71 protein-coding genes (2 of these 71 cut by a window edge) are annotated in these 115,343 nt (G+C 71.9%); 29 read left to right on the top strand and 42 right to left on the bottom strand.

Annotated elements, in window-relative coordinates:
* Nucleotides 1–5,777, bottom strand: the 5' portion of a protein-coding gene (locus F1721_RS10315) for an amino acid adenylation domain-containing protein (protein ID WP_150066369.1). Its footprint begins 4,243 nt before the window's first position; only the first 5,777 of its 10,020 coding nucleotides appear in the window; the start codon lies at nucleotides 5,775–5,777; the stop codon falls past the left edge of the window.
* Between the two features lie 76 nt (nucleotides 5,778–5,853).
* Complete coding sequence (locus F1721_RS35310; protein ID WP_150066370.1) at nucleotides 5,854–27,606, bottom strand: non-ribosomal peptide synthase/polyketide synthase; 21,753 nt, start codon at nucleotides 27,604–27,606, stop codon at nucleotides 5,854–5,856.
* A gap of 201 nt (nucleotides 27,607–27,807) precedes the next feature.
* On the opposite strand from F1721_RS35310, the gene F1721_RS10325 reads away from it, so the two are divergent.
* Entirely contained in the window at nucleotides 27,808–28,038 is a 231-nt protein-coding gene (locus F1721_RS10325; RefSeq protein WP_150066371.1) for a hypothetical protein, read from the top strand.
* A gap of 7 nt (nucleotides 28,039–28,045) precedes the next feature.
* Here the strand turns inward: F1721_RS10325 and F1721_RS10330 are convergent, their stop codons facing one another.
* Nucleotides 28,046–29,584 carry an amidase gene (locus F1721_RS10330; protein WP_150066372.1) on the bottom strand — a complete coding sequence of 513 codons (1,539 nt, stop codon included), beginning with the start codon at nucleotides 29,582–29,584 and terminating at the stop codon, nucleotides 28,046–28,048.
* 300 nt (nucleotides 29,585–29,884) lie between these two features.
* On the opposite strand from F1721_RS10330, the gene F1721_RS10335 reads away from it, so the two are divergent.
* A complete protein-coding gene (locus F1721_RS10335; RefSeq protein ID WP_246154616.1) occupies nucleotides 29,885–31,759 on the top strand; it encodes an AfsR/SARP family transcriptional regulator in 1,875 nt (624 codons plus the stop codon).
* Here F1721_RS10335 and F1721_RS10340 read toward each other — a convergent pair.
* The 7 genes from F1721_RS10340 to leuC form a co-directional block, all read right to left on the bottom strand.
* Nucleotides 31,743–32,696, bottom strand: a complete 954-nt coding sequence (locus tag F1721_RS10340; protein ID WP_150066373.1) for an ornithine carbamoyltransferase — start codon at nucleotides 32,694–32,696, stop codon at nucleotides 31,743–31,745. The genes F1721_RS10335 and F1721_RS10340 overlap by 17 nt on opposite strands.
* A gap of 97 nt (nucleotides 32,697–32,793) precedes the next feature.
* The gene (locus F1721_RS10345; protein WP_211840406.1) at nucleotides 32,794–33,930 is read right to left on the bottom strand and encodes an FAD-dependent oxidoreductase; all 1,137 of its coding nucleotides are present in this window, start codon (nucleotides 33,928–33,930) and stop codon (nucleotides 32,794–32,796) included.
* Nucleotides 33,931–33,984: 54 nt separating this feature from the next.
* A complete protein-coding gene (locus F1721_RS10350) occupies nucleotides 33,985–35,343 on the bottom strand; it encodes a sodium/glutamate symporter (protein WP_150066374.1) in 1,359 nt (452 codons plus the stop codon).
* A gap of 7 nt (nucleotides 35,344–35,350) precedes the next feature.
* A complete protein-coding gene (locus F1721_RS10355) occupies nucleotides 35,351–36,241 on the bottom strand; it encodes a LysR family transcriptional regulator (RefSeq protein ID WP_150066375.1) in 891 nt (296 codons plus the stop codon).
* 1 nt (nucleotide 36,242) lies between these two features.
* Nucleotides 36,243–37,367 (bottom strand): N-methyl-L-tryptophan oxidase, encoded by a 1,125-nt coding sequence (gene solA / locus F1721_RS10360; RefSeq protein ID WP_150066376.1) that lies wholly within the window; start codon nucleotides 37,365–37,367, stop codon nucleotides 36,243–36,245.
* 79 nt (nucleotides 37,368–37,446) lie between these two features.
* The gene (gene leuD / locus F1721_RS10365; protein WP_150066377.1) at nucleotides 37,447–38,064 is read right to left on the bottom strand and encodes a 3-isopropylmalate dehydratase small subunit; all 618 of its coding nucleotides are present in this window, start codon (nucleotides 38,062–38,064) and stop codon (nucleotides 37,447–37,449) included.
* Nucleotides 38,064–39,464 carry a 3-isopropylmalate dehydratase large subunit gene (leuC, locus tag F1721_RS10370; protein ID WP_150066378.1) on the bottom strand — a complete coding sequence of 467 codons (1,401 nt, stop codon included), beginning with the start codon at nucleotides 39,462–39,464 and terminating at the stop codon, nucleotides 38,064–38,066. Before leuC ends, leuD begins: the two co-directional genes overlap by 1 nt.
* A 248-nt stretch (nucleotides 39,465–39,712) precedes the next feature.
* On the opposite strand from leuC, the gene F1721_RS10375 reads away from it, so the two are divergent.
* Nucleotides 39,713–40,195, top strand: coding sequence for an Lrp/AsnC family transcriptional regulator (locus tag F1721_RS10375; protein WP_150066379.1), 483 nt, complete (start codon nucleotides 39,713–39,715; stop codon nucleotides 40,193–40,195).
* Between the two features lie 6 nt (nucleotides 40,196–40,201).
* On the opposite strand, the gene F1721_RS10380 is transcribed toward F1721_RS10375, so the two are convergent.
* On the bottom strand, nucleotides 40,202–41,530 hold the full coding sequence (locus F1721_RS10380; protein WP_150066380.1) for a GntP family permease: 1,329 nt from the start codon (nucleotides 41,528–41,530) through the stop codon (nucleotides 40,202–40,204).
* A gap of 281 nt (nucleotides 41,531–41,811) precedes the next feature.
* Here F1721_RS10380 and F1721_RS10385 point away from each other — a divergent pair, with 281 nt between their 5' ends.
* Entirely contained in the window at nucleotides 41,812–42,171 is a 360-nt protein-coding gene (locus F1721_RS10385) for a cupin domain-containing protein (RefSeq protein ID WP_150066381.1), read from the top strand.
* Nucleotides 42,172–42,554: 383 nt separating this feature from the next.
* Nucleotides 42,555–43,049 (top strand): DinB family protein, encoded by a 495-nt coding sequence (locus F1721_RS10390; RefSeq protein WP_150066382.1) that lies wholly within the window; start codon nucleotides 42,555–42,557, stop codon nucleotides 43,047–43,049.
* On the opposite strand, the gene F1721_RS10395 is transcribed toward F1721_RS10390, so the two are convergent.
* From F1721_RS10395 to dapA (F1721_RS10405), 3 genes are all read right to left on the bottom strand, one after another.
* The gene (locus F1721_RS10395) at nucleotides 43,030–44,010 is read right to left on the bottom strand and encodes an EamA family transporter (RefSeq protein ID WP_170301436.1); all 981 of its coding nucleotides are present in this window, start codon (nucleotides 44,008–44,010) and stop codon (nucleotides 43,030–43,032) included. The genes F1721_RS10390 and F1721_RS10395 overlap by 20 nt on opposite strands.
* A 191-nt stretch (nucleotides 44,011–44,201) precedes the next feature.
* Nucleotides 44,202–45,713 carry an aminobutyraldehyde dehydrogenase gene (locus tag F1721_RS10400; RefSeq protein WP_150066384.1) on the bottom strand — a complete coding sequence of 504 codons (1,512 nt, stop codon included), beginning with the start codon at nucleotides 45,711–45,713 and terminating at the stop codon, nucleotides 44,202–44,204.
* Between the two features lie 59 nt (nucleotides 45,714–45,772).
* Complete coding sequence (dapA, locus tag F1721_RS10405; RefSeq protein ID WP_150066385.1) at nucleotides 45,773–46,675, bottom strand: 4-hydroxy-tetrahydrodipicolinate synthase; 903 nt, start codon at nucleotides 46,673–46,675, stop codon at nucleotides 45,773–45,775.
* A gap of 264 nt (nucleotides 46,676–46,939) precedes the next feature.
* On the opposite strand from dapA (F1721_RS10405), the gene F1721_RS10410 reads away from it, so the two are divergent.
* From F1721_RS10410 to F1721_RS10440, 7 genes are all read left to right on the top strand, one after another.
* On the top strand, nucleotides 46,940–48,793 hold the full coding sequence (locus F1721_RS10410; protein ID WP_150066386.1) for a GntR family transcriptional regulator: 1,854 nt from the start codon (nucleotides 46,940–46,942) through the stop codon (nucleotides 48,791–48,793).
* 411 nt (nucleotides 48,794–49,204) lie between these two features.
* Nucleotides 49,205–50,632: a protoporphyrinogen/coproporphyrinogen oxidase gene (locus tag F1721_RS10415; protein ID WP_150066387.1), complete on the top strand. Its 1,428-nt coding sequence runs from the start codon at nucleotides 49,205–49,207 to the stop codon at nucleotides 50,630–50,632.
* Nucleotides 50,629–51,525 carry a 4-hydroxy-tetrahydrodipicolinate synthase gene (gene dapA / locus F1721_RS10420; protein WP_150066388.1) on the top strand — a complete coding sequence of 299 codons (897 nt, stop codon included), beginning with the start codon at nucleotides 50,629–50,631 and terminating at the stop codon, nucleotides 51,523–51,525. The genes F1721_RS10415 and dapA (F1721_RS10420) overlap by 4 nt, the downstream gene beginning before the upstream one ends.
* Nucleotides 51,522–53,012 (top strand): alanine/glycine:cation symporter family protein, encoded by a 1,491-nt coding sequence (locus F1721_RS10425; RefSeq protein ID WP_150066389.1) that lies wholly within the window; start codon nucleotides 51,522–51,524, stop codon nucleotides 53,010–53,012. The genes dapA (F1721_RS10420) and F1721_RS10425 overlap by 4 nt, the downstream gene beginning before the upstream one ends.
* Before the next feature lie 555 nt (nucleotides 53,013–53,567).
* Nucleotides 53,568–56,441 (top strand): FAD-binding and (Fe-S)-binding domain-containing protein, encoded by a 2,874-nt coding sequence (locus F1721_RS10430; protein WP_150066390.1) that lies wholly within the window; start codon nucleotides 53,568–53,570, stop codon nucleotides 56,439–56,441.
* A 62-nt stretch (nucleotides 56,442–56,503) separates the two neighbouring features.
* Nucleotides 56,504–57,847 (top strand): TRAP transporter large permease subunit, encoded by a 1,344-nt coding sequence (locus F1721_RS10435; protein ID WP_150066391.1) that lies wholly within the window; start codon nucleotides 56,504–56,506, stop codon nucleotides 57,845–57,847.
* 11 nt (nucleotides 57,848–57,858) lie between these two features.
* Nucleotides 57,859–58,086: a hypothetical protein gene (locus F1721_RS10440; RefSeq protein WP_150066392.1), complete on the top strand. Its 228-nt coding sequence runs from the start codon at nucleotides 57,859–57,861 to the stop codon at nucleotides 58,084–58,086.
* Nucleotides 58,087–58,088: 2 nt separating this feature from the next.
* Here F1721_RS10440 and F1721_RS10445 read toward each other — a convergent pair whose 3' ends face one another.
* Nucleotides 58,089–58,802, bottom strand: coding sequence for a GntR family transcriptional regulator (locus tag F1721_RS10445; protein ID WP_150066393.1), 714 nt, complete (start codon nucleotides 58,800–58,802; stop codon nucleotides 58,089–58,091).
* A 203-nt stretch (nucleotides 58,803–59,005) separates the two neighbouring features.
* Nucleotides 59,006–59,638 carry a TetR/AcrR family transcriptional regulator gene (locus F1721_RS10450; protein WP_150066394.1) on the bottom strand — a complete coding sequence of 211 codons (633 nt, stop codon included), beginning with the start codon at nucleotides 59,636–59,638 and terminating at the stop codon, nucleotides 59,006–59,008.
* 124 nt (nucleotides 59,639–59,762) lie between these two features.
* On the opposite strand from F1721_RS10450, the gene F1721_RS10455 reads away from it, so the two are divergent.
* The gene (locus F1721_RS10455; protein WP_150066395.1) at nucleotides 59,763–63,122 is read left to right on the top strand and encodes a TM0106 family RecB-like putative nuclease; all 3,360 of its coding nucleotides are present in this window, start codon (nucleotides 59,763–59,765) and stop codon (nucleotides 63,120–63,122) included.
* Nucleotides 63,123–63,132: 10 nt separating this feature from the next.
* Here the strand turns inward: F1721_RS10455 and F1721_RS10460 are convergent, their stop codons facing one another.
* The 5 genes from F1721_RS10460 to F1721_RS10480 all read right to left on the bottom strand — a co-directional run bounded on the left by F1721_RS10460 (nucleotide 63,133) and on the right by F1721_RS10480 (nucleotide 69,365).
* The gene (locus F1721_RS10460; RefSeq protein ID WP_246154621.1) at nucleotides 63,133–64,572 is read right to left on the bottom strand and encodes a tetratricopeptide repeat-containing diguanylate cyclase; all 1,440 of its coding nucleotides are present in this window, start codon (nucleotides 64,570–64,572) and stop codon (nucleotides 63,133–63,135) included.
* A 108-nt stretch (nucleotides 64,573–64,680) separates the two neighbouring features.
* The gene (locus tag F1721_RS10465; protein WP_150066397.1) at nucleotides 64,681–66,000 is read right to left on the bottom strand and encodes a DUF3100 domain-containing protein; all 1,320 of its coding nucleotides are present in this window, start codon (nucleotides 65,998–66,000) and stop codon (nucleotides 64,681–64,683) included.
* A 42-nt stretch (nucleotides 66,001–66,042) separates the two neighbouring features.
* Nucleotides 66,043–67,578, bottom strand: coding sequence for an aldehyde dehydrogenase family protein (locus F1721_RS10470; RefSeq protein WP_150066398.1), 1,536 nt, complete (start codon nucleotides 67,576–67,578; stop codon nucleotides 66,043–66,045).
* Nucleotides 67,575–68,462, bottom strand: coding sequence for an NAD(P)-dependent oxidoreductase (locus F1721_RS10475; RefSeq protein WP_150066399.1), 888 nt, complete (start codon nucleotides 68,460–68,462; stop codon nucleotides 67,575–67,577). Before F1721_RS10475 ends, F1721_RS10470 begins: the two co-directional genes overlap by 4 nt.
* A 30-nt stretch (nucleotides 68,463–68,492) precedes the next feature.
* Nucleotides 68,493–69,365 (bottom strand): MurR/RpiR family transcriptional regulator, encoded by an 873-nt coding sequence (locus F1721_RS10480; protein ID WP_211840407.1) that lies wholly within the window; start codon nucleotides 69,363–69,365, stop codon nucleotides 68,493–68,495.
* Between the two features lie 433 nt (nucleotides 69,366–69,798).
* Here F1721_RS10480 and F1721_RS10485 point away from each other — a divergent pair, with 433 nt between their 5' ends.
* On the top strand, nucleotides 69,799–70,836 hold the full coding sequence (locus tag F1721_RS10485) for a LacI family DNA-binding transcriptional regulator (RefSeq protein WP_150066401.1): 1,038 nt from the start codon (nucleotides 69,799–69,801) through the stop codon (nucleotides 70,834–70,836).
* On the opposite strand, the gene F1721_RS10490 is transcribed toward F1721_RS10485, so the two are convergent.
* Genes F1721_RS10490 through rhaI form a run of 3 tightly spaced genes read right to left on the bottom strand, consistent with a single transcriptional unit; the run spans nucleotide 70,833 to nucleotide 75,390 of the window.
* Nucleotides 70,833–72,197, bottom strand: a complete 1,365-nt coding sequence (locus F1721_RS10490) for a rhamnulokinase (RefSeq protein WP_150066402.1) — start codon at nucleotides 72,195–72,197, stop codon at nucleotides 70,833–70,835. The genes F1721_RS10485 and F1721_RS10490 overlap by 4 nt on opposite strands.
* Nucleotides 72,194–74,224, bottom strand: a complete 2,031-nt coding sequence (locus F1721_RS10495) for a bifunctional aldolase/short-chain dehydrogenase (protein WP_150066403.1) — start codon at nucleotides 74,222–74,224, stop codon at nucleotides 72,194–72,196. The genes F1721_RS10490 and F1721_RS10495 overlap by 4 nt, the downstream gene beginning before the upstream one ends.
* A complete protein-coding gene (gene rhaI / locus F1721_RS10500) occupies nucleotides 74,224–75,390 on the bottom strand; it encodes an L-rhamnose isomerase (RefSeq protein WP_150066404.1) in 1,167 nt (388 codons plus the stop codon). The genes F1721_RS10495 and rhaI overlap by 1 nt, the downstream gene beginning before the upstream one ends.
* 314 nt (nucleotides 75,391–75,704) lie before the next feature.
* Here rhaI and F1721_RS10505 point away from each other — a divergent pair, with 314 nt between their 5' ends.
* Complete coding sequence (locus F1721_RS10505; RefSeq protein ID WP_246154623.1) at nucleotides 75,705–77,009, top strand: MFS transporter; 1,305 nt, start codon at nucleotides 75,705–75,707, stop codon at nucleotides 77,007–77,009.
* 62 nt (nucleotides 77,010–77,071) lie between these two features.
* Here the strand turns inward: F1721_RS10505 and F1721_RS10510 are convergent, their stop codons facing one another.
* The 5 genes from F1721_RS10510 to F1721_RS10530 form a co-directional block, all read right to left on the bottom strand.
* The gene (locus tag F1721_RS10510) at nucleotides 77,072–77,833 is read right to left on the bottom strand and encodes an IclR family transcriptional regulator (protein ID WP_170301437.1); all 762 of its coding nucleotides are present in this window, start codon (nucleotides 77,831–77,833) and stop codon (nucleotides 77,072–77,074) included.
* 92 nt (nucleotides 77,834–77,925) lie between these two features.
* Nucleotides 77,926–78,906 (bottom strand): cyclase family protein, encoded by a 981-nt coding sequence (locus tag F1721_RS10515; RefSeq protein WP_150066406.1) that lies wholly within the window; start codon nucleotides 78,904–78,906, stop codon nucleotides 77,926–77,928.
* On the bottom strand, nucleotides 78,899–79,192 hold the full coding sequence (locus tag F1721_RS10520; protein ID WP_150066407.1) for a hypothetical protein: 294 nt from the start codon (nucleotides 79,190–79,192) through the stop codon (nucleotides 78,899–78,901). The genes F1721_RS10515 and F1721_RS10520 overlap by 8 nt, the downstream gene beginning before the upstream one ends.
* 23 nt (nucleotides 79,193–79,215) lie before the next feature.
* A complete protein-coding gene (locus tag F1721_RS10525) occupies nucleotides 79,216–80,637 on the bottom strand; it encodes a TRAP transporter large permease subunit (RefSeq protein ID WP_150066408.1) in 1,422 nt (473 codons plus the stop codon).
* Nucleotides 80,637–81,983, bottom strand: a complete 1,347-nt coding sequence (locus tag F1721_RS10530; RefSeq protein WP_150066409.1) for an RraA family protein — start codon at nucleotides 81,981–81,983, stop codon at nucleotides 80,637–80,639. The genes F1721_RS10525 and F1721_RS10530 overlap by 1 nt, the downstream gene beginning before the upstream one ends.
* Before the next feature lie 287 nt (nucleotides 81,984–82,270).
* Here F1721_RS10530 and F1721_RS10535 point away from each other — a divergent pair, with 287 nt between their 5' ends.
* Nucleotides 82,271–83,572 carry an SNIPE associated domain-containing protein gene (locus F1721_RS10535; RefSeq protein ID WP_246154625.1) on the top strand — a complete coding sequence of 434 codons (1,302 nt, stop codon included), beginning with the start codon at nucleotides 82,271–82,273 and terminating at the stop codon, nucleotides 83,570–83,572.
* 3 nt (nucleotides 83,573–83,575) lie between these two features.
* A complete protein-coding gene (locus F1721_RS10540; protein ID WP_150066411.1) occupies nucleotides 83,576–84,160 on the top strand; it encodes a DUF2510 domain-containing protein in 585 nt (194 codons plus the stop codon).
* A 27-nt stretch (nucleotides 84,161–84,187) separates the two neighbouring features.
* Here the strand turns inward: F1721_RS10540 and F1721_RS10545 are convergent, their stop codons facing one another.
* On the bottom strand, nucleotides 84,188–85,231 hold the full coding sequence (locus F1721_RS10545; protein WP_150066412.1) for a LacI family DNA-binding transcriptional regulator: 1,044 nt from the start codon (nucleotides 85,229–85,231) through the stop codon (nucleotides 84,188–84,190).
* A gap of 161 nt (nucleotides 85,232–85,392) precedes the next feature.
* On the opposite strand from F1721_RS10545, the gene F1721_RS10550 reads away from it, so the two are divergent.
* From F1721_RS10550 to F1721_RS10560, 3 genes are read left to right on the top strand one after another with little or no spacing between them, the layout of a single operon-like run.
* Entirely contained in the window at nucleotides 85,393–86,739 is a 1,347-nt protein-coding gene (locus F1721_RS10550; protein ID WP_211840408.1) for an MFS transporter, read from the top strand.
* A gap of 37 nt (nucleotides 86,740–86,776) precedes the next feature.
* Nucleotides 86,777–88,834: a hydantoinase/oxoprolinase family protein gene (locus F1721_RS10555; RefSeq protein ID WP_150066413.1), complete on the top strand. Its 2,058-nt coding sequence runs from the start codon at nucleotides 86,777–86,779 to the stop codon at nucleotides 88,832–88,834.
* Nucleotides 88,831–90,474 (top strand): hydantoinase B/oxoprolinase family protein, encoded by a 1,644-nt coding sequence (locus tag F1721_RS10560; RefSeq protein ID WP_150066414.1) that lies wholly within the window; start codon nucleotides 88,831–88,833, stop codon nucleotides 90,472–90,474. Before F1721_RS10555 ends, F1721_RS10560 begins: the two co-directional genes overlap by 4 nt.
* 21 nt (nucleotides 90,475–90,495) lie before the next feature.
* Here F1721_RS10560 and F1721_RS10565 read toward each other — a convergent pair whose 3' ends face one another.
* On the bottom strand, nucleotides 90,496–91,827 hold the full coding sequence (locus F1721_RS10565; RefSeq protein ID WP_150066415.1) for an NAD(P)H-dependent oxidoreductase: 1,332 nt from the start codon (nucleotides 91,825–91,827) through the stop codon (nucleotides 90,496–90,498).
* Nucleotides 91,828–91,881: 54 nt separating this feature from the next.
* Nucleotides 91,882–92,676: an SDR family NAD(P)-dependent oxidoreductase gene (locus tag F1721_RS10570; RefSeq protein WP_150066416.1), complete on the bottom strand. Its 795-nt coding sequence runs from the start codon at nucleotides 92,674–92,676 to the stop codon at nucleotides 91,882–91,884.
* A gap of 235 nt (nucleotides 92,677–92,911) precedes the next feature.
* Between F1721_RS10570 and F1721_RS10575 the strand changes: the two genes are divergently transcribed.
* Nucleotides 92,912–94,111: a PucR family transcriptional regulator gene (locus F1721_RS10575; RefSeq protein WP_150066417.1), complete on the top strand. Its 1,200-nt coding sequence runs from the start codon at nucleotides 92,912–92,914 to the stop codon at nucleotides 94,109–94,111.
* A gap of 173 nt (nucleotides 94,112–94,284) precedes the next feature.
* Nucleotides 94,285–95,601 carry an MFS transporter gene (locus tag F1721_RS10580; protein WP_150066418.1) on the top strand — a complete coding sequence of 439 codons (1,317 nt, stop codon included), beginning with the start codon at nucleotides 94,285–94,287 and terminating at the stop codon, nucleotides 95,599–95,601.
* Between the two features lie 126 nt (nucleotides 95,602–95,727).
* Here F1721_RS10580 and F1721_RS10585 read toward each other — a convergent pair whose 3' ends face one another.
* Nucleotides 95,728–96,372 carry a TetR/AcrR family transcriptional regulator gene (locus F1721_RS10585; protein ID WP_150066419.1) on the bottom strand — a complete coding sequence of 215 codons (645 nt, stop codon included), beginning with the start codon at nucleotides 96,370–96,372 and terminating at the stop codon, nucleotides 95,728–95,730.
* A 116-nt stretch (nucleotides 96,373–96,488) separates the two neighbouring features.
* On the opposite strand from F1721_RS10585, the gene F1721_RS10590 reads away from it, so the two are divergent.
* Nucleotides 96,489–97,040, top strand: coding sequence for an NADPH-dependent FMN reductase (locus F1721_RS10590; RefSeq protein WP_150066420.1), 552 nt, complete (start codon nucleotides 96,489–96,491; stop codon nucleotides 97,038–97,040).
* Between the two features lie 149 nt (nucleotides 97,041–97,189).
* On the opposite strand, the gene F1721_RS10595 is transcribed toward F1721_RS10590, so the two are convergent.
* The 4 genes from F1721_RS10595 to F1721_RS10610 are packed head-to-tail and all read right to left on the bottom strand — an operon-like array spanning nucleotide 97,190 to nucleotide 102,477.
* Nucleotides 97,190–97,666, bottom strand: coding sequence for a (2Fe-2S)-binding protein (locus tag F1721_RS10595; RefSeq protein WP_150066421.1), 477 nt, complete (start codon nucleotides 97,664–97,666; stop codon nucleotides 97,190–97,192).
* 10 nt (nucleotides 97,667–97,676) lie between these two features.
* Nucleotides 97,677–99,971 (bottom strand): molybdopterin cofactor-binding domain-containing protein, encoded by a 2,295-nt coding sequence (locus F1721_RS10600; RefSeq protein WP_150066422.1) that lies wholly within the window; start codon nucleotides 99,969–99,971, stop codon nucleotides 97,677–97,679.
* 5 nt (nucleotides 99,972–99,976) lie between these two features.
* Nucleotides 99,977–101,209 (bottom strand): oxygenase MpaB family protein, encoded by a 1,233-nt coding sequence (locus F1721_RS10605; protein WP_150066423.1) that lies wholly within the window; start codon nucleotides 101,207–101,209, stop codon nucleotides 99,977–99,979.
* A 44-nt stretch (nucleotides 101,210–101,253) separates the two neighbouring features.
* Entirely contained in the window at nucleotides 101,254–102,477 is a 1,224-nt protein-coding gene (locus tag F1721_RS10610) for an oxygenase MpaB family protein (RefSeq protein ID WP_150066424.1), read from the bottom strand.
* Between the two features lie 125 nt (nucleotides 102,478–102,602).
* Between F1721_RS10610 and F1721_RS10615 the strand changes: the two genes are divergently transcribed.
* The 3 genes from F1721_RS10615 to F1721_RS10625 are packed head-to-tail and all read left to right on the top strand — an operon-like array spanning nucleotide 102,603 to nucleotide 106,297.
* The gene (locus tag F1721_RS10615) at nucleotides 102,603–103,286 is read left to right on the top strand and encodes a TetR/AcrR family transcriptional regulator (RefSeq protein WP_211840409.1); all 684 of its coding nucleotides are present in this window, start codon (nucleotides 102,603–102,605) and stop codon (nucleotides 103,284–103,286) included.
* A 31-nt stretch (nucleotides 103,287–103,317) separates the two neighbouring features.
* On the top strand, nucleotides 103,318–105,141 hold the full coding sequence (locus F1721_RS10620; protein WP_150066425.1) for an AMP-dependent synthetase/ligase: 1,824 nt from the start codon (nucleotides 103,318–103,320) through the stop codon (nucleotides 105,139–105,141).
* 13 nt (nucleotides 105,142–105,154) lie between these two features.
* A complete protein-coding gene (locus tag F1721_RS10625) occupies nucleotides 105,155–106,297 on the top strand; it encodes an acyl-CoA dehydrogenase family protein (protein WP_150066426.1) in 1,143 nt (380 codons plus the stop codon).
* Here F1721_RS10625 and F1721_RS10630 read toward each other — a convergent pair.
* The 5 genes from F1721_RS10630 to acnA form a co-directional block, all read right to left on the bottom strand.
* A complete protein-coding gene (locus F1721_RS10630; RefSeq protein ID WP_150066427.1) occupies nucleotides 106,285–107,151 on the bottom strand; it encodes a citryl-CoA lyase in 867 nt (288 codons plus the stop codon). The genes F1721_RS10625 and F1721_RS10630 overlap by 13 nt on opposite strands.
* The gene (locus F1721_RS10635) at nucleotides 107,148–108,362 is read right to left on the bottom strand and encodes a CaiB/BaiF CoA transferase family protein (RefSeq protein WP_150066428.1); all 1,215 of its coding nucleotides are present in this window, start codon (nucleotides 108,360–108,362) and stop codon (nucleotides 107,148–107,150) included. The genes F1721_RS10630 and F1721_RS10635 overlap by 4 nt, the downstream gene beginning before the upstream one ends.
* Nucleotides 108,359–109,129, bottom strand: coding sequence for an IclR family transcriptional regulator (locus tag F1721_RS10640; protein WP_150066429.1), 771 nt, complete (start codon nucleotides 109,127–109,129; stop codon nucleotides 108,359–108,361). Before F1721_RS10640 ends, F1721_RS10635 begins: the two co-directional genes overlap by 4 nt.
* 122 nt (nucleotides 109,130–109,251) lie before the next feature.
* Nucleotides 109,252–110,625 carry an MFS transporter gene (locus tag F1721_RS10645; protein ID WP_170301438.1) on the bottom strand — a complete coding sequence of 458 codons (1,374 nt, stop codon included), beginning with the start codon at nucleotides 110,623–110,625 and terminating at the stop codon, nucleotides 109,252–109,254.
* Nucleotides 110,626–110,774: 149 nt separating this feature from the next.
* Nucleotides 110,775–113,387, bottom strand: coding sequence for an aconitate hydratase AcnA (acnA, locus tag F1721_RS10650; protein WP_150066431.1), 2,613 nt, complete (start codon nucleotides 113,385–113,387; stop codon nucleotides 110,775–110,777).
* A 195-nt stretch (nucleotides 113,388–113,582) separates the two neighbouring features.
* Between acnA and F1721_RS10655 the strand changes: the two genes are divergently transcribed.
* The 3 genes in view from F1721_RS10655 to F1721_RS10665 are tightly spaced (each overlapping or abutting the next) and all read left to right on the top strand, a layout consistent with a single transcriptional unit that may run on beyond the window.
* Nucleotides 113,583–114,578 (top strand): Bug family tripartite tricarboxylate transporter substrate binding protein, encoded by a 996-nt coding sequence (locus F1721_RS10655; protein ID WP_150066432.1) that lies wholly within the window; start codon nucleotides 113,583–113,585, stop codon nucleotides 114,576–114,578.
* On the top strand, nucleotides 114,575–115,048 hold the full coding sequence (locus tag F1721_RS10660; protein WP_150066433.1) for a tripartite tricarboxylate transporter TctB family protein: 474 nt from the start codon (nucleotides 114,575–114,577) through the stop codon (nucleotides 115,046–115,048). Before F1721_RS10655 ends, F1721_RS10660 begins: the two co-directional genes overlap by 4 nt.
* On the top strand, nucleotides 115,048–115,343 hold the 5' end (the start) of the coding sequence (locus tag F1721_RS10665; protein WP_150066434.1) for a tripartite tricarboxylate transporter permease. 1,195 nt of this gene lie beyond the right edge of the window; only the first 296 of its 1,491 coding nucleotides appear in the window; the start codon lies at nucleotides 115,048–115,050; its stop codon lies beyond the right edge, outside the window. Before F1721_RS10660 ends, F1721_RS10665 begins: the two co-directional genes overlap by 1 nt.

A 115,343-nucleotide genomic window follows, 5' to 3' on the forward strand; every position in this document is an offset into this window, starting at 1 on the left:
ACGACGTAGGCGACCAGGCGCTTGTCGCCGGGGGTGTCCTCGCGCACGATCGCCGCCGCGTGCCGGACGTGCTCGTGCTGGTTGAGCACGGTCTCGATCTCGCCGAGCTCGATCCGGAAGCCGCGGATCTTGACCTGGTCGTCGACCCGGGCGACGAACTCCAGCATCCCGTCGGCGTTCCAGCGGGCGATGTCGCCGGACCGGTAGAACCGGGACCCTGGCGGGCCGTAGGGGTTGGCCACGAACTTCGCCGAGGTCAGCCCCGGCCGGTTCAGGTAGCCGCGGGTCACCAGGTCGCCGGCGATGTAGAGCTCGCCCTCGACGCCGACCGGGGCCGGGCGCAGCGCGGCGTCCAGCACGTACATCTGCGTGTTCCAGATCGGCCGCCCGATGGTGACCACCCCGGTGGGCACCGGGTCACCGGGTTCGATCCGGTACTCGGTGCAGCCCACGGTGGTCTCGGTCGGCCCGTACTCGTTGATCACGGTCGCGCCGGGGTGGCGGGCCCGCCACTGCTCCAGCACCTCCCCCATCAGCGACTCGCCGCCGAGCACCAGCTGCTGCGTCGGCGAGCACTCCGGCGGCAGCGCCAGCAGCACCGGCAGGTGGCTGGGCGTGGCCTTGACGAAGGTGGGCCGCTCGGCGATCTGCGCGGACTCGTCCAGCTCGACCAGCTGCGCGCAGCCGCCGGTGGTCAGCGGCGCGAACAGGCCGGTGACGGTCAGGTCGAACGACACCGGCGAGTGCACCAGCGCGCGCCCCGCGACGGCCGGGTACGCCGAGCGGACCCACGACAGGTAGAGGTTGAGCGAGTCGTGCTGGACCACCACGCCCTTGGGCCGACCGGTGGAGCCGGAGGTGAAGATCACGAACGCGGCGTTGCGGGAGCGGAGCTCGCGCACCGGGTCCGCATCGTCCACAGCGGACAGGTCGAGCTCGTCGACCAGCAGCCGCTCGGTGCCGGGGGGCAGCCGGTCGGTGCAGCTGCGATCGGTCAGGGTCAGCACCGGGCGGACGTCGCCGAGCACGAACTCGATGCGCTCCGCCGGGTGCGACGGGTCCAGCGGCAGGTACGCGCCGCCCGTCTTGAGCACCGCCAGCAGGGCGACCACCAGGTCGACCGAGCGCGGCAGCGCGATGGCGACGAACCGCTCCGGACCGACGCCCTGCGAGATCAGCAGGTGGGCCAACCGGTTGGCCCGGCGGTTGAGCTCGGCGTAGTCCAGGACGGTGTCGCCGAAGGCGACGGCGGGGGCGTCCGGGGTGCGGCGGACCTGCTGCTCGATCAGCTCCGGCAGGGTCGCCTCCGGAACCTCGCGCTCGGTGCGGTTCCACCCGTGCACCAAGGAGTTCCGCTCCTCGGCGGGCAGCACGTCCAGGTCGCCGATCGAGGTGCTCGGGTCCGCCGCCACCGATTCGAGGACGCGGAGCAGCCGGGCCGCGATGGCCTCGGCGGTGCGCCGGTCGAACAGGTCGGTGGCGTACTCGAGCACGCCCTGCAGGCCGGTCGGCTCGCCGTCGGCGGCGTAGGACTCCTCGACGTGGAAGGTCAGGTCGACCTTCGCCACGTCGGCGCTGCTGCGCTCGCGGTGCGCGGTGAGCCCGGCCAGCTCGAACTCCGCGTCGTCGGCGCGGTGGAAGTCGAGCATGACCTGGAACAGCGGGTGCCGGGACATCGACCGGACCGGGTTGACCACCTCCACCAGCCGCTCGAACGGCACGTCCTGGTGGGCGTAGGCGGCCAGGTCGGTCCGCCGGATGCGGTCCAGCAGGTCCAGGAAGCCCGGGTCGCCCGAGGTGTCGGTGCGCAGCACCAGGGTGTTGACGAAGAACCCGACCAGCTCGTCGAGGGCTTCGTCGCCGCGACCGCTCACCGAGGTGCCCAGCGGGATGTCCGTCCCGGCGCCCATCCGGGTCAGCAGCGCCGCGATCGCGCCCTGCACGACCATGAACACGCTGGCCTGGTTCTCCCGGGCGATCCGGGTCAGCGCGCGGTGCGCGGCGGCGCCGAGCTCGAACTCCACGCCGTCGCCGCGGTTGGTGGCGACGGCCGGGCGGGGGCGGTCGGTCGGCAGCTTCAGCTCGGCCGGGACGCCGTCGAGCTGCTCCCGCCAGAACGAGAGCTGCTGCGCCACCAGGCTTTCCGGGTCGTCCTCGCGGCCCAGCAGGTCGCGCTGCCACAACGCGTAATCGGCGTACTGCACCGGCAGCGCCGACCAGTTCGGGGCGCGCCCCTCGCGCCGGGCGGCGTAGGCGGTGGCGAGGTCGCGCGCCAGCAGCCCGCTGGAACGGCCGTCGCTGGCGATGTGGTGCAGCAGCACCAGAAGCACGTGCTCGTCCGGCCCCACCTCGAACAGGCTCACCCGCAGCGGGGTCTCGGAAGCCAGGTCGAACGGTTCCCGCACCGCCTCGGCGAGCTGCTCGTCGAGGCGGTCGGCGCCGTGCACGCGCAGCACCGGGCGGTCCGCCACCACCTGCTGGTGCGGTGTTCCGGCGACCTCCGGGAAGACGGTGCGCAGGCTCTCGTGCCGGTCCACCACGTCGCCGATCGCGGCCTGCAACGCCGCCCGGTCCAGCGGGCCGGTCAGCCGGAGCGTCATCGGGACGTTGTAGGTGGCGCTCGGCCCTTCGAGCTGCTGGAGGAACCACAGCCGCTGCTGGGCGAAGGACAGCGGGACCCCGCCATCGCGCGGCACCGGCCGCACCGCGGGGCGCGCCTCGGCCGCACCGTCCAGCCGGGCGGCGAGGCCAGCCGCGGTCGGCGACTCGAACACCGCGCGCACCGACAGCTCCACCTCGAAGGCCACCCGGATCCGGCTGATCAGCCGGGTCGCGAGCAGCGAGTGCCCGCCCAGCTCGAAGAAGCTGTCGTCGGCGCTCACCCGCTCCACGCCGAGCACTTCCGCGAACAGCCCGCAGAGGATCTCCTCGCGCGGCGAGCGCGGTGCCCGGCCCCGCTCGGCGAAGTCCTCGTCCGGCGCGGGCAGGGCCTTGCGGTCGAGCTTGCCGCTGGTGGTCAGCGGCAGCGCGTCGAGCTCGACGAACGAGGTCGGCACCAGGTAGTCGGGCAGGGATCGCCGCAGGTGCTCGCGAACCGCCCCGGCCGGGCCCACGACGTAGGCGGTCAGCCGCTCCCGGCCGCGCTCGCCGCGCACCACGACGGCGATCTGGCGGCACTCCGGGTGCTCCCGGGCCACCGCCTCGACCTCCCCGAGCTCGATCCGCACCCCGCGCACCTTGACCTGGTCGTCGACCCGCCCGGCGAACTCCAGCACGCCGTCGGCGCGCCACCGGGCGAGGTCGCCCGAGCGGTACATCCGGCTGCCGGGTGCGCCGAACGGGTTGGCGACGAAGCGCTCCGCCGTCAGCGGGGCGCGCCGGTGGTAGCCGTCGGCGAGCTGCGTGCCCGCCAGGTACAGCTCGCCGGTCGCGCCGACGGGGACCGGGCGCAGCGCCGCGTCCAGCACGTACAGCTGCGCGCCGGGCACCGGTCGGCCGATCGGCGCCGGGTCCTGCGGCTCGCCGTCGCAGTCGAACTGCGTGACGTCGATGGTCGCCTCGGTCGGGCCGTAGAGGTGGTGCAGCCGGGCGGGCAGCGTCCGCCGGACCTGGTGCTGGAGGTCGGCGGGCAGCGACTCGCCCCCGGTGAAGATCCGGCGCAGCGACGTGCACCCGGCCGCCTCCGGGGTGTCCAGGAACATCCGCAGCACCGGCGGTACGAAGTGGACGGTCGTCACCCCGTGCTCGCGGATCACCGACACCAGGTGGTCGACGTCGCGGTGCCCGCCGTCGGCGGCCAGCACGATCGTGGCGCCCTCGACCAGCGGCCAGAAGAACTCCCACACCGACACGTCGAACCCGGCCGGGGTCTTCTGCAGGACCCGGTCGGTGGTGTCGAGCCGGTACTCGCGCTGCATGCCGACCAGCCGGTGCAGCACGGCGCTCCTGGGCACCACGACGCCCTTCGGCCGACCGGTCGACCCGGAGGTGTAGAGCACGTACATCGGATCGGCACCGGTGCCCCGGCCCGCGATTTCAACGGAACTCGGATCTCCGATTTCCATGGAAGTCGAGTCTCCGATTTCCATGGAAATCGCGTCCAGCTGGTCGATGCGCAGGGCTCCGGGCACCGGGAGGTCGATGTCGGAGGTGGTCAGCACCAGGTCCGGGGCGGCGTCGCGCAGGACGTGCTCGATGCGCTCGGCCGGGTGGTCCGGTTCGACCGGCACGTAGGCGGCGCCGGACTTGACCACCGCGAGCAGCGCGGTGACCAGCTCCACCGACCGCGGCACCGCCACGCCGACCAGGCTGCCCCGCCCGACGCCCGCCGCGGCGAGGTGCCGCACGAGCCGGTCGACCCGCTCCGCGAGCTCGCGGTAGCTGACCTCGCCGCCGTCGTGCACGACCGCCGGGTGGTCGGGCGCCTGCCGGACCCGCTGCTCGAACCGCTCCACGAGGTCCGGTCCGCCGGGCGCGGTTTCGTGGTCGTTGAACTCGTGCACCAGCTGGTGCCGGGTGTCCGCCGCCAGCAGCTCGATCCGGCCGAGCGGCTGGTCCGGTGCGGCCTCGACTGCGGACAGGAACCGGTGCAGGCGTTGCAGCAGCTCCTCGGCGTCGAACTCCTCCGGCCGGTGGTCGAGCCGGAACCGCAGCACCCCGTCCGCATTGGACACGATCAGGCCGAGCGGGTAGTGCGTCGCTCCCCCGCCGTCCACGCCGGTGATGCGCGGCTCGGTCCGGTCCTCGTCGGCCAGCGAGTCCAGCGGGTAGTTCTCGAACACCAGCAGCGTGTCGAAGAGCGGCCCCACCCCGGCGATCCGCTGCACCTCGGCGAGGCTGATGTGCTGGTGCGACAGCAGGGCGGCCTGCTCGTCCTGGATGCGCGCGAGGTTCGCCAGCACCGGGGCGGCCGGGTCCAGCCGGACCCGGACCGGCAGCGTGTTGATGAACAGGCCGATCATCGTCTCGACGCCGGGGATCTCCGGGGGCCGCCCGGACACCGTCGCGCCGAACACCACGTCCTGCCGCCCGGTCAGCTGCCCCAGCACTGCCGCCCACGCGCCCTGCACCAGCGTGTTGACCGTCAGGCCGTGCCGTCGGCACAGAGCTTCCAGGCCCGCGGCGGGCACCTCCAGCCACGCCCGCTCCGGCAGCCGCGGGCGGCGGCCGGGCTCGGCGACCCGGGTCGGCTCGGTCAGCCCGTCCAGCGCCTGCCGCCAGGCCCGCTCGGAGGCCGCCGGGTCCTGTTCGGACACCCAGCGCAGGTACTCCTTGTACGGCGTGACCGGCGGCAGCGCCGCCCCGCGGTAGAGCTCGAACAGCTCGTTGATCAGCAGCGGCGCCGACCAGCCGTCCAGCAGCAGGTGGTGGTTGGTGATCACCAGCCGGGACGTCCGGTCCGGCAGCCGGACCAGGGTGCACCGCAGCAGCGGCGGGGTGCGCACGTCGAAGCGGCGCGCCCGGTCGGCGGCCAGGAGCTCCGGCAGCTCGGCCGCGGTCAGGTCGACGACCTCCCAGGCCGGCTCGACGTCGCGCACCACGTACTGGATCGGCTGGCCGCCCTTGCGCTGCCGGAAGCCGACCCGGAGGTTCGCGTGCCGCGCCAGCAGCTCGCGCAGCGCCCCGCGCAGGCACTCCGGGTCGACCTCCCCGGCCAGCTCCAGCACCAGCTGGGTGTTGTACACCTCGTCGGCGTCGGCGTCGTGCAGGGCGTGGAACCACAGCCCCTCCTGCAGCGGCGACAGCGGCAGCACGTCTTCCAGCCGCGACCGGCTCATCGAAACTCCAATCCGGTTCCCCCGGCAGCGGCCGCGGGAATAAGGCCCGCTGCCGGGCAGCGGTGGGTCTTCGGGGTCATTCCAGCCCCAGCTCTGCTTCCAGCTCGTCGATCTCGTCCTGGCCCAGACCGGCCAGCGACAGGTCCGACGGGGTGTGGCCGCCCGCGCCGGGATCGGCGACGTGCTCGACCAGCGCGCGCAGCGCCGCCGCCCAGCAGTCCGCCAGCTCCGCCACGTGCGACCGGTCGAACAGCGAGGTGGCCCACGTCCAGGTGGCGGTCAGCCGCGGCCCGTCGGGGGTGTCCTCGGTGACCGCGTTGACCTCCACCGCGTGCGGCAGCGGCATGCGCGGGTCCCGCCCGGCGGGCGTCGGCAGGTCGTCGGCGATCGCGAAGTCGTGCTGCTCGGCCCCGCCCTGGAAGCGGCCGAGGTAGTTGAACCCGATCTCCGGCACCGGACGTCCGGCCAGCTCCGCCGCCGTTCGCGGGTTGAGGTGGCGCAGCAGGCCGTAGCCGATGCCGTGGTCCGGGATCTCCCGCAGCTGCTCCTTGAGCTGCTTGACGACCTGGCCGAGCGCGGCCGAGCCGGTCAGCAGTTCGTCGGTGCGCACCGGCCCTGGGTCGAGGCGCACCGGGTGCAGGTCGGTGAACCAGCCCACGGTGCGGGACAGGTCGCCGTCCACCACCGGTTCCCGGCCGTGCGACTCGACGTCGACCACGACGCCGGTGTCCGCTCCGCCGCGGGCGCGGCGCACGTGGAGCACGGCGATGGCCAGCGCGATCAGCAGCACGTCGTCGATCCCGGCGTGGAACCCGGCGGGCACCGCGGTGAGCAGCGCTTCGGTGTCCGCAGTGGACAGCGCCAGCTCCAGCTCGTCCGCCTCGGTGCCCGGCTGCGGCCGGGTGCCCGGTGCGCCGAGCACGTTCTGCCACAGCTCCAGCTCGCGCACCCGCTCCGGCCTGGTGGCCTCGGCGACGAGCCGCTGCGCCCAGCTGCGGACCGAGGTCCGCACCGGTTCGAGCGCGTCGCCGCCGCCGTGCCAGGCCGCCGCCAGGTCCGGCAGCAGCACCCGCCAGGACACCCCGTCGACCGCGAGGTGGTGGACCACCACCAGCAGCCGTCCGGGTTCCCGGGCCCCGGCGTCGAACCACACGAACTGCGCCACCACCGCGTCGGCCGGGGACAGCCGGTCGCGGGCGGCGGTGCCGCGCTGGCGGGCGACCTCGGCGCGGGCGGTGGGGTCGAGGCCCTCGACGTCGACCCGCTCGATCAGGTCGGCCGCGCGGACCGCACCGACCGGCAGCACTTCCGGCCGCCACCCCGGGTTGAGCCGGAGCCGCAGGGCGTCGTGGGTGTCCAGCAGCGCTTGCACCGCCGCGGCCAGGCGGTCGGCGCCGAGGTCGGCGGGCACCCGGATCAGCATCGACTGGTTGAAGCCCGCGAAGTCCTCGGTGTGCTCGCGCAGCCAGTGCATGATCGGCGTCGCGGGGAACTCCCCGATCCCGGCCCCGGCCTCCTCCTCGGCGTGCTGGTCCGGGCCCGCGACCTCGGCGAGCTTGCGGACCGTGCGGAGGCGGAACACGTCCTGCGGGCTGATGGCCAGGCCCTCGCGGCGGGACCGCGACACCAGCTGCAGCGACAGGATGCTGTCCCCGCCCAGCTCGAAGAACCCGTCGTCGATGCCCACCGACGGCACCCGCAGGATCTCCGCGAAGAGCCCGCAGAGGACCTCCTCGCGCCGGGTGCGGGGCGCCGCGCCGGAGCTGGCCACGAAGTCCGGCGCGGGCAGCTCCTTGCGCGCGACCTTCCCGTTCGGCAGCAGCGGCAGCTCGTCGAGCAGCACGAACGCCGACGGCACCATGTAGTCCGGCAGCCGGGTCGCGGTGAAGGACCGCAGCTCGGCGGGCTCGGGGCGGGCACCGCCCGGCACGACGTAGGCGACCAACCGCTTGTCGCCCGGGGTGTCCTCGCGCACCAGCGCCGTGCTGCTGGCGACGTCGGGGTGCTGGTCCAGCACGGCCTCGACCTCGCCCAGCTCGATGCGGAACCCGCGCACCTTCACCTGGTGGTCGGCGCGGCCGACGTACTCCAGCTCGCCCGCCGCGGTCCACTTCGCCAGGTCACCGGTCCGGTACATGCGCTCGCCCGGCGCGCCGAACGGGTTCGCGACGAACCGCTCCGCGGTCAGCCCGGCGCGGCCCGCGTAGCCGCGGGCCAGCCCGGCGCCGGAGACGTAGAGCTCGCCGACGGTGCCCGGCGGCACCGGGCGCAGCCCCGCGTCCAGCACGTGCACGCGGGCGTTGGTGATCGGCCGCCCGATCGGCGGCGCGATCTCCCCGGCCAGCGGCGCGCTCATCGTGGCGCACACGGTGGTCTCGGTCGGGCCGTAGGCGTTGATCATCCGCCGCTGCGGCGACCACTTCGCCACCAGCGCCGGCGGGCACGCCTCCCCCGCGACGACCAGCGTCGTGCCCGGCGGCAGCGCGTCGTCGGGCAGCACGCCCAGCGCGGTCGGCGGGAGCGTCAGGTGCGTGACCCGCTGCTGCGCGACGAGTTCGGCGAGCGCGTCGCCGGGCAGCAGGCGGTGCGCCGGGGCCAGCACGAGGCAGGCGCCGGACAGCAGGCCCATGCACATCTCCCACGCCGCCGCGTCGAAGCTCAGCGACGCGAACTGGAGCACGCGGCTGGTGCTGTCCACGCCGAGCGTCCCGCGCTGGGCGGTCAGCAGGCTCGCGATGCCGCCGTGGGTCACGACCACGCCCTTCGGGCGGCCGGTCGAGCCGGACGTGTAGATCACGTACGCCGCGGCCGACGGCAGCAGCTCGCCCCGGTCGGCGGCGGTGATCTCGGTGTCCGGCAGGCCCGGCAGGGCTGCCGCGGTGTCCTCGCCGTCCAGCACGACCAGCCGGACGTCGGTACCGGCGAGGGAGTCGGCGCTGCCCATGTCGGTGAGGACGAACTCCGGCCCGCCGTCGGCGAGCATGTGCTCGATGCGCTCCCGCGGGTAGGACAGGTCGATCGGCAGGTACGCCGCCCCGGTCTTGAGCACCGCCAGCAGCGCCACCACCAGCTCCGCCGACCTCGGCAGCGCGACGCCGACCAGCCGCTCCGGCCCGGCACCCCGGGTGATCAGCCAGTGCGCCAGCTGGTTGGCGCGCCGGTCGAGCTCGGCGTAGTCGAGGGTGGTGTCCTCGAACGCCACCGCGGGCGCGTCCGGCTGGCTGCGCACCTGCTCGGCGAACAGCTCCGGGAAGGTGCGCGGTTCCACCGGGTGCGCGGTGTCGTTCCACCCGGTCAGGATGCGCTCGCGTTCGGCCGCGCCGAGCAGTTCGACCTCGCCGATCCGGCGGCCGGGGTCGGCCGCGACCGCTGTGAGCAGCCGCTCGAAGCGGTCGACGATCGACCGCACCGTGTCGGCGGTGAACAGGTCGGTGGCGTACTCGACGACGCCTTCCACACCGCGCGGGCCCTCTTCGAGGCTGAACGCGAGGTCGAACTTGGCGACCCCGGTCCCAGCACCTTCGAGCTCGGCGTGCAGGCCGGGCAGCGCCACCTCGCCGCCGCTGTCCTGGAGGTCCAGCAGGACCTGGAACAGCGGGTGGTGCGACAGCGACCGCGCCGGGTTCAGCACCTCCACCAACCGCTCGAACGGCACGTCCTGATGGGCGTAGGCCGCCAAGTTCGTCTCCCGAACCCGGCCCAGCAACTCCTCGAACGTCGGATCGCCGGAGAGGTCGTTGCGCAGCACCAGGTTGTTCACGAAGAACCCGACCAAGTCCTCCACAGCCGCATCCGAACGTCCGGCGACCGGGGTGCCGATCGGAACATCAACACCAGCACCCAGGCGTGACAGCACCGCGGCCAAACCGGCCTGCAGCACCATGAACACCGTCACCCCGCGAGACGCCGCCAGATCCACAATGGACTTGTGCAGGTCGGCGCCGAAGGTGAACTCGAGCAGGTCGCCGCGGTGCGAGGCGACCGCCGGGCGCGGGTGGTCGGTCGGCAGCTCGATGCGCTCCGGCAGACCGGCCAGGGCGCTCCGCCAGAACTCGACCTCCCCGGACAGCAGGCTCGTCGGGTCGTCCTCGGAGCCCAGCAGGTCCCGCTGCCACAGCGCGTAATCCGCGTACTGCACCGGCAGCGGCGCCCACTCCGGCGCCTCGCCCCGCAGCCGCGCCGCGTACGCCTCGGACAGGTCGCGCAGCAGCGGTCCCTGCGACCAGCCGTCCCCGGCGATGTGGTGCAGCAACAGCAGCAGGACGTGCCCGTCACCGCCGGTGCGCCACAGCGTGGCGCGGATCGGCAGCTCGGTGCCGATCTCGAACGGTCGCCGCGCGGCTTCGGCCAGTTCGCGCTCGGGGTCGGTCTCCCGGACCTCGAACACCGCCTCCGCCTCGGACAGCACGAGCTGGTGCGGTGTGCCGTCGGCGTCCGGGAAGACGGTCCGCAGGCTCTCGTGCCTGCCGACCACATCGTGGAACGCCGCGCGCAGTGCCGGGACGTCCAGCGGACCGGACAACCGCAGCACGAAGGGCATGTTGTAGGTCGCGCTCGGCCCTTCGAGCCGGTGCAGGAACCACAGCCGGTGCTGCGCGAACGACAGCGGCACCCGTGCCGGGCGCGGTCCGGCGACCGGGCCCGAGCGCGCGCCGCCGGCCGCGTCCAGCGCGCCCGCCAGCCCGGCAGGGGTGGGCTGCACGAACAGCTCGCGGATCGGCAGCTCGACGGCGAACTCCGCGCGGATCCGGCTGATCAGCCGGGTGGCCAGCAGCGAGTGGCCGCCCAGGTCGAAGAAGCCGTCGTCGATGCCCACCTCGGCGACGCCGAGCACCTCGGCGAACAGGCCGCAGAGGACCTCCTCGCGCCGGTTGCGCGGGGCACGCCCGGTGCCGGTGAGCTCCGGTTCCGGCAGCGCCTTGCGATCCAGCTTGCCGTTGGGCGTCAGCGGCAGCTCGTCGAGCACCGCGAACGCCGAGGGCACCATGTACTCGGGCAGCCGCCGCCGCGCCAGCTCCCGGAGCTCGTCGACGTCCGGCTCCGCACCCGACTCGGGCACCGGGTAGGCGACGATCCGCTGGTCGCGCACCGCCACCGCGACCTGCGCGATGCCGGGGTGGTCGGCCAGGCACGCCTCGATCTCGCCCAGCTCGATGCGGAACCCGCGGACCTTCACCTGGTCGTCCACCCGGGTCAGGTACTCGAGCTGGCCGTCCGCGCGCCACCGGGCCAGGTCGCCGGTGCGGTACATGCGCTCCCCCGGAGCACCGGCCGGGTCGGCCACGAACCGCTCCGCGGTGAGCCCGGCGCGGTTGGCGTAGCCCCGGGCGACGCCCAGGCCGCCGATGTAGAGCTCGCCGGGCACCCCGACCGGGACCGGCCGCAGGTGGGCGTCGAGCACGCGCACGGTGGTGTTGGCGATCGGCCGCCCGATCGGCGGTGCGCCGTCGACGCGGTCGACGGTCGCCGAAGCCGACCAGATCGTGGTCTCGGTCGGGCCGTAGAGGTTGGTGACCCGCCCGCCGAGTTCGACCAGCTGCTCGGCCAGCGGCGCCGGGAGCGCCTCGCCGCCGACCAGGACCCGCAGGCCGCGCACGTGTTCCGGCGCACCCGTCACCAGCGCGTGCCACAGCGACGGGGTGGCCTGCGCGTGGGTGACGCCGGTCCGCTCGATCAGCGCGCCGAGAGCCCGCGGGTCGCGCACGGTGTCCTCGTCGGCGAGGACGACGGTGGCGCCGACCGCCAGCGGCAGGTACAGCTCCAGCCCGGCGATGTCGAACGACACCGTGGTGACCGCGAGCATCCGGTGATCGGCGGCCAGGCCGACGTCCTCGCGCATCGACGCCAGGAAGTTGTCCAGGTTCGCCCGCGTCACCTGCACGCCCTTGGGGCGACCGGTGGAGCCGGAGGTGTAGATCGCGTACGCGAGGTGTTGCGGTTCCTTCGCCACAGCAGGGGTTTCCGCGCTCTCCGCGGCGAGGTCGACCTCCTCGACGAGCACCCGCCGCGTCCCCTCCGGCGCCGGGACCTGGGTGGCCCCGTCGGTGACCAGGATCGCGGGTCCGGCGTCGTGCAGGACGTGCGCCAGCCGTTCGGCCGGGTGGTTCGGGTCGATCGGCAGGTACGCCGCTCCGGCCTTGGCCACCGCCAGCAGCGTCACCAGCAGTTCGGGCGTGCGGGGCAGGGCCACCGCCACCACGGTCTCGGGGCGTGCGCCCGCGCCGATCAGGTGGTGGGCCAGCCGGTTCGCGCGCTGGTCGAGCTCGCGGTAGCTGAGCTGCTGCGTTGCCGTGATCAGCGCGCACGCCTCCGGGTTCTCCACGGCGCGGGTCTGGAACTGCTCGATGAACGTCTCGTCCGGGACGTCGCGGCGGGTGTCGTTCCAGGTGCGCAGCTGCTCCCGCTCGTCGCTGGACAGCACTTCCAGCTCGGCGGTGGTGCGCTGCGGGTTCGCCAGGGCGTCGCGCAGCAGCCGCTGGAAGCGCTCGACGAGGGACTCCGCCGTGCTCGGGTCGAACAGGTCGGCGGCGAACTCCAGGTCGCCCTCGATACCGGCCGGGTCGCCCGCCGCGTCGAAGGTCTCCCGCAGCTCCAGCGACAGGTCCATGATGACCGCGCCGGTGTCCAGGCCCTCGACCTCCGCGTGCAGCCCGGGCAGGTCGAGGTCGTCGGCACCCGCGTCGTGGACGGTCATCATGACCTGGAACAGCGGGTGGTGCGACAGCGACCGCGCCGGGTTCAGCACCTCCACCAACCGCTCGAACGGCACGTCCTGATGCGCGTAGGCCGCCAAGTTCGTCTCCCGAACCCGGCCCAGCAACTCCTCGAACGTCGGATCGCCCGACAAGTCGTTGCGCAGCACCAGGTTGTTCACGAAGAACCCGACCAGGCCCTCCAGCGCCGCATCCGAACGCCCCGCCACCGGAGTACCGATCGGAACATCAACACCAGCACCCGACCGCGACAGCACCGCGGCCAAACCGGCCTGCAGCACCATGAACACCGTCACCCCGCGAGACGCCGCCAAATCCACAATGGACCGGTGCAGGTCCGCGTCGAACCGGACGTCGACGGCTCCGCCGCGGTAGCTCGCGGTGGTCGGGCGCGGCCGGTCGGTGGCGATCTCCAGCCGGTCCGGGATGCCCGCCAGCTGCTCGCGCCAGAACGCCACCTGGGCCTCGGCGAGGGCGGTCGGCGCGTCCTCGTCGCCGAGCAGTTCGCGTTGCCACGCCGTGTAGTCCGCGTACTGCACCGGCAGCGGCTCCCAGTCCGGGAGGCCGCCGCTGACGCGGGCGGAGTACGCCGCCGCCAGGTCGCGCAGCAGCGGTTCCGTGGAACCGCCGTCCGCGGCGATGTGGTGCAGCAGCACCAGCAGCGCGTGCGTCGAGTCGTCCTCGCTGAACAGCGTCGCCCGGACCGGCAGCTCGGATCCGAGGTCGAAGGCGTACTGCGCGGCCTCGACGAGGTCCGCCTCCAGCGCCGCGGTGGGCACCGCCTCGAACACCGGCTCGCGGTCCACCACCACCTGGTGCGGCACGCCGTCGGTCTCGGCGAACAGGGTGCGCAGGCTGTCGTGCCGGGCCACCACGTCGGCGAACGCCCGCCGCAGCTGCGCCACGTCCAGCTTCCCGGACAGCTTGAGCACCAGCGGGATGTTGTAGGTCGGGCTCGGCCCCTCCAGCCGGTGCAGGAACCACAGCCGCCGCTGCGCGTACGACAGCGGGACCCGCTCGGGCAGCGGCATCCGGCCCAGCGCCGGGCGGGCTTCGCCCGCGCTCGGGAGCCGCGCGGCCAGCCCGGCGACGGTCGGCGACTCGAAGACCGCGCGCACCGGGACCTCCACGCCGAAGGCGGCGCGAAGGCGGCCGGTCAGCTGCGTCGCGCGCAGCGAGTGACCGCCGAAGGCGAAGAAGTTGTCGTGCAGGCCGATCTCCTCGACGCCCAGCACCTCGGCGAACAACCCGCGCAGGGTCGCCTCCTCCGGCGTGGGCTCGCGGTCCTCGTGCACCGCCTCGACCGCGGCCTGCTCGACGTGGAACTCCAGCAGGCCGTCAGCGCGCCAGCGGGCGCGCTCCCCGGTCGCGACCATCAGCGGACCGGCCGTGCCGAAGGGGTTCTCGATCCCGTCGCGCAGCCGAGCGGTGCTCACGTGGACCTCGCCGAACACGCCGGGCGGGACCGGCCGGAGCTGGTCGTCGAGCACGTAGACCGCGACGCCCGGAGCGGGGCGCTCGGCACCGTGCTCGCCGGTCGTGATCACACCGGTTTCCGGCCAACCGCGCCAGAACTCGACCGCGACGTCCGGGAAGCGCTGCCGGAAGGCGGTCAGGTCAGCGGTCGCGCCGAGGCCGACCAGCCGCTTGAGCGTCGCGGGCACGAACTCCTGCTCCAGCGCGACGCGGCACACCTGGTCCAGCAGGTCGCCGGACAGCACGACCTCCTCGACCTCGTCCCAGTCCAGCCAGCCGAGCAGGTCCGAGGCGCTGCCGGAGACCTCGTCCGGCGCGGCGACCCCACCGTCCACGACGGACGGGTCGATCCCGGCGACCGCGATCTCCGGCGCCTCGGTCGCGGCCGCGACCGGGGGCAGCACGACGGCCAGGTCGTCCTCGTCGAGCAGCGCGACCTCGCTCGGCCGCGCGTCCGGGTCGGCGACCATCGCGTCGAGCAGCGCCCGCAGCCGCCGCGCCAGCTTGTCCGCGGTGGCCCGGTCGAACAGGTCGACCGCGTACTCCAAGTCGCAGCTGATGCCGCCGCCGCGGCGCTCCTGCAGGTGGAACACGAGGTCGAAGCGGGCGGCGGACATCTCGACGTCGAGCGGTTCGGCCCGCAGGCCGGGCAGCGCGAAGCTGTTCTCCGCGTCGTTCTCGACCACCATCATCACCTGGAACAGCGGGTGGTGGCCGAGCGCGCGGACCGGGTTCAGCTCCTCCACGAGCCGGTCGAACGGCACGTCCTGGTGGGAGAACGCCGACAGGTCGGCGTCGCGCACCCGGCCGAGCAGCTCCCGGAACGTCGGGTCACCGGCGGTGGAGGTGCGCAGCACCAGCGTGTTGACGAAGAAGCCGACCAGGTCCGCCAGCGCCTCGTCGTCGCGGCCCGCCACGGGCGTGCCGATCGGGATGTCGGTGCCCGCGCCGTGCCGGGTCAGCAGCGCGGCCAGCGCCGCCTGGACCAGCATGAACAGCGTCGTGTCGGTCTTGCGCGCCAGCTCCAGCAGGTCCGCGTGCAGCTCGGCGGGGATGACGAAGTTGAGCTCGTCGCCCTGGTAGGACGCCACCGCGGGCCGCGGCCGGTCGGTCGGCAGCTCCAGGACGTCCGGCAGGTCGGCCAGCGCCGACCGCCAGTGCGCGAGCTGCTTGGACACCAGGCTGTCCGGGTCGTCCTCGCCGCCGAACAGCTCCTGCTGCCACAGCGTGTAGTCGGCGTACTGCACCGGCAGCGGCGACCACTCCGGCGCCTCGCCCCGCAGCCGCGCGGCGTAGGCCGCGGACAGGTCGCGGGCGAACGGCTCCTCCGAGCCGCCGTCGGTGGCGATGTGGTGCAGCAACAGCAGCAGCACGTGCTCGCGCTCGTCGACCTCGAACAGCGTTGCCCGCAGCGGGCATTCCGCGGTGAAGTCGAAGGCGTGCTGGGACTCCGCGGTCAGCTCGGCGGTCAGCTCCGCCGGTGCCACCCGCGCGATCCGCAGCCCCGGGAAGGCGTCCACGACGACCTGGTGCGGTTCGCCGTCCACCTCCGGGAATATCGTGCGCAGGCTCTCGTGCCGCTCGAACACGTCCCGGACCGCCGCTTCGAGGGCGGCGGCGTCGAGCTCACCGGTCAGCCGCAGCACGATCGGCACGTTGTAGGTCGCGCTCGGGCCTTCCAACCGCGACAGGAACCACAACCGCTGCTGCGCGAACGACAGCGGAACCCGCTCCGGCCGCGGTTTGGCGGTCAGCGGGGTGCGCGGAGCGTCCGCCGCGTCGTCCAGGCGACCGACGACACCGGCCACCGTGGGCTCGGTGAACAGAGCGCGCACCGACAGCTGCACGCCGAAGGTGGCGCGGATCCGGCTGAGCAGCCGGATCGCCGAGAGCGACTGCCCGCCCAGCTCGAAGAAGCTCTCGTCGACCGCCACCGGGCGGTCCAACCCGAGCACCTCGCCGAACAGGCCGCACAGGATCTCCTCGCGCGGCGACCGCGGCCCCTTGCGCCCGGCGCGGCGCGACAGCGCGGGCAGCGCCGCGTAGTCGGTCTCGCCCGCCGCGTCCACCGGGATCGCGTCCAGCGCGAAGTACCGCGAGGGCACCATGTACTCCGGCAGCGCCGTCTCGGCGTGCGCGCCGACCGCCGCCGGATCGGTGGCGTAGGCGATCAGCTGCCCGTCGGCGTCGGCGATCACCGCGACCGGCCCGGCCGCGGACAGGATCTGCTCGACCTCGTCCAGCGACACCCCGATCCCGCGCACCTGCACCCACCGGCCGGGGCGGGCGACGACCTCGATCTCCTCGCCCCTGCGGCGCGCGCGGGCGCCGGTCGCCACCCCGTCCAGGTGCAGCTCGCCGACCACGCCCGGCGGCAGCGGGCGCCCGGCCTCGTCCAGCACGAGCTGCCGCGCGTCCGGTGCCGGGAACTCCTCGGGCGCCAGGACGTCCAGGTCCCCGAGCCGTCGTCCCGGGTCGGCGGTGGCGCTGCGCAGCAGCCGCAGCAGGCGCTCGCCGAAGGCGTCGACCGTGGTGCGGTCGAACAGGTCGGTGGCGTACTCGATCTCGCCGACGATCCCGGCGTGCGCACCGTCCGAGGCGTAGCGCTCCTGCAACCGGATGTCCATCGCGAACTTCGCCACGCCCGCGACGACGTCCTCCAGCTCCACCTCCAGCCCGGGCAGCTCCACCTCGACCTCGTCGAAGTTCTCGAAGGTCAGCATCACCTGGAACAGCGGGTGGTGGGCCAGCGAACGGGTCGGGTTGACCGCCTCCACGATCCGCTCGAACGGCACGTCCTGGTGCGCGAACGCGGCCAGGTCGGTCTCCCGCACCCGGTCCAGCAGCTCCCGGAACGACGGGTTCCCGTGCGTGCGGGTGCGCATCACCAGCGTGTTGACGAAGAACCCGAACAGGTCCTCCAGCGCCTCGTCGGTGCGGCCCGCGACCGGGGTGCCGATGGGGATGTCCTCGCCCGCGCCCAGCCGGGTCAGCAGGGCGGCGACACCGGCCTGGATCACCATGAACTGCGTCGTGTTCGTGCTGCGCGCCACCTCGTCGATGGCCCGGTGCAGCTCGGCGTCGATGCGCAGCGGCGCCTCGTCGCCGAGGTAGGTCGCCACCGCGGGCCGCGGGTGGTCGACGGGCAGCTCGATCTTCTCCGGCAGCCCGCGCAGCGCTTCCGCCCAGAACGCCATCTGCCGGTTGATCGCGCTGTCCGGGTCGGCGACGTCGCCGAGCAGCTCGCGCTGCCACAGCGTGTAGTCCGCGTACTGCACCGGCAGCGGCGCGAACTCCGGCGCGGCACCGCGGCAGCGGGCGGTGTAGGCGGTGGCGAGGTCGTTGCCCAGCAACGACTCCGACCAGCCGTCGCTGATGATGTGGTGCATCAGCGGCAGCAATGCGTACCGGTCACCGCCCAGGCAGAACAGCCACGCGCGGATCGGCAGCTCGGCGGTGATGTCGAAGTGGTACCGCGACGCCTCGCGCAGCGCCTCGTCCAGCCCGGCCTCGTCGATCTCGACGACCTCGAGCACCGGCTGCGCCTGCTCCGGCGGCAGCACGACCTGGTGCGGAACACCGCCGTGCTCCGGGAAGACCGTGCGCAGCGACTCGTGCTGCGCGACGACGTCGGCGAACGCCGTGCGCAGGGCGACGACGTCGAGCTCACCGGTCAGCCGCAGCACCAGCGGCACGTTGTAGGTCGCGCTCGGGCCCTCCAACCGCGACAGGAACCAGAGCCCTTCCTGCACGTAGGACAGCGGCATCCGGTCCGGACGCGGCATCGGCCGCAGCGCCACCCGGGCGCGCTCGGCCGCGTCCAGGCGGTCGGCGAGCCCGGCCACCGTCGGCGTCTCGAACAGGGCGCGCAGCGGCAGCTCGGCGCCGAAGGCCGAGCGGATCCGGCTGACCAGCCGGGTCACCAGCAGCGAGTGGCCGCCCAGGTCGAAGAAGCTGTCGTCGATGCCGATCCCGGAGACCTCAAGCACGTCCTCGAACAGTCCGCAGAGGACCTCCTCGCGCCGGTCGCGCGGCGCGCGGCCACCGGCCAGCACCGACATGTCCGGCGCGGGCAGCGCCTTGCGGTCCAGCTTCCCGTTGGCGGTCAGCGGAAGGGCGTCCAGCTGCACCACCGCCGCGGGCACCATGTACTCCGGCAGCGCCGCGGCCACGTGCCGCCGCACGTCGGCCGGGTCGACCGGCTCGCCGGACACGACGTAGCCGACCAGGCGCTTGTCGCCGGGCTTGTCCTCGCGGACCACCACCGCGGCCTGCGCCACCGCCGGGTGCGCCAGCACCTGCGCCTCGATCTCGCCCAGCTCGATGCGGAACCCGCGGATCTTGACCTGGTCGTCGGCCCGGCCGAGGTACTCCAGCACGCCCTCGGCGTTCCACCGCACCAGGTCCCCGGTGCGGTACATCCGCGCCCCCGCGCGGCCGAACGGGTCGGCGACGAACCGCTGCGCCGACAGCCCGGCCCGGCCGAGGTACCCGCGCGCCAGCCCGGCGCCGGAGACGTACAGCTCACCGGGCACGCCGGGCGGGACCGGCTGCAGCGAGCCGTCGAGCACGTACAGCCCCAGGTCCGGGATGGCCTCGCCGATCGGGCTGCGCAGCTCGGCGGTGTGCGCGGCCACCAGCGGGAAGTAGGTGACGTGCACGGTGGTCTCGGTGATCCCGTACATGTTCACCAGCCGCGGCGCGTCCTCGCCGTGGCGCTGGTACCACCCGGCCAGCTTGGCCGGTTCCAGCGCCTCGCCGCCGAAGACCACGTACCGCAGCGCCAGCCGGTCGCCGAGCTCCGGGTTCTCCTGGTCGGCCTGGACGAGCTGGTGGAACGCCGACGGGGTCTGGTTGAGCACCGTGACGCCCTCGCGCACCAGCAGTTCCAGGAACTCCTTCGGCGAGCGGCTGGTCAGGTGCGGCACCACCACCAGGCGACCGCCGCCCAGCAGCGGTCCCCACAGCTCCCACACCGAGAAGTCGAACGCGTAGGAGTGGAACAGCGTCCACACGTCCTGCTCGTCGAAGCCGAACCAGTGGTCGGTGGCGGTCAGCAGCCGGTGCACGTTGCGGTGCGGCACGACGACGCCCTTCGGGCGGCCGGTCGAGCCCGAGGTGTAGATGATGTAGGCCGCGTTGTCCGGACCGGCGACCGCACCGAGGTCGCTCGCGTCGCGCCCGGCGAGGTCGAGCTCGTCCAGCACCAGCCGGGGAACGTCGGTGTCCAGTGTGGACGACGAGTCGGCGAGCAGGATCGTCGGCTCGGCGTCGGCGAGCATGAACTCGATCCGGTCCGCCGGGTAACCGGGGTCCACCGGCAGGTACGCGCCCCCGGCCTTGAGCACGGCGAGCAGCCCCACCACGAGCTCGGCCGAGCGCGGCAGCGCCAGCGCGACGACGTGCTCCGGGCCGACGCCCCGCTCCACGAGCACCCGCGCGAGCCGGTTGGCCCGCGCGTTGAGCTCGGCGTAGGTCAGGCGGGTGTCCTCGAAGACCAGCGCGGTGGCATCCGGGACGCGGTGCGCCTGCGCCTCGAACAGCTCGGGGATCGTGGCCGCCGGGAGCTCGCTGTCCGGCACCGCCGGGAGCAGCGCGCGGCGCTCGGCGGCCGAGAGCAGGTCGATGTCGTCGACGCGGCGTTCCGGGTCCGCCACGACGGCCGACAGCAGCCGGACCAGCCGCTGCCCCATCGCCTGCACCGTGTCGCGGTCGAACAGGTCGGTGGCGTACTCGATCAGCCCGGCCATGCCCAGCGGGGTGCCGTCCGCGGCGTAGTCCTCGCGGAAGTCGAAGTCCAGGTCGAACTTGGACGATCCGGCGCCGATGTCGTGGAAGCTGGCGCGCAGCCCGGGCAGGTCCAGCTCCGCCTCGGCGTTGTTCTGGAACAGCACCATGACCTGGAACAGCGGGTGGTGCGCCATCGAGCGCGGCGGGTTGAGCACCTCCACCAGCCGCTCGAACGGAACGTCCTGGTGCGCGTAGGCGGCCAGGTCGTTCTTGCGCACCCGGCCGAGCAGTTCCCGGAACGTGGGCCGCCCCGAGGTGTCGGTGCGCAGCACCAGGGTGTTGACGAAGAACCCGACGAGCTCCTCCAGCGCCTCGTCGGAGCGACCGGCGATCACGCTGCCCAGCGGGATGTCGGTGCCCGCGCCGAGGCGGGTCAGCAGCGCCGAAAGCCCGGCCTGCACGACCATGAACAGCGTGGTCCCGGTCTGCCGCGCCAGCTCCACCAGCCCGCGGTGCAGCTCGGCGCTGATCTCGAACTCGACCTCGCCGCCCCGGTAGGACGCCACCTGCGGGCGCGGCCGGTCGGTGGGCAGCTCCAGCCGCTCCGGCAGCCCGGCCAGGTTCTCCGACCAGAACGCCAGCTGCTGCGACACCAGGCTCTGCGGGTCGTCCTCGTCGCCGAGCAGGTCCCGCTGCCACAGCGCGTAATCCGCGTACTGCACCGGCAGCGGCGACCACTCCGGCGCCTCGCCCCGCAGCCGCGCCGCGTAGGCGGTCGAGAGGTCGCGGCTCAGCGGCGCGTCCGACCAGCCGTCGCTGGCGATGTGGTGCAGCAGCAACAGCAGCGCGTGCTCCTGCTCGCCGAGCTCGAACAGGCAGACGCGCAGCGGGAGCTCGGTGGACAGCTCGAAGCTGTAGCGGCCGAGGTCGCGCAGGTGCTCGGCGAGTCCCGCCTCGTCGGTGCGCACGAACTCGATGTCCGGTGCGGACCGCTCGGGGCTCAGCACCACCTGGTGCGGGGTGCCGTCGGTCTCCGGGTAGATGGTGCGCAGCGTTTCGTGCCTGCCGACCAGGTCCGCGACGGCCGCGCGCAGCGCGTCGCGGTCCAGCGGCCCGGACAGCCGCAGCAGCAGCGGTTCGGTGTAGGTGGCGCTGTTCTCCTCCAGCTGGTGCAGGAACCACAGCCGCCACTGCGCGAACGACAGCGGCATCGGCTCCGGCCGCGGGCGCGGTTCGAGCGCCACCCGGGTGTCCCCGGCGGTGCCGAACTCCTCGACCAGCGCCGCGACCGTCGGCTTCTCGAACAGGTGCCGCAGGGACAGCTCGACGCCGAACATCGACCGCAGCCTGCTCAGCAGCCGGATCGCCGACAGCGAGTGCCCGCCGAGCTCGAAGAAGCTGTCGTCGATGCTGACCTCGGCCACGCCCAGCACGTCCGAGTACAGCCCGCACAGGATCTCCTCCTGCGGGGTGCGCGGCGCCCGCGCCGCCTCCTGCCGCTCGACGGCGTCGTCGGCCGCCCCGGCGACCTGCAGCCGCTCGGCCGCGGCGAGCACCCCGGTCTCGCCGACCGGCTGGTCCGATCGCTCGACGACGTCCTGCAGCAGCGCGAACATCTGCGCCGAGAGCCGCTCGATGCTCGCCCGCTCGAACAGGTCCGGCCGGTACTCGAACCGCAGCCGCAGGGTCCGCCCAGGGATGACCGACAGGGTCAGCGGGTAGTGGGTGGCGTCGTGGTCCTCCAGGCCCGTGAGGTCGATGCCGGGTGCCGGGCTCCAGGACTCGCCGGGCTCGTGCGGGTAGTTCTCGATCACGGTGAGCGTGTCGAACAGCTCCCCGGTGCCCGCCAGCTGCTGGATCTCGTTGAGGCCGAGGTAGTGGTGGTCCAGCAGGCGCGACTGCTCGTCCTGGATGCGCGCCAGCAGCTCGCCCAGCGACTCCTCGGCGCGCAGCCGGATGCGCACCGGCACGGTGTTGATGAACATGCCGATCATCGACTCCACGCCGGGCAGCTCCGACGGGCGGCCCGCCACGGTGCTGCCGAAGACCACGTCCTCGCGGTCGAGGTTGCGGGCCAGCAGCAGGCCGAACCCGCCCTGCACCGCGGTGTTGAGCGTCAGGCCGCGGCCGCGGATCCACTGCTGGAGGCGGTCGGCGAAGTCGGCGGGCAGGTCCAGCAGGACCTGCTCCGGGGTGACCACGGCGCTGCCACCGGCGCCGAGCAGGGTCGGCTCAACGCCCGCCAGCGCGCTGCGCCACGCCTCGGCGCTCGCGGTCTGGTCCCGGTCGGACAGCCAGGCCAGGTAGTCGCGGTAGGGCGTGACCCGCCCCAGCTCCGCGCCCGCGCTGCGGTAGATCGCGAACAGCTCGTCCAGCAGCGACTGCATGGACCAGCCGTCGAACAGGATGTGGTGGTTGGTGACCACGAGCCGGTGCTCGCCGGGGTTGAGCCGCAGCAGGGTGAACCGCAGCAGCGGCGGCCGGGTCAGGTCGAAGCGGCGGGCCCGGTCGGCGGCGGTCAGCCGGTCGACCTCGGCGAGCTGGTCGTCCGCGCCGGACAGGTCGATCTCCTGCCAGGGCAGCTCGACCTCGTCCGGCACGACCTGCACGGCGCGCGGCAACCCCTCGTAGCGGAACCCGGCGCGCAGGTTGTCGTGCCTGCGCAGCAGGCCCGCCACCGCCTCGCGCAGCGCCGCCGCGTCCAGCGGGCCGTCGACGCGGAACACCTCCTGCACCGCGTAGACGTCCGGTGCCTGGTCGTCGTAGAGGGCGTGGAACAGCAGGCCTTCCTGCAGCGGTGCGAGCGGCAGGACGTCGCGGACCGGACCGGCCTGCTCCAGCTGCTCGATCTGGCTCTGCGACAGCGACACCAGCGGCAGGTCGGACGGGGTCAGCCCGGCGCTCGTGCGCTGCTCGCCGAGCAGCTGCAGCGCCGCGAAGAACGCGTCCAGCAGTTCCGCCACGCGCGCCTCGTCGAGCAGCTCCCCCGCCCAGGTGCAGGTGACCTTCAGCTGCGGGCCGGACGGGCGGTCCTCGGTGACGGCGTCGATCTCCAGCGGGTAGGACAGCGGCAGCCCGGCGTCGGCACCGCCGCCCAGCGCCTCCCCCACCACCGACCAGTCCTCGGTGGACTCGCCCGCGCTGAACCGGCCGAGGTAGTTGAACCCGATCTGCGGGGTGCAGCCGGGCAGCGAGTCGCGGAGCACGCCGTAGCCGATGCCGTTGTCCGGCACCGCGCGCAGCTGCTCCTTGACGCGCTTGAGCACCCGGCCGCGGGTGCGGGCGTCGGCCAGCTCCTCCAGCCGCCGCACCCCGGCGTCCAGCCGGACCGGGTAGGCGCTGGTGAACCAGCCGACGGTGCGGGACAGGTCGAGCCCGTCGGCGATCTCCTCGCGACCGTGGCCCTCCAGCTCGACCACCACCCGGGTCTCCCCGGTGCCCCAGCGGTGCTGCACCTCGCCGAGCCCGGCGGCCAGGCCCGCCAGCAGCACCTCGTTCGCGCGGCCGCGGATCGCGGCGGTGACGTCGGTGAGCAGCGCCCGGGTCAGCTCGGTCGGCAGTTCGCGGGTCAGCGTCCGGGACGTGCCCCGGACGTCCCGGGTGTGGTCCAGGACCAGCTCGCCGAACGGCTCGGACCGCTCGGCCACCACGTCCGTCCACATCGGAATCTCCGGCTGCCTCGACGCGGCGGCCTCGCGCAGCGCGTGCGCCCAGTGCCGGAACGACGTGCCGACCGGGTCCAGCCGCACCGGCCGCCCGGCCCGCACCGCCTCCCAGGCGGCGCGCAGGTCGGAACCGAGGATGTGCCAGGACACCCCGTCCACGGCGAGGTGGTGCACGAGGACGAGCAGCCGTCCGGGCTCCTCGCCCGCGTCCAGCCACACGACCTGGAGCATCCGCCCGGCACGCGGGTCCAGCCGTGCCTGCGCGCTCCCGGTCTCGCGCGCGACTGCCTCGTCGAGGTCGTCGCCGCGGACGTCGATGCGGTGCACCAGCCCGGAGCCGACGTCGCGGGAGATGACCAGCTGGTCCTCGGCGAGCCGCATGCGCAGCACGTCGTGGTGCGCGACGAGGGCTTCCACCGCGGCGGCGAGGTGTTCCTCGGTCAGCTCGACGGGCGCGCGGAAGACCGCGGACTGGAAGTAGCCGTCGATGTCCCCGCCGCGTTCCAGCAGGGTGCGCATGATCGGCGTCAGCGGCACGTCGCCGTGCGCGTCCGGCGCCGGAGCGGCGACGGGCCGGTCGGTGTCCTCCGCCGCGACCGCGGCCAGCCGGGCGACGGTCCGGTGCTCGAAGACGTCGCGCGGTGTGAGCACCAGCCCCGCCTTGCGGGCGCGGCTGACCAGGCGGATGGCGACGATGCTGTCCCCGCCCAGGTCGAAGAAGCCCTCGTCCACGCCGATGTCGGACACCCCGAGCACCTCGGAGAACAGCTCGGCCAGCCGCACCTCCTGCGGCGTGCGCGGTCGGCGGACCTCCTCGTCCCGGACCGGTTCCGGCAGCCGGTCCGCCTCGACGTCGCCCGCGGCGTCGCGCGGGAGCGCGTCGAGCGCGACGAAGTCGGCGGGCACCAGGTACGACGGGACGCGCCGTTCGAGGTAGCCGCGGAGGTCCTCGGTGCGCGCGGCGTCCGAGACGACGTAGGCGACGAGCCGATCGCCCAGGCCGATGACCGCGGCTTCCCGCACGGCCGGGTGGCCCAGCAGCTCGTCCTGCACGCGGCGCGGGTCCAGGCGGATGCCGCGCACCGTGATCTGCTCCGGGCTGATGACGTGGACGCGCTCCTGCGGCGCGACGAGCTCCAGCTCGGTCAGCCGCGCGTCCGGGTTGCTGACGGCCGAGCGCAGCATCCGGGCCAACCGCTCCCACAGCAGCGCCACGCCGTCGCGGTCGAAGAGGTCCGTGCTGTACTCGATGATCCCGTCCGCACCTTCCGGCACGCCCGCCGCGCTGTGGTGCTCGCGCAGCCGGAGGTCGAGGTCGAACTTGGCGACGCCGATCGACACCTCGTCCACCTCGGCCCGCGCGTCCGGGAACTGCGGGCGTGCCTCGGCGAGGGTCTCGAAGGTCAGCATCACCTGGAACAGCGGGTGGTGCGACAGCGAACGGGCCGGGTTGACCGCCTCCACGACGCGGTCGAACGGCACGTCCTGGTTGGCGAACGCGGCCAGATCGGTCTCCCGCACCCGGTCCAGCAGCTCCCGGAACGACGGGTCGCCGTGCGTGCGGGTGCGCAGCACCAGCGTGTTGACGAAGTAGCCCACGACGTCGTCCACATCGGACGAATCGCGCCCGGCCACCGGGGTGCCCAGCGGGACGTCCTCGCCCGACCCGAGCCGGGTCATCAGCGCGGCGAGACCGGCCTGCACGACCATGAACGTGCTGGTGCCGGTGGACCTGGCCAGCTCCGCGAGCGACCGGTGCAGCTCGGCGTCCAGCCGCACGCGCAGCACGTCACCGCGGTGCGTCGCGGCCGCCGGGCGCGGCCGGTCGGTGGGCAGCTCGACCAGCTCCGGCAGGTCCGCGAGCTGCTCGGCCCAGAACGCGAGCTGCCGCGACAGGCGGCTGTCCGCCGCGTCCGCCGAGCCGAGCGCCGCGCTCCTGCTGCGCATCTCCGCGGCGTAGTCGGTGGGCAGCGCGGCCCACTGCGGGGCCTCCCCGGCCAGCCGGGCCCGGTAGGCGTCGGCGAGGTCGCGCACCAGCGGGCGCTCGGACCAGCCGTCCGCGGCGATGTGGTGCATCAGCAGCAGCACGACGTGCCGCCGCGCTCCGGTGGAGAGCACCCGCACCCGGAACGGGATCTCGGTCTGCAGGTCGAACGCGTGGCGGGCCTGCTGCACGAGCTCCTGCTCCAGCCGCGCCTCGTCGACCGCGAGGAAGTCGACGTCCACCGCGACGTCGGAGACCTCCGGGCGGGGCCGCCCGTCGTCCTCGGGGAAGATCGTCCGCAGCGTCTCGTGCCGGTCGGCCACGTCCTGCACGGCCTGCCGCAGCGCGGCCTGCTCCAGCGGACCGTCCAGCCGCACGATCAGCGGGATGTTGTAGGTGGCGCTCGGCCCCTCCAGCCGGTGCAGGGACCACAAGCCCTGCTGCGCGGCGGAAAGCGCCGGTCCTCCCTCGACCGGCGCGACCGGCGCGGCGATCGGCGAGGCGTCGGCGAGACGCTCGGCCAGCGCGGCCGCGGTCGGCGCTTCGAAGATGTCGCGGACCGCGACCTCGACCCGCAGCCCGGTGCGGATGGCGGTGGCCAGCCGGGTGGCCAGCAGCGAGTGCCCGCCGAGCTCGAAGAAGCTGTCGTGCACGCCGGCCCGCGCCACCCCGAGGGTCGACGCGAACAGCTCGCACAGCGCCGCTTCCCGCTCATCGCGCGGCGCCGCGCCCTCGTCGTCACCGGACGCCGCCCACGGGTCCGGCAGCGCGCGCCGGTCGACCTTCCCGTTGGGGGCCAACGGCATCGCGTCCAGCACGGCGAACGCAGCCGGGACCATGTGCTCGGGCAGGACCTCCGCCATCCGGCGGCGCAGGACGTCCACCGAGACCGGCACGCGCGGCACGACGTACCCGACGATCGCGCGCTCGCCAGCCGGGGTCTCCCGCACCGCCACCGCGGCCTGCGCCACGTCGGCGAAACCGGCCAGCAGCGACTCGATCTCGCCGAGCTCGATGCGGAAGCCGCGGATCTTGACCTGGTCGTCGGCGCGGCCGAGGAACTCCAGCTGGTCGCCGTTCCAGCGGGCCAGGTCCCCGGTGCGGTACATGCGCTCGCCCGGCGCCCCGAACGGGTCGGCCGGGAACCGCTGCGCGGTCAGGCCGGGCCGGTGCAGGTAGCCGTGCGCGAGCTGGATCCCCGCGACGTAGAGGTCGCCCGGTTCACCGGGCGGGACCGGGCGCAGCTGCCCGTCCAGCACGTGCACCCGGGTGTTCCACAGCGGACGCCCGATGGGCAGCGGGCGGTCCCCGATCGCCGGGTCGTAGTCCCAGTAGGTGACGTCGATGGACGCCTCGGTCGGGCCGTAGAGGTGCGCCAGCCGCACGCCCCAGGTCTCCACCACGCGAGCCGCCAGCGCGGGCGGCAGCACCTCACCGGCCACGAACACCAGGCGCAGCCGCAGCGAACGCCCGCCGAGCTCGACGCCCGCGGCCACGGCCAGCAGCGACGGGACGAACTGCGCGACGGTCACCCCGTGCTGCTCGACCAGGTCCAGCAGCCGCTCCGGGTCGCGGACCACGTCGGCCGGTGCCAGGCACAGCGAAGCGCCGACGATCAGCGGCAGCCAGACCTCGGTCCCGGCCGCGTCGAAGCTGATCGCGGTGCGCGCCAGCACCCGGTCGTCCGCCCGCAGCCCCCACTCCTCGGCCTGCCAGCGCATGTGGTTGACCACACCGGCGTGCGGCACGACGACGCCCTTGGGACGCCCGGTGGAGCCGGAGGTGTAGATGACGTACGCCGGATGTTGCGGCGTGGCAAGGGGTTCCGGGTCCTCGGCCGGGAACCGGTCGTCGTCGGCGGCGAGCACCACCGGGGCGTCGGAGCCCGGCAGGCCAGGTGCGATCTCGGCGGTGGTCAGCAGCAGCGCGGGCCGGGAATCGGCCAGCATGAACGCGATCCGCTCCGCCGGGTAGTCCGGGTCGACCGGCAGGTAGGCGGCGCCCGCCTTGACCACCGCGAGCAGGCTGGCGATCAGCTCCGGCGTGCGCGGCAGCGCCAGCGCCACCAGGTCGCCCGGCCGCACCCCCGACGCGATCAGCCGGTGCGCCAACCGGTTCGCGCGCTCGTTGAGCTCGCGGTAGCTCAGCTCCTGCGCGCCGAACCGCACCGCGACCGCGTCGGGGGTGCGCCGCGCGCTGCGCTCGACCAGCTCGGCCAGGGTGGCATGCCCGTCCAGGTCGCGCCCCACCAGATCATTCATGCCGACCCACAACTCCTCGCACCACGCAGTCCTCGCTTTTCCGGCGAGGCTAAACAGCGCGATTTTCGGGTCGTTATCGTGCGCATTTCCGCAGCCCAGAACGCTTCCGACGGGGGCGGCGGCCGGGGCGTAGCATGCGGCTGACCGCGCTCCGCGCCACTCGGAACGGGAGCGGAAATCCCCGCGGAAAGGAATCCCAGGATGGACAATCTGGACACCGGTGTCATATCCCTGCTGATCGCGTCCGCCACCCTGCTGATCGGGCTGTTCGGTTACTCCAGGATTCAACGAAATCAACTCGCCCGGGAATTCCGGGCGAAGAACGAGCAAACGCAGCAGCTGGCCGCCGAAACCCGGCAAATGCGCGACGAGCTGACCGCGCTCACCGCGGAGATCTCCGAACTCCGGCGGCTGCTGACCGAAGCCGCCTGAAGAATCCTCAGCCGACCCCCGGCGGTTCGAACGCGGGCGGGAACCAAGCCGGATTGGCCTGCTCGAAGGCGTGCGCGAGGCGCAGCAGCACCGGTTCCGACCACGCCCCCGCCAGGAACGTGACGCCGACCGGCAGCCCGCGCACCGCGCCCGCCGGGACGCTGATCGCCGGATACCCGGCGAGCCCCGGCAGCAGCGCACTGCCCCGCGCGGGCGGGTCGCCGTTGACCAGGTCGATCTTCCACGCGGGCCCGCCGGTGGGCGCCACCAGCGCGTCGAGCCGGTGCTCGCGCAGGACCGCGTCGATGCCCTCGTCCCGGGACAACCGGCGCATGGTGGCCAGCGCCGAGGAGTACGCCGGGTCGTCGAGGTCCCCGCTGAGCCCGTCCACCATCTCCAGCGTCTCCTGGCCGAAGTGCGGCATCTCGACGTCGGCGTGCGCGCGGTTGTGCGCGATCAGCTCCCCGATGCTGCGCGGGTGCTCGCCCGGCGCGGCCGCCAGGTAGGCGTCGAGGTGGTGCTTGACCTCCTGCAGCTGCGCGAACATCAGGCCCTCGTCGGACATGATCCGGGACAGGCTCGGGATCTCGGTGCGGTCGACGATGGTCGCGCCCGCGGCCGCCAGCACCCGGATGGCCTCCTCGGCGACGGCATCGGCGTGGTCGTCGAACCCGAAGAACGCCTCGCGCGCCACCCCGATCCTGGCCCCGACCAGCGCGTTCGCGTCGAGGCAGTCCCGGTGGTCGGCGGGGAACCGACCCCCGGCGGCGGCCGTCGCCGGGTCCCGCGGATCCACCCCGGCCAGCACCCCCAGCACCGCGGCGGCGTCCGCGACGGTGCGGCACAGCGGCCCGACGGTGTCCAGGCTCGGCACGCCGGGGATCATCCCCGCCCGGCTGGTCAGCCCCACCGTCGGCTTCAGCCCGACGACGCCGTTGACCCCGGCCGGGCCGAGGATCGACCCGATCGTCTCGGTGCCCAGCGCGAACCCGCACAACCCGGCGGCGACCGCGGCGGCCGAACCCGAGCTGGACCCGTGCGGCGACCGGTCCAGCCGGTGCGGGTTGCGACCCTGCCCACCTCGCGCGCTCCACCCAGCCGAGCCGCTGATCCAGCCGCTCTTGTTCGTCTTGCCCAGCACGATCGCCCCCGCGGCGCGCAGCTTCGCGATCACCGTCGCGTCCCGCTCGGGGCGCAAGCCGAGCAGCGCCGTGGTGCCGTTGCTGGTGTGCAGCCCGTCCGCGGTTTCGAGGTTGTCCTTGACCAGGACGGGGATGCCGTGCAGCGGGCCGCGGAGCGCACCGCGCCGCCGCTCGGCGTCGCGCTCCTCGGCGACCGCCACCGCCTGCGGGTCGGTCTCCAGCACCGCGCGCAGCTCGGGCCCGCGCAGGTTCAGCCGATCGATCCGGTCCAGGTGGAACCGGACGAGGTCCGCCGCGCTGAACCGACCGGCCTTCTGCCCGGCCTGCAACTGGTCGATCGACGCTGCGGCAAGTGCCACGTCCTCAGCAGTTTCGCCACTGGTTGTCAATTTTTCGCCACGCATTCTTTCGTCTCGTTATCGATGTCTTATTGATGCGCCGATCCCGGATCCCGCGCACCGCTCCCCGCTTTCGGCATCCCCCCAGGTCGAGCTCTTCCCCGCCCCGGAAACCGCCCGAACTAGGCGAATTGCCCGGGTCAACCCGGCGGAACCGCGGCGGCGCAAACGTCGTCAAAGCCCAATGGATGCGCACAACCACTCGATAGGATGAACGTCGTGCCATCCAGGGCACTCCAGGGGGGATTGCGTTGGGCACGGCAACAGTTGCTCGTGTTGGGGCGCGAGCAACAGGAAGAAGATTTCATGACCGACCGTCTCAAATTCGGGCTGCTCGGGCCCTTACACCTCGAGTTCGCGGAACGGAGGATTTCCATCGGCGGACCTCGCCAGCGAATCGTGCTGGCCATGCTGCTGCTGAACGCCGACCGGGTCGTCTCGATCGACCGGATCTCGGAAGCGATCTGGAACGGGCACCCCCCGGCGACCGCCAGGACGCAGGTGGCGATCTGCGTCGCCGAGCTGCGGAAGACCTTCCGCTCCTTCGGATTCCGCGATGACGTGCTGCTGACCTCCTCGCCGGGGTACCTGCTGCGCCGGACCGAGCACGAGATCGACCTGCTGTCGTTCCGGTCCAAAGTGGCCGAAGCGCGCGCGCTCACCGACCGCCGCGAGATCGTGCAGGCCACCGAGCGCTACGACGAGGCGCTGGCGCTGTGGCGGGGCCGCGCGCTGTGCGACATCAGCTCCGCGGTCGTCGAGCTGGAGGCCGAGCGGCTGGAGGAGCAGAAGCTCGCCGTCCAGGAGGAGCGCACCGCGCTGCACCTGCAGCTCGGGCGGCACCGCGAGCTGATCAGCGAGCTCACCGCGCTGGTCGAGGAGAAGCCGCTGCGGGAGCAGACCCGCGCCCAGCTCATGCTCGCGCAGTACCGCGCGGGGCGACGCGCGGAGGCGATGCGGACCTTCCGCGAGGGCCGCCAGTACTTCATCGACGAGATCGGCCTGGAACCCGGTCCGGTGCTGCAGGAGCTGCACGAGGCGATCCTCAACGACGACCCGGCGATCCAGGAACCGGCCCAGCCGCGGCAGATCGCGCCACCGGTGACGCGGCCGAACACCTTCCCCGCCGACGTGGTCCCGTTCCGCGGCCGGGACGCCGAGCTCACCGCGCTGGACGGGCTGGCCGACGCGCCGGGGCCGAGCGCCGCCCTGATCACCGGCTGCACCGGCATCGGCAAGAGCGCGCTGGCCGTGCACTGGGCGCACCGGAAGGCCGAGGAGTTCACCGGCGGCGTGCTGTACGCGAACCTGCACGCGTGCTGCCGCGGGCCGCAGGAGTCCGACGCGCGGGACGCAGTGCACCAGTTCCTCCGGCAGCTCGGCGTCGCCGCGGCCGACCTGCCCGCCGACCTGGACGCGGCCACGGCGCTCTACCAGGACCTGATGCGCGACCGGAAAGCCCTGGTGCTGCTGGACAACGTCGCGACCTACCAGCAGATCAGCCACGTCCTGCCGCCCGGGCCGCGCAGCGCGGCGATCATCACCAGCCAGAACCAGATCAGCGAGCTGGTCGGCAACGCGCTGTGGCTGCGGCTGCGGCCGGTCAGCGAGCAGGAGGCGGTGGACCTGCTCGTCTCGCTGATCGGCAGCCGGGCCGAAGCCGAACCGCGCGCCACCGCCGAACTCGCCGAGCTGTGCACCCGCCTCCCGGCCGCGCTGCGCATCGCGGCCACCAAGCTCATCGCCAAGCCGCACTGGACGATCCAGCGGCTGGTGAACCGGCTCGCCGAACCGCGGACCCGGCTGGACCACTTCGAGCACGGCGAGCAGCGGCTGCGCAGCCGGCTGCAGGCCAGCTACCAGCGGCTGAGCCCCGAGGTGGCGCGGATGTTCCGGCTGCTGGGCCGGTTGAACACCACCGAGTTCGGCCTGCACGACGCGTGCACCCTCCTGCGACTGGACCCGAACGAGGCGGAGCGCCTCATCGAAAACCTGGTGGACGTGCACCTGCTGGACGGCGTCCCCGGGCCGGACACCGAGGACGTCCGCTACCGGTTCCAGCCGCTGCTGCGCACGTTCGCGGCGGAGCTGGACCACAACGAGGTGCGGGCGGCCGAGACCGCCCGAGCCCCCCGCCTGGTGGGCAGATCCGCCAAGGCGGAGCTCAGGTTCGCGACCTGAGCGCCCACTCCAGCACCGCCATGGCGCCGTGCATCTTGTTCTCAGCCTGGTCGAAGGCGATCGACCGCGGTCCGTCGAGCACGGCCGCGGTCGTCTCCTCGCCGCGGTGCGCGGGCAGGTCGTGCATGAACCGCGCCTCCGGGTACCGGTCGAGCAGCTGCTCGTCGACCTGGAACGGCTGGAACACCGCGCGCCAGTCCGGGTCGGCCTTGGTGGTGCCGGTGGTCTGCCACCGCGTGGTGTAGACGACGTCGACGTCGGCGGGCAGCTCGGCCATGTCGTGGGTCTCCCGCAGCACCGAACCGGATTCCGCCGCGTACTCCTCGGCCTGCGCCCGGACGTGCGCTTCCAGCCCGTAGCCCGGCGGGGTCCGCAGGTGCAGCTCGGTGCCCTCGAAGCGGGGCAGCGACAGCGCGAGCGCCGCAGCGGTGCTGTTGCCCTCGCCGACGTAGAGCACCCGGGCCCCGTCGACGCCGCCCACGTGCTGCTGGATCGTGATGAGGTCGGTGAGCGCTTGCGTGGGGTGCTCGTGGGCGCTCATCGCGTTGATGACCGACATCCCCGGCGGCGCGGCGAGCGCCCGGAGCTCCTCGGTGCTCCCGGCGGTGCGGCAGACGAGCCCGTCGAGCATCCGGGACAGCACCTGCGCGGTGTCCTCGACCGTCTCACCGGTGTTGAGCTGCAGGTCGTCCGGCCCGTAGGCGATGATGCGCGCGCCGAGCCGCAGCGCCGCGGCGGAGAACGCGGTCCGCGTCCGGGTGGAGGTCTTGCGGAAGTAGATGCCGATGACGGCCCCGGCCAGCGGCTCCCCGGCGCGCTCCCCGCGAGCGAACGCTACCCCGTTGCGCACGATCTCCCGGATCTGGACCAGGTCCAGGTCCGCCAGCGAGATGAGATCACCGCGCTGGGCGACGCGGACCGAACTAGGCGCTGCCATGACACCCTCCACGAACGACGACGAGCAACCGCGTTCCCGCGCGGCCCGTGCAGCCTGGCAGCCCGCGTTATCCCCCCCATATCGCTTGGGGCTCCGCTCATCCGGATACGCGGAACTCCGCGGGGACGGCAGCGGGGTCGGCCGCGCTGGCCAGGTCGGCGGCGAGGACGCCGACCAGCGGCGCGAACTTCGCCCCGTGCCCGGAGCAGGGCGAGACCACGGTGATCCCGTCCGCGCGGTCGAGGACGAAGTTCTCGTCGGGGGTGCTGGTGAACAGGCAGGTGGTCTCGGCGTACGGGTCCGGTTCCAGACCGGGCACGTTGTCCTGCACGCAGGAGGTGACCCGCCGGCGGTTGGCCGGGTCGACGAGCTGGTCCTGGTGCGCGGCCGACGGCAGCACCTTGCCGCCGTTGAACTCGGCGACCTTCTGGCCGCGGAAGTCGGCGTCCTCCCCGCCGGGCAGGCCGTAGACCTGGATGTGCTCGTCCTTGAAGATGAAGCTCGGCCACGCCGCGGCTGATCCACCGGTGCGGTACGGGAAGTGGTAGGCCTGCTCCTGCCGGACGATCAAGGGCGGCATCGCCGACCGGAACCCCGCCGGGAGCGCCAGCTCGCCCAGCAGATCGGGCAACCAGCCGCCAGCGCACACCACGACGCGTTCCGCCTCCACGACGGCACCGCTGGCCGAGACCAGCCGGTAGCCGGAGCGCTCCCGCGCGGCCGAAGCCACCTGCCAGCCCGTCTCCAGCCGCGCCCCGTGCCCGGCGGCGAGGCCGACCATCGCTTCCACGGCGGCTTGGGCGTGGATGACACCGGCCCCCGGGTGCCACAGGACGGGGGTGTCGAAGCGGAACCCCGGCCAGCGCTCGGTGGCCCGCCCGGCGCTCAGCAGCTCGTGCTCGACGCCGAGGTCGTCGAGGACGCGGGCCATGTGCTCGGGCTGGTGCTGCGCACCGAAGTCGAGCGCACCGGTCGGAGTGATGAGCTCCCTGCCCGCGCTCCGCTCGACCTCGTCCCACAGCGGCCGCGCCCGCACCATCATCCGGGCGTAGAGGTGATCGGCGTAGGCGTAGCGGAGGATGCGCGCCGATCCGTGCGAACTGCCGCCCCGGTGGGCTGGCGTCGCCTGTTCGAGCAGGACCACCTCGTGGCCCCGCGAGGCCAGCTGCCACGCGGTGGCCGAACCGGCCAGACCGGCACCGATGACGGCGTACTGCGACGTGAGCGGGGGCAAGGCACGGCTCCAGGAGTTCGAAGTGGGCTGGACGGCGACCATCATCCACTGCGGTCAGCCGGTCGGTTCCGCCGTCCGGCTCTCGGTGCGGGTCGGCCGCCGGACGAGCAGGAACGGCACGGCCAGCGCCAGGACCGCGATGCCGCCCCAGATCCCGGCGATCGCCCAGCCCGCACCCGCGAGCGCGAGCACCGGGGTGAAGGTCACCGCGGTCACCTCCACCGGCAGCAGCGGCAGGTAGGCGATGGCGAAGTCCTCCAAGGTCCGGGACCGCAGCCGGGGGTCGATGATGCGCAGCAGCGCCAGCCCCGTGGAGACCGACCCGGTTGCCCAGCCCCAGGTGAAGATCTGCTTCTCGAACCAGGCGTCGCCGAGCATCCGCGGCGCGACCACGATGCCGAGCAGCAGGCACAGCGCCAGCCCGACCGCGAACAGCACCAGCAGCGGCAGCCAGTGACCGGCCACGAAGCTCGGCACGATCGAGGCGATGCCGCACACCACGAGCACGTCGGTGGCGCTGCCCGAGATCGACTTGAGCGACTCGGGGTCGACGAACCGGCGCGTCCGGGTCGCCGACAGCAGCCCGCGCAGGACCAGGCCCACCACGAAGGCGATGGAGAACAGCGGGAACGACACCGCCGGGAACACCTCGCCGAGCAGCGTGTTCACCCCGTAGGCCGCGGCGGAGATCATCAGCACGATCGCGGCCTGGAATCCCAGCGACTCGATCGAGCCGCTGGAGAAGGTGTGCGTGCCGATCACCGGCCGCTCGTCGTCCGCGCGGAGCACCCCCGTGCGGAGGTGCTCCGGCAGCGCGCTGAGCCCGTCGAACTCCTTGGCATGTCCGCGCTTCGCGCCGATCTTGGCCTGGATGATGCCGCCGACGATGCCGACCAGCAGCCCGACGGTGGCGGAGGTGAAGGCCAGCGACTGCGCTTCGGTCCAGCCCCCGTCCCCGAAGACCGCGCCCATCGCCGCCGCCGAGCCGAAACCGCCCGCCCACCCGGCGAACAGCAGCAGCCCGAACCCGTCGTGCGTGCCGAACAGCGGGCCCAGCACCAGCAACCCGAGCACGACGCCGACCACGACCTGGGCCGCGTAGAACAGGACGCCGTAGCTGGCGAACCCGGCCACCGAGCGGCCGAGCCGCCGCAGGTCCACGTCGTCGGTCAGCGACAGGCACGCGAACACCACCACGATGAGCACCGACGAGTACGCACCGAGCTGGTCGGAGAAGGGCAGCAGGCCGAGCCCCTCGGGACCGAGCGCGAGGCCGAGCACCCCGGCGAGCACGCTGGCCGGGACCATCAAGGTCTGGAGCGGTCGGACGGTCGCGCGCAGGACGGCGCCGATCACGAGGAGCAGGCCGATCAAGCCGGCGTCGACGAGCAGCGACCAGGCTGAGTAATCCACGGGACTCCTACGGTGTTGGTGGGGATGCGAAACCGAGCGATCGCTGGGCGGACCGGAAGGCGCGCTCGACGACGGGCAGCAGCCCGAGCGGGTCACCGCTGGCGACCCGCGCGCGCAGCGGCGACCGGGCGGTGGTGCCGGGCAGCGGCAGGAACCGCACGCCCGGCCAGGGCGTGAGGCCGGTGATCTCGGAGACGATCGCCACGCCGTGCCCGGCCGAGACCAGGCCCAGCATCGCCTGCTCGCTCTGCACGTGGGCCACCGGCTCGGCGGAGAACCCGGCTTCGGCGCAGGCCGCGGCGATCGCGTCGAAGGCGACCGGGGCGCGGTCCCGGCCGAACAGCACGATCCGCTCGGTGGCGACGGAGCGCAGCGAGGCGGTGTCCGAGGCGGCCAGCGGGTGGTCCAGCGGCACCGCGAGCAGCAGCCGTTCGTCGGCCAGCACGACGTGGTCCGGGGAGTCGTCCGCCCACTCCCGGAGGATGGCCAGGTCGATGCGCCCGGCGGCCAGCGCGTGCCGCTGCTCGGAGCTGCCGAGGTCGACCACCACGGGGTCCCAGTCCGCCAGTTCCGGCAGCAGCGCCGGGAGCAGGGCGGGGAACGCGGAGGTGACCGCGGCGATGCGCACCGGGGCGCGGCCGGACTCCCCGCGCACCAGGGTCTTGGTCTCCGCCGCCCTGCGGAGCAGGAAGATCGCCTCCGGGTAGAGGACGTCAGCGGCGGAGGTCGGCCACACCGAGCGGCTGGTCCGCTCGAACAGCCGCACCCCGAGCTCGTGCTCGAGGTTGGCGATCGCCTGGCTCACCGGCGGTTGCGCGGTGTGCAGGCGGCGCGCCGCAGCGGTGAAGCTGCGTTCCTCGTACACGGCCACGAAGTGGCGCAACAGCCGGAGTTCCACATCAGCCCCCGAACCGGTCCGGGGAGAACCGCGAGATGTCGTGCTGCTGCGGCAGCCCGAGGGCCGAGCGCGCCGCGATCTCGCCGAACGCGGGCGCGAGCTTGAACCCGTGACCGGACAACCCCGCGACGACCACCACCCCGGGCCGGACCGTCCCGATGACCGCTCGCCGGTCCGGGGTGTAGGCGTCCATGTGGACCGAGTGCCGACTCGGGTGCGCGGGCAGGTCGGGAACCAGGTCGTGGACCTCGCCGCCGACCCCGGCCAGCGCGCTCGGCTCCAGGAACCGGACCAGCTGCGCGGGATCGGCGATCGAGCCCCAGGCGTCGGCCCAGCCCGCCTTCACCAGCGCCCCGTCCACGCTCGGGATGCCGAACAGGTGGACGTCCCCGAGGTCGCGGATGAACCCCGGGAAGACCTCCGGTGCGAACGCCGCCGGGTCCTCCGGCGCGAACCAGGTCAGCACCAGCGGCCGGATGTCGAGCACCTCCCGCAGCTCCGGCACCAGCTGCGCGGCCCACGCCCCGGCGGTGACGACGACGCTCTTGGCGGTGTGGCTGCCCCGCGCGGTCGAAACCCGCACACCGCCGGGGATCTCCTCGATCCCGGCGACCGGCGCGTTGTCGATCAGCTCGGCGCCAGCCTTCCGCGCTCGGCGCAACGCTTCCTGCACAGCGGACTCGGGCCTGAGCACGCCGCCGAGCCGGTCGAGAACACCGATTTCGTCGGTGATCGACCCGTGCTGCGGGAACCGGCTCTTCAGCTCGGCGGCGTCCAGCACCTCGTGCGGGATCTCGTGCTCCTCCACCGAAGCGAGCACGTTGCGCATCGGTGCGATCGTCGGTGCCCCGATCGACAGCACACCCGCGGGCAGGAACAGCGTCCGTCGGCCGCCCCGTTCGAGCTCCTGCCACAGCTCGCGGGCTCGGAGCAGCATCGGAACGTACTCGGGGCTCTCGTGGTACCCGGTGCGGAACAACCGGGACTCGCCCGCGTATCCCCCGGCGTCGTGCCCGAGCGCGTACTGCTCCACCCCGATGACCTGCGCCCCGTGCACTTCGGCGAGCTGCCAGCAGGCCATCGCCCCCGCGCTGCCGAGCCCCACCACGATCACGTCCGCATCCATGGACGGGGATTCTCAGCGCCCCGAAGACCTCCTGCAATACCTCGTCGATATGAAAAGGCTGTAGAGCTATCCGCGGATCCTATGGATGGCCCCGACCAGGACCGCGCTGCCGGGTGGTGGTCGGAAGCGCGGGGCGGCGGCGGGCCTCGTAGGCCGCGATGTCCTCGGTGTGCTGGAGGGTCGTGCCGATGTCGTCGAGACCCGCCAGCAGGCGGTCGCGGACCTCCGCCGGGACGTCGAAGCGGCACTCCACACCGTCCGCCCGGACCGTTCTGGTCACCAGGTCGACCGTGACGGGGGCGGTCGGCTCGCGCTCGAGCAGCTCCCAGAGGCGCTCGACCACCGGCGCGGGGACCACGACCGGGAGCAGGCCGTTCTGGTGGGCGTTGCCGGTGAAGATGTCGCCGAAGCGGGGCGCGATGATCGCGCGGAAGCCGTGGTCGGTCAGCGCGTAGACCGCTCCTTCGCGGGACGAGCCGGTCCCGAAGTCGGTGCCCGCCACCAGGATCGTCGCCCGGTCGTAGGGCTGCCGGTTCAGCACGAACTCCGGGTCGTCGCGCCAGTCGGCGAACAGGTCCTGCCCGTGACCGGCCTTGGTCAGCCGGGTCAGGAAGCGGACCGGGATGATCTGGTCGGTGTCCACGTTGCTCGCCCGCAGCGGGGCCGCTTGTCCGGTGTGGACGGTGAACTTCTCCATCAGGCCTCCAGATCCGCTGGAGCGGCGAGGTGACCGGCCACCGCGCTGGCAGCGGCCACAGCCGGTGAGACGACGTGGGTGCGGGCACCTTTTCCTTGGCGCCCCTCGAAGTTTCGGTTGTTGGTGGAGGCAGCGCGCTGCCCCGGGCGCAGCCGGTCCTCGTTCACCGCGGCGCACAGGGAGCACCCGCTGGTGCGCAGCTGCACGCCAGCGGCGGCGAAGACCTCGGCGAGCCCCTCGTCCACCGCCTGTTGGCGGACGGTGTCGGACCCGGGGACGAGGTAGACCTCCACACCGGGCGCGACGGTGCGCCCGCGCAAGACTTCGGCGGCAGCGCGCATGTCCTCGATGCGCCCGTTCGTGCAGGAGCCGATGAACACCGCGTCGATCGCGATGTCGCGCATCGGGGTGCCCGGCTCCAGGTCCATGTAGGCGAGCGCTCGCTCGGCCGCGGCGCGCTCCTCGGGGTCGGCGAACGACGACGGGTGCGGCACCGCGGAGTCCAGCGGAACCCCCTGCCCGGGATTGGTGCCCCACGTCGCGAACGGGCTGATCCGGTCCCCGTCCAGCACGACCTCCCGGTCGAAGACCGCGTCGTCGTCGGAGCGCAGGCCGCGCCAGTGCTCCTCCTCGACCTCCCACGTCCGGCCGCTCGGCGCGTGCGGTCGGCCGCGCAGGTAGGCCAGGGTCGTGTCGTCCGGTGCGATCATGCCCGCCCGCGAACCGGCCTCCACGGTCATGTTGCACACCGTCATCCGGGCTTCCATCGACAGCGCCTCGATCGCCGGGCCCCGGTACTCGACGATGTGCCCCTGCCCGCCCGCGGTGCCGATCTGCGCGATCAGCGCGAGGATCAGGTCCTTGCCGGTCACGCCGTCGGCGAGCCGCCCGGTCACGGTGACCCGCATGTCCTTCGGCCGGGTCATCGGCAGCGTCTGGGTGGCCAGCACGTGCTCGACCTGCGAGGTGCCGATGCCGAAGGCCAGGGCGCCGAACGCACCCATGGTGGTGGTGTGGGAGTCGCAGCAGACGACGGTCATGCCCGGGTGCACCAGCCCGAGCTCCGGCCCGATGACGTGGGCGATGCCCCGCTCGCGATCGCCCCGCCGGTACACCTCGATGCCGAACTCGGCGCAGTTCTCGGCCAGCAGCGCGGCCTGGCGGCGCATCGCGGGTTCCTCGATCCGCTTGAACAGGTCGCCGGTGGGGACCAGGTGGTCCTCGGTGCCGAGCGTGAGGTCGGGGCGGCGCACCCGGCGACCGGCGGCCCGCAGCCCGTCGAACGCGATCGGCGTGTTGACCTCGTGCAGCAGGTGGAGGTCGACGTAGAGCAGGTCCTCCTCCCCCGCCGTGCGGACGACGTGGGCGTCCCAGACCTTCCCGGCGAGGGTCCGTGCCATCGCGCCCTCCTTCAGCCGTGTTCTGCGTGACCGGTCGGTCGTGAACAGGGTGGACATCGCGTACCGCTGGGTCAACTGAACGCGTGATTTTTGAGCACCTGGTACAGCACGAAGTCTGCTTGGCCGACCATCGTGGACATCTGGTCATGACTTCCGAGCCCGCTCGGATCTCCTGCTGGGCCAACGGCCCTCCGAGATGGAGAATGTGCGGACCACCGGCCACCACGACCCGGCACCGGGAGCACCGCATGCAACCAGCGCTCGAACCGCTCGACACCGCAGTCCTCCAGCTGATCGCCGAGGAACCCCGGGCAGGCGTGCGCGAGTACGCGCGACGGCTCGGGGTCGCGCGCGCGACGGTGCAGGCCCGGGTCGACAAGTTGCAGCGGCTCGGGGTGCTGATCAGCTGGCGGCCCCAGTTCGACCCGGCGGCGATGGGCTACGCGGGGCTGGCCTACGTGCGGCTGCAGCTCGCGCAGGGCAAGCTCGAGCAGACCCTCGCCGGGCTCAGCCGCATCCCGGAGGTCATCGAGGCGAACGCGGTCGCCGGTGACGCGGACCTGCTGTGCCGCGTGGTCGCGAAGGACAACGCCGGGCTGGAGGACGTGCTGCAGCAGATCATCGCGGTCGACGGCGTGGAGCGGACCTCGACGGAGGTCGTGCTCAGCCGCCGCCTGATGCCGCGCATCTCGCCGCTGATCAGGAAGATGCACGACGAGCTGCGCGGCTGATCCCGGCTACCCGAGCACCGCCGACAGCGGGAGGATCACCAGGATCGCGACGACCGAGGCGATCGAAACCCCGCCGGAGAAGGTCTTCAGCGTGCCGCGCGCGGTGAGCCCGGCCAACGACTGCAGCAGCCAGAAGGTGTTGCTGGTGACGTGGATGGCGAACAGCGAGCCCGCACCGGCGGCCAGCGCGATCCACACCGGCTCCAGCCCGATGACCGGGGCCAGCGGCGCGAGGATGCCAGCAGCGGTGATCGCCGAGATGGACACCGAGCCGACCGCGACGTGCAGGACGGCCGCCACCACCCACACCACCAGCAGCGGCGCCGCGGTGTTCGCGGCGAAGTACTGCCCCAAGACGTCCCCGAGGCCCACGTTCTTGATCGTCGTGGCGAGCGATCCCCCGACCCCGTTGAGGATCAGGATCTGCCCGCTCTCCCGGAACCCGTTGCCCAGCGCTTCCTCGACCACCGCCGCGCCCGCGGCGCGACGGGTCACCGCGATCGTGCCGATCAACCCCAGGAACAGCGCGATCACCGGGTCGCAGGCGAACTCCAGCGGCGCGATCTCGACCTCGGCGATGTCGAGCACCGCACCGGTGGCGATGAGCAGCAGCGCGACGAGGATCGGGGCGAAGAGCACGACCAGGCGGGTTCGACCGCACTCCCCGGCGGCGGCCTCCGGGGAGGGAACCGGCCGCTCGTCCTTCGCCTCGTCCCACCAGCCCCGGCGGAAGACGAACTGCGCGATCGCGACCGAGATGGCGGTGGTGGGCACCGCGACGAGGAGGCCGAAGAGCAGCATCGTGCCGAGCGGCACCCCGAGCAGACCGGCCAGCGCCAGGCACGCGATGCCCGGCACGACCATGACCACGCCGACCTCCATCCCGATGGCCATCGCGGCGATCATCCGCGGCGTCCCGGCCCGGCCCATGCGCATGCCCAGCCCCCGCGCCAGCGGCGCGACGATGACCACCAGGACGTCGAGGAAGATCGACTGGAGCGCGGTCGCGACCGTGATCGACAGGGCGTAGGGCATGCGCGCGGGCCCGACCCGGCGCAGCAGCGCCTCGACGAGGCGCTCGATCGCACCCGAGCGCTGCAGCAGCGAGCCGGTGAGCACGCCGAACGCGACGAGCAGGCCGATCTCGGCCATGAGATCGCCGAAACCGGTGGTGATGGCCTCGATCGTGCCGTCGACGCCGAGCCCCGAGGTCAGGCCGAGGTAGCAGGCCCCGAGCAGCAGCGAGATGACGGGGTTCAGGCGGAACCGGATGATCAGCAGCACCGTCGCGAGGACGGCGAACGCCGTGTTGACCAGGGTCAGGGTGTTGGACATGGGTGCATCCCGGTGATCGCGCTCGGCATCGAGCGGGTTGGACGTCGTTGTCGCGACGGGTGCAGATGCGCAGCTGTGCCGGGAGAAGCTAGCCGTTCGTGCCCATTGGGTGAAGCTCGACCGCAGAAGTTGGGCCAGTTGTACAGCGAGATCGGGCAAAGCACGACCAGACCGCACCATCGGCCCAAGCCCGCCCGCATGCGCCCTTGGACCCTGGGCGCTGGACCAGGTGCGCCGCAGACTCGACCTGCACGCAAGTGGCGCGGACTCGAGGAGGAGCGATGACGCTCGAAGTCAAGGATCTCGGCAAGCCGGACGATTCGCGCACGTTCGAGCACGGCGAGCTGGACGTGGTCGAGCTCCCCGGGGTGACCGTCGGGCGCACCGTCCTGCACCCCGGCTGGCGCTGGTCGAACGACGTCAAACCGATCGTGGGGACCGACAGCTGCCAGCAGGCCCACACCATGTACGTCCTGTCCGGCAGGCTGCACATCGTGATGGACGACGGCCAGGAGGGCGAGATCAGCACCGGCGAAACCGGCGTCGTCTCCCCCGGGCACGACGCATGGGTCGTGGGCGACGAGGACTGCGTCGCGATCGACTGGTCCGGCGCCGCCACCTACGCACAACCAGCGCAGTGACCTGATCCCGGGAGACCGTGACCCTTCCGGGGAACAACGGGGAAACCGCCCACCGGGGAGATCACCGATCCCCGGCCCACGACTGTCCACACTGCACCATTCCCGAGCCGAGCAGCATCGGGCGCTGGACCTCGCGTCCACCTTCGGATAAGGTCCGAGCAACGCCTGCGCGTGACACGCCGGTGTCCCCCGGCACCCGCGCAGATCTAGCGACTCAACGCCGACGACCGCACATTCGGCGGACGGCTCACCGAGATCACCGGCACGAACTCGCCGAATTCCCGCCCACTCCGGGCGAGCACTCATCCGACCGCGCGCGGAAAAATCCGAAAACCCCTGAGAACAGGCAGATCCACGCCCGCCAAGCAGAATCGAGGCCGACGATGACCTGGTCGATACCGCTCACCACCACCGGCGCCGAGCGCCACCTGCTCGAAACCGCGCTCGACCGCAACCGAGCCGAGCTGATCAACACGGTGCGCGGCCTGTCCGAAGCGGAGGCCCGCCGCCGTCTCGTCACCTCCCCCACCACCCCGATCGGACTGCTCAAGCACGCCGCCGTCGCCGAACGGATCTGGTTCCAGCACGTCCTGGGCGGCCTGCCGAAGCACGAGTGCGACGGCGGAACAACAGCCGGGGACACCAGCTTCGTCGTCGCCGACGACGAGACGGTGCCCGACGTGATCGCCGAGTTCGAGCGCGCCAGCGAACGCTCCCGAAAGATCGCCGCCGCCTTCGACCTCGACGACACCACGACCCACCCGGACCTCGGCGAGGTCAACCTGAGGTTCATCTACCTCCTCATCGCGGAGGACTTCGCCCGCCACGCGGGCCACGGCGACATCCTCCGCGAGCAGATCAAGAACCCCGCCGGATGAGCACCTCCGCCCGCCTCTCGTCGTCGTTCCGCAGGCGACCGGAGTTCGTCCGGCGGCTGTCGACCACCCGGGGCCGCTGGCCATCGCGAACGTTGGGGTCGGTGCCCGGCACGAGCAGCGCGATCACGACCGTGGCCGCGCAGACCACCACGACGCCCGCCAGCTGGAAGGGCGTCAACGACTCCCCCAGGACCACCATGGCGATCACCGCGGCACTTGCGGGTTCGAGCAGGCTGATCGTCACACCGGCCGACGCGCCGAGCCGCCGCACCCCTCGTGCGTACAGCCAGTAGGCCAGGCCACCTCCGATCGCCCCGATGTAGACCACCACCAGCAGCCGGTCGACCGCGAGGAGACTGCTGGGCGCGGTGAACGCAGCGATCGGCAGCAGCGCCAGAGCTCCGACGGCGAAGAGGACCCCAACCGCTCGCGGCCCCGCGTGGCGGGAGGTCAGCGCCTCGATGGCGACGCTCTGGAGCGCGAACAGGACCGCGGCGACGACGGAGAACGCCAGGCCCTCAGGGTTCATCTGAACGCTCGATCCGTCTCCGAAGGTCACCAGCAGCACCCCGGCGATGGCCAGCACCATCCCGACGAGCAGCCCCGCTCCGGGCAGCGCGCGAGCTCTGACCGCGCTGATGAGCCCGGCGACGAGGGGCGCGAGTCCGATGCTGACCGCCGTGCTGGTCGCCACGCCAGCGCGGGCGACGGCTTCGAAGTAGCAGACCTGGAAACCCGCGAGCGCAAGACCACCCGTGAGCGCGGGCCGCAGATCCAGGCGGCACCAACCCGTCAGCGCACGCGTCCCACCGGCCAGCAGGAACAGCGTCAGCGCTCCGACCAGCAGACGCCCGCTCCCCGCCCCGAGGAGCTCATCGCCCGCCAGCGCGGAGGCGGCCGGGCCGAGCGTGCCCCACAGCAGCGCGCCCGCAGCTGCGCTCAGCGCGGGAACCTTGTTCATCACCATCCCTCTTCCTGCCCGACCGTATGACAACCGAGCGGACACCGGTCCGCCGTCGGCGGCCGAGCGGGCCGATGTGCGGATCCGCGCACGTCGACCGCGGAAAGGCCGCTGCGCGGAGGCCTTTCCGCGGTCGTGGTTCGAATGCGGGTGGGCGGGGACCGACGCGAAGCCGTCCCTCGCCCCCGGGCTCATCTCCCGTGGTTGTGCATCACGTGCTTGGTGCGGGAGTAGTCGTCGAGCGCGTAGATCGACAGGTCCCGGCCGTAACCGGAACCCTTGAAACCGCCCCACGGAACCTCGTTGGCGAGCACCAGGTGCGAGTTCACCCAGACGGTTCCCGCATCCAGGCGCGCTGCGATGTCGTGGGAACGGCGCGCGTTCTCGGTCCACACCGATGCCGACAGGCCGAAGGGAACTTCGTTGGCGCGGCGGACTGCTTCGTCCTCGTCCCGGAACGTCTCGACCGTGACGACCGGGCCGAAGACCTCCTCGCGGCTGATCTCGGCTCCGTCGGGAACGTCCACCAGCACCGTCGGCGCCACGAAGTAACCGGGCCCGTCGAGCGCCCCGCCACCCACGGCCGCGCGGGCGCCTTCCTCCTCGGCGCGCTCCAAATACCCGAGCACGCGGTCGAAATGCGCCTTCGACACCAGCGGGCCGATCTCGACCTCTTCCCCGGCCAGCGGCTCGCCCACCACCAGATCGCGCACTTCGGCGACGAGGCGATCGACGAACTCCTCGGCGATCGATTCGTGCACGAGCACGCGGCAGGCCGCCCCGCACTCCTGGCCGGAGTTCCAGTACCCCGCAACGCGCAACGCCGACGCCGCGGCGGCGAGGTCGGCGTCCGGGAAGATCACCACCGGGGCCTTCCCGCCGAGCTCCAGGTGCACCCGCTTGAGGGTCTCGGCTGCGCCCCGGGCCACGGCACGACCGCTGTTGACCGAACCGGTCAGCGCGACCATGTCCACATCGGGGTGTTCCGAGAGCCGCGCACCGACGGCGGAACCGCGCCCGGTGACCACGTTCAGCACCCCGGCGGGCAGCAGATCGCCGACGAGTTCGGCGAACTTCAAGGTGGTCAGCGGCGTCTGCTCGGACGGCTTGATCACCAGCGTGTTCCCCGCCGCGAGGACGGGTGCGATCTTCCAGGCCGCCATCATCAGCGGGTAGTTCCACGGCGTCACCACTCCGACCACGCCGACCGGTTCGCGGCGGATGACCGACAGGTGGTCGGCGACGTAGTCACCGGCGGCCATCGACGTGGTCGCGCGCAGTGCCCCGGCCATGAAGCGGAAGGTGTCGATGGTCCCGGCGACGTCGTCCTGCGCGACCCGGATCGGCTTGCCGGTGTTCGCCGACTCGAGGTTGACCAGCAGCTCGGTGCGCTCGGCCAGCCGGTCCGCGATCGCGTGCAGCAACTCCGAACGGTCCTTGGGAACCACCCGCGCCCAGTCCGCCTTCGCCGCGACGGCAGCGGCGACAGCGCGGTCGACGTCCTCCGCCGTGCCGTCGGGCACCTGGGCCAGGACCTCCTCCGAGCACGGATCGACCACGTCGAGGGAACTCCCGGACGTCGCCCCGACGAACTCGCCGCCGATGAAGTGCTGGGCCGGCGGGAACTCGTCCGCATCGACCAGCGGTGGCACGTCAGATGCGCGGCGAACCGCCGCCGTGCCGAGGTCGGCTGAAGCGGGCATGAAGCACTACCTCCGTTGCGTTCTCGCGGAAAACGGTTCGTGGTTCGCAGCAGCGCTCGTCAGCGCGCGGCCGCGGCCCGCGGCCGCAGTCCGGCGGCCAGCGACGAGATCGACCCGGCCGTCCCGGCGTCCAAACCGGACAGCGGCGGACGCGGGCGTCCCGCAGGGAAGCCGACCGCGTTCAACGCCTCCTTGACCGCCTGGATGAACGGAGCCGACATCATCGCGTCCACGAGCGGGTAGATCCGCGACCACTCCGCACGCGCGCGTGCGAGGTCCCCGGCGACCAGCGCCCGGTGGACGGAGACGAGCTCGGCGGGGATCACGTTGGCGGTACCGGCCATGACACCGGCCGCGCCCTCGGCGATCGAGGCCAGCAGCAGGTCGTCCGAGCCCACGAACGTCGAGATGACGTCGCCGTAGTGGTGGACCAGCTTGCACACCTGCGCCATGTCGCCGCTGGTGTCCTTGATGTACCGGATGTTGTCGACCTCACCGGCGAGCTGACCGACGGTCTCAGGCGCGAGGTTGACCCCGGTGGCACCCGGGAGGTTGTAGAGCATGATCGGGAGGTCGACCGCGCCCGCGACAGTGCGCAGGTAGCGCACGGTCTCCTCGATGGTGAGCGGCTCGTAGTACGGGGTGACCAGCATCAGCACCGAGGCCCCCGCGTCCTGCGCGTGGCGGGACAGCTCGATCGCCTCGGCCGTGCTCACCGCACCGGTCTGCGCGATGACGGGGACCCGACCGGCCGCCTGGTCGATGACGGTCTCCACGACCAGGCGTCGTTCGGCTCCGGACATGGCGGCGAACTCACCGGTCGACCCGCAGGCGACGACGCCGTCGACTCCCCCGTCGACGCTGCGGTCGACCAGGCGACGCAGATTCTCCACGTCGATCCGGCCTTCAGGCGTGAACGGGGTGGCGAGAGCGGTGAGCACACCGCTCAGCTGTGCCGACATTTCAGGATCTCCCTTGCTCAGGTCGCGGGGCGGAAGGGCACCGCGCACATCGATCACGACCCCGCCAGCGCCGATCGCGTGGCGGCTCCGGTCGTGCGTGAGCGGGGTGCAGTTGTCGTTGCGAGCTCGCGCGCCTTGTGGGCGCCAGCGGTGCGACCTCGTTGGCGACGAAGTATGCGAAAGCCGTCGTTTGTCGACAACGCCCATGTACCGCGACCAGGCCTCCTCGTTGAGTCGAGTCGGAAGTTTCCCTACGATCGACCCGTGCCCAGACGTCCTCGCGATGCGGTGGTCCTCACCGACGACGAGCGGACCACGCTCACGACCTGGACCCGCAGCCGCAACTGCCCCCAGGCCCTCGTGCTGCGCGCGCGGATCGTCCTGGCCTGCGAGCAGGAGGCCACCAACACCGCCGTGGCCGAACGTCTCGGCACCTCGGTGGACACGGTCCGCACGTGGCGCTCGCGGTTCGCCGCCGAACGACTCGACGGGCTCGCGGAGCGGCCACGCCCCGGCCGCCCGCCTGTCGTCACGGACGACACGATCGCGCAGGTCATCGTGCGCACGCTCAGCCCGCCGCCCCGCGGTCGGCGCTGGTCGACCCGCGCCATGGCCGCCGCGGTCGGCCTCAGCCAGACGAAGGTGAGCCGGATCTGGCGCGCCTACCGGATCCAGGCGAGCCCGGGGCGAGCCGACCTCCCCCCGGACGCGGGCCGCTCGCTGCCGCTCCAGGTGCGCGACCTGGTCGGGCTCCACCTCGCACCGCCGCTTCGGGTGCTGGCCGTCGCGGCCGACGCCCACGCGGCCCCGCTGAAGGACCGCGCCCCCACGACCTCGACCGCGTCCAAGAGGTCGGCGGAAGCGCGGGACCTGCTCGCCGTGGCCAACGCGTTCACCTCGATCAGAGGTGACGAGGCGGCCGACGCACCGGTGCCCGCCGCCTCCCTGCGCGACTTCCTGGAACGCCTCCACCGCAGCGTTCCCGCGCGGATGGCGGTGCACCTGATCGTCGGCGGAGCGACCCCCTCGGCGCACGCGGCCATCGACACCTGGTTGGAGGGGCACCCGCGGTTCCACCGGCACGCGGTGGCGCCGACCGGATCGTGGATCGACGACATCGACGCCCTCCTGTCCCGCAGCCCGCTCACCGGCGACGACGTGCTGGGCTTCGCCACGTCCATCGACGCCCTCCGCGAAGACGTTCGCCGCTGGTGCAGCGAGTGGGCACCGTCAGCGCAGCCGTTCTCGTGGATCAAGAGCCGACGGGCGCTCTGGGGCGGCGACCGAGGAGATCGCGGGGTTATCAAGGACTCGGAGCAGCGATCTGACGCGCGACGTGCAGGTGCCGACGAGCACGCGTCGCCCGAAGCAGCGGCGTCCGGCCCACCTCGAATCGCCGACGAGGTCGCCCAACTCGTGCGCGAAGCGCTCGCCAACGGTCAGTTCAAACCCGGTGAACGCGTCAAGGAGGCACCGCTGGCGGCCCGGCTGGGGGTCTCCCGCGGTCCCGTGCGCGAGGCCCTGCGGGTGCTGGCCGAGGAGGGGATGCTCGAACTGCTGCCCAACCGCGGAGCCGCCGTTCCCCAGATCAGCGCCACCAACATCCTCGACCTCTACGCCGTGCGCGCTTACCTGGGCGGTCTGCTGATGCGCCGCATCGCGACCCTCCCCCGATCCGCCCTCCGCCCGGTCAGCACTGCTCTGGCCGAGATACGGGTGGTCGCCCGGCACGGCGACCACCCCCGCATCGGCGAGGCCGACCTGCTCTTCCAGGACGCGATCGCACGATCGGCGCAGCTGCCGCAGGCGGGCCGGACCTTCGAGCACCTGACCATGCGACTGCGCATGTTCAACGCGATCCTGCACCTGGACTGGGCCGAGGCGGTGGACCTCATCGCCCGCGAGAACATCGGCCTGTACGAGGCGATCCGCGATGGCGACGCCGACGAAGCCGCGCGCCGCTGGCGCATCAAGGTCGAGCGCAGCGTCCGCTACATGGTCGCCCAACTCCCCCAGGACCACTTCGACCCCGAGCTGTGGGCCACCATCGCGGGCAAACCCGACCCGCACCGCAGCGCGTCGCCCGCACCCAGAGCACCGCGGAACAGGCCGAGCTAGGAACGCGCGGAGAACACCGGGCAATTCACCTCGGATTCACCTGAGGCCTTGTGTGATCGCGAATCCGACCTTATGGTGACCGGCACCACGCCGGACTCGGCGTGCGGAACCCGGACCAGCGGATCGCGAGCGCGTACCCGTGCACTGCGAAATTGGTCCGGCTGCGTCGGATTCAGCGGTCCGACACGCCCCTGACGGACCGGGGCCCGAAAACCGAGGAACCCCGCGAGGGGAACAGCTCGGCGGGACACGGTTCCGGACGACTCCTCTCGGGGCACTGCTTCGGACGAACCGACGCGTCGTTCTCCCACGAGCGTCGCACCTGCAGTACCGGGCGACATCGCCACGCACCGTCCGCGACGCGTGCCTTCGAGCGCCCCAGTACTTCATCTTCACTCGAAGGATTCACACATGAAAGACGCCGTTGTCGTCGGCGCCGGGCTGGCCGGGCTCTCCGCCGCCTGGCGCCTGCGCCACTGGGACACCCTCGTGCTCGAGTCCGCCTCCCGGGTGGGCGGCCGGATCCGCTCCGAGCGTCGCGGGGACTACTGGCTCAACTGGGGCGGGCACGTCTTCGCGGGCCCGGGCTCGTCGACCGACTCGCTGCTCAACGAGGTCGGCGTGACCGCCGTCGAGATCCCGGGTTCGCTGCAAGCCCTGTCGATGAACGGCAGGTTCCTCCGCAAGGGGCACATCGCGACGTACCCGCTGCGCATCCCCATGTCGTTCGCGTCGCGGGTGGCCACCGTGCGCGCCGGGATGAGGGTCGTGGCCGACGTGGCCAGGTACACCGGTGTCGTCCGCAAGCGCGCGGGCGAATCCGGTGCCATGCGCCAGCAGCGCATCTACGACTTCGCCAACGAGCGGTCGTTCGCCGACCTCGTCGGTGATCTGCCCGAGGACGCCGCGGCTCTGTTCAAGACCACGGTGACGCGGTCGGCCGGGGACATGGACCAGATCTCGGCCGGGGCGGGCATCGGCTACTTCAGCCTCGTCCTCGGCTTCGGCCAGGGCCTCAACCGGGGCATCGTCGGCGGCCCCTCGACCCTGACGGAGTCGATCGCGGCCGCGCTCCGCGACCGCGTGCAGCTCGGCGCCGAAGTGGCGGAAGTGGTGCGGCGGAAGGATTCCGTCGTCGTGCGGTACCGCCAGGACGGCGTCGATCGCGAGGTCGAGGCGCGCACCGCCGTGCTGGCGACGACCGCCGACGTCACGCACCGGATCGGTGTGGACCTCCCGACCGAGCTCCGCGAAGCGCTCGGCCAGATCAAGTACGGCCCGCACGTCAGCTCGGCGTTCCTGACCGACGAGACGTCGGCGCGTCCCTGGGACGACATCTACGCGATCGCCGCTCCCAAGCGCTCTTTCGCCATCGCGCTGAACCAGGCGAGCATCGTGCGCGGCTCCGAGTCCGTGCGCCGGCCCGGAGGCAGCTTCATGACCTTCTCCCCCGCCAGCCTCGGGCGCGCGCTGCTGGACAAGAGCGACGAGGAGGTCGTGCGCACGCACCTGTCCGACCTCGAGCAGGTGCTCGGCCACCCCGGGTTCTCCGACACGGTCGTCGAGGCCGAGGCCGAGCGGTGGGAAGTCGCCTCGCCGTACGCCTTCCCGGGCCGGGCGAAACTCCAGCCCGTCCTGCAACGAGGCGCCGACCGGGTGTTCCTCGCCGGTGACTACCTCGGAACCCTCTACACGGAAACCTCGATCACGTCGGGCTTTTCCGCCGCCCAGGAAGCAGCCAGCGTGCTCGCCACCCAGCGGCAGACCGCGGGAGGCACCGCACTCGCCCTGCACAAGTCCGTCCCCGCTCGCAACGCCCAGAAGAGGACCTTCGCATGACCAACCAGCTCCGCGGTGTGCTCACCGCCCTCGCCACCCCCTTCGACCGCGACGAGGAGGTCGACGAGCCCGCGCTGCGGCGGTTGGTCGACCGCTCCATCGACGCCGGGGTGGACGGCGTCGTCGCGGCGGGCTCCACCGCCGAGGTCGGCGCGCTGTCCCCGGACGAGCGGCTCCGCCTCGTCGACACCGTCGTCGACCAGACCGCTGGCCGCGTACCGGTGATCGCCCAGACCGGCGCGACCTCGACGCGCGAGGCCATCCGCCTCTCCCGCGCTGCGCAGCGCTCGGGCGCGGACGTCCTCATGCTGGTGACGCCGTACTACGAGCCGATGTCCGTTCCGGAGACCGTCGCCTACGTCGAGGACGTCGCCGAAGCGGTCGACCTGCCGGTCATGCTCTACAACATCCCGGCCGCGACCGGCGTCAACCTCGACCCCGACACGGTCCGCTCGCTCGCCGAGGAGGTGGGCAACATCCGCTACATCAAGGACTCCAGCGCGAACTGGGAACAGGCGCTGCAGCTGATCCACCACCACGGCGACGTGATCGGGACGTTCATCGGGTGGGACGCCTACATCTACAGCGCGCTCGCCGAAGGCGCCGCGGGCGTCATGGCGGGCGCGGCGAACGTCGTCCCGCACGAGATCGTCGAGGTGAGCCGCCTGGTCGCCGAGGGCGACCTGACCGGGGCCCTGTCCCGCTGGAAGGCCCTGTACCCGGTGATCGACGCGATGATCTCGGTGCCGTTCATCGCCGCGGTGAAGGCGGGGCTCGAACTGCGGGGCGAGCCCGCAGGAGTTCCGCGCCGCCCGATGAGCGCCCTGCCCGCTGACGCGGTCGAGCGCATCCGGCGCTCGCTGGAGCGGATCGCGCCGGAGGTGGCCCGATGACCGAGATCCTCTCGACCATCTCGGACGCGATCTGGGCGCCGATGGCCTACGTGGTGCTCGGGCTCGGGATCGCTTACACGATCGCGACCAGGGGCGTCCAGTTCCGCCGGATCCCGGACATGATCCGGCAGCTGTGCGAGACCAACGAGGAGGAGGGCGGGCTCTCGTCCTTCCAGGCGCTCGTCCTCGCCCTGGCCAGCCGGGTCGGCGTCGGCAGCATCGCCGGTGTCGCGACCGCCATCGCCGCCGGTGGACCGGGAGCGCTCTTCTGGATGGCCGTCACCGGCATCGTGGGCTGCACCGTCGGCTACGCCGAGGCCACCCTCGCGCAGACGTTCAAGCGCCAGGTGGACGACGAAGACCGCAAGAAGGCCGACGAGGACATCGGCGGCATGCCGTACTACATCAAGCACGGCCTCCGCCTCCCCCTGGTCGGCGCCGTCGTGGCCGTGATCGGCCTGGTCGGGTACGGCTTCGTCTTCCCCGGCTTCCAGGTCAGCACCATCGCCTCCAGCGCGCAGATGGCCTTCGCCCTCCCGAAGTGGGTCCCCGCGATCCTCGTGACCGGGCTGATCGCGGCGGTGATCTTCGGCGGCACCACGCGGATCGTCAAGGTGACCCAGACCCTGGTCCCGGTGCTCGCGATCGGCTACCTCCTGCTGGCGCTCGGCGTGATCTTCGCGAACGTCGACCGCGTGCCCGACGCGGTCCTGCTGATCGTGCGGTCCGCCTTCGGCGTCGAGCCGGTGCTGGGCGGCATCGTCGGCGCCGCCGTCGCGTGGGGTGTGCGCCGCGCCGTCTTCGCCTCGGCCAACGGGCTCGGCGAGGCCACCTTCGCGGCGGCCGCCGCCCGCACCTCGCACCCCGGCAAGCAGGGCCTCGTCCAGACCTTCAGCATCTACATCGACGTGCTGCTGATCTGCATGGCCACCGGGCTGATGATGGTCGTCTCGGGGAAGTTCAACGTCTCGGACGGCTCCGGCGGGTTCCTCGTCAACAACCTGCCCGGCAGCGAAGCCGGGCCGAACTGGGTGCAGGCGGCGATCGACACCCTCGTCCCCGGGTGGGGCGCGGGATTCGTCGCGGTGGCAGTGCTGTTGTTCGGCTTCACCTGCCTGCTGCTCTACTACTACGTCGCCCACTCGAACCTGCTCTTCCTGCTCGACGGCAGGCGCGGACCGCGCGCGCAGCTGGTGCTCAAGCTGGGCACCCTCGCCATCGTCTTCATCGGTTCGGTGGTGAACGCCAAGCTGATCTGGGCCGTGGGTGACATCGGGCTCGGGCTCCTCGCGTGGATCAACCTCGCCTGCCTCGCCCTGCTCTTCCCGCTGGTCTCCAAGATCTGGCGCGACTTCGAGCGCCAGCGCAAGCAGGGACTCGACCCGGTGTTCGACCCGAAGGCGCTGAACATCCGCGGCGCCGACTTCTGGGAGCGCGACGAGATCCCCGCCGCAGAGCGCGAGAAACCAGGCGTCGACAGGCGCTAGCCGCACGTGCGCACCGGTCATGCCGGGTGCGGTGGGCCCCACCGCACCCGGCATGCGGCCGGTCGGGCTCCGCGACATTCTCGGGCAGCAGGCAGCTCATGACCGACTTGCTCCCCTTCCCCGCTGCGCACCTCCTCCGGGCGACGGGCACGTGCAGCCCGTTCCACCCCATGCGATCACGGACAGTCAGGACACCGGTACGTCCCAGCTCGGGATAGGACGCCACCGAGCGCTCGTTCAACAGCGACGTACCCGAGAGCCTTGGCGGCAGGTCGGCACGCTTCGCGGATCACCGGGAAGGTCCACTGTCGAGGACCGGCCGCGGAAACCCGCCGGGAGCGGGCTTTTCCGCCGCGAGTCCACAAAGGCAGGTCAACGCCGCGCGAGCCGGGTCAGCGGGGCCGTCGCGAAACGAACTCTTGCCAACCTCCGCGAGTAACATGTTACTGTCCTGCGGTCGGTGACGGCGCCCACGATTCGGGTCGGGCGCCACCCCGCGGGTGCGCCTGCGGCGGCAGGACGTCACCGCCGATCACCCCGGAAGGAGAGCTCACGGTGACGACCGCGTCCGTCGAGGGCACCCGCGCGCGCTTGCGCACCGATCGCGCCGCGCTGGGCGCCTACGTCTCCGACGCCTCGATCTTCCGCCGCGCGCCCCGGGCCGTTCTCGAACCCCGCACCCTGGCGGAGATCCGGGCCGGGGTGCGCATCGCCCGGGAGGAGGGGTGGCCGATCACCGTTCGCGGTGGCGGAACCTCGGTGGCGGGCAACGGGATCGGCGAAGGCCTGGTCATCGACACCTCCCGGCACTTCAACCGCATCCTCGACATCGACCCCGGGGCGCGCACCGCCCGGATCGAACCCGGCGTCGTCTGCGACGCCCTGCGCGCGGCGGCGGCCCCGCACGGCCTCACCTACGGGCCGGACCCCTCGACCCACAGCCGGTGCACCGTCGGCGGCATGATCGCCAACAACGCCTGCGGATCCCACTCCCTGGCCTGGGGAACTGCCGCGGACAACGTCGTCGAGCTCACCGTCCTGCGCGCCGACGGCGAGCTGGTCACGTTGCGGCGGGGCGGGACGAGCGATCCCGAGCTCGACCGCGCCCTCCGGGGCTTGCGGGACGAGAACCTCGCGCTGCTGCGCACCACCCTGGGGCAGTTCCCCCGGCAGGTCTCCGGGTACGGGCTGCACCACCTGCTCCCGGAGAACGGCTTCGACACGGCCAAGGCCTTCGCCGGGTCCGAAGGAACGCTGGGCATCATCGTCGAAGCCGTCGTCCGGCTCGTTCCCGCGCCCGAGGCCACGGCCCTGGCCGTCCTCGCGTTCCCCACCGTCTTCGACGCCGCCGCAGCCGCACCGCTGACCCGGCGGCCCGGTGTGGTGACCTCCGAGGGCATGGGCGGTGACCTCCTCGACGTGCTGCGGATCAGCCAGGGCCGCGACGCCGGTGACGTCCTCCCCGGCGGTGCCGGGGATCCGCGCCCGGCTGGCGGCTGGCTCTACTGCGAGACGACCGGCGAAACCGCCGAAGACGCCCGGCAGCGCGCCGAGGAACTCGTGGCCGAGTTCGACTCCCACCCCGAGCACCGCACCGTGGACTCCGTCGTCGTCGCCGATCCGGCCGAGATGCGGCAGCTCTGGCGGATCCGGGAATCCGCGGCGGGTCTCGTCACCCGGCTGCCCGACGGCGGCGAGGCGTGGCCGAACTGGGAGGACTCGGCCGTGCCGCCCGAGCAGCTCGCCGACTACCTCCGCGATCTCTACGCGCTGCTGGACGAGCACGGCTTGCGGGGCATCCCGTTCGGGCACTTCGGCGAGGGCTGCGTGCACATCCGCATCTCCTTCGACCTCGGCACCGAGGCCGGGCTCGACGTCTTCCGGGCCTTCATGTCCGACGCCGCCGCCACCGTCGCGGCCCACGGCGGTTCGCTCTCCGGCGAGCACGGCGACGGTCGGGCCCGGTCCGCTCTGCTGCCGCGGATGTACCCGCCGCAGGTGCTCGCGGCCTTCGCCGCGTTCAAGGCGGCCTTCGACCCGGACCGCGTCCTCAACCCCGGCGTGCTCGTCGACCCCGATGCCGTCGACGTCGGCATCCGCCCGGCTCCGGGGCAGCGCAGCAAGGAGTTCATCCCCGTGCACGCGCTCAGCCACGACCGGGGCTCGCTCGTCAACGCCGTCAACCGGTGCGTGGGCGTCGGCGCCTGCCGCTCGGACGAAGGGGCGATGTGCCCCTCCTTCCAGATCACCCGCGACGAGGTGCACAGCACGCGCGGCCGGGCCCGCATCCTCTCCGAGATGTTCCGCGGCGACCTCTACCCGGAGGGCACCGGCTCCGAGGACGTCAAGGACGCCCTCGACCTGTGCCTCTCGTGCCGGGCCTGCGCCTCGGAATGCCCCGTCAACGTCGACATGGCCACTTACAAGGCGGAATTCCTCCACCAGCACTACGCGGGTCGGCGCCGCCCGGCGGCCCACTACTCGATGGGCTGGCTGCCGCTCACCAGCAAGCTCCTGCACCTCGTCCCCGGTGCGGCGCGAGCGGTCAACGCCCTCCTGTCCGTCCGCCCCGTGGCGAAGGTCGTGATGCGGCTCGGCGGAGTCGACGCCAGCCGCTCGATGATCCGCTTCTCCCCGCGCAGCTTCCAGTCGCTGTCGAAGTCCAGGCGCTTCCGCGCCGCCAGCGAGCGCGGTTCCCGCGGGACGGTGGTGCTCTGGCCGGACAGCTTCACCAACCACCTGGACGCGGACGTGGCCGCCGACGCCCACTCCGCACTCACCGCGCTCGGCTACGAGGTGGTCGTTCCGCGCGGGTTCCTCTGCTGCGGGCTGACCTGGCACTCGACCGGCCAGCTCGCGCGGACGAAGCAGGTCCTCGCCCACACCCTGAACTCGCTCGACGCGTGGATCGACGGCCGCACCCCGGTCGTCGTCCTCGAACCGTCCTGCGCGTCGATGCTCACCGAGGAGGCTCCCGAACTCCTCGCCGAAGACCCGCGCTCGCACCGGCTGGCCGAGCAGGTCGTCACGCTCGGCGACCTCGTGGCCCGGCACGTCGACGACGCGGACTGGCCCTTCGGGAGGCTGCCGGTCCCGGCGCTGTCCCAGGTCCACTGCCACGAGCGGTCCCGCCGCGGCCACGCGGGCACCGGGACGACGTTGGCCCGGCTGGGCGTCGAGGAGTCCGAGGTCGAGACCGGTTGCTGCGGGCTCGCCGGGAACTGGGGCTTCGAGCCCGGTCACGCCGAGCTCTCCCGCCGCCTCGCGGAGCGGGAACTGCTCCCGCGCATCCGCGAACTCGACGCGGAGGCCGTCGTGCTCGCCGACGGCTACTCCTGCCGCACGCAGATCCGCGAGCACGGCCCGGCTCAGAAGCAGGGCCTCCACCTCGCGCAACTGCTCCGCCGAGCACTCGACGCGAACTCCTGAGCAACCGCAGCACCCCGCTCCGCGCTGAGCGGGTGACCACCCGAAGAAACAGGTGAAACACGATGGGCATCCTCGCGCTGCTGGTCTTCATCGCGGTCACCGTCGTGATGAACGTCCCGCTCCGGAGACCGATCTCCGAGTCCCTGCTGGTGGCCCTGCTGGCCACCGCGCTCGTCGGCGGCAAGGACGCGCTGTCGCTGCTGTGGACAGGGGTCTGGGGCGCTCTCGACAACGACGTGACGTTCGCCGGTATGGCCTTCGTCTTCATGGGCGTGATCGTCTCGGCCACCGGCCTCATCGAACGGCTCATCCAGATCTTCAACTCCGTCTTCGGCCGCCTGCGCGGCGGAGCGGCCTACGTCTCGACGGCGGGTTCGGCGGCCATCGGGCTCGTCGCCGGGTCGACCGCGGGCAACGCCGCCACCGTCGGCTCGGTGACGATCCCGTGGATGAAGGAGAACGGCTGGTCGGGCACGCGCGCCGCCACCCTGGTGGCGGGCAACTCCGGGCTCGGCGTCTCGCTGCCGCCGAACTCGACCATGTTCATCATCCTGGCGACCCCGGCCGCCGTCGGCGTCAGCGCCGGTGACGTCTACGTCTCGCTGTTCGTCGCCGGTGCCTACTGCGTGCTCTACCGCATGCTCGTCGTGTTCGTCTGGACCCGCCGCGACGGCATCCAGCGCACCGACTCCCGGCACCTCGCCACCTTCCGCCAGGCGCTGTCCACCGGGTGGACCTCGACGACGATCTTCGCCGGGATCCTGATCCCGGTCCTGCTCACCTTCGGGCCGCTGTTCAACTGGCTGGAGGCCGAAACCCGGATCGGCGAAGCGGCGATGGGCGAGATCTCCATCATCGTCTGGGTGCCGATCCTGATCTCGCTGATCGCGCTCGTCGAGGGCCGGAAGCGCCTGCGCGGCAACTGGGGGCACCTGCGCCGGGCGATCCGGGCGGAAGCACCGCAGTTCGCCACGGTGGGCATCTCGCTGTTCGCCGCCCTGGCCGCCTCGAACATCATGAGCGAGCTCGGGGTCGGACCGCAGCTGTCCGAGGCGCTGGCCCGGATGGACCTGCCCAAACCCCTGCTCGTCCTCGTCGTCTGCCTCACCGCGGTCCTGGTGGCCACGCCGCTGTCCTCGACGGCGACCGCAGCGGCCATCGCAGCTCCGGCGGTCATCGCCCTGGGCACCGTCGACGTCCCGTCCGTGGTGGCCATCTGCGCGCTCCTGATCTGCACCTCCACCGAGGGCGCCTCCCCACCGGTGGGCGCGCCGATCTACCTGGCCTCCGGCATGGCCGAGGTGAGCCCGCAGAAGACGTTCATCCCGCTCATCGTCTGGTTCGTCGTCCCCGTCATCGCCATCGCCTGGCTCATCGCCATGGGCTGGCTGCCGATTCCGAGCTGAGAGGATCCGCTGTGAAGAAGGCCCTCGAATTCGTCTTCTGGATCGCCCTCGCCGCGTTCCTCGCGCTCGGCGCGCTCATCGTGTTCGGCCAGCTGCTCGGCGTGGTCCTGCTCAGCCCCGGGCTCGTCAGCGGTGCCGCGTCCGCGCTCAACTGGTCGGCGTTCAGCGCGGCGACGGTCTGCGCGCTGGCCGCCTTCGCCCTGCAGTACCTCCCGAAGGAGACCGACGAGCAGCCGTGAGCTCAGGAGTCGAAACCCGCCCGCAACCGGGTCCAGAGGTCCTGGGGGTCCTCGGACCGCTCCGCGTAGTGCAGCGCTTGACCGATCAGCAGGACGGCGGTGGCTTCGAGGTGGTCCCGCATCGCGCGGGCCGCGCCGGGGCCGTCCCCGGCGAGGATCGCCGCGACGATCGGATCGTGCTCGCCGATGATGTCGGGGTACTCCCGGCTCCGGCCCGCCGTCGAATCCCCGAGCAGCCGCGTCGAGACCCGCAGCTGGTCGACGATCCGGTGACCGCGCCGCATGCTCCCGGCCGTGAGCACGATGCCGTGCAGCTGCTGGTCGACGGCGAAGAAGCGCGGTTCGTCGTCCTGCTCGGCCGCCTCGCACATCTGCTCGCGCAGTTCCGCCGCCTCAGCGGCGAAGGACTCGTCGGCGTACAGGGCGGCGCGGTGCGCGGCGGGGACCTCGAGGGCGAGGCGGATGGAGAAGATCTCCGCGACGTCCTCGGGCGTCGTGGGGATGATCTGGAAGCCGCGGTTGCGCACGAAGCGGATGAGTCCGGCTTCCTCCAGCCGCAGGAGGCCCTCGCGGACCGGGGAGCGCGAGACGCCGAGCTCGTCGGCGAGCTGGTAGACGCTGTACCACTCCTGCGGGCGCATCGTGCCTTCGACGACGGCGGAGCGCACGTGCTCCATGACGACCTCGGTGAGGCTCGGCTCTCTACCCGTGCTCATGATCTTCCCGTCCGGCCTCGGCGCCGGATGCGGAGCAGCGATCACGGGCCAGCGGCTCTTGCGTCTGCGGCTACCGGACCATCGTATCTTCGCGGTGCCCGGCCCCGGGCGGGAGGAGCGCTGCCGGGTTCAGGACCCGAACGTCCGCAGAGGACTGACGCGGAAAACCGTTCCGCCACGTGCAGTCCGATGTAGACCCTTGATCACCGGACGGGGGCGATCAGGGTCAGGACGGCGTCGACGAGCGCCCGGACCCGGGTCGGCGTGAACCGCTCGGACTCGAAGGGGAACATCATCATCCAGCCGTCGCCCATCGCGGCGAGCTGGTCCGCGAGCAGGTCGGCGGGGATGTCGTCGCGGACGGCGCCCCGCGCTTGCCCGTCGGCGAGGATCTTCGCGTGCACCTCGCGGTAGCGCGCGTAGCGCTGCTCGATGACGGCGGCGAGCGCCGGTTCGTACCGCGCGTGGGAGAGCAGCTGGGACATCACCGGCCAGAACTCGGGATCGCCGGTGGTGTGCGACAACCACCGCTCGAAGAGCGCTTTGACGTCACCGCGGGCCCGGACGGACTCCAGCATCTCGTCGTAGCTGTCGAACCGGCTCTCGGCCAGCGCGGTGACCAGTTCTTCCCTGTTGGCGAAGTAGTAGGTCACCGTCCCGGTCGTGCACCCCGCGCGCTGGGCGACCTTGCGCAGCGATGCGCTGGCGTAGCCCTCCTGCGCGATCACCGCCGTCGCCGCCGCCAGCAGCTCCGCCCGCCTCGCGGCGCGGTCACCGGCCGGGCGACCGCGCTGCGCGACCGGCTCGCCCCCGCCATCGCCCCTCGTCCTGGCCACCCCGCGATTCTGCCACAGAATTCACATAACAACCGTTTCGCAAAAAGGCGCGGCCTGGCGAGCCGCGGCGTGTCGGCACCCAGGGCGCCGCCCCGGTCGGGCGGGCGTGCAAGACTCCCTGGCGATGTACACCCCGTCCGACCTCGCCGACCTGCTCGAATGCGAGCACCGCAGCATCCTCAAGCAAGCGTGGGCGGCGGGACTGCCCGGCGCACCGCGCCCGAGCTCCGGGCCCGACAAGCTGGCCGTCAAGCACGGCCGCGCGCACGAGGAAGCGACGCTCGAACGGCTGCGCGCCGAGCGCACGACCGTGGTCGAGATCGACGAGCGCGACCAGGCCGCCGCCGCGAAGGCCACCGAGGAGGCGCTGCGGGCGGGCGCGCCGGTGGTCTACCAGGCCGTCTTCCAGGACGGCGAGTTCTCCGGCCGCGCCGACTTCCTGCTCCGCGACGACCAGGGCCGCTACGAGGTCTACGACACGAAGCTCGCGCGGCACGCCAAGCCCTCCGCCGTCGTGCAGCTCACCGCGTACGCCGACGCGCTGCGCCGCGCGGGGTGGCCGACCGGGCCGCAGATGCACCTGCTGCTCGGCGACGGCACCACGCGCAGCCTCCGCGTCGACGACTTCCTGCCGCTGCTCGACCGCCTCCGCGACCGGCTCGTCGCGCGGCCGCCACAGCTGCCGGAGCGCATGTGGGCCGACGAACGCCCCGCCTGCACCGGCTGCGCGTTCGCCGACCACTGCTCGTCCGCGCGGGAGGCGGACCGGGACCTGTCGCTGGTCGCGGGCATGCGCGGCGAACAGCGGCGCAAGCTCGTGACGGCCGGGCTCGGCACGATCGACGCGCTCGCCGCCGCCGAGCCCGCGGACCGGCCGCGCGACATGTCGGCGGGCACGTTCGCGACCTTGCGCGCTCAGGCCGCGATCCAGGTGCGGCAGGACCGGACCGGCGAGCTGGCGTACGAGGTCGTCGACCCGTCGGCGCTGGCCGAGCTGCCGCCGCCGAGCCCGGGCGACGTCTTCTTCGACATGGAGGGCGACCCGTACGCGCTCGGCGGCACCGGGCTGGAGTACCTGTTCGGCGCCGTCACGCCCGACGCGCGCTTCACACCGTTCTGGGCGCACACGCGCGCCCAGGAGAAGCGCGCCTTCGAGGAGTTCATCGACTTCGCCACGGCCAGGCTCGCCGACGATCCGGACGCGCACGTCTTCCACTACGCGCCGTACGAGGTCACGGCCGTCAAGCGGCTCGCCGCGGTGCACGGCACCCGCGAGGAAGCCGTGGACGAGCTGCTGCGCAGCGGCCGGATGATCGACCTGTACGCCGTGGTGCGCAAGGCCTTGCGCGTCGGCCAGCGCTCGTACTCCATCAAGTACCTCGAACCGCTGTACATGCCGGAAGCCCGCGACGGCGACGTGAAGACGGCCGCGTCGAGCATCGAGGCATACGAGGACTACCTGACGCTCGCCAAGGCCGGTGACACCGAAGAAGCCGACGAGGTGCTGCGCGGCATCGCCGAGTACAACGAGTACGACTGCGTGTCCACGTTGCGGCTGCTGGAGTTCCTGCACCGCGTCCGCGAAGAAGCGGGCATCGAGCTCGCCACCCCGGAACCGGAGTCCGAAGTGGACGCCCTGATCCGGCGGACGGAGGAGGAAGAGGCCGCGCAGCGCCGGGCCGAACGCGCGGCCGCGCTGGCAGCGCTGGTCGACCCGCTGCTCGACGGCCTGCCCGACGATCCCGCCGACTTCACCCCGGACGACCGCGCCCGCGCGCTGCTCGCCGCCTCCGTCGGCTACCACCGCCGCGAGACGAACCCGGCGTGGTGGGAGTTCTTCCGGCAGCTCGCCGCCCCGGTCGGCGACCTGGAGGTGGACACGACCTGCGCGGTGCCGGTGTCGGTGTCCGCCGGGGAGTGGGTGCCGCCGACGGGACGGCTGCGCACGGCCAAGCGCACGCTCACCGTGGCGTGCGACCCGGACCGGCCGCACCCGTTCTCGGTCGGCGACAGCGTGCGGCTGCGGTACGGCGCCGATGCGCGGGACGCGAAAGTCGTTGCGGCGTCGGCGGTCGAGCTGACGTTGGAGGAGAGCAGCACACCGGACGGCACGTCGGACGAACACCCGGTCGCGGTCCTGCCCGGCAGCCCGGTGCGGCCCGCACCGAAGGACGAGGCCGTGGCCGACCTCGCCCGGCTCGTCGGGGAGGGGCTCCCCGAGCTGCCCGCACATCCGGGCGTGGACCTGCTGCGCCGGATCCCGCGGTTGCGCGGCGGCGGTGCGCTGCCCGCCCCCGGCGAGGACCCGGTGGCCACCGTGATCGAGGCGGTCGACGCGCTCGACGGGTCGGTGCTCGCGGTGCAGGGCCCGCCCGGAGCGGGCAAGACGTACTTGGCGGGCAAGCTGATCGCGCACCTCGTGCGATCCGGGCGGACGGTCGGCGTGACGTCCAACAGCCACAAGGCCGTGGAGAACGTGCTCTCCGCCGCGCTCGGCAACGCGCCGTCGATGGCGTGCGCGAAAAGACCGCGCCGGACGCCGGACCCCGATCTGCCGTGGGAGCAGCCGAAGACGAACAACGCGCTGGCCAAGTGGCGCGCCGAGCACGACGACGGGCACCTGGTCGGCGGCACCGCGTGGACGTTCGCGAACGCCGCCGTGCGCGAGGAACCGTTCGACGTGCTGGTGATCGACGAGGCCGGGCAGTTCGCCCTCGCGGACGCGCTGGCCGTGTCGATGTGCGCGAAGAACCTGGTGCTGCTGGGCGATCCGCAGCAGCTGCCGCAGGTCGTGCAGGGCACGCACCCGGCGGGTGCGGAGGCCTCGGCGCTGGGGCACCTGATCGGCGACGCGGACATCATGCCGCCCGAGCTGGGCTACTTCCTGGACCAGACGCGGCGCATGCACCCGGCCGTGTGCGCGCCGGTCTCCCGGCTGTCCTACGCGGGTCTGCTGCACTCCCACCCGTCCGCGAACCGCGCGATCGACGGCTTCGCCCCCGGCCTGTACCTCGCATCGGTGGAGCACACCGGGAACACCACGAGGTCGCCCGAGGAAGCGGCGCAGGTCGTGTCGGTGATCGCGGACCTGCACGGCCGGACGTGGCAGGGCCGTCCCCTGACCGACGCGGACTTCCTCGTGGTGGCCCCGTACAACCTGCAGGCCCGGACGGTCGCGCGAGCCCTGGCCGACGCCGGTTTCGGCGACGTGCGCGTCGGCACCGTGGACCGGTTCCAAGGCCAGGAGGCCCCGGTGGTGATCACCACGATGACGTCCTCGTCGGCGATCGACCTTCCCCGCGGCCTGGACTTCCTGCTGTCCCGGAACCGCTTGAACGTGGCGCTGTCGAGAGCGCAGTCGGTGGCGGTCCTGGTGTGCAGCCCCCGCCTGCTGGAAGCGGACATCCGAACGGTCGACCAGATGCGCCTCGTCTCCGGGATGCTCGGCCTCCTCCGCGACGCCCACCCCTGGCCCGCTCGCTGAGTCCGGGCGGTCAGGTCGGCGCCGGGGGGAGCGGCTGGTCGCTTTCGACCTCGATCCTGTTGCGGCCAGCGCGCTTGGCCCGGTAGAGGGCGCGGTCGGCGTCGGCGAACAGCGGGCCGAAGTCGGTGGGGCCAGCGGCGACACCGACGCTGATCGTCGGCGGTCGCGCTCTCGGGCCCAGCTGCGGCGTCCAGTCGTGGGCCTCCACCGCGGCGCGGATGCGCTCGGCCAGCGCGGGGCCGTCGGTGCCGGGCTCGGCGAGCAGCACCACGAACTCGTCGCCCGCCCACCGGCAGACCAGGTCGTCGGAGCGGCATTCGCGCCGCAGCAGCTGGGCCAGCTCCCGCAGCACGGCGTCGCCCGCGGCGTGGCCCGCGGTGTCGTTGATCTCCTTGAAGTCGTCGACGTCCAGCACGACCAACCACCGCACCGCGATCTGATCGGCAGCCGAGGCCACACCGCGCCGGTTGAGCAGGCCGGTCAGCGGGTCCCGGCGCGCGTCCTGCTGCGCGGCGGACTCCTGGCGCTGCGCCTGGATGGCCGTGCGGCGCTGCTCCACGGCCTGGCCGAGTCCGACCTGCAGCGCGCGCATCGCCGTTCGGCTGGCGGCGACGAGGCTGCGCAGCGCGGCGACCTCCCCCGCGGCGTCCTCCAGCTCCCGGCAGATCGTGGTCAGGGCCAGCGAGAACCGCATCCGCAGGCGGGTGTCCCGGATCCACTCCGCCGTTTCGACCGCTCGGCAGGCGAACGTCCGGGCCTCCTCCAGGCGGCCCTGGTGCCGACGGATCTCGGCGAGCACCCAGTTCGCGATCGCCGAGGTGTAGCGGTCCTGCACTTCCTCACCCGCCGTCAGCGCCTGCACCGCCCGGCTCTCCGCTTCGGCGAGGTTCCCGAGTGCGGCCAACGCCCGAGCGCTGCCCGCTTGGACGCGATCGCGGACCTGTCCCGGGGAGGCCAGCGACAGAGCTTCGTCGAAGAGCTCCAGCGCTGTGCGGAAGCATTCGTCGGCGGTGCCGTCGGCGTTCATGGCCTGCAGCTGCCAGCAGTTCGCCTCCCTCTCCAGGCAGTGCGCGAGGACCCCCGGGTCCCCGCAGCGCCGGGCGACCTGGACCGACTGGGCGATCAGCTCGCGCGCGGCGTCGTGGTGCCCGACGGCCTGCAGCAGATCTCCGAGCATGCCCAAGGCCTGGGCGGCGGCACCGCCCTGCGGCCGGTCGACGTCGAGCCCGGTCCAGCCCTCGGCGACGAGGTCGAGGGCGAGCGGGATCCGGTCCAGCCGCCACGCCAGGTACGCCCGGTGCACGAGCACGACGCAGGGGTCCCACTGGCCGTCGACGTTGTCGGCCCCGTTCGCGATCAGCCGCTTGAAGGCGAGGCCCGCGGCGTTCGGGCGGCCGGACTCCAGCAGCATCCGGACGCGCCGGTCCGGCTCGGGGACCAACCCCGCCATCAACGGATCGTTCTCCCGCACTGCCTCGTCCTCGCAGTCGCGTAGCCCGGTGACCTGCTGTTCTGCGCCCGGCGCGCTGTCCTCAGCGTACCGACCGCGGCGGATCGCTCAGCCCCACAGGCCCAGCGCGAACTCGGCGATCACGGTCGACAGGAGGAACGACGCGGTGATCGCGACCAGGCCGACCGGGATGATCTTCCAGCCGATCCGCCGCAGCAGCGGGACGTCCTTGCCCAGCGACAACCCCGCCAGGGTCAGCATGACGGTCGCGATGGAGAGGAAGTCCACCGACTTCACCAGCGGGTTCAGCACCGCTGCGCCGGGGAACCAGGGGCTCGAGACGTAGGCGCCGACCGTGGTGATCCACACGATCGCCGAGATCTTCCGGGACAGCTTCGCCAGGAGCAGACCGAGCAGGACGAGGGCCAGGAGCACCGCGTACCCGCCGACGACCTCCCAGCTCAGGGCACCGGCCGCGATCGAGGCGGTGCCGATGCCCAGCACCGTCAGCACCCCGAGCGACAGCCACAACGGCAGCGCGACCTGAGCGGAGGTCGCGGCGACCTGCTCCCGGAACGCGCGGTTGCCCGCCGAAGCCGACTCGCCCGCCCGCGCAGCGGCGGTGTCCCGGTCCCCGGTGAGCAGCCGGTAGAACCGGTCGGCCAGCGGCAGCGCGAGGTAGATCCCGACGTACACGCCCAGGACCGTGGTGATCAGGTTGGACACCGCGGCCATGCCCAGCACGGCCTCCTCGTCGGCCGGGTACGCGTTCGCGATGCTCGCCGTGGACGCCGCCATCATCGAACCGGACCCCACTCCCGCGCCCATCGCCAGCGCCAGCGGGTCGAAGATCCGCCAGTTCGCCACGAGGGACGTCAGCAGCGTGATGAACACCGCGCCGAAGAGCGTGCCGAACACGTACATCGCCAGCACGCCCCGGTACTGGTCCGAGTCCGGCCCGTACTTCTCCGAGACCATCGCGAACGACGGCTCGCGGTCGAGGGAGAACGTGGCGCCGATCGTGGCCCGGCCCATGCGCAGCAGCACGGCCAGCGGCAGGGCGAGGGCGACGGTGCCGAGCAGGTGGCCGATCTCCTGCAGCAGCAGGGCGGGCCCCGCCCTGACCAGGGTCGGCAGGCTCGGGCCGATGTTGAAGGCGAGCCGGGCCACCAGCAGCATCACCGCCACGCCGACCAGGGCCGAGGCCACCTTCTGCAGGTCCGCGCCGAGCGGCTTGAACCGCTGCACCGACACCACCAGCCCGAGGACCAGGCCCCACACCATCGGGAAGATGATGATGGACCCGATGCCCAGGCCGATCTCGACCTGGCCGACGAGCTGGACGACCAGCGCGATGACCAGCGCCAGGGCGGCGATCGGCAGCGTTCGTCTCGCCCCGGGCTCGGCCGGGGCGGCGGAAGTGCTCATCGGGCTGCTGCTTCCTGCTGGGTCGGGTCCCATCACGCCTCCCTAGTAGCTCAGCGATGGGAACGGTGCGCCCGCGGCGCGGGTGGGCACCCAGACGGCCTTGGTCTGGGTGTACTCGTCGAGAACGCCGGGGCCGGAGGAGCGGCCGTGGCCGGAGTCGCCGAAACCGCCGAAGGGGACGGCGACGTGGATCGTCTTGTAGGAGTTGATCCAGAAGGTGCCCGCTCTGACCGAGCGGGCCACGTGGTGGGCGCGGGACACGTCACCGGTCCACACCGCGCCCGCCAGGCCGAAGTTCGTGCCGTTGGCCCGGTCGATCGCTTCGGCTTCGGTGTCGAAGGCGTCGGCGCCGAGGACGGGGCCGAACACCTCGTTGGTCTCCAACCGGTTGGCGGCGGTGACCCCGTCGAGCAGGGTGGGCGCGACCCAGCGGCCGGTCGCCAGCGGGGTGCCGGTCACCGCGGCGGGCAGCTCCGCGCCGGTAACCCGGCGGCCGCCGTCCTGCAGCCCCGCCTCGATCAGGGAGGTCACCGCGGCGAACTGCGGTGCGGTGATGATCGGGCCGACCTCGGTGTCGGGGTCGAGCGGATCGCCGAGGCGCAGCCGCGCCGCCCGCTCCGCCACGCGTTCGACGAACTCGGCGTGGACGCTGCGCTGCACCAGCAGCCGCGAGCCCGCCACGCAGGACTGCCCGGCGCCGGAGAACACGGCCGCGACGGCACCGTCGGCCGCGCGGTCCAGGTCCGCGTCGGCGAAGACGATGTTGGCGCTCTTGCCGCCGAGTTCGAGGACGGTCGGGATACCGGCCTGGGCCGCCGCGACCGCCACCCGGCGGCCGGTGGCCACCGAGCCGATGAACGAGACCTTCCCGACGCGCGGGTCGCCGGTGAGCGCGGCGCCGACGGTGCCCCCGAGTCCGACGGCGACGTTGAAGACGCCTTCCGGCAGACCGGCCCGGTGCGCCAGCTGGGCCAGCCGGACGGTGGAGGCCGGGGTGAACTCGCTGGGCTTGACCACGACGGCGTTGCCGGCGGCCAGCGGGGCCGCCGAGTTCCAACCTGCCGTGAACAGCGGCGCGTTCCACGGGGTGATGGCCGCGACGACGCCCCACGGAACGCGTTCGGTGTAGGTGTGCCAGTTGCCGGGGACGGGGATGGTCCGGCCCATCAGCTTGTCGGCCCACCCCGCGTAGTAGCCGAACATCTCGGCGACCTTGGCCGCCTCGGCCCGGGTGTCCCGGAGCGGCTTCCCGGTGGTGGCGGACTCCAGCACGGCCAGTTCGCCGACGTGCTCGGAGATCGCGCGGGCGACCTCGCGCAGGATCGCCGCTCGTTCGAAGGCGTCCGTGGCAGCCCACTTCGCGGCCCCGCGCACCGCGCTGGCCAGGACGGCATCGGCGCCCTCCCGGCCGGGGTCGTTGAAGTCCGCGAAGTCCTCGCCGGTGGCGGCGGAGGTGAGGGTGATGCGCTCGCCACCGCCCGCCACGACGGTGCCGTCGACGAAGGCCCCGAGTCCTCGCGGGAAAGCGGAGTCCAAGGCCTGGCGCGCAGCGGCGGCCGGAGAAGTGGTCGTGCTCATGCGTCGGGGGATCCTTCGCGGGTCAGGGAGGGCGCGACCGTTCGCGCGATCTCGGTGAAGTCGGCGCCGGGGCCGAGTCGGGCGAGGGCGTCCTGCCAGCGCTCGCTGGCGGCGGCCAGCAGGGCGGGCTGCTCGCCGCGCTGACCGGCGATCTCGATGGCCAGCGCGGCGTCCCGGGCCATCAGCCCGAGGGAGAAGCCGGAGTCGTGCGTGCCGGAGAGCACCCAGTCCGGGTACATCGCGGCGGAGACCTTGCTGCCGCCGGAAGAACCGCTGATCCCCGCCGCGGCGACGGCGGGATCGACGCCGTAGGCCTTGGCGACCGCGAGGGCCTCGCCGACGGACACCAGGTTGGTGGCGGCCAGGACGTTGTTGAGCAGCTTGACCACGTTGCCGGAACCGGGACCGCCGAGGTGCTGGTACTGGCCGCCGGTCAGGGCCTCCAGCACGGGCCGGGCCGCGTCGAGGGCTTCTGCGGCGGCCCCGACGAACGCGGTCAGCCGCCCCGCCTCGGCCCCGTCCCGCCCGCCCGAGACGGGCGCGTCCACGAAGGCCGTGCCCCGTTCGGCCGCGAGCGCGGCGAGTTCGGCGCTGGTGGTCGGCTCCGACGTCGTCGTGTCGACGATCGCGATCGTGCCAGCGGTCTCCAGCAGCTGCGGGACCGTCGCCTCGACCACGCGGGCCGAGGGCAGCGAGAGGACGACGTAGGGCGTCCCGGCCAGCTCTCCGACGTCGTCCACAGCGCGGATGCCGCCGCTCGCCGCGGCGGAACGCGCGCCGGGCGAGGGGTCGAACCCGGACACCTGCCAGCCCGCCCGGTGCAGGGCGGAGGCCATGGCGCCGCCCATCGACCCCAGGCCGACCACGGCGATCTGCTTGTCCATCAGAGCTCCTGTTCGCGCGGACGGTTCGTCCTAGTCGAGGTAGACGTCCAGGTCCTTCCACAGCTGCTGGGTGCGGCGGATCGCGGCGCGGCTGCGTTCCGGTTGGGCCGCTTGCATCCCGGCGAGCAGCCCGTAGACCACCGAGGTGGCCGCGGTGACGGACTGGAAGAAGGAGATGCCCTCCGAGGGCACGACCAGCAGGTGGTCGGCCACGGTGGTGGCCAGCCGACCTCGGCGCATGTCGGTGATCGCGATGATCGTCGCGCCCGCGGCGCGAGCCGCCTCGGTGGTGGCGATGAGCTGCTTCATGGACCGCCACATGTTGATGACCACCAGGACGTCGCCCGGCCCCAGGCTGTTGATGGCGGTGGCCAGGTGCACCCCGGCCCGGTTCTCCAGGGAGATCGGGTAGCCCATGGTGGAGCCGAGGTGGGCCATGACGCTGGCCGGACCGGCGAAGGAGCCGACGCCGACCACGAGGATCGACCTGGCCGAGGCCAGCGCCGCGATGGCCGCCTCGGCGTCGGCGGCGGTGTTGGTGTCCAGCGTCTGGCGCAGGTTGTCGATGTCGTGCGTCAGGGCGTCGTGCAGCGGGCTCCGGTGCTCGCCGTGCTCGACGAGCGTGTCCTCGGAGGAGATCAGCACCAGGTACCGGGCGCGCAGCTCGCGCTGCAGGTCCGGCCAGCCCCGGTAGCCCAGCGTCTGGGCGGCGCGGACCACGGTGGAGCTGTTGACGTCGGCCCGCTGCGCGATCTCGGCGATGTCGGCGTAGGACGCCAGCTGCGGGTTGCGGGCGATCACGTCGACCACGCGCGACTGCGCCTTGGACAGCGGCACGTCGGGCAGGACGTCACCCAACCACTGGGCGTTGCCGAAGATCTCGTCGTTCTGCGCTGTGGACACGGATGCTCCCGGGTGCGAGACGCCACGCTCTGCAAGCGCGGTTGCAACAATGTACATCGCAAATCTGATTGCAGGAACCCCCGGCGCGAATCCCGGGGCGCCCCGACGAGCAGAGCCGTCCAGCACTGAGCCGCCAGCTCGTCGGCTCCCGACGTCCGGACCGGGCGACCGCAAGACCGTCCAACATAGACATTCTCCGGCCTGCGGACCTCCCCCTCGCCGAGCTCGCCGGGAGGTTGAAAACCGCGCTGGACCAACGCGAAACGCTCGCCACCGGAGTGGGGAGGGCCTTGCGGCACCGGGGTCGCCGACCGCCGCAGCCCGAGCGTTGTCGGCCGGACCGGCCGCTCCTGCGGGCCAGCTCGCGACCGCTTGAAACGTATAATCGGCACGGCAGCGGACCGGAGGTCCGGCGAGTTCGGCGGAGGCGTGGATGACGGGCAAGAGCCGCGGTGGGTCCGGCGCGGTCAGCATCAAGGACGTGGCCCGTCATGCCGGGGTCTCGATCGCGACCGTGTCGAACGCGCTGAACCGGCCCGAGCTGCTCTCCGCCGCGACGCGCGGCCGGGTGCTGTCCGCGATCGACCAGCTCGGGTACGTGCGCAGCGAATCGGCCCGCCAGCTGCGCGCGGGGCGCAGCCGCGTGCTCGGGCTGCTCGTGCTGGACATGGGCAACCCGTTCTTCGTCGACGTCGCGCGCGGGGCGGAGGACGCCGCCCACGCCGCCGACGTGGGGGTCATGCTCTGCAACAGCGGGCAGGACCCGGCCGCCGAGGCGATGTACCTGTCGCTGTTCGCCGAGCACCGGGTCCGGGGAGTGCTGGTCACCCCGACCAACGTCTCCGGGGAGAACCTGGCGGCGTTCCGCCGCCGCGGCATCCCCTACGTCTACGTGGACCGCGTCGCCGCCGACGACGAGGACTCGTGCTCGGTGTCGGTGGACGACGTCGCGGGCGGGGAGCTGGCCGTGCGGCACCTGCTCGACCGCGGGCACGAGCGCATCGCCTTCGTCACCGGCCCGATGAGCCTCGCGCAGTGCCGCGACCGGCTGGCGGGCGCGCGGAGCGCGCTCAGCGGCGCCGGGTTGCCGGAGGAGGCGCTGTCGGTCGTCGAGACCACGACGCTGGACGTCACCGCCGGTCGCGACGCGGGTTCCCGGCTGCTCGGCCTGCGCGAGCGGCCGACCGCGGTGTTCTGCGCCAACGACCTCCTCGCGCTCGGTGTGCTGCAGGCGATGTTCGCGGCCGGGGTGCGGGTGCCGGAGGACATCGCGATCGTCGGGTACGACGACATCGAGTTCGCCGCCGCGGCCGCCGTGCCCCTGACCTCGGTGCGCCAGCCAGCGCGGCAGCTGGGCCGCAAGGCGGCCGAGCTGCTGCTGGCCGAGACCAGCGGGCAACCCGGCCACACCCACGAACGCGTCGTCTTCCAGCCGGAGCTCGTCGTCCGCAGGTCCACCCTGCGGGGCTAGCGCGGCAGGTAGGTGCGGAGCCGCTGACTGCGCCGGAGCACCGCGCGCATGTCCGCGAGCCCGCCGCTGAACACCCCGTGCGCCCGCGCCTGCACGAGCACGTTGCCCAGCGCGGTGGCCTCCACCGGCCCCGCGACGACGGGCCGCTGGCAGGCGTCCGCGGTGAGCTGGCAGAGCAGTTCGTTCCGCGCCCCGCCGCCGACGACGTGCACGACGTCGACCGGTCGACCGGTCAGCCGCACGGCGTCGGCGATCGCCTTCCGGTAGGCCTCCGCGAGGCTGTCGAGCACGCAGCGGGTGATCTCCCCCGGCGTGCCCGGCACCGGTTGCCCGGTTTCCCGGCAGGCGTCCGCGATCCGGCTCGGCATGTCGCCGGGCGGCAGGAACCGGGCGTCGTCGACGTCGACCACCGCCGCCCTGGGCAGCGCCGCGGCCTCCGCGATCAGACCGGTGGTGTCGGTGCGCCGCCAAACCCGTTGGCATTCCTGGAGGATCCACAGGCCGGTGACGTTGCGCAGGAACCGGGTGGTGCCGTCCACGCCTGCTTCGTTGGTGAAGTTGGCCAGCCGGGCCGCTTCGGACAGCACCGGTGCGTCGAGTTCGACCCCGACCAGCGACCACGTTCCCGACGAGATGTAGGCGAAGTTCCCGCCCTCCGCCGGGACCCCGACGACCGCCGAAGCGGTGTCGTGCGAGCCCACCGCACGCACCGGGACGGCACCGAGGCCGATCTCCGGCCGCAGCACCCCGGCCGGATCGCCGGGCCGTCGCAGCGGTGGGAACAAGCCCACGTCGACACCGGCCCGGCTGGCGACCTCCGGCGACCACTGCCGGGTGCGCGGATCCAACAGCGCCGTGGTCGAGGCGTTGGTGACCTCGGTGCCGGAGGTGCCGGTCAGCCAGTGCGAGATGAGGTCGGGGATCAGCAGCGCCCGCTCGGCCGTCGGCGGTGGTGGGGCCGCCGCCAGCTGGAACAGGGTGTTGAACGGCAGGAACTGGATCCCCGTCGCGGCGTAGAGCTCCGGGAGCGGGATCTCCGCCAGCACCTGCTCGATCGCCGCCTCCGCACGCGCGTCGCGGTAGTGCACCGGAGGTGCGACGAGCGCGCCGTCGGCATCGAGCAGCCCGTAGTCCACCGCCCAGGAGTCGATGCCGACCGAGGAGACGGGACCCGCCGCGCGCAGGCCGTCGAGAACTCCTCGGTGCAGCGCCGAGATGTCCCAGTGCAGCCGCCCGTCGAGGCGCACCGGCCGGTTCGGGAACCGGTGCGCCTCGGTCAGCTCGACCCCGCCGTCGACGAGCCGACCGACCATCACCCGCCCGCTGGACGCGCCCAGGTCGACCGCGGCGAAGGCGTTCATCGCAGGAACGCGGCGGCCACCCCGGCGTCCACCGGCACGTGCAGCCCGGTGGTGTGGGAGAGCTCGCCGCTGGTCAGCACGAACACCGCGTTCGCCACGTGCTCCGGGAGGACTTCGCGCTTGAGCAGGGTGCGCTGCGCGTAGAAGGCACCGAGCTCGGATTCCTCGACCCCGTACACCGCCGCGCGCTGCGCGCCCCAGCCACCGGCGAAGATGCCCGAGCCGCGCACCACGCCGTCCGGGTTGATCCCGTTGACGCGGATCCCGTGCTCCCCCAGCTCAGCGGCGAGCAGGCGAACCTGGTGCGCCTGGTCGGCCTTCGTGGCGCTGTAGGCGATGTTGTTCGGCCCGGCGAAGACGCTGTTCTTGCTGGCGATGTAGACGATGTCGCCGCCGGTGCCCTGCGCGATCAGCACCCGAGCGGCCTCCCGGGAGACCAGGAACGAGCCCCGCGCCATCACGTCGTGCTGCAGGTCCCAGTCGCGGGCGGAGGTCTCCAGCAGCGGCTTGGAGATCGACAGCCCCGCGTTGTTCACGACCAGGTCCACCCCGCCGAACGCCAGCGCGGCGGACTGGAACGCCCGCACGATCTGGTCCTCGTCGGTCACGTCGACGCCGACCGCGACGGCGGTGTCCGCCCCGCCCAGCTCCTCGGCGACCTGATCGGCGGAGTCGCGATCGATGTCGGCGACGACCACGCACGCGCCCTCCGCCGCCAGCCGCCGCGCCGTCGCCCTGCCGATGCCCGACCCGGCACCGGTGACCAGCGCGACCCGGGTCGCCAGCGGCTTGGGCTTTGGCCGCCTGCGGAGCTTGGCCTCCTCCAGCTCCCAGTACTCGATGCGGAACTTCTCGCGCTCGTCGATCGGCGCGTAGCTGGACACCGATTCGGCACCGCGCATCACGTTGATCGCGTTGACGTAGAACTCCCCCGCCACCCGAGCGGTCTGGGCGTCGGCGCCGAAGGAGAACATGCCCACCCCCGGCACCAGCACGATCGCCGGGTCCGCGCCGCGCATCGGCGGCGAGTCCGGGGTGGCGTGCCGCTCGTAGTAGGCGCGGTAGTCCGCGCGGTACTCGGCGTGCAGCTCGCGCAACCGCTCGACCACCTCCTCCAGCGGCGCGGTCGGCGGCAGGTCGAGCACCAGCGGGCGCACCTTGGTGCGCAGGAAGTGGTCCGGGCACGAGGTGCCCAGCGCGGCCAGCCGGGGGTGCTCGCGGTGGGCCAGGAAGTCCAGCACCACGTCGGAGTCGGTGAAGTGCCCGACCTGCCTGCGATCGGTCGACACCAGACCGCGGACCACCGGCGCGAGCGCGGCCGCCCGTTCCCGGCGCGGTGCTTCCGGCAGCGGCGCGAACTCCGGGACGGCCGGGCCGAACGGCTCCGGTTTGCCGTTCGCGGCGAGGAATTCGGCCGCGGTCCTGATGATCTCCAGCGAGTGGGACTCGCACTCCTCGGACGTCTCACCCCAGGCCGTGATGCCGTGCCCGCCGAGGATGCAGCCGATGGCGCGCGGGTTGGCGGCCTTGATCGCGGCGATGTCGAGCCCCAGCTGGAAACCGGGCCTGCGCCAGGGAACCCACACCACGCGGTCGCCGAAGCACTGCGCGGTCAGCTCCTCCCCGTCCGCTGCCGCCGCCAGCGCGATGCCCGCGTCCGGGTGCAGGTGGTCGACGTGCGCGGCGTCGACCAGGCCGTGCATGGCGGTGTCGATCGACGGTGCGGCGCCGCCCTTGCCGTGCAGGCAGTAGTCCAGCGCAGCGACCATCTCGTCCTCCCGGTCCACCCCCGGGTAGACGTCCTGCAGCGCGCGCAGCCGGTCCAGCCGCAGCACGGCCAGGCCCTCCGGGGTCAGCGTGCCGAGGTCACCGCCGGAACCCTTGACCCACATCAGGTCCGCGGGCCGTCCGGTGACCGGGTCGACCGCGCTGCCCTTGGCCGAGGCGTTGCCCCCGGCGAAGTTGGTGTTGGCCGGATCGGACCCCAGCCGGTTCGACCGGGCGATCAGCTCGTCGATCGTGCTCATCAGGCTCCCCACCCCGCTTGTGCGCCGCTCGCCCGGTCGGCGGCGATCCGCTCCTGGTACCCCGACCGCAGGTAGGCGGCCAGCGGGTCCGGGTCCAGCCCCAGCTCCGCGCGCAGCTCGCCCAGCAGCGGGCGCACGTCGGTCCGGAAGGCGTCCATCAGCACGTCGTTCGCGCCGATCACGTCACCGCTGCTCTGCGCCGCGGCCAGCGCGTCGCGGTCGACCAGCAGCGCCTTGGCGGTGGCCTCCTGGACGTTGCACACCGACCGGATCTGGCCGGGGATCTTCGGTTCGACGTTGTGGCACTGGTCGAGCATGAACGCCACGCCCGCCGCCGGGTCGTGCCCGCCGCCGCGCACGACCTCGAACATGATGCGGAACAGCTGGAAGGGATCGGCCGCACCGACCATCAGGTCGTCGTCGGCGTAGAAGCGGGAGTTGAAGTCGAAAGCGCCGAGCTTCCCGGCGCGCAGCAGGAACGCGACGATGAACTCGATGTTGGTGCCGGGCGCGTGGTGCCCGGTGTCGACGCACACCTGGGCGCGGTCGCCGAGCTGCAGGCAGTGCGCGTACGCGGTGCCCCAGTCCGGGACGTCGGTGGTGTAGAAGGCGGGCTCGAACAGCTTGTACTCCAGCAGCATCCGCTGGTCCCCGCCGAGCCGCTGGTGCACCGCCGCCAGCGCTTCGGCCAACCGGTCCTGGCGGGCCCGGATGTCGTCCTGGCCCGGGTAGTTCGTCCCGTCGGCGAACCACAGCTTGAGGTCCCCGGAACCGGTGGCGTCCATGATGTCCACGCACTCCAGCAGGTGGTCGAGCGCCTTGCGGCGGATGCGCGGGTCCGGGTTGGTGACGCTGCCGAGCTTGTAGTCGTCGTCCTGGAAGACGTTGGCGTTGATCGCCCCCAGCCGGATCCCGGCGTCCTCGGCGTACCGCGCCAGCGCGCTGTAGTCGTCCACCCGGTCCCACGGGATGTGCAGGGCGACGCTGGGCGCGACACCGGTGAAGGCGTGCACCTGCGCAGCGTCGTCGATCTTCTCCTCCACCGTGCGCGGCACGCCCGGCTGGGCGAAGACCTTGAACCGGGTTCCCGAGTTCCCGTACGCCCACGACGGCGTCTCGATCCGCTGCGCGCGCAGCTGCCGCTTGATCTCCGAAGTCGTCGGCATCGACACTCCTTTGAAACGTTTCACGCAGAGTAGGGCCGAGCATCCGACGGAGCAACCCCCGCCGCGCGCGTCCGCCGCCCCGACCCGCTTACCAGCCCGGCGAAGCGGCGTCCCACCGCGGAAGCGGAAACGCACCCGAACGGCCGTTCTTCGCGGATCATCACGACGTCAGCTGCACCGTCCGGCGCGCACGGTTCGCCGCAGGACTCCGCCGAGCAGACCTTGTGGGCCACCGGTCGACCGCCTACCGTGTAGCGAATCTTTAAACGATTCAACCCCGGGTTGCACATCAACGACGATGCACGGGAGGCCCGATGGGGATTCGGTTCGGCAGCAGGAGCACGACGGGCTGGCGGGCGACGATCGCCGTGGCCATGTCGAACTACATCGAGGCGGGGTCGATCATCGCGATCGCCACCAGCCTCAGCGCGTGGCAGGAGCGGTTCGGGCTGGACGACCTGGCGGTGGGGCTGCTGGCCTCGTTGAGCGCCAACGCCTTCGGCGCCGCCCTGGGCGCCGCGATCGGCGGGCCGCTGTGCGACCGCTACGGCCGGAAGTTCATCTACACCTACGACCTCCTGCTGTACATGCTCGGCGTGCTGCTGGCGGTCTTCGCCGCGTCGTACTGGATGCTGCTGGTGGCCTTCGTGCTCACCGGGATCGCGGTCGGCGCCGGGGTGACGGCGTCGTGGACCTACATCGCCGAGGAGGCCCCGCCGGACAAGCGGGCCGCGCACGTGGGGACCGCGCAGCTGGCGTGGTCGATCGGCCCGATGGTCGGCTACCTGCTGGCGGTCGTGGTCGCCCCGCTCGGCCTGCTCGGCAGCAGGCTGATCTTCGCGCACCTGTTCCTCGTCGCCGCGGTCGCCTGGTGGGTGCGCCGCGGGCTGCCCGAATCCAGGATCTGGCGCGACCGCAACGCCGACCGGGGCGGACCGCCGTCCACCGCGGGCAACCTGCGCGCGCTGTTCGGCGTGAAGGCCAACCTCACCGCGATGCTGCTCCTGTTCGGCGTGTACGCGCTGTGGAACGCCGTCGCCGGGCAGGCCGGGATCTTCCAGCCCCGCGTCTACGACGCCGCGGGCGTGGCATCGGAGACCGAGCAGTACCTGCTGCAGGTCCTGGTGTGGGGGTGCACCAGCGCGGCGACCTACTTCGGGTTCATGCTGCTGGCGGACCGGGTGAGCCGCCGCTGGCTGTACTTCGCGGGAGCCGCGCTCGGCGTCCTCGCCTGGGGCGCGCTGATCTACGCGCCGCCGAACACCGCCACCCTGCTGTTCTTCGCCATCGGCTGGGGCGTGTCCTCCGGCATCGGCGCCCAGGCCTTCTACGGCCTGTGGACCAGCGAGCTGTTCGCAACGCGCTACCGGGCCAGCGCCCAAGGCGTCCTGTTCCTGGCCGCGCGAGTGCTCGTCGGCCTGCTGAGCGTCTGGTTCCCGGTCCTGCTGACCCAGATCGGGCTGCGCGGCCTCGGCCTGCTCATCCTCGGCCTGCTGGTCGCCGCACTGGCGATCGGAACGATCTGGGCGCCCCGCACCCGCGGCAAGAGCCTGCAGCAGATCGAGCAGGAGCGCTACGGGAACCCGAAGAGCAGCGAAAGCCCCGCGACGGCAAGCTGATACCGCGGACGAATCTGGTCCACAGTGGATGCTTCAGCTTGCCGGGTGGGATCTGCGCCGGATCAGAAGGCGCGGCGGCCGATGGCGTAGGCAGCTCGCTGGACCTCGATGCCGAGGGCGGGAATGCGGTCCTCCGGGATGTCGTCCTGCGTGCCGGCGACCTGGACCGCGGAGGTGGCGCTGCCGTCGGGTTCGGCGACCGGCGCCGCGACGGAGGCCATCCCGGGTTCGCGCTCGTTGCGGGCGTGCGAGTAGCCGCAGTCGCGGATCTGCTTGAGATCGTTGAGGAATTCGTCCTGCTCGATCGTGGTCCCGTCGGCGCGGGTGCGATCGCCGAGCTGCGCGAGGAACTGCTCCAGCTCATCCGGCCCCATCTGGGCCACGAGCGCTTTGCCCGCACCGAGGTGCAGCGGAAGGCGCTCTCCGATGGGGAGTTCGTAGCGCAGCGGCCGCGCGCCGTCGACGCGGGCGAGGACGACGCGGGACCAGCCGATGCGCTTGAACAGCGAGGCGGTCAGCCCGGTCTCCGCGGCGAGGTCCTGCAGGACCGGTCGGGCCGCGGCGAGCAGCGGGCTGGTGGCGAGGTAGGCGTGCGCCCCGAAGATCAGGCCGAGCCCGGGCCGGTAGCCGGTGGCGTCGCGTTCGACCCGCCCGCGGGCCTCGAGCACGTTGAGGATGCGCTGCGTGGTGGCCACGGGCAGGTCGGCGCGGCGTGCGATGTCGCTGAGCCGCAGGGCGTGGCGGCTGGTGTCGAGCACTTCGAGTACGTCGATGGCGCGCTCGAGCGATCGCATGCTGGTCGCGGGCGACTTGGCCGTTTCCATGGGCGGGTGGGCACTCCCCTCAGCTCGGGACCTCCTCCCCATCTTTCCACACAGTGGTGAACATGCCCACGAACGCGTCGGGGTGCGGCCGGTCATCGCAAGGCGGTCGCGTTCGGCGGTGAGCCGACTCCACCGACGAGGTGCAGCGGCTTGACCACCACCAACGCGTCCCACCGCCCGGTTCGGCGGCTGTCGGCGACCAGGTCGTCCAGGTTCCAGAGCTCGCCCAGCGGAGCACCGAGCTTGGCGATCAGTTCCTGGTGCATCATCCCGGAGTCCTCGGGGGCGCTGTCGCGGTAAGGGCTGTCCGGGACCACGGGGAGGACCTCCACTGCGAAGGTGTCGGTGGCGAACAGGGCGACCTGGTGGTCCCACAGCCAGGCGGGCAGCTCCAGGCTCTGCCGGAACCCCGTGGCCCGCCGCGCGTCGCGGACCTCGCCGCGCACGTCCGGACCGGCGTCGAGGAACCAGCGCGCCCAACCGGTGTGCACGAGAACCAGGTCCCCCGACCGCACCTGCTCGCCCTGGCGGTGCAGCGCCCGGTCCAGCACGTCGACGTCCAGCGCCGGACCGGCGCGGTGGTCGAGGGGGCGCCCCTCGGCGCGGAGCAGGCCTTCGACGTCGATGACGACGCCGCGGCCGACGATCGGTTTCTCCGCCCAGCGCTGCACACCCAGCGCCTCGGTGCCCGCCCGGATGTCGTCGTCGCCGATGCCGTTGTAGAAGCCGTGGCCGGAGGCCCGCCGGTGGCGCAGCCCGTCGACCTGCGAGGTGGCCTGCAGGTAGAACTCGCGGAGCACGTCGTCGCGGGCTTCCGGGTGGCTGGACAGCAGCTCGTGCCGCGGTGCCTTCCTGGCGCGGGCCATCGGCGGGTCGAACGCGTCGAGCGCGTGGTCGAGGGAGAACACCGCGCCCCGGTCCACCGAGGCGACGGCATCGAGCACCTGCCGAGCACCGGCGAAGTTGGCCATCCCCCGCTCCGGGTCCTCGGGGAAGACACCCCAGCTGGAGCCGGGTGGGGTGCGTTCGCGCAGCTCCGCGTACGCGGGCGCACCGGGGCGGAGCTCAGTCATCGGCTTCCCCTCCCCCACCGTCGGCCGCGTCCCCACCGCCGCGGCGGTAGGACAGGGCGAAGGAGAGCAGACCGGCGACGGAGGCGCCGCCGAACGCGTACGGGCCGAGCGCGTCGGCCCAGTGGCGGGCGGCGGTGGCATCGCCAGCGGCGAGGATCGCGATCTGCCCGATCACGATGGCCGAACCGGCGAGCAGGAAGAACAGCACGGAGACGACGAACAGGGCCGTCGCGATGCGGGTCGGGCGCGGCGCCGGTGGCGCGGGCGCGTTGGTCGTTGAACTCATCGTCGAGTTCCCTCCAGGCTCGGCTAAACGGGGAGTGCGCCGACGGCGATCAGGACGCCCATGCCGAGGATCGGCAGGCAGTAGTAGCTCAGCAGCGGCAGGAACGTCTTGACCGGGTCGACTCGGGCGATTCCGGAAGCGACGTAGATCGGCGCCCCGGAAGGCGGCGACGCCCCCTCGGTGGAGGCGAAGATCAGCACGGCGGCAGCTGCGATCGGTGCCGGGATCCCGGCACCGACCAGCGCGGCCACCGCCACCGGCCCCACCGCCGCCATGGTCGCGCTCGCGGTGAGCGGGATGGCGATGGCCACGATGATCACGCCGATCGCGATGGCCATGATCCACCCCGGCGCCTGCAGACCGGACAGCACGGTCTTGAGCTGGTCGGCCAGGCCGAGGTCCGCGAGCAGGTTCGACGCCGAGAACGCCGCGACGATGGTGATGCCGATGACGCCGAACGACGGCGCGGCCTCGGCCACCGCCGACCACCAGCCGGACGCCCTGCGGGGCAGGTGCTTCCGACCGAGCAGCAGCACCAGGGCGATCATCAGCACCGGGATCCAGGTGATCAGGCTGATCACGTCCGGCATCGCGTAGGCCTGCGCGGGCAGCGTGGTGCCGTCGGCGAGCTCGACCGGCTCCTTCAGCTCATCACCCACACCGGAGTAGGCCCCGAGCAGCTCGGCGAGCGGGCCGCGGGTCAGCAGCAGCGGGACCAGGATCGGCACGAACAGCAGCAGCGACGTCCACCCGGTGCGCAGGCTGCGCCCGAACGGCATCCGGTCGGCCGCCGAGATCGGCTCGATGCCGTGGCGGCGCACGAGGAAGAACACCAGCACCAGGCGGTAGCCCAAGCACCACAGCCCGGCCAGCGCCAGCGGTTTCACGATCTCGTCCGGCTGCATGATGCCCTGGGCGGCGAGACCGCCGACGAGGATGAACATCGTCGAGGAGAACGGGAAGGTGACCCCCATCCCGGCGCCACCGGCCACCACCGTCGCGGCGAGCTCCGGCTTGACCCCGGAGCGCTTCATCCACGGCACGGTCACGGAACCGACCGCGGCGGTCACCGCCGCGCCGACGTGGGCGATCGCACCGAAGATGCCGCCCGCGACGGTGGCGGTGTAGACGGGACCGCCGCGCAGCCTGCCCAACACGGAGTTCAGCAGGTCGATCAACCTGTCCAGCACCGGGGTCCGGGTGAGCAGGTAGCTCATGAACACGAACGCCAGCCCGGCGAAGGTGACCTCCTCCTGCATGGCATCGAGCACCGCGGAACCGATGGCCTCCAGCGGCGAGCCGCCGCCTTCGACCCCGCCGAACACCGCGAACGCGCAGACGGCGAGGAAGCCCATGATCATGGCCTCCCCGATGTTCCGCTTGAACACCGCGTTCCACACGATGATGACGCCGACGAAGGCGACCAGCGCCCACACCCCGGCCATCACGCCGTCCCGGCGAGGATCGCGGCGCGGCGCTGCGCCTCGTCGGCCTCCACCGCACGACCGCCCAGCAGGCTGGTGACGGCCTCGGCCGCGGGCACCACGATGACGCCGTCGTCGTCGGCCACGACCACGTCCCCGGGGCAGGCGACCACGCCTCCCACGGCGACGGGCACGTTCACCTGGCCCGGCCCGTGCTTGTACGGCCCGGCCGGGGAAACGCCGCGAGCCCACACGCCGAAGCCGATCCGCTCCAGCTCGGCGACGTCGCGCGCGGCGCCGTCGATGACCATGCCCACCACCCCGCGGGCCTTGGCGCGCTCGGCGATCAACTCGCCGATCAGCGCCCGGCTCGTGTCGCCCTGACCGTTGATGACCAGCACATCACCGGGCTGCGAAGCCTCGACCGCGCGGTGCACCGCCAGGTTGTCCCCGCTGCGCACCGACACCGTGCGGGCCCGCCCGACCAACCGGGCGCCCTTCCACAGCGGACGGATACCACCGTCGAGCATGCCCATCCGCTCGCGCGCGTCGCCGATGTTGGCCACGGCCAGCCCGGCGTACCCGGCCAGCACGTCGTCGACCTGGGCCCGCGCCGAGTCGGCCAGACCGCGGTGCAGCTCAGCAGTGGCGCGCGTGAGGATCGGCCGCTGGCCGAGCGAGTCGAGCAGGGCTGCCGCCGCATCGACTTCGACGGTGCGGCGCTGGGCGTGCTTGTACGTGCCGTCGTGCAGCCGGTCGGCCGCCGCTGCTCCCCCGCTGAGCTCGTTGGAGATCTGCTCGCGCACCCACTCCTCGGCCCCGGCCGCACGGCCCGCGGCCACGGATTCCACGATCAACGCGCCAAGACCCTTCATGAACGTGCTGCGCAGCAACTTGCGCGCAGTGGCCTCGCCCGGGCGGCCTCCGATGTCCTCGACCTCAGCACCGAGGTCGGCGAACACGCGCGCCGCCGCCCGCGCACCCGCTCCGCTGATGACCACGCCCGTGGCCGCGCCGTTGGCGGGCACCGAGCCGATCACCGCGACATCGGCGAACCGGCCCTCGCCGACCATCGCCGCGATCTGCGCCTTCACCGCGGGATCTCCGGCGTTCATGTCCGCGTAGACCGCATCCGGGGGCAGGAACGCCGCGACGGACTCCGCGGCCCGCAGCGCCGCTGATCCGCCTACCAGGCTCAGCACCACCTCGGCGCCCGCAACGGCCTCCTCCGGAGTGCTCGCCCTGCCGACCCCGGGCGGCGCGGCGTGGTCGGCCGGATCGTAGCCCGACACGACCCACCCCTGCTTGACCAGCCCGGAAGCGTACAAGCTCCCGGCCTCACCGAGTCCCAGCACTGAAGCACGCATCCAAGCTCCTTTTTCATACAGTGGTAAAGGCTCTCAATGTATGGGTAGTATTGCCGCAAGATGAGAGACCGGTCAACAGATCATTTCGAGCACGAGAAGTTCGCCGCCCCGACGGCCCCACTCCCCACCAGCAGTCCGGCCGACTGGGCCGTTCCGGTGAATGCGCGCTCAACGTCGCAGGCAGGCGTAACACCTGATGCGCACGGGGATATTGACGAGTTGGGCCTGAGCACGGCGTCCCCGAGGTGGCCGGCCCGACGTGTCGGGGTGAGAGGACCGGGAACGCCTTGTTCGGCAGGAACCAGAGCGCGGAGATCGCCGCGCTCCAGCAACAGCTCGCCGCAGCGCACGCCACGATCGCCGAACTGCGGGGATGGGTGGGCCAACTGCGCGGCGCGGAGACCGCCGCGCTCGAAGCCGAGCTGCGCCATCTCCGGTCCACGGTGGACCGATCCCGGAACGATCACGCGGCGCTCGTCTCGTCCCGGCGGGAGATCGAGGCAGAGGTCGACCACTGGCGCGCGCAGCTCGTCGAGACGCGAGACCTCGCTCTGCTCCAGGAAGTCGGGATCTACGAGTACTCACACCCCCTCGACGACGCACTCGCCTACAAGGACGCGTTGGGGGCCCTGAAGCAGCGGATCAAGGACGCCACGAAGAACGATGCCGTGACCTGCCAGGTCGACTGGGCGGTCAACGGGTCGGTCAGAGAAGGCCAGAAGCTCGCCCGGGACATGGCCAAGCTGATGCTGCGCTCCTACAACACCGAAGCGGACAACGCCGTTCGGGCGGTCAAACCGCACACCCGCGAGGCGGTGAAGCAGCGGCTGACGAAAGCTCGCGACACCATCGCCAAGCTCGGCACGCTGATGCGCATCGTCATCTCCACCGACTACCACCGGCTGCGCCTCCAGGAGATCGACCTCACCGCCGACTACCTCATGAAGGTCGAAGTCGAACGGGAGCAAGCCCGGGCCGAGCGGGAGCGGCTCCGCGAAGAGGCCAAGGTCGCCAAGGAACTCGAACGAGAACGAGCACGCCTGGACAAGGAACGCGCTCACTACGCTGCTGTCGTCGTCAAGCTCGAAGCCAACGGCGATGCCGAGGCCCTGCAGCGGGCCCAAGAGCAGCTCGCCGCCGTCGACGACGCGATCGCCGGAGTGGAGCAGCGCGCTGCCAACGCCCGCGCCGGGTACGTCTACGTCATCTCCAACATCGGTGCGTTCGGCCCCGACGTGGTCAAGATCGGCATGACCCGGCGGCTCGACCCGATGGACCGCATCCGGGAGCTCGGCGACGCATCGGTGCCGTTCAAGTTCGACACGCACGCCCTGTTCTTCTCCGCGGACGCCGTCGCGCTCGAAACGACCCTGCACCAGAAGCTGGCCCGCAAACGGGTCAACCTCGTCAACCCCCGCCGCGAGTTCTTCTACGCCACCCCCGCCGAGGTCCGCGAACTCCTGCTCGAGCTGGGCGACGACCACGTCCTCGAATACACGGACACCGCGGAAGCGATCGAATGGCGGGCGTCCGACCCCGCCCGGCGCGCCCCGGCCGCATCAGCACTCCTGCCCAGCGATGGTGAATGAGCCGTGAACCACCAACCCGCACCCGCTGCTCGCCCCGCCCGACCAGCGACCTGGTTGCCGGATCCGCTCGACGACGCGCTGCTGCGCTACTGGGACGGGTACCGCTGGACCTTCCACACCGCAGCACGTCCGACCGCACCGCCAGCCGAAGCGGAAGAACCCCGGCAGCAGACCCCGAACCCGCCCGCGCGGCCCGACGTGGCCGCCGCGCTCGACCGCGTCCGGGGCGCGCTCGTGGGTTCCATGAAGGAGATCAACCTCCTCCCCGACCACCTCCAGCCGGAGGAGCGAGTTCTCGCGCTCGCCAGCGCCCTGGGCGACGGGTTCGGCGTGCTGGCGTGCACGGACCGACGACTGCTCTTCCTGTTCGTCGGCATCCTGCGCAAGCAGTTCCTCCACATCAGCTGGAACGAAGCAAGAGCCGTTCGCTACGACCAGTCCACGAAGATCTTCGCCGTCTACACCACCAAACCCACCAAACGAGCCGTACCGGCGCTGGCCGTCCGCGTGGCCCACCTCGAAGACGCCAGAGCCGTCGCGCACGCGGCCCAAACAGCGTCCGCCGCACCGAGGCTCGACGTCATCTGAGCCCGGGCCGCACCAGCCTGGCGGAGATCAACCTCCATTCGCCCCGGTTCCGGCGGACCGCTGGGTTGAGGCGCGGACTCTGAGAGCGGGCGCGAGAACCTGCGCTTCGGTCGGTGTTTCCGCTCCGGCGAGCCTGGAAAGCACGAGTTCGACGGCCTTCTCGGCGAGGCGCTCGTGGTTGAGGTCCATCGCGGTGATCGGGGGGACCGCGCTCCGGGAGTGCTCGGTGTCGGTCAGGGAAGCGATCATGAGGTCTTCGGGCACGCGGATTCCCTCGGCGGCGGCGATCTCCGCGGCGATCGCGGCGAAGTCGCTGGTGTCGACCACCACGGCGTCCGGGCGATCCGGGCTGGCGAGCAGTGGCCGGATCGTCGCGGCGGCGTCATCGACGCTGAGGCCTTCGCTGAGCAGCTCGGTGCGTGCCGCGCGGCCGTGCCGCTCGCACCAGGCGAGGTACGTCTCCCGGGAGCGCCGGTTCCACGCGTTGTCCTCGGTCCCGGTCAGCAGCGCGATGCTGCCCGCGCCCTGATCGCGGAGGTGGTCCAGCAGGGCCGTGACCACGGTGGTGTAGTCGAGCCGGACCGTCCACGTGAACTCCGGCCGTTCCGGGTCCTCCTCGATGGTGACCACCGGTACTCCCCTGCGGAGCAGCTCGGCCAGCACCTCGTCGGCACCGTACGGGTGGGCCACGATGCAGCCGTCCATCGGCACGCTGGAGACCGACGGGTCGTGCAGGTCGGGCACGTGGATCAGGCCGACCTTGCGGCGCAGCATCTCGGTGGCGACCGAGCCCACCAGCCGGTTGAAGGTCTCGGCGCGGTCCGGGGTGCCGGAGAGCGCGAAGCGGGGCCGCAGGATCAGCCCGATGATGCCCGAGCGCCCGGTGCGCAGCGATCGGGCGCTCGGGTTCGGGTCGTAGCCGAGTTCAGCCGCCGCCCGGAAGATCCGGTCCCTGGTGGCCCGGGAGATCGGTCGGCTGCCGGAGAACGCGTGCGAGACGGTGCTGATCGAGACCCCGGCCCGTTCGGCGACGTCGCGAATCGTGACACGGCGGGCGGTGCTGCCGTTCAACGATGTCCGCTCCCTTCGTCCACCCGGCTGGTCAGCCCAGTATCCCGCACCCGCGTCCGGGGTCGTCACGCACGACTCGGCCGGGGCGGGCTATTGACACCGATCGGTCGCGCGCGTTGGATGTCACAAATCGTCAAAACGTTTCGATGACCGGAGGCGTCATGACTCCCTCATCAGGCGACGCGGGTCCAGCAGCGGCCGGTCGATCCACGGCGCGCAGAACGGTCGGCCAGGTCTTCGACGAGATGCCGGTGGGCCGAGCGCATCTCGTCGCCGGTTCGGTCCTCTTCGTCACCTTCGTCGTCGAGGCGTGGGAGCAGGTCGGCCTCGTCTACGTCTCGGACGGGATCGCCGCGGAACTCGGCATCGGCGACGCCCAGCTCGGGTGGGCGTTGTCGGCCGTGGCGTTCGGGATGGTGCCCGGCGCACTGCTGTGGGGTGCGTTCATCGACAGGCTCGGCCGCCGCAAGGTGGCGGTGTTCAGCCTGCTGCTCTACGCAGTGCTGGCGCTGCTGGCGGCGTTGTCCCCCGTCTACTGGGCGTTCCTGGTCCTGCGCTTCCTCTCCGGGGTCGCCTTCGGCGGCGTCTACACCGTGACGTTCCCGTACTTCCTGGAGCTGCTGCCGACCAGGTGGCGCGGCCAGGGCGCGGTCGCGCTGTCGATCGGGTTCCCGATCGGAACGCTCCTGTGCATCGGTGTCAGCCAGACGCTCGGCGCGGTGAGCTGGCGCGCGGTCGCGATCGTGGCCGCGGTCGCCGGGCTCTGGGCGTTCGCGATCCTGCGGTGGGTGCCGGAGTCGCCGTACTGGCTCGCCAAGCAGCAGCGGCACGCCGAGGCCGCGCGCGTGCTGCGCTGGCTGGGGAGCCCGGTTGCCGAGGACACCCGGTTCGCGGTCGACGAGGACGGCCGGAGCGGCGACATCCGCAGCCTGTTCGGCCCGAAGGTCCGACGCCAGTTCCTGCTCCTGCTCGTCGTCTCGTTCACCTTCAGCTGGGGCTACTGGGGTCTGCAGACGTGGCTGCCGGTTCTGCTGCAGAGCAAGGGGCTCAGCGTCTCCGACGCGCTGTGGTTCGTCGCGGTCACGCAGCTGGTGTCGATCCCCGGATATCTGCTCGCGGCGGTGCTGACCAGGCGGTACGGCCGCAAGAAGATCTTCCTGGCGTTCGTGTTCGCCTCGGCCGCGGGCGGTGCGCTGTTCGGCCTCGCGACCGGGTCGGCGCAGATGTACGCGGGCAACCTCGTCCTGGCCTTCTTCTCGCTCGGCGCGTGGGGCATCTGGAACACGTGGTCCGGCGAGATCCTGCCGACCGGCCTCCGCGGTCTCGGCTACTCGTGGTCGACCTCGGCGATCCTGCTGGCCAACACCATCTCGGTCCCCGTCATCGGCTCGCTGATGGACTTCGGCGTGGTGTCCTCGATCATCATCGGTTCGATCAGCGCCTTCCTGGTCCTCGCGCTGATCGCCGTCCTCCCCCTCCCGGAGACCGAGGGGCGCGCGCTCGACTGAACCAGTGCAGATCTTCCGCAACGGCAAGGAGTTCTCCATGACATACCGGGTCGCCATGGACATCGGCGGCACCTTCACCGACGTCGTCACCTTCGACGGGGCCTCGCGGCAGGTGCGCGCGGGCAAGGTCCTGACCACGCCCGACGACCTCGCGCGCGGGGTGTTCGACGCCCTCGCCGGGTTCGAGCTCCCCTTCGCCGAGATCGGGTTCTTCGTGCACGGCACGACGCAGGGCCTCAACGCGCTGCTCGAGCGCCGGGGCGCGAACGTGCTGATCATGACCACGCGGGGGATCGGCGACGTCTACCAGATCGCCCGCGGCAACCGGGAGCGCCTGTTCGACCTGCACTACCGCAAACCGGCGCCGCTCGTCGCGCGCGAGGCGATCGCCGAGGTCGGCGGCCGCTTCGACGCAGCGGGCGAGGAGCTGGAGCCGCTGGACGAGGACGCGGTCCGGCTCGCGGCCAAGCGGGTGCGGGAGGAGGGGTTCGACGCGGTCGCCGTGTGCTTCCTGTTCGCCTACCTCAACGGCGAGCACGAACGCCGCGCGGGCCGGATCCTCCGCGAGGAGCTCGGCGACGACGTGCTGGTCGTCCTCTCGCACGAGGTGGCGCCCGAGTGGCGCGAGTACGAGCGGATGTCGACGACGGTCATGGAGGCCTACACCGGGCCGTCGGTGCACCGCTACCTGGACAAGATCGAGGCGCGCTTCGCCGACAACGGCCTGCACGTCCCCGTGCACGTCATGCAGTCGTCCGGCGGGTTGGTCAACGCCGACTTCGCCCGGACGCACCCGTTGCAGACGCTGCTCTCCGGTCCCGTCGGCGGCACGATGGGCGGTGTCGCGGTCAGCAAGCTGCTCGGCCGACCGAACGTCATCTGCATCGACATGGGCGGCACCTCGTTCGACGTCTCGCTGGTCATGGACCACGAACCGGACGTGTCCCCGGACGGGTCGTGCGAGGGCTTCCCGCTGCTGATGCCGCTGGTGAACCTGCACACGATCGGCGCGGGCGGCGGATCGCTCGCCTACGCCGAGGGAACCGGGCTGCGCGTCGGCCCGGAGTCGGCGGGTGCCGTCCCCGGTCCGGCCTGCTACGGCCGCGGCGGCACGCAGGCCACGGTCACCGACGCGAACTGCGTCCTCGGCCGGGTCGACCCGGACTCGTTCGCCGGTGGCGGGATGCGGCTCGACCTGGACGCCGCGCACCGCGCCGTCGCCGCGCTGGCGGCCGAGCTGGACATGGACCCGGTCGAACTCGCCTCCGGCATCTGCGACGTGGGCAACGCCAAGATGGCCCAGGCGATCCGCACGCTGACCGTGGAGCACGGCCGCGAGCCCGGGCAGTTCGCGCTGCTCGCCTTCGGCGGGGCCGGACCCATGCACGCGGCGTTCATCGCGCGGGAGATCGGCGTGACGGAGGTGATCGTCCCCCGGTTCCCCGGCGCGTTCTCCGCGTGGGGCATGCTCGAATCCGACGTGCGACGCGACTTCACCATGCAGTTCTTCGCGACGAACCGGACTCTCGACACCCAAGCGCTGTCAGCAGCTCTGGACGCGCTGCGCGGCCAGGCGATCGAGGCCCTGATCGAGCAGGGCATCAGCGAGGACAAGCGTTCCGTGAGCCACAGCATCGACATGCGCTACGAGAGCCAGGACTACACGCTCACGGTGCCGATCTGGGACACCGACGACGTGGCGTCCCCCGACTTCGTCGGCATCCTCGAACAGCGCTTCGCCGAAGCGCACCACAAGCGCTACGGGCACGCGACCCCGGGCGCCCCGGTCCAGTTCGTCACGATCCGGACCACCGGCCGCGGGCGGGTGGACCGGACCGCCGCCGAGGTCGGCGCGGCCGCGCCCGCCCCGGCGGAAACCGTCGTCCGCGACGTCGTTTTCGACGGGACAGCACTGCCCACGACGATCGTCGCGCGCTCCGCGCTGCCGGTCGGCACCCGGCTCCCGGGACCGGCCATCGTCCACGAGGAGACCTCGACCACCGTCGTCCCCCCGGACGCCGAACTCCGGGTCGACGACAACGAATTCCTGACCATCACCCTGGCCCCGCGGCCGGAGACGGAGGCGCTGTCATGACGATCAGCCCGGTCACCACCGAGATCATCCGCTCGGCGCTGATCCAGGCCGCCGCGGACATGAACACGACCCTGATCCGCTCCTCGTACACGCCGACGATCTACGAGGGCAAGGACTGCGCGGTCGCCCTGCTCGACCGCGAGCACCGCGTGCTGGGCCAGTCGTCCGGGCTGCCGATCTTCCTCGGCAACCTGGAGGAGTGCTCCCGGCACACCGAGGCCGAGTTCGGTCCCGACGTGTGGCGGCCCGGCGACGTCTGGGTGCTCAACGACTCCTACATCGGCGGCACCCACCTCAACGACTGCACGGTGTACGCGCCGATCTTCGTGCAGGACGAGCTCGTCGGGTTCGCCGCCTCGCGCGCCCACTGGATCGACATGGGCTCGAAGGACCCGGGCGGTTCGATGGACTCCACCAGCATCTACCAGGAAGGCCTGCGGATGGGGCCGACCAGGATCGTCGCCGGGGGCGATGAGTGCGCCGACGTCCTGCGCCTCATCGAGACCAACGTCCGCTTCCCCTACGTGACGCTCGGCGACATGCGGGCGCAGATCGCCTGCGCCCGCATGGGGGTGAAGCGCCTGGGCGAGCTGTTCGCCAGGTACGGCGCGGCGACGATCGACGAGGCCCGGGAGGAGATCTTCGCCCAGACCGAGCGGCTCGAACGCCAGCGCCTGCAGGCCATCCCGGACGGGACCTACGAAGCCACCGGGTACCTCGACAACGACGCCATCGACCTCGACACGCCGCTGAAGGTCACCGTGCGGATCACAGTGGACGGTGACCGCATGACGATCGACCTGACCGACTGCGCCGACCAGACCACCGGACCGGTCAACTGCGGGCGCGCCCAAGCGATCTCCGCCGCGCGGGTCGGCTACAAGCTGCTGATCTCGCCGTCGGTGAGCCTCAACGGCGGCTCGTTCGCCCCGCTGCACGTCGAGGTCCGCGAGGGCTCCATGCTCGGTGCCCGCGAACCCGCCGCCTGCCAGTACTACTACTCCAGCCTCGGCATGCTCATCGACCTCATCGTCAAGGCGCTCTCCCCCGCCATGCCCGACGAGGTGGCCGCCGCCAGCTACGGCGACTCGATGATCGTGCAGTTCGCCGGGGACAACCCGCGCACCGGCGAACCCTTCGTCACCCTGGAGGCCACCGTCGGCGGTTGGGGCGCGTGGCGCGGCAGCGACGGGGAGACCGCGCTGATCAACAACGTGAACGGGTCGCTGTGCGACCTGCCCATCGAGGTCCTGGAAACGCTCTACCCGGTGCGCGTCACGAAGTACCACGTCCGGGCCGACTCCGGCGGGGCCGGGAAGTGGCGCGGCGGCAACGGTGTCGTGCGCGAGTACGTCATGGAAGCCGACCAGGACCTCTCCCTGTGGTGGGAGCGCTCGGTCACCCCCGCCTGGGGTCTCTTCGGCGGTGAAGCGGGCGCACCACCGCGCGTCGTGCTCAACCCCGGCACCGAGCACGCCCGCGAGATGCTCAAGGCCAACAGCCTTCGGGTCCACAAGGGAGACGTCCTGCGGTGCGAGTCCGGCGGCGGAGGCGGCTACGGCGATCCTGCCGAGCGCGACCCGGACGCGATCCAGGCGGACCTCGCCCAGGGGCTCGTCACCCAGCACGCCGCGCCATGACCGCCCGCAGCGGGACTCCGGTCAGCCCTCCTGGAGCTCGCGGCGCAGCTTCACCGCGAGCAGGGTGTCGTCGAGATCGGCGTCCGCCCAGCTGAGGATCGCGCCCGCGGGCACGTCGTTCACCAGTCGGCAGCCGTGCGCCAAGCCGATCGGCAGCGCGTCAGCGGCCAACGAGGCGCGGGCGGGGGTGAGCTCGCCGTGGACCGTGAAGCCGCCTTCACCGTCGAGCACCTCGCCCGCCCTCAAGTCGCGCTTGGCGACGGCGACGACGTCACCGCGGAAGGCGTCGGGCGCGCCGGTGGGCTCACCCCGCAGCACCGCGGAGGCGATGGAGATCCCGAGTTCGAGGCCGATCATGTGGTACGGGCGGTAGAGCGCCCCGTAGCGGCCGGTGGGATCAGTGCGCACGCCGTACTCGGCGAAGCACTGGACCGCGTAGTCGGTGCGGGCCTCGAAGGTGACGTAGACGCCCCAGCGCAGGTCGCGGTCGACCTCGGTCCCGTCGCGCTCGAGGCTGGAGACCACTTCGACCGTGCCGCGCCGGGTCAGCGAACCGCCCAGCTCCCCCGGCCGGAGCGCGGTCGCGAGGTCGTCGACCCCGACCGGTGGGAAGAGCAGGCCCTCGTCCTGCGGCTGGAGGCCCGTGCCGTTGGCGACGGCGGCCATCTCGATGGCCGACTTGGTCCCGTCGAGGAACGAGTTGAACATCTTGGGGTTGTAGTCGCCGCTGGCCAGCTGCTCGGCGGTGAAGCCGTAGTGGTCCCACACCGTGTCCGGGGTGGAGCTGCGGTACTCCGGCAGGTACTTGGTGCCCTTGCCCGCCGCGACCACGTCGAAGCCGACCGTGCGGCACCAGTCGACGAGCTCGCAGATCAGGGCGGGCTGGTCGCCGTAGGCCATGGTGTAGACGACACCGGCCCGGCGGGCGCGCTCGGCGAGCAGCGGGCCGACCAGGCAGTCCGCCTCGACGTTGACCATGACGACGTGACGCCCCGCGTCGATGGCCCGGACCGCGTGGTGGGTCCCGACGATCGGATCGCCGGTGATCTCCAGCACCACCTCCAGACCGGGGACGTCGATGAGGTCGTCCGCGCTGTCGGTGACGTGCGTGCCGCCGGTGCGCAGCGCTTCGCCGAAGGACGCGGCGGCGTAGCGCTCGGACGGCCAACCGGTCCGGGCGAGCGCGGTGCGGGCCCGATCCGGGCTGAGGTCCGCGACGCCCACCAGGTGCAGGCCCGGAACGTGCAGGGCCTGGGTGAGGAACATCGAGGAGAACTTGCCCGCCCCGATGACGCCGACCTTGATCGGCCCGGACTTCCGGTTCCGCTCGACCAGCAGACGGTGGAGGTTCACGTGTTCTCCCCTGCGATACGGCGATCAGATGAACTTGCCCAACGGGCCGGTCGTTCAGGCGCACCTCATCGAGAGCCCTCCGTCGACGGGGAGGCAAACCCCGTTGACGTAGGCGGATTCGTCGGACGCCAGGAACAGCGCGGCGGAAGCGACGTCCCACGGCGTCCCGACCCGGCCGGTGGGGCTGGCGGCATCCCGCTCGTCGAGCGCGGCTCGCGCATCGGCGGCTCCGGAGATCACCTGCTGGGTGACCAGCGGAGTGTCGATCAGCCCCGGGACCACCGCGTTGACCCGGATGCCGTCGGCGGCGTGCCGCAGGGCCAGCGCGACGGTGAGCTGGTTGACCGCGGCTTTGGCCGCGCTGTAGCTGGGGTAGGGGTAGCCGGTGTCGCGGATGGCCGCGATCGACGAGACGTTGACGACCGCACCCCGTCCTGCCCCGACCATCCGGGGCAGGACGTGCTTGCAGGTCAGGAACGCTCCGGTCACGTTGACCGAGAAGACGTCCTGCCAGGTCGCCAGGTCGAGGTCGGCGAGGTCGCCGGTGCGCGCGAGCCCCACGTTGTTGTGCAGGACCGATGGCGTGCCGAGTTGCCGTTCGGCGTCGACGACAGCTGCGACGACCTGCTCCTCGGAGGTGACGTCGGCCTGGATCGCGACGGCGACGCCGCCTTCGTCGCGGATCGCGCTGGCGGTGCGCTCGGCTTCCTCCGGGTTGATGTCGATCGCGGCAACACCGGCTCCCTCGCGTGCGAAGGTCAGCGCCGCGGCCTTCCCGTTGCTCATCCCCGCGCCGCTGGAACCAGCACCGAAGACGAGCGCGACCTTCCCGGCCAGTCGGTTGCCCATGATCCACACATCCTCGTGTTCTCCTGCCCGCCCAGGGTTCGCCAGCGCGGGGCGCCGCAGGGAGCCGAGTATTCGCACCGCGCCCGCGTCGCGGACACCACTCGTCGTCGAGAGCTTGCCGCGAATCTTCCTTCCGCTGTAGAAAATGCCAAGTCAGCGCGTCGCGCACGCCGGAGCGCGAACTGCCCCGCACCGGAGAGGAGCAGTGCGGACCACGGGCCCGCACGCACTGGAGATGAGCGGTAGTGATCTGCAGCGGATGGTCGACGCGTTGGCCGAGAAGATCGGCCGGTCGGTCGCGATCAACGACCCTTCGGTCCACCTGAGGTGCGCGAGCAGGCACTTCGGCGACGAGGACGAGGTGCGCGTCCACGCGGTGCTGCAGCGCGACGGCGGCAGCGCGGTCATCGGGCACATGCTGTCGCAGGGCATCACCGGGTGGACCGGGCCCGGCGTCATCCCGGCCCGGCCGGACCTGCACATGCGGGCTCGGCTGTGCAGGCCGCTCCGGTGCCGCAGCGAGCTCCTCGGCCTGCTGATGGTGATCGACCCGGAATCGCTGACCGAATCCGACTTCGAGGCGATCGAGGACTCCGCCGCCGCGATGGCGGCGCTGCTGTACCAGGACTTCCTCGCCGAGGACGCCCAGCGCGTGGCGGGGGAAGCAGCTGTGCTCGAACTGCTCTGCGGAGCGGCGGAGCAACGAGCGGCCGCACTGCGGACGCTGGACGAGCAGGGGTGGCTCCGCAGCGGGCACCGCGCGACCGTCAGCGTGGCCGACGTCGTCGCGCCGGGGAAGGAGAAGGCGCAGATCGAGGTGGCCCTCCGGGTGGCGCTCGAGGCCGTCGCGCGCCACCGCTTAGCCGAATTCGCCTTCGCCGTCGAGGGAAACCGCGGCTTCCTGCTGCAGACCGCACCGGCGTCGAAGGAACACCTGCGGGATCAAGGCGCGATCGTCACCAAGCAGGTCCGCGACGCCCTCGGCGAGTCGGCACGCTGCGTCGTCGGGATCGGGACCGCTGCTGACGGCCTGGCCGAAGCACGGATCTCGCGGGAGCAGGCAGCCACAGCGGCGCGCAGCGCGCGAATGCTGCCCGATGCGGCGGACGTCGTGTTCTGGGAGGACCTCGGGGTTTACGCGACGCTGCTGGAGATCCCCGAGGACCGGCTCACCCCCCGGCTGCTCCCGGCAGCGCTCACCCGGCTGATCGCGAACGACCCGCACGGACGGCTGGTCAGAACCCTCGCGGTCTACCTGGACAACGCCGGTTCCGGGCCGGATGCGGCCGCGGCGCTGCACATCCACCGGACCTCGCTGTACTACCGGCTGCACCAGATCGAGCAGATCACCGGGCTCAGCCTCAGCAACGGTGACAACCGCCTGGCCCTGCACCTCGGCGTCCGGGTGATGGCACTGCTCGACGGTCCGAGCTGAGCGCTCCGACCTGCGATTTTCGACAGCGGGAGGAAGGCGCCGGGCGAGACTTCGACACGAGGAGGTCGTGACGCGCACGGCGCCGGAACATACTCCCTGGACACCTGGGCCGAGGGCGGTCCCGCCCGCGGGGCGCCAGGAGCCGCGGTTCGACCGGCCACGAAGGAGTAGCCATGCCCACCACCGCCGCACCGCCGGCCTCGGTGCCCAGATCGCGAATCGCGGCCGCTACCTTCATCGGCACCGCCATCGAGTTCTACGACTTCTACATCTACGGGACAGCTGCCGCACTGGTCCTCGGGCACCTGTTCTTCCCCACGTTCTCGGCCCTCGCCGGGACGCTGGCCGCGTTCGCCACGTTCGGCGTCGGATTCGTGGCCCGACCCGTGGGTGCGGTGGTGTTCGGCCACTTCGGCGACCGGATCGGGCGCAAGACGATGCTGATCGTCTCCCTGCTGACGATGGGCACGGGGACGGTCGCGATCGGCCTGCTGCCCACCTACGAGACGATCGGGATCGGCGCCCCGGTGCTGCTGGTGCTGTGCCGGTTCCTGCAGGGGTTCGGTCTCGGCGGCGAATGGGGCGGCGCGGTCCTGCTGGCGACCGAGTACGCCCCGGCGAACCGCCGCGGGCTGTGGTCCAGCTTCCCGCAGGTCGGACCGGCGGTCGGGTTCGTCGCCGCGGGAACGGCGTTCCTGGTGCTCGGCGGCACGCTGTCGGACGAGGCGTTCGAGTCGTGGGGTTGGCGGGTGCCGTTCCTGGCCAGCGCGCTCCTGCTCGTCGTCGGCTACTACGTCCGGATGAAGATCGCCGAGACCCCGGTGTTCGAGAAGGCCATGCGGGAGCACGAGAGGTCCAAGGCCCCGATCGTCGAGGTGATCAGGCGACAGCCCCGCACCCTGGCGCTGGCCACCTGCTCGTTCATCCTCGCGCACACGCTGTTCTACACGATCACCACGTTCTCCCTCTCCTACGGCACCGAGGTCCTGGACCTCGACAAGAACATGCTGATCGTCTGCGCCATGGTCGCCGCGGCGGTGATGGGTGTCGCCACCCCGGTCCTCGCCGTGCTCTCCGACCGGATCGGCCGACGCCGGGTGTGCCTGGGCGCCGCAGGGCTGGCCGTCGTGTGGGCGTTCCCGCTGTTCGGCCTGATCAACACCGGGAACCCGCTGCTCATCGCCATCGGCATGTCGGTCGGGATGATCGCGTTCGCCGCGCTGTTCGCCCCGATGGGCGCCTTCCTCCCCGAACTGTTCGCGACGCGCTACCGGTACACCGGATCCTCCGTCGCCTACAACGCCAGCAGCATCGTCGGCGGCGGCCTCAGCCCCATCCTGGCGACCCAGATGGTCGCCTCGACCGGATCGTCCCTCCCGATCTCGGCGTACCTGGTGCTGATCGCCCTGATCTGCGCCGTGTGCGTGTGGTTCATGCGCGAAACCCACACGGCCGACCTCACCACCGACCCCACCGACACCCGCCCGTAGCACCCCGCAGCCGCTGGTGCGGCTGCAGACCAGTTGATCGGGTGCGTGCGAGGACGCACCGAGGCAGCTGAAGTGGTTCAGCGCCTGCGCGATCGGCGCGAGTGGGCGTACCCGCTGGGCGAACGGTCAGCGCGCGGGAGTCGTGAACCTGGTCACGAGGTCCTGCCAAGCGGCTTCGAGCCGGTCGGGCGTCATGCCGCGCTGCCGGACCAGGTGGTGCACGAGCGGGGTGTCGACGGAGGCCAGCAGCGTCTCGGCGGCCAGTTCGATGTCGCCGGTCGCTTCGGTCTCCCGGAGCAGGATCATCAGGTGGGTCAGGCGAAGTCCCCGCCCGGGCACCGCGCAGCGGCGTTCGACGGGCGGCTGGGCGGCGAGGTAGAGCTCCAGGTTGTCCAGCTCGTGACGCATCACCGCCGGGCCGAAGGCGCGCAGCCGCTCGATCGCGGGGGCTCCCGGGCCGAGCGGCGGCGGTCCGGTCATGAACGCCGCCTGGAAACGCTGCTCCTCGTGATCGAGCAGGGCCCGCAGCAGACCGTTGCGGTCGCCGAAGCGGCGGAACAGGGTGCCCTTGCCGACCTCGGCCGCGGCCGCCACGGCGTCCATGGTCAGATTCGCGGCGCCGCAGTCGGCCATCAACCGCGCGGCGGCGTCCAGCAGCTTCGCCCGGTTGCGGACGGCATCGGCGCGCGGCCGACGGGCGCTCTCGCCGACCGAGACCTTCAGCTCGACCGGACCGCTCGGGGTGTCCTCGATCCGCATTCCACCACCCATGCGCACAGCGTAACCCCTCCCACAGCGAACTGGACCGCGGTCCGGATCGATGGTAGAACTCCAATCGGACTGCGGTCCACTTGATCCGACCGGTCTCCCCACCAGGAGTAGTACGAATGTCCCTCAAGATCCTCGCGCTCGTCGGCAGCCTCCGCTCCGGTTCGCACAACCGCCAGCTCGCCGAGGCCGCGCGCGGCCTCGCCCCCAGCGATGTGGAGATCGAGATCTTCGAAGGTCTCGGCGACCTGCCCTTCTACAACGAGGACATCGACACCGAGGCCGACGTGCCCGCCGCCGCCACCAAGCTGCGCGAGGCCGCGGGCCGGGCCGATGCCTTCCTGCTGTTCGCACCCGAGTACAACGGCACCATCCCGGCGGTGCTGAAGAACGCGATCGACTGGCTGTCCCGCCCGTTCGGCGCCGGTGCCCTGGTGGGCAAGCCCACCGCCGTGATCGGCACGGCCTTCGGCCAGTACGGCGGGGTGTGGGCGCAGGACGAGGCCCGCAAGTCCGCGGGCATCGCCGGTGCGCAGATCGTGGACGACGTCAAGCTCAGCATCCCGGGTTCGATGACCCGCTTCGCCGAGACGCACCCGGCCGACGACCCGGAGGTCGCCGAGCAGCTGACGACCGCGATCAGCAAGCTCGTCGCCAACGTCTCCGCGTGACCTGCTGACCCGCTCCCGCCTCACAGCGACGACCGGCGACGGCGTGGAAGTGGCCATGCCGTCGCCGGACGCTCCACCAGAGCTCCGAAACTGTTCCGGGACAGGGTTTCCCGCCCCCGCAGGATCACGTCGACCGGCGGAGGCACGGCTCACAAGCGCGCTGCGGCATCCTTGATAGCCGCGCGGATTCGCGGATAGGTGCCGCAGCGGCAGATGTTGCGCAGGCCGTCCAGGTCGGCGTCGGTGATGGCGCGGCCTTCGGAGCTGACTCGGCGGATGAGCGCGACCGCGGCCATGATCTGGCCGGGTTGGCAGTATCCGCACTGGGCGACGTCGTGCTCCAGCCACGCCCGCTGCACGGGGTGGAGCTCCTCGCCCACCGTGGCCGGGAGCCCCTCGATCGTGGTGATCTCGTCGGTCGGCCGGATGTCCTTTACCGGCACCGCGCAGGGGTTGAACGCCTCGCCGTTGAGGTGACTGGTGCAGGCCTTGCAGACGTTGATGCCGCAGCCGTACTTCGGGCCGGTGATGCCGAGGACGTCGCGCAGCACCCACAGGAGGCGGACCTCGTCGGCGACGTCGACGGTCACTCGTTCGCCGTTGACGCGGAAGGTGTGTTCGGGCACCCGGTTCTCCTCACCAGACGTGGTCCCTGCCGTCCGCGGGTGATGGCGGGATCGGTGGGACGGTGGGCTTGGGGGTGAACGACAGCGTGTCGTGGTTGATCGGGAAGCTGGTGGGCGTGGTTCCGGTGGCGCGGCCGTAGGCGCACGCGACCGCTGCCATCGACGCGGCGACGCCGAGCTCTCCGGCACCGCCTGGTTCGTCGCCGGTGTTCGGCAGGATGACGATCTCCAGCTGGAGCGGGGTGTTCCACTGCCGGGTGTAGAAGTAGTTGTCCCAGCTGGCTTCGAGGAAGTGGCCGTCGCGCAGGTGCAGGCTGGAGGTCAGGGCGAGGGCGATGCCGTCGCAGATGCAGCCCATCACCTGCGCCTCGAGCCCGCGCGGGTTGACGGTGAGCCCCACGTCCACGGCGAAGACGGCTTTGGTGACCCGCGGCCCGGCAACGCCGTCGCGGATGGGGCGGTTGACGGTCTCGGGGCGGCAGTCGAGCTCGACGAGACACGCGCTGACGGATTTGTACTCGGCGTGGAACGCGATGCCCTGGGCGACGCCCTCCGGCGCAGGTCTCCCCCACCCACCGACCTCGGCGACCTTGTCGAGCGCCGCGCGTGAGCGTTCGTCGCGGAGGAAGGCGCGCCGGAACTCGTAGGGGTCGCGGGCCATCGCCGCGGCGAGCTGGTCGACGACGAGTTCGCGCGCGCACGTGACGTCCGGTGAGTAGACGTTGCGCATGCTGCCGGTGTTGAACCCCTCGTCGGTCTCGGCCTGGAGTCGGCTGTTCGCCCCGAAGTCGTAGGGCATCGCCTGGGACAGCTGGAAGAACGTCTCGGAGAAGCCGATGTCCCCCACCGGCAGCCGCGCGGCGGTGGCGGTGATGATCTCACCCAGTCCGTGGCCGAGGTCGGTGGCGACGCTCGTGTGCCGCTGGTCGTAGCTGAGCACGGTGCCGCCCGCGTGGGTGACGCGCACCCGCGAGGTCGCCATCGGATGAGTGCGGCCCTGGCGGGAGTCGTCGGCGCGATGCCACATCAGCTTGACGGGCTTGCCGAACTCCTGCGATGCCTCCGCTGCTTCCAGCGCGGCGTCGAAGAACAGCTTGCGCCCGAAGGAGCCGCCCCCCTCGGTGACGTGCACGGTGACCCGCGACAGCGGCAGGCCGAGCTTCGCGGCGATCGTCTGTTGCGCCACGATCGGCGATTTCAGCCCCGCCCAGATCTCGGCGCGGTCGGCCCGCACGTCGGCGATCGCGCAGTTCGGTTCGAGCGCGCTGTTGCTGCGGAAGTAGAAGGTGAACGTGCCCTCGACCGAGCGTGTCAACGGGGGTCGGGGACCGAGCGGCAGCTCCGCAGCGCGCAGCTCGTCGAGCACCGTGGCGTCGGACTTGCCCGCCGCGGTGCCCGGTCGCCACGAGACCCGCAGCGCGCGCACGGCATCGATGCACTGGCCGAAGGTTCGGGCGCGCACTGCTACACCGGTCGAGATCACCGCGACATCGGTGACTCCCGGCATGGCGCGGACCTCGGGGAGGTTGGCCACCGAACCGACCGTCCCGTTGATGGTCGGCGGGCGGCACACCATCGTCGGCAGCGCGTTCGGGACGTCGAGGTCGAGCGTGAACTTCTTCCGGCCGGTCACCGCGTCGAGCGCATCGATCCGGCTGTGCGGCTCGCCGATGACGGTGAACGACTCCCGCTGGCGCAGCTCCACCGCGACCGGCTCGACACGCGCGCTCGCGGCCTTCGCGGCGAGCGACCCGATGTCGAGGCTGCCGCGCCCGGGAGCGGACACGACCCCGTTCTCCAGCGTGAGCCGGGAGGTGGGGACGGCGAACTCGGCCGACGCCGCCTCCAGGAGCCTGTGCCGCGCGACGGCGGCGGCGACCCGGATCGGGGTGAAGGTCGCGATGGTGGTGTTGGACCCACCGGTGAGCTGGTTGAACACCAGCTCAGGACGGGCGTCGGCCAGTGCGATCCGCACCCGCTGCACCGGCACGCGCAGCTCCTCGGCGATCAGCATGGCCGTCGAGGTGGTGATGCCCTGCCCGACCTCGGCCCTCGGCAGCGCGAAGGACACCGTGCCCGCCGGACCGACTTCGACGGCGATCAGGTTCGACGTCGGCAGCGCCGCCGCGGTCATCATGTCGTTCAGGTCGACGATCTCGGTGATCTCCGGCGACGGCAGCTGGGCCGACTGCAACGACTCCGGCCGACCAGCTGCCGACCCCCAGCCGGTGTGCGCGGCGGCCACGAGGGTCGGGGCCGCCAGCACGTACCCGAGGAATCGCCGCCTGCCGATGGCGTCAACCACCCGGCTCACTCCGGACGGTTGTGCGTGGGGATCTCGATCTTCGTCTCCTGCCCCTTGGTGAGGTAGAAGAAGATGTACTTCCGCAGCGCCTCGTCGATGGTCCAGGCTGCCTCGGGCACCATCGGCAGCGGGATGAGGCCCTCGCGGAACTTCACCAGCAGCGGCCACGCCTCCGGGATCACCCGGTCCCACACCGGCTCGCGCTGAATGCCGTCCCAGTCGGCAACCCGATCGCCGACCAGGTACCGCGCGAGCGCGTTGCACAGCGGTCGGCTGGTGCTCGCGGGACTGGTCTGCTCCGCCAGCTGGCCGAGCAGGACGTCCGTGAGCTTGACGCCCTCGGGCGTCGGCCCCGTGTTGCGGGCCAGGATCTGATCGGACTGGTGGTCGGCCGCAGCCCAGGTGGCGGGGATGTACTCGTCGGCGATGCCGAGCATGTGCGCGGTCACCTGCCACACGTGCAGGTACGCCTCGGCTTCGGCGTCGGTGATCGGGACCTCCCACTCGCGCATCTTGCGCATCGCGAAGGTCGGCAGGGTGTGCCAGGTGACCAGCATGTCCTCCTGGCTGATGGGGATGTCCTCGTCAGCACCCGCCTTCCAGCGGGGTGACTGCGGCAGCAGGTGCCGCACCGCCGCGTGCACCAATCGGGTCTTCACGCACTCCACGATGCACGTGCCGTCGGGCCGGTAGGCGTTCAACGCACCGACGGCGAACCCGAACAGGCTCGTCTTGGCGACCCGGTCCTCCATGTCCGCGCCACCCGCCGAGTAGTACACCGACCGCGCTTCCTTGGGGATGGCGGTGGCCAGGATGCCACCGCCCGGCCCGTTGCACAGGTTGAGGTAGATCCCGCGGCTCTTGTTGAACTCGGCGGCGCGTTCGAGCTTGTCGCGGTCCGCCCACGACGGCAGCTGGCGGGCGTGCTCGATGAAGTCCCGCAGGTCGGCGGGCAGACCTCCCGGCAGCGGCTGGTCGTTGCGCTCCCAGTTCCACAGCAGTTCGTTGACCTTCGGGACCGCGCCGCGCTCGAGCAGCGAGGCCAGCAGCGGGTCGGCTTCGGCGTCCCACACCCAGTGCGGGTCCGCACCGGCACCGGAGCCCGCCACCGATTCACCCGGCGACCAGCTCCACCCGACCAGGGACCGCGCCTGGGCCGGGGCGGCCGCGACCAGTGCGCCGAGCGCCGCCAGCCCTCCGCCCGATATCAACGCCTTGCGCCTGCTGAACTCAGCCATGCTCCGAACTCCTCCCCGGGGCTTAGACGTGGTGCGAACTGGTTTCAGGACGGACGGTTGACCTGCGGGATCTCGATGTTGATCGGCTGGCCCTCGGACAGGTACACCAGGACCACCTTGCGCAGCACTTCCTCGAAGAGCCAGTACGTCTCGTCCGAGCCGGGGAAGTGCAGACCGACCTCGCGGGCGGCGATGAAGGGCCGCCAGAACGTCTGGAGCATCGGGTCGAAGACCGGCTCTCGCGGGATCTCCAGCCAGTCGGCGATCTGGTCGCCGAGCACGTAGCGCGTGAACGCACCGAGCAGCGGCCTGCTGAGCACGCTGCCGTCGAGCTCCGCACCGAGCCCCAGCAGGATGTCCGCGAGGTCCTTGCCCTCGGGGGTCGGTTCCAGGATCGGGTGCAGGACCTGCTCGGCCTGCTTGTCGGCCTCGTTCCAGGAGGCGGGGATGTACTCGTCGGAGACGCCGAGCATGTGCGCGGTCACCTGCCACGAGTGCAGGTAGGCATCGGAGTCCTCGACGGGTATCGGCACTTCCCACTCGGTGAGCTTCTGCATCACCGTGGTCGCCAGGCTGTGCCAGGTGACCATGATGTCCGCCTGGCTGATGGGGATGTCCTCGGGCGCGGCCTGGTTCCACTGCGGCGACTGCGGCAGCAGGTGGCGCACCGCCGCGTGCACCAGCCGCGTCTTGACGCAGGTGACGGTCATTTCACCGTCGGGCGCATAAGCGTTGTGCGTACCGATGTCGTAGCCGAGCTTGGCGGTCTTGGCGATGCGGTCCTTCATGTTGGCGCCGCCGTAGGAGTAGTAGACCGCGCGCGCCTCCTTGGGGATGACCGTGCTCATCATGCCGCTGGCCATCGCGTAGAGCACGCCGAGGTAGAGCCCTCTTCTCCTGGTGAAGTCGAAGGATCGCGCCAACTTGCCGTGGTCGACCCACGGCGGCAGCTGACGCGCCCGCTCCACGAAGTCCCGCAAGTCCGCTGGCAGCTCACCCGGCAGCGGCTGGTCGTTCCTGGTCCAGGACCGCAGCAGTGCGTTGACCCTGGGGACATCTCCCCGGTCGAGCAACGAGGCGACCAGCTCGTCCGCTTCCGGGTCCCACACCCATCGCGGGTCCGCACCCGCCCCGGCGCCTGCCACCGAGCCCTGGGCCGACCACGTCCACAGTGGTCGCGCCTGCGCCGACGACGCCGCTCCCAACGCCCCGAGCGCTCCCAGCGCTCCACCGATCCTCAATGCATCACGCCTGCTGAGCTCCTCCATCGCCGGACTCCTCCTTGAGCTGGCGGCAGCACGGTTGATACGTTGATACAGATCTTGCTTCCGCGTATCATGAGAGCACATCGTGACGCGGAGCACCAGACCCTTCGGCGGAGGAGAGGCGATTCGTGGATCCCGTACTGTCCAGCCTGATCACGTCCGGGGCGGACCGCTCGGAATCGTTGCTGGAACGCGCTTTCGCGGAGGCCGTCGAGCACGCCGAGAACAACGACGAGACCACCGCGCGCGTGCTCGAGGCGGCCTACGAGCTGTTCCGCCGCATGGGCATCCGCCGTACGAGCATGGAGGACGTCGCCCGGCAGGCCGGGGTCTCGCGGATCACCGTGTACCGCCGGTTCACCACCAAGGACGCCCTGGTCGAGCAGGTGATCCGACGCGAATTCCGCCGGTACTTCGACCAGTTCCTGCTCGACATCCGGGAAGCGCGGACCGTCGCCGACCGGGTGGAGATCGGCTTCGCCAGCTCGCTGCGGGCGATCCGGCAGAACCCGCTCATCGGCGGCCTGATGGTCGCCGAACCGGATCTCGTGGTGCCGTCGCTGGTCGGTGACGGCGGCAGGACCATGACCACGGTGAGCCGGTTCGTCGCCAGCCGACTGCGGCTGGAACAGCGCGCGGGGAACGTCGCCCACGACGTCGACGTCGAGCTGGTGGCCGAGATGATGGTCCGCGTCTCGACGTCGTTCCTCGTCACCCCGAGCAACCTCATCGACCTCGACGACGACGAGCAGGTGCGCCGCATCGCCCGCCGGTTCCTCGTCCCCATGCTCGAACCTCCCGCGCCGCACTGACCAACGCCGTTCGCGATGAAGGGAACAGGCCGTGTCCGCAGCACTCCAGGTGAGCCAGGCCGTCGAGGGCCGGACGATCCCCGGGCTCTTGCGCCGCAATGCCAGGTCCTTCCCCGACCACCCCGCGCTGACCAGCGGGATCGACGCGGACGCGACCACTTGGACGTGGTCACGACTGCGGTCCGAGGTCGCCGCGCTCACCCGCGGCCTGTCGGAGCTCGGGCTCCGGCCGCGCGACCGCGTGCTGATCGCGATGTCGAGGCGCCCCGAGCACTGGGTCGTCGATCTGGCGGCGATCCACATCGGAGCACTGCCCTGCACGGCCTACGACACGCTGAGCACCGAGCAGATCCGGTTCGTCGCCCAGCACAGCGCAGCCACCGTGATCGTCCTGGAAGGCCCCGAGCAGTGGCAACGGTGGCAGCCGGTGCTCGACGAACTTCCCGACCTGCGCGCCGTCATCGCGCTGGACCCCGACATCATGCCCGTCGGCGACCCGCGTTTCGCCAGCTACGCGGAGCTGCGCGGGGATGCGGTCCCCGAGAAGCCCAGCGCGGCGTTCGAGGCACTCACCTCGACGGCCGCACCGGACCAGCCGCTGACCGTCGTCTACACCTCGGGCACGAGCGGCGAGCCCAAGGGAGTGGTGCTGTCGAACCGCAACGTCATCCACGAATCGCTGATGCAGGACCACCTCGTCCCGGTTCCCGACCACCCCCGGTCGGTGGCGTACCTGCCGCTGGCGCACATCGCCGAGCGCGTGCTCGGCATCTACATGCCGATCTGCAACGCCGGGCACGTCACCATCTGCCCCGACCCCGCCCAGCTGCTGCCGACGCTGATCGCGGTGCGCCCCAACGGTTTCTTCGGCGTCCCCAGGGTGTGGGAGAAGCTGGCCGACGGGTTGCGGGCACGGCTGAGCGCGCTCAACGACGAGCAGGCGGCCGCGGTGACCGAAGCCCGCCATATCGCGCTGGAGGTGTTCCGGCTGCGGTCGGCGGGCGAGGAGGTGCCCGCTCATCTCCGGCAACAACACGCCGAGCTCGACGAGACCGTCCTGAGACCGATCCGCGCCGCCATCGGGCTCGACGACTGCCACCGCCCCGTCAGCGGAGCAGCACCGATCCCCACCGCCGTCCTCGAATTCCTGGCGAGCCTGGGACTCGTCGTCCACGAGGTGTGGGGCCTGAGCGAGACCACGGGCGCGGCCACGGTCAGCACCCCGGACGCGTTCGCGCTCGGCACCGTCGGCCGCCCGGGACCTGGCATCGAGGTGTCGACCGCGGCCGACGGGGAACTGCTCGTCCGCGGCCCCGTGGTGTTCCCCGGTTACCTCCGCGCCGACGGCAGCATCCAGCGGTCGACCGACCAGGACGGCTGGTTCGCCACCGGCGACGTCGGCACCATCGACGAGCGCGGCATGGTCACCATCACCGACCGCAAGAAGGAGATCATCATCACCGACGGCGGCAAGAACATCGCTCCGACCAAGATCGAGTCCTTGCTCCGGTCGCACCCGCTCGTCGGGCAGGCGGTCGCGATCGGCGACCGGCGCCGCTACGTCACCGCCCTGCTCGTGCTGGACGAAGAGGGCGCCCCCGCCTGGGCGCGGGCCAACGGCCTCGGCACGACAGACCTGGAGGAACTAGCGCGCCACCCCGAGGTGCGCACCGCGCTCGACGAAGCCGTCGCCGAGGCCAACTCCCAGCTCTCCCGCGTCGAGCAGGTCAAGGCGCACCGGGTCCTCGCCGGTCCGTGGACCGCCGAATCCGGCGAACTGACCCCGAAGCTCAGCCTGCGCCGCGCAGTCATCGACGAACGCCACGCCGCCACGATCGACTCGATGTACCAGTGAGGAGACCCGTTCGATGCCACGAGTTCTGACCGATGAACAACGCGACTTCGTCGCCGCGATCGGCGAGTTCTGCAAGCGCGAGTGCGGCACCAAGGAACAGCGCGACAAGCTCACCGCCAACGGCCAGGAGCAGCACAGCCGGGAGCTCTACGCCAAGATGGCCGAGCTGGGCTGGCTGGGCATCGGGATCCCCGAGGAGTACGGCGGGGCTGGCCGAGGCATGACCGACCTGTGCCTGTTCCTCGAGGAAACCTCCTACTGGCGAGCACCGATCAGCGGTTTCGCGACCACGATCATCGCCGCGGCCGCCTACGAGAAGTTCGCCACCGAGCAGCAGAAGCGCGTCGTGCTGGAAGGCGTCGTGGGCGGTCGGGTCGAGGCCATCTCGATGTCCGAACCCGGCGCCGGGTCGGACGTCGGCGCCCTGAGCTGCCGCGCCGACCGGACCGACGGCGGATACCTGATCAACGGGCAGAAGACCTGGTGCTCCAACGCCCACCTCGCCGACCACGTCCTGCTCATCGCCAGGTCCTCGCGCGAGGACTCCAAGCACCGGGGACTGACCCAGTTCATGGTGCCGACCAACGCCGACGGCCTGCAGATCAAGGGCATCGACACGATGGGCGGCCGCGAGGTCAACGACCTGTACTTCACCGACTGCTTCCTGCCGGACTCGGCGGTGGTCGGAACACCCGGCCAAGCGTGGACGCAGCTCATGACCGGGCTGAACCTGGAGCGGATGCTCCTCGCCGCCATGATGCTCGGACTCGCCCGACGAGCCTTCGACGACACCCTCGACCACGTCAAGCAGCGCGAGCAGTTCGGCCGCCCGATCGGCTCGTTCCAGGCGCTCAAGCACCGCATCGCCGACATGGCCACCGAGCTCGAATGCGCCCGCCTGCTGCTCGACGACGTCGCCGCCACCATCGACGCCGCCCCCGACGAGGTCTTCGCCCGCGAAACCTCGATGGCCAAGCTCAAGTGCACCGAGCTGGCCAAGCACATCACCCTCGAAGGCATGCAGATGATGGGCGGCTACGGCTACGCGACCGAGTACGGCATGGAATCACTGCACCGCGCCAGCATCGTCTCCACCGTCTACGGCGGCACCAGCGAGATCCAGCGCGACATCATCGGCAAGACCTACGGCCTCTGAGAATACGCCGGATCTCCGTCCGGGAGGTCGCGGTGCGCGGGGCCGTTGTAGTCGGGCAGCAGCGGGCGGGGAATCGGGCCCTTGATGCGGGTCCCCGCCGACTTCTCCTCCCAGGCGTGGGAGAGGATTCCGACGCTCCGGGCGAGGACGAACAGGCCTCGGCCGAGTTCGGGCGGGAAGCCGAGTTCGCTGTAGACGACGGCCGTGGCGCCGTCGATGTTCATCGGGACGGGACGGCTGCGACCTCGGGCGAGTGCGCGTTCGAGTGCGGTTCCGGCGCGCAGCGCCCAGCCTGGCACCTCGTCGCGGGCGACGGCGTCTTCGACCAGGGCCAGCAGCGGATCGCGGCGTGGGTCTCGCGGGTGGAACCGGTGCCCGAAACCGGGGATGTGGGCTCCGGAGGTGCGGTGGTCGGCCACGAGTTGTTCTGCGGCCGCATCGAGATCCGCCCCTCGTGAAGCGGCTTCGTCGAGATCGGCGAGAAGTCGCATGCACTGCTGTCCCGCTCCGCCGTGGACATCGCCGAGGAGGTTCACCCCGGTGGCGACGGCGTTGTTGAGCCCGAGTCCGCAGGTGGCCGCCATCCGCGCGGCGGCGATGGACGGGGCTTGCGGCCCGTGGTCGACGGCCGCGACCAGCGCGGCTTCGAGAAGCCTGCGCTGGCCAGGTGCGGGCAGGTCGCCGCACAGCATCAGCCAGATCGCGTCCGCGAAGGACACTTCGCCGATCAGGTCCTCGACGGGGTATCCGCGCAGCAGGATCTCGCCCGGCCGGATGCGGCTGATTCCGGTCCGCCACCACCCGGTGACCGCGTCCTCGTACTCCTGGGTGGTGGTGAAGGCGGTGGTGTTCATACCGCTCCTTCCTCTCGCAGGGACGCGATCTCGTCGGCGCTGTAACCGAGTTCGCCCAACAGTTCGTCGGTGTGCTCGCCGAGCAGCGGCGGCGGGCTGGGCGGTCCGGGAGCGACGCCGCGCACGTGGACGGGACTCCCGAGGACGCGCAGGGAGCGTTCCGGGTGGCCGGGGAACGGGAGGTCGTGGATGAACTCCCTCGCGGCGATCTGCTCGTTGGAAAGGGCTTCCGGGACGGTGAGGACCTGGGCAGCGGGCACTCCCGCCGCGGCGAGCGCAGATTCCCACTCCTGGGCCGAGCGCGCCGCGAGGGCCTTCTCCAGCTCCTCGGTCAGCTGCTGGCGGTTGGCCTTGCGGTCCGCGCGCTCCGCGAAGCGGGGATCGGTCGCCAGTTCCGGGCGTTCGACCACCCGGCACAGCGCGGTGAACTGGCGCTGTTCGTTGGCCGCGATGTTCAGCAGTCCGTCTCCGGTGGTGAAGGTGCCGGACGGGGCAGCGGTGAAGTTGTCGTTGCCGACGCGCACCGGTTCTTGCCCGGCGATCAGCTGGTTGGAGATGACCCAGCCCATGGCGGTCATCGCCGACTCCAGCATGGACACGTCGAGGCGAACGCCCTCACCGGTGCGGTCGCGCTGGACCAGCGCGGCGGCGATGGAGAAGGCGGCGGCCATGCCGCCGAGGGTGTCGGCCACCGGGTACCCGGCCCGCAGCGGACCGGTTTCCGCGGTGCCGGTCACGCTCATCATCCCGGACAGGCCTTGGACGATCTGGTCGTAAGCGGGCCTGTCGCGCAGCGGACCGTCCTGCCCGAAGCCCGAGATCGCGCAGTAGACCAAGCCGGGGTTGGCCTCGCGCAACCGATCCCACCCGACGCCGAGCCGATCCAGGACACCGGGGCGGAAGTTCTCGACGAGGACGTCGGCTTGCGCCACGCTGCGCAACAGCACCTCGCGCCCCCGCTGCGACTTCAGGTTGATCGTCAGCGAGCGCTTGCCTCCGTTCTGCGCCAGGAACGACGCCCCCAGCTGTTCTTCGTTCAGCGCGGTATCGGCGCCGAGCTGCCTGGCGAGGTCGCCGACACCTGGGATCTCGACCTTGATGACGTCGGCCCCGAGCAGGGCCAGCTGGTAGGCCGCGAACGGACCGGCGAGCACGTTGGTCAGGTCGAGCACCCGGATCCCGCCGAGCAGCTTTCCGGGATCTGAGCTCACGGACGACCTCCGATGAACTGCAACTTCGACAACTGCTCCGCCACCTTCAGCACGACGGGCAGGAACCCTTCCACGCGTTCCCGGGTGAAGCGGCTGGTGGGCCCGCCGAGCCCGACCGCGGCGGCGACCCGGCCGGTCGCGTCGGTCACCGGAGCCGCGACGGCGGAGACGCCGTCCTCGCGCTCGCCGTGGCTGACCGCCCAGCCCTGCTCCTCGGCACGCCGAACGCGCTCCGCCAGCACTGGCCCGAAGTCGGGACCTCGACCCGCCGCCGCAGCCGCCGCGCGCACGTCCTCGGGCGGGCTTCCGGCGAGCAGCACGTGCCCGGAGGCACCTGCCCACAACGGCATGGCCTCACCGATGCGCACCACGTGCCGCAGCTGCTGGGTGCCCTCGTGCTGGGCCACGCACAGGCGGCTGACGCCCTGGCGGACGTAGATCCGGGACGATTCGCCCCCGGACTCCTCCGACAAGCTGCGCAAGCACTCCACGGCCTCGGCCGGCAGCTGCCAGGCGTCCTGAGCCAGCTGCGCCCAGCGCAGCATGCCCGCCCCCGGGGCGAGACGACCATCCGCGCGGGTCCACAGCAGTCCGCGCTGCTCCAGCGTGGCCACCAGGCGGACCACTGTGGACTTGGGCAGTCCCGTGGCGTCGATCAGCTCCCGCACGGTGCGCGAGCGGTGGGTTTCGTCGAAGAGGGCGAGCAGGTCCAGTGCCCGCAGGACGCTGCGCACACCTTCACCACCTCCGCCCGGGGTCTGCTGCATGTGCCGTCCTCCCAGATGTTCTCGGTGAACCACGACCCGGCCGAACGATCCGAGCCGTCCGCAACCATAACCCATGGTGCCATTCTGTGGAACTATCGTGCCATCAGGTGGACCTTCCCTCCCTAGTTGATCGCCCTCTCCGCGGACGAGCGGGCCAGCACGTCGGTCTCGCGGGTCTCCCGGGCCACGGCCACGGTCACCACGGTGATGGCGCAGGTCGCCAGCAAGAAGATGACGACACCGATGATGTTGTGGTCGAACCACAGCAGCAGCGCACTGGCCACCACCGGGGCGAGCCCACCGGTCAGCACGGTGCCGATGTTGTTGGCGACCCCGACGGCGGTGAAGCGGACCTTGGTGGTGAACAGCTCCGCGAAGAACGCCGGCTGGGACCCCAGCACGGCCGACTGCCCGATCCCGAGCGTGATCAGCAGGGCCAGCCACACCAGCCAGGCGATCTCGGTGTCCACCATGAGGAAGAAGGGGTAGCACGCGATCGCCATGACCGCCGCCCCCAGGATGCTCACCGGCCTGCGGCCCCACCGGTCCGACAGCGCCCCGAACAGCGGCACCGAGACGAGCTTGACCGCGGAGACGAACATGACGCCGGTCAGCACCGGCCCCGTCGAAAGCCCCGCATCCTCGGCGTAGGCGACGGAGAACGTGCCGAACACGTAGTACCCGCAATTCTCGGCAGCACCCGCGCAGATGACGATGATCATCTCCTTGGGGTACTTCCGCCACGACTCCACGAACCGGCTCTGCGCCAACCGCTCACGCCACGAGGGACGCGGCGACTCCGGCCCGGCACCGCGCTCGGCGGCCTGACGCCGCAGCTCCCGCCGGAACTCCTCCGGCTCCTCCAGCGACCTGCGCACCCACAGCCCGAACAACGTCAGCACAGCGCTGAACAGGAACGGAACTCGCCATCCCCAGTCGAGGAACGCCTGTTCCGACAAGGTGGTCGACGCGAGCGCCATCGCCCCCGTGGAGAACAACGAGCCCGCTCCGGTACCGATGGCGGGCAGGCTGGCCAGCAATCCGCGCGAGCGGGTCGGTGCGGTCTCGAACATGAGGACCAGGGCGCCCGTCTTCTCCCCACCGGCAGCGAATCCCTGCACGAAGCGCAGCAACGTCAGCAGGAACGGGGCGGCGAAACCGATCGCCTCGTAGGTCGGTAGCAGACCGATCCCGGTGGTCGCGATGCCCATCAGCAGCAGGGTGAGCACCAGGACGTGCTTGCGCCCCTTGCGGTCGCCCAACTCTCCGAAGTAGGCGCCGCCGAGCGGGCGCCCGAGGAAGCCGATGGCGAACGTGCCGAAGGCGGCGATCGTGCCCACCAGCGGATCTCCGCCGGGGAAGTAGAGCTTGTTGAACACCAACGAAGCCGCGGTGGCGTACAACGCGAAGTCGTACCACTCCACCGTCGTGCCGAGAACTCCCGCCGCGATCACCCGCGGCTGGAACGCAGAGCGCTGTCTGCCTGGCGTGCCCATAGGGACTCCCTTGTCACCCCGTCGTACCGCCTGGTGGTACGAATGTGTCATCAGGCGGACAGGATCGTACGGTGGGGCCCACGGCCTGACAAGACCGGAGAAGAGCCCCCGGCCGCCGCGCTCGACGGCACCCGGGGAACCGCGGGGGATCAGCCGAGCACCCGGCGCACGACGTAGGGCAGGGTTCCGCCGTGTTCGAGGTAGGACACCTCGTTGCGGGTGTCCAGCCGGAGTTCGAGTTCGATGCGGTCGGTGCTGCCGTCGGCCCGGTTCAGGTCGAGGTGCACCGCGTTCGTGCCGACGCGGAGTCGGTCCAACCCGGTCAGGTCCAGTTCCTCGCGCCCGGTGAGGTCGAGACCTTCGGCGGTGAGCCCGTCGGGCAGGCGCAGCGGCAGGACTCCCATCCCGATGAGGTTCGAGCGGTGGATGCGTTCGAAGCTCTCGGCGATCACGGCGCGCACACCGAGCAGGGCTTGCGCTTTGGCCGCCCAGTCCCGGCTGGATCCGGCGCCGTAGTTGCGCCCGGCGACCACCACGAGCGGAACTCCCGCATCCCGGTAGGTCGGCGCGGCCTGGTGGACCGGCAGGACCCGAGAACCGTCGGCGGTGCGGGCCAGCGCTCCGCGCTGCTCGACGTCGAGGAGTTCGTTGCGCACCGTGGGGTTGGTGAACGCCCCGCGCACCATCACCTCGTGGTTGCTGCGCCGGGTCGAGTACTGGTTGAACTCGCTCGGCAGCACTCCGCGTTCCCGCAGGTAGTCCCCCGCGGCACTGTCCTTCGGGATCGCTCCGGCAGGCGAGATGTGGTCGGTGGTGACGTCGTCACCCAGCCGCAGCAGCACCCGAGCACCGGTGATGGCCGACTGCTTCTCGGGTTCCGCGGACAGACCGACCAGGTAGGGCGGACGGCGGATGTAGGTCGACTCCGGGTCCCACGCGAACCGCACTCCCCCTCGATCCGGAAGTTCCCGCCAGTGCACGGTGCCGTTCCGCAGACTCGCGGTGTTGGCCGCGAACATCTCCGGCGACACCGATTCGGCCACCACCCGGGCCACTTCACCGTCGCTGGGCCAGATCTCGCTCAGCAGCACGGGCTCGCCGTCCACGTCACGGCCCAGCGGGGTGTCGAAGTCGTGCAGGACGGTACCCGCCAGCGCATAGGCCACCACCAGCGGCGGCGAGGCCAGGTAGGCCAACGAGACCTGCGGATTGAGCCGCCCGCCGAAGTTGCGGTTGCCCGACACCACCGCGACGGGCTCGAAACCGCGCTCGACCAGATCCGCGATGCCCGGGTGCAGCGCCCCGGAGTTGCCGATGCAGGTCATGCACCCGAAACCGGCGATGTCGAAGCCGATCGCGCTCAACGGCTCCAGCAGGCCCGCGCGCCGCAGGTAGTCGGCCACGACCCGAGAACCGGGCGAGAGCGAGGTCTTCACCCAGGGCTTGACGTCGAGCCCGCGCTCGACCGCGCGTCGCGCGAGCAGCCCGGCCCGCACCATCAGATCGGGGTTGGCGGTGTTGGTGCAGCTGGTGATCGACGCGATCGCCACCGCACCCGCGGGCACCGGTTCACCGAAGGCGTCCGACTCCGCAGGCCGACCACCGGACTCCGCGCGGAAGGACGCCGGAACCTGCGACAGCGGAACGCGCTGGTGCGGTAACCGCGGCCCGGCCAGGCTCGGCTCCACGGCGTCCAGATCGAGCACGAGCTCCTCGTCATAGCGCGGCGAGGGCGTCTCGTCGTCGCGGTAGAGGCCCTGCGCACGCAGGTAGCCCGCCACGAGCCCGCGGTGCTCCCGGGTCCGCGCCGTCAGTTCCAGATACCGCGCCGTCTCGTCATCGAACGGGAAGAAGGCGCACGTAGCACCGTACTCCGGCGCCATGTTCGACACCGCGGCACGCGCGGCCCAACCCAGCGCCGCGATCCCGGGGCCGGTGAACTCCACGAACTTGTCCACCACGCCGTGCGCGCGCAGCTTCTCGGTGATGGTGAGCGCCAGGTCGGTGGCGGTCACGCCGCCGCGCAACCGCCCCTCGAGCCGGACGCCGAGCACCTCCGGGAACCGGATCACCACGGGCTCGCCGAGCATCGCCGCTTGCGCCTGCAGGCCGCCGACGCCCCACCCGAGCACGCCCAGCGCGTTGATCATCGGCGTGTGGCTGTCGGTGGCCACCAGGAGGTCGGGGTGCAGCAGGCCCTCGTCGTCCCACACGACGCGGGCCAGCGATTCCATGTTGATCTGGTGGATGATCCCCGTCGCGGGCGGTACCACGCGGAAGTTCTGCAAGCTGCCCTGGGCCCACTTGATGAACTCGTAGCGCTCGCGGTTGCGCCGGAAGTCGATGCGCAGGTTGTTCTCCAGAGCCTGCGGCGTGCCGTACTCCTCGACGATCACCGAGTGGTCCACGGTCAGGTCCGCCGGGATCGCCGGGCCCACCGCGGCCGGGTCACCGCCGAGTTCGGCGACCGCGTCGCGCATCCCCGCGAAGTCGGCGAGGGCGGGCAGGCACGTGGTGTCGTGCAGCATGATCCGGTTCGGGTGGACGGGGAGCTCGCAGTCCGCTCCCCCGCGCACGCGCCCGATCACGGCGGGCAGGGTGCCCGGGGCCCGCCGGGCGACGTTCTCCAGCAGGATCCGCGTGACGAACGGGAGCTCGCGCAGCTCATCCGCAGGTAGCAGCCGGGCGAGCGGCAGGTACCGGAACCTCCGCCCGCCGAGGGCGAGCTCGGCCGTGGCCACCTGGGATGCCGTGACGTCCATCAGCAGTTTGTCCTTTCTCGCACTCCTGAACATCGATTCTCAGCGAACCTTCGGCGAACCCGTTGACGAGTCGATGTTCCGACAATATTGTCTCACTCCGCGTTTTAAAACAATATGAGGAGGAGTGCGCATGCCGATCAACGCCGATCGTTGCCCGCAGGGCCCCGTCGCGAGCCGGACGACGGAGGCCCACCGATGACCGTCCGCACGGCGCTCACCCGGGGCTGCGCCGCGGTGGTGGGCATCGCCCTGATCGGCGCCGGGGTCGGCGAGGCCTGCGAAGCAGCCCGCCCCAGCGCGGGCGTGCGGGACAAGCTGCGCATCATCGCCCCGGCCGCGCCCGGTGGCGGCTGGGACACCACTGCACGCGAACTGCAGAACGCCGCCGAGGCCAACGGGCTGACCGGCACCAGCGAGGTGCTCAACATCGAAGGCGCGGGCGGCACCATCGGCCTGGCGCGCTTGGTCAACCAGCCCGGCGACACCAACACCCTGATGCTCACCGGCACCACCATGCTCGGCGCGGTCGAGATCAACGGGTCCCCCGCCGAGGTGGGCGACACCACCCCCATCGCCAAGATCACCGAGGACTTCGACGCCATCGTGGTGCCCGCGGATTCACCCCTGCGCACCACAGACGACCTGGTGCGCGCCTGGCGCTCGGCCCCGGGCGCGCTCGCGGTCGGCGGCGGCTCGATCGGGAGCCTCGACCACCTGCTCGCGGGCTCCCTCGCCGGTGAAGCGGGCGTCGGACCGGCCGGGCTGAACTACATCGCGCACTCCGGAGGCGGGGAGATGGTCGCCTCGCTGCTGGGCGGGCACCTCGACGTCGGCTTCGCCAACACCAACGAGATCAGCGACCAGGTCGAGACCGGTGAGCTGCGCGCGCTGGCAGTGGCCTCCCCCGAACGCTCGGAGGACCTTCCCGACACGCCGACGTTGCGCGAGCGGGGAATCGACATCGCGATGTCGAACTGGCGCGGGCTGGTCGCCGCACCGGGCCTGGATCCCGAGCGCAAGCGCGAGATGCAGGAATACGTGGCGCACCTGGTGAGTACGCCGCAATGGCGCGACGCCCTGGCCAACAACAACTGGCTGAACGCCTTCCAGACCGGCACCGAGTTCGAGCAGTTCCTGCGAACCGACACCGAGAACATCCGCCGCATCACCACGAGATTGGGACTGTCATGACCTCGACCGCACCGACGACCCGGCGCGGCGCCGGGCAGTGGACGCTGACCGCCCTGGTGATCGCCATCGGCTGCCTGCTGGTCATCGGCGGGTTCCGGTTACCGCTGCCCCTCAACGTCGGATACCTCGGCCCCCAGTGGTTCCCGATCGGCATCGGCGCCGTCCTCATCCTGCTCGGCTGCCTGCTGCCGCTCCAGCGCGAGCGCACCGAAGAACCCGAACCCACCGATGACTGGCGCGCTTTCGGCATCGTCGTCGCCACGCTCGCCGCGCACGTGCTGCTGCTGAGCCTGGTGGGCTGGATTCCCGCGGGGATCGTGCTGTTCTGGGGCGTGGCGCGGGCGCTGGGCGGTCGGCGCGGCCTGTTCGATCTCGGGGTGGCCGCGGTGTTCTCCTGCACCGTCCAGTTCGCCTTCTCCGCCGGGCTGGGCATCGCGCTGCCGGTCGGCGCACTGCTGGAGGTGGGCTGATGGAAGCGTGGAACCTGCTGCTCGCCGGGTTCGCCGACGCGCTGACCCCGCTGAACCTGCTGCTGTGCCTGGTCGGGGTCGCGCTGGGAACCGCCGTCGGGGTCCTGCCGGGGCTCGGCAGCTCGATGGCGGTGGCCCTGCTGCTGCCGCTGACGTTCACGCTGGAACCGACCGGTGCGTTCATCATGCTGGCCGGGGTGTACTTCGGCGGGCAGTTCGGCGGCTCCACCACCGCGATCCTGCTCAACACCCCGGGCCAGTCCTCATCGATGGCCACCGCGTTCGAGGGCTTCCT

The organism is Saccharopolyspora hirsuta (genome assembly GCF_008630535.1).
GTDB classification, from domain to species: Bacteria; Actinomycetota; Actinomycetes; order Mycobacteriales; family Pseudonocardiaceae; genus Saccharopolyspora; species Saccharopolyspora hirsuta.

Bases quoted from the DNA above. Each gene is read 5' to 3' on its own strand.
- F1721_RS35310 (WP_150066370.1), bottom strand. From the start codon at position 27,606: ATGAATGATCTGGTGGGGCGCGACCTGGACGGGCATGCCACCCTGGCC.
- F1721_RS10325 (WP_150066371.1), top strand. From the start codon at position 27,808: ATGGACAATCTGGACACCGGTGTCATATCCCTGCTGATCGCGTCCGCC.
- F1721_RS10330 (WP_150066372.1), bottom strand. From the start codon at position 29,584: ATGCGTGGCGAAAAATTGACAACCAGTGGCGAAACTGCTGAGGACGTG.
- F1721_RS10335 (WP_246154616.1), top strand. From the start codon at position 29,885: ATGACCGACCGTCTCAAATTCGGGCTGCTCGGGCCCTTACACCTCGAG.
- F1721_RS10340 (WP_150066373.1), bottom strand. From the start codon at position 32,696: ATGGCAGCGCCTAGTTCGGTCCGCGTCGCCCAGCGCGGTGATCTCATC.
- solA (WP_150066376.1), bottom strand. From the start codon at position 37,367: ATGGATGCGGACGTGATCGTGGTGGGGCTCGGCAGCGCGGGGGCGATG.
- leuD (WP_150066377.1), bottom strand. From the start codon at position 38,064: ATGGAGAAGTTCACCGTCCACACCGGACAAGCGGCCCCGCTGCGGGCG.
- leuC (WP_150066378.1), bottom strand. From the start codon at position 39,464: ATGGCACGGACCCTCGCCGGGAAGGTCTGGGACGCCCACGTCGTCCGC.
- F1721_RS10375 (WP_150066379.1), top strand. From the start codon at position 39,713: ATGCAACCAGCGCTCGAACCGCTCGACACCGCAGTCCTCCAGCTGATC.
- F1721_RS10380 (WP_150066380.1), bottom strand. From the start codon at position 41,530: ATGTCCAACACCCTGACCCTGGTCAACACGGCGTTCGCCGTCCTCGCG.
- F1721_RS10385 (WP_150066381.1), top strand. From the start codon at position 41,812: ATGACGCTCGAAGTCAAGGATCTCGGCAAGCCGGACGATTCGCGCACG.
- F1721_RS10390 (WP_150066382.1), top strand. From the start codon at position 42,555: ATGACCTGGTCGATACCGCTCACCACCACCGGCGCCGAGCGCCACCTG.
- F1721_RS10395 (WP_170301436.1), bottom strand. From the start codon at position 44,010: ATGAACAAGGTTCCCGCGCTGAGCGCAGCTGCGGGCGCGCTGCTGTGG.
- F1721_RS10400 (WP_150066384.1), bottom strand. From the start codon at position 45,713: ATGCCCGCTTCAGCCGACCTCGGCACGGCGGCGGTTCGCCGCGCATCT.
- dapA (WP_150066385.1), bottom strand. From the start codon at position 46,675: ATGTCGGCACAGCTGAGCGGTGTGCTCACCGCTCTCGCCACCCCGTTC.
- F1721_RS10415 (WP_150066387.1), top strand. From the start codon at position 49,205: ATGAAAGACGCCGTTGTCGTCGGCGCCGGGCTGGCCGGGCTCTCCGCC.
- dapA (WP_150066388.1), top strand. From the start codon at position 50,629: ATGACCAACCAGCTCCGCGGTGTGCTCACCGCCCTCGCCACCCCCTTC.
- F1721_RS10425 (WP_150066389.1), top strand. From the start codon at position 51,522: ATGACCGAGATCCTCTCGACCATCTCGGACGCGATCTGGGCGCCGATG.
- F1721_RS10435 (WP_150066391.1), top strand. From the start codon at position 56,504: ATGGGCATCCTCGCGCTGCTGGTCTTCATCGCGGTCACCGTCGTGATG.
- F1721_RS10445 (WP_150066393.1), bottom strand. From the start codon at position 58,802: ATGAGCACGGGTAGAGAGCCGAGCCTCACCGAGGTCGTCATGGAGCAC.
- F1721_RS10455 (WP_150066395.1), top strand. From the start codon at position 59,763: ATGTACACCCCGTCCGACCTCGCCGACCTGCTCGAATGCGAGCACCGC.
- F1721_RS10460 (WP_246154621.1), bottom strand. From the start codon at position 64,572: ATGGCGGGGTTGGTCCCCGAGCCGGACCGGCGCGTCCGGATGCTGCTG.
- F1721_RS10465 (WP_150066397.1), bottom strand. From the start codon at position 66,000: ATGAGCACTTCCGCCGCCCCGGCCGAGCCCGGGGCGAGACGAACGCTG.
- F1721_RS10470 (WP_150066398.1), bottom strand. From the start codon at position 67,578: ATGAGCACGACCACTTCTCCGGCCGCCGCTGCGCGCCAGGCCTTGGAC.
- F1721_RS10475 (WP_150066399.1), bottom strand. From the start codon at position 68,462: ATGGACAAGCAGATCGCCGTGGTCGGCCTGGGGTCGATGGGCGGCGCC.
- F1721_RS10485 (WP_150066401.1), top strand. From the start codon at position 69,799: ATGACGGGCAAGAGCCGCGGTGGGTCCGGCGCGGTCAGCATCAAGGAC.
- F1721_RS10490 (WP_150066402.1), bottom strand. From the start codon at position 72,197: ATGAACGCCTTCGCCGCGGTCGACCTGGGCGCGTCCAGCGGGCGGGTG.
- F1721_RS10495 (WP_150066403.1), bottom strand. From the start codon at position 74,224: ATGAGCACGATCGACGAGCTGATCGCCCGGTCGAACCGGCTGGGGTCC.
- rhaI (WP_150066404.1), bottom strand. From the start codon at position 75,390: ATGCCGACGACTTCGGAGATCAAGCGGCAGCTGCGCGCGCAGCGGATC.
- F1721_RS10505 (WP_246154623.1), top strand. From the start codon at position 75,705: ATGGGGATTCGGTTCGGCAGCAGGAGCACGACGGGCTGGCGGGCGACG.
- F1721_RS10510 (WP_170301437.1), bottom strand. From the start codon at position 77,833: ATGGAAACGGCCAAGTCGCCCGCGACCAGCATGCGATCGCTCGAGCGC.
- F1721_RS10515 (WP_150066406.1), bottom strand. From the start codon at position 78,906: ATGACTGAGCTCCGCCCCGGTGCGCCCGCGTACGCGGAGCTGCGCGAA.
- F1721_RS10520 (WP_150066407.1), bottom strand. From the start codon at position 79,192: ATGAGTTCAACGACCAACGCGCCCGCGCCACCGGCGCCGCGCCCGACC.
- F1721_RS10525 (WP_150066408.1), bottom strand. From the start codon at position 80,637: ATGGCCGGGGTGTGGGCGCTGGTCGCCTTCGTCGGCGTCATCATCGTG.
- F1721_RS10530 (WP_150066409.1), bottom strand. From the start codon at position 81,983: ATGCGTGCTTCAGTGCTGGGACTCGGTGAGGCCGGGAGCTTGTACGCT.
- F1721_RS10550 (WP_211840408.1), top strand. From the start codon at position 85,393: ATGACTCCCTCATCAGGCGACGCGGGTCCAGCAGCGGCCGGTCGATCC.
- F1721_RS10555 (WP_150066413.1), top strand. From the start codon at position 86,777: ATGACATACCGGGTCGCCATGGACATCGGCGGCACCTTCACCGACGTC.
- F1721_RS10560 (WP_150066414.1), top strand. From the start codon at position 88,831: ATGACGATCAGCCCGGTCACCACCGAGATCATCCGCTCGGCGCTGATC.
- F1721_RS10570 (WP_150066416.1), bottom strand. From the start codon at position 92,676: ATGGGCAACCGACTGGCCGGGAAGGTCGCGCTCGTCTTCGGTGCTGGT.
- F1721_RS10575 (WP_150066417.1), top strand. From the start codon at position 92,912: ATGAGCGGTAGTGATCTGCAGCGGATGGTCGACGCGTTGGCCGAGAAG.
- F1721_RS10580 (WP_150066418.1), top strand. From the start codon at position 94,285: ATGCCCACCACCGCCGCACCGCCGGCCTCGGTGCCCAGATCGCGAATC.
- F1721_RS10585 (WP_150066419.1), bottom strand. From the start codon at position 96,372: ATGGGTGGTGGAATGCGGATCGAGGACACCCCGAGCGGTCCGGTCGAG.
- F1721_RS10590 (WP_150066420.1), top strand. From the start codon at position 96,489: ATGTCCCTCAAGATCCTCGCGCTCGTCGGCAGCCTCCGCTCCGGTTCG.
- F1721_RS10605 (WP_150066423.1), bottom strand. From the start codon at position 101,209: ATGGCTGAGTTCAGCAGGCGCAAGGCGTTGATATCGGGCGGAGGGCTG.
- F1721_RS10610 (WP_150066424.1), bottom strand. From the start codon at position 102,477: ATGGAGGAGCTCAGCAGGCGTGATGCATTGAGGATCGGTGGAGCGCTG.
- F1721_RS10625 (WP_150066426.1), top strand. From the start codon at position 105,155: ATGCCACGAGTTCTGACCGATGAACAACGCGACTTCGTCGCCGCGATC.
- F1721_RS10630 (WP_150066427.1), bottom strand. From the start codon at position 107,151: ATGAACACCACCGCCTTCACCACCACCCAGGAGTACGAGGACGCGGTC.
- F1721_RS10640 (WP_150066429.1), bottom strand. From the start codon at position 109,129: ATGCAGCAGACCCCGGGCGGAGGTGGTGAAGGTGTGCGCAGCGTCCTG.
- F1721_RS10645 (WP_170301438.1), bottom strand. From the start codon at position 110,625: ATGGGCACGCCAGGCAGACAGCGCTCTGCGTTCCAGCCGCGGGTGATC.
- acnA (WP_150066431.1), bottom strand. From the start codon at position 113,387: ATGGACGTCACGGCATCCCAGGTGGCCACGGCCGAGCTCGCCCTCGGC.
- F1721_RS10655 (WP_150066432.1), top strand. From the start codon at position 113,583: ATGACCGTCCGCACGGCGCTCACCCGGGGCTGCGCCGCGGTGGTGGGC.
- F1721_RS10660 (WP_150066433.1), top strand. From the start codon at position 114,575: ATGACCTCGACCGCACCGACGACCCGGCGCGGCGCCGGGCAGTGGACG.